Source organism: Saccharothrix carnea, from assembly GCF_003014735.1.
Classification (GTDB): Bacteria; Actinomycetota; Actinomycetes; order Mycobacteriales; family Pseudonocardiaceae; genus Actinosynnema; species Actinosynnema carneum.
Genome location: NZ_PYAX01000011.1, coordinates 1 through 115,343 on the forward strand (window position 1 = coordinate 1; position 115,343 = coordinate 115,343).

The 115,343-nt window shown below is 71.5% G+C and carries 92 protein-coding genes and 2 pseudogenes (1 of these 94 running past the window's edge); 39 read left to right on the forward strand and 55 right to left on the reverse strand.

Annotation, left to right across the window (positions count from 1 at the left end; all coding sequences use genetic code 11):
• Positions 1–279 precede the first annotated feature (279 nt).
• On the forward strand, positions 280–642 hold the full coding sequence (locus B0I31_RS28855) for an anti-sigma factor antagonist (protein WP_106618548.1): 363 nt from the start codon (positions 280–282) through the stop codon (positions 640–642).
• 7 nt (positions 643–649) lie between these two features.
• Here the strand turns inward: B0I31_RS28855 and B0I31_RS28860 are convergent, their stop codons facing one another.
• The 7 genes from B0I31_RS28860 to B0I31_RS28890 form a co-directional block, all read right to left on the reverse strand.
• The gene (locus B0I31_RS28860; RefSeq protein ID WP_181320505.1) at positions 650–1,084 is read right to left on the reverse strand and encodes an ATP-binding protein; all 435 of its coding nucleotides are present in this window, start codon (positions 1,082–1,084) and stop codon (positions 650–652) included.
• Positions 1,085–1,274: 190 nt separating this feature from the next.
• Positions 1,275–2,249 carry a diacylglycerol kinase family protein gene (locus tag B0I31_RS28865; protein ID WP_106618550.1) on the reverse strand — a complete coding sequence of 325 codons (975 nt, stop codon included), beginning with the start codon at positions 2,247–2,249 and terminating at the stop codon, positions 1,275–1,277.
• A 413-nt stretch (positions 2,250–2,662) separates the two neighbouring features.
• On the reverse strand, positions 2,663–3,487 hold the full coding sequence (locus tag B0I31_RS28870; RefSeq protein ID WP_281262324.1) for a GAF domain-containing protein: 825 nt from the start codon (positions 3,485–3,487) through the stop codon (positions 2,663–2,665).
• Positions 3,488–3,775: 288 nt separating this feature from the next.
• On the reverse strand, positions 3,776–7,366 hold the full coding sequence (locus B0I31_RS28875; RefSeq protein WP_146173978.1) for a S8 family serine peptidase: 3,591 nt from the start codon (positions 7,364–7,366) through the stop codon (positions 3,776–3,778).
• Positions 7,367–7,511: 145 nt separating this feature from the next.
• The gene (locus B0I31_RS28880; RefSeq protein ID WP_146173979.1) at positions 7,512–9,929 is read right to left on the reverse strand and encodes an OmpL47-type beta-barrel domain-containing protein; all 2,418 of its coding nucleotides are present in this window, start codon (positions 9,927–9,929) and stop codon (positions 7,512–7,514) included.
• 5 nt (positions 9,930–9,934) lie between these two features.
• Complete coding sequence (locus tag B0I31_RS28885) at positions 9,935–14,266, reverse strand: OmpL47-type beta-barrel domain-containing protein (RefSeq protein ID WP_106618553.1); 4,332 nt, start codon at positions 14,264–14,266, stop codon at positions 9,935–9,937.
• Positions 14,267–14,429: 163 nt separating this feature from the next.
• Positions 14,430–15,008: a TetR/AcrR family transcriptional regulator gene (locus B0I31_RS28890; protein WP_106618554.1), complete on the reverse strand. Its 579-nt coding sequence runs from the start codon at positions 15,006–15,008 to the stop codon at positions 14,430–14,432.
• A 103-nt stretch (positions 15,009–15,111) separates the two neighbouring features.
• Here B0I31_RS28890 and B0I31_RS28895 point away from each other — a divergent pair, with 103 nt between their 5' ends.
• The 4 genes from B0I31_RS28895 to B0I31_RS28910 all read left to right on the forward strand — a co-directional run bounded on the left by B0I31_RS28895 (position 15,112) and on the right by B0I31_RS28910 (position 20,504).
• Complete coding sequence (locus tag B0I31_RS28895; protein WP_106618555.1) at positions 15,112–16,536, forward strand: FAD-dependent monooxygenase; 1,425 nt, start codon at positions 15,112–15,114, stop codon at positions 16,534–16,536.
• 118 nt (positions 16,537–16,654) lie between these two features.
• Positions 16,655–17,983, forward strand: a complete 1,329-nt coding sequence (locus B0I31_RS28900) for a hypothetical protein (RefSeq protein ID WP_106618556.1) — start codon at positions 16,655–16,657, stop codon at positions 17,981–17,983.
• A 65-nt stretch (positions 17,984–18,048) separates the two neighbouring features.
• The gene (locus B0I31_RS28905) at positions 18,049–19,284 is read left to right on the forward strand and encodes an AAA family ATPase (protein WP_106618557.1); all 1,236 of its coding nucleotides are present in this window, start codon (positions 18,049–18,051) and stop codon (positions 19,282–19,284) included.
• Entirely contained in the window at positions 19,281–20,504 is a 1,224-nt protein-coding gene (locus tag B0I31_RS28910) for a vWA domain-containing protein (RefSeq protein WP_106618558.1), read from the forward strand. Before B0I31_RS28905 ends, B0I31_RS28910 begins: the two co-directional genes overlap by 4 nt.
• On the opposite strand, the gene B0I31_RS28915 is transcribed toward B0I31_RS28910, so the two are convergent.
• The 4 genes from B0I31_RS28915 to B0I31_RS42715 are packed head-to-tail and all read right to left on the reverse strand — an operon-like array spanning position 20,491 to position 23,367.
• A complete protein-coding gene (locus tag B0I31_RS28915) occupies positions 20,491–21,573 on the reverse strand; it encodes a Gfo/Idh/MocA family protein (protein WP_106618559.1) in 1,083 nt (360 codons plus the stop codon). The genes B0I31_RS28910 and B0I31_RS28915 overlap by 14 nt on opposite strands.
• Positions 21,570–22,334 (reverse strand): cupin domain-containing protein, encoded by a 765-nt coding sequence (locus tag B0I31_RS28920; protein WP_106618560.1) that lies wholly within the window; start codon positions 22,332–22,334, stop codon positions 21,570–21,572. Before B0I31_RS28920 ends, B0I31_RS28915 begins: the two co-directional genes overlap by 4 nt.
• Positions 22,331–23,248 (reverse strand): DUF6807 domain-containing protein, encoded by a 918-nt coding sequence (locus B0I31_RS28925; protein WP_106618561.1) that lies wholly within the window; start codon positions 23,246–23,248, stop codon positions 22,331–22,333. Before B0I31_RS28925 ends, B0I31_RS28920 begins: the two co-directional genes overlap by 4 nt.
• Positions 23,245–23,367 (reverse strand): hypothetical protein, encoded by a 123-nt coding sequence (locus B0I31_RS42715; protein ID WP_281262325.1) that lies wholly within the window; start codon positions 23,365–23,367, stop codon positions 23,245–23,247. The genes B0I31_RS28925 and B0I31_RS42715 overlap by 4 nt, the downstream gene beginning before the upstream one ends.
• Before the next feature lie 125 nt (positions 23,368–23,492).
• Between B0I31_RS42715 and B0I31_RS28930 the strand changes: the two genes are divergently transcribed.
• Positions 23,493–24,704 (forward strand): glycerate kinase, encoded by a 1,212-nt coding sequence (locus B0I31_RS28930; protein WP_106618562.1) that lies wholly within the window; start codon positions 23,493–23,495, stop codon positions 24,702–24,704.
• A gap of 575 nt (positions 24,705–25,279) precedes the next feature.
• On the opposite strand, the gene B0I31_RS28935 is transcribed toward B0I31_RS28930, so the two are convergent.
• The 3 genes from B0I31_RS28935 to B0I31_RS28945 are packed head-to-tail and all read right to left on the reverse strand — an operon-like array spanning position 25,280 to position 28,942.
• Positions 25,280–26,062: a sugar phosphate isomerase/epimerase family protein gene (locus B0I31_RS28935; protein WP_106618563.1), complete on the reverse strand. Its 783-nt coding sequence runs from the start codon at positions 26,060–26,062 to the stop codon at positions 25,280–25,282.
• On the reverse strand, positions 26,059–27,903 hold the full coding sequence (locus B0I31_RS28940) for a DUF2264 domain-containing protein (RefSeq protein WP_106618564.1): 1,845 nt from the start codon (positions 27,901–27,903) through the stop codon (positions 26,059–26,061). The genes B0I31_RS28935 and B0I31_RS28940 overlap by 4 nt, the downstream gene beginning before the upstream one ends.
• A 28-nt stretch (positions 27,904–27,931) precedes the next feature.
• Positions 27,932–28,942 (reverse strand): hydroxyacid dehydrogenase, encoded by a 1,011-nt coding sequence (locus tag B0I31_RS28945; RefSeq protein WP_106618565.1) that lies wholly within the window; start codon positions 28,940–28,942, stop codon positions 27,932–27,934.
• A 194-nt stretch (positions 28,943–29,136) separates the two neighbouring features.
• Between B0I31_RS28945 and B0I31_RS28950 the strand changes: the two genes are divergently transcribed.
• The 5 genes from B0I31_RS28950 (at position 29,137) to B0I31_RS28970 (ending at position 35,223) form a co-directional block, all read left to right on the forward strand.
• Complete coding sequence (locus tag B0I31_RS28950) at positions 29,137–30,159, forward strand: ABC transporter permease (RefSeq protein ID WP_245950522.1); 1,023 nt, start codon at positions 29,137–29,139, stop codon at positions 30,157–30,159.
• Complete coding sequence (locus tag B0I31_RS28955) at positions 30,156–31,046, forward strand: carbohydrate ABC transporter permease (protein ID WP_219910845.1); 891 nt, start codon at positions 30,156–30,158, stop codon at positions 31,044–31,046. The genes B0I31_RS28950 and B0I31_RS28955 overlap by 4 nt, the downstream gene beginning before the upstream one ends.
• Before the next feature lie 55 nt (positions 31,047–31,101).
• The gene (locus B0I31_RS28960; protein WP_106618567.1) at positions 31,102–32,745 is read left to right on the forward strand and encodes an extracellular solute-binding protein; all 1,644 of its coding nucleotides are present in this window, start codon (positions 31,102–31,104) and stop codon (positions 32,743–32,745) included.
• 105 nt (positions 32,746–32,850) lie between these two features.
• Positions 32,851–33,537, forward strand: a complete 687-nt coding sequence (locus B0I31_RS28965; RefSeq protein ID WP_106618705.1) for a response regulator transcription factor — start codon at positions 32,851–32,853, stop codon at positions 33,535–33,537.
• A 105-nt stretch (positions 33,538–33,642) separates the two neighbouring features.
• Positions 33,643–35,223 carry a lipase family protein gene (locus tag B0I31_RS28970; protein ID WP_106618568.1) on the forward strand — a complete coding sequence of 527 codons (1,581 nt, stop codon included), beginning with the start codon at positions 33,643–33,645 and terminating at the stop codon, positions 35,221–35,223.
• A gap of 13 nt (positions 35,224–35,236) precedes the next feature.
• Here B0I31_RS28970 and B0I31_RS28975 read toward each other — a convergent pair whose 3' ends face one another.
• Positions 35,237–35,695 carry a hypothetical protein gene (locus tag B0I31_RS28975; RefSeq protein ID WP_146173980.1) on the reverse strand — a complete coding sequence of 153 codons (459 nt, stop codon included), beginning with the start codon at positions 35,693–35,695 and terminating at the stop codon, positions 35,237–35,239.
• A gap of 113 nt (positions 35,696–35,808) precedes the next feature.
• Between B0I31_RS28975 and B0I31_RS28980 the strand changes: the two genes are divergently transcribed.
• From B0I31_RS28980 to B0I31_RS29005, 6 genes are all read left to right on the forward strand, one after another.
• Positions 35,809–36,222: a hypothetical protein gene (locus tag B0I31_RS28980; RefSeq protein WP_106618570.1), complete on the forward strand. Its 414-nt coding sequence runs from the start codon at positions 35,809–35,811 to the stop codon at positions 36,220–36,222.
• A 129-nt stretch (positions 36,223–36,351) separates the two neighbouring features.
• Positions 36,352–36,984 carry an RNA polymerase sigma factor gene (locus B0I31_RS28985; RefSeq protein ID WP_245950523.1) on the forward strand — a complete coding sequence of 211 codons (633 nt, stop codon included), beginning with the start codon at positions 36,352–36,354 and terminating at the stop codon, positions 36,982–36,984.
• 240 nt (positions 36,985–37,224) lie between these two features.
• A complete protein-coding gene (locus tag B0I31_RS28990) occupies positions 37,225–37,407 on the forward strand; it encodes a hypothetical protein (RefSeq protein WP_106618572.1) in 183 nt (60 codons plus the stop codon).
• A gap of 89 nt (positions 37,408–37,496) precedes the next feature.
• Positions 37,497–40,106: a CHAT domain-containing protein gene (locus B0I31_RS28995; RefSeq protein WP_106618573.1), complete on the forward strand. Its 2,610-nt coding sequence runs from the start codon at positions 37,497–37,499 to the stop codon at positions 40,104–40,106.
• A gap of 52 nt (positions 40,107–40,158) precedes the next feature.
• A complete protein-coding gene (locus B0I31_RS29000; protein ID WP_146173981.1) occupies positions 40,159–40,395 on the forward strand; it encodes a hypothetical protein in 237 nt (78 codons plus the stop codon).
• 45 nt (positions 40,396–40,440) lie between these two features.
• On the forward strand, positions 40,441–40,833 hold the full coding sequence (locus B0I31_RS29005) for an STAS domain-containing protein (RefSeq protein WP_106618575.1): 393 nt from the start codon (positions 40,441–40,443) through the stop codon (positions 40,831–40,833).
• 3 nt (positions 40,834–40,836) lie between these two features.
• Here B0I31_RS29005 and B0I31_RS29010 read toward each other — a convergent pair whose 3' ends face one another.
• On the reverse strand, positions 40,837–42,453 hold the full coding sequence (locus B0I31_RS29010) for a serine/threonine-protein kinase (RefSeq protein ID WP_245950525.1): 1,617 nt from the start codon (positions 42,451–42,453) through the stop codon (positions 40,837–40,839).
• A 113-nt stretch (positions 42,454–42,566) separates the two neighbouring features.
• On the opposite strand from B0I31_RS29010, the gene B0I31_RS29015 reads away from it, so the two are divergent.
• Positions 42,567–42,797, forward strand: coding sequence for a hypothetical protein (locus B0I31_RS29015; RefSeq protein ID WP_106618576.1), 231 nt, complete (start codon positions 42,567–42,569; stop codon positions 42,795–42,797).
• Positions 42,798–42,802: 5 nt separating this feature from the next.
• Here the strand turns inward: B0I31_RS29015 and B0I31_RS29020 are convergent, their stop codons facing one another.
• Both B0I31_RS29020 and lexA read right to left on the reverse strand, forming a co-directional pair.
• Positions 42,803–43,225: a DUF6292 family protein gene (locus B0I31_RS29020; protein WP_106618577.1), complete on the reverse strand. Its 423-nt coding sequence runs from the start codon at positions 43,223–43,225 to the stop codon at positions 42,803–42,805.
• 148 nt (positions 43,226–43,373) lie between these two features.
• A complete protein-coding gene (gene lexA, locus B0I31_RS29025; RefSeq protein WP_106618578.1) occupies positions 43,374–44,036 on the reverse strand; it encodes a transcriptional repressor LexA in 663 nt (220 codons plus the stop codon).
• 89 nt (positions 44,037–44,125) lie between these two features.
• Between lexA and B0I31_RS29030 the strand changes: the two genes are divergently transcribed.
• The gene (locus B0I31_RS29030) at positions 44,126–44,797 is read left to right on the forward strand and encodes an enoyl-CoA hydratase-related protein (RefSeq protein WP_106618579.1); all 672 of its coding nucleotides are present in this window, start codon (positions 44,126–44,128) and stop codon (positions 44,795–44,797) included.
• 7 nt (positions 44,798–44,804) lie between these two features.
• Here the strand turns inward: B0I31_RS29030 and B0I31_RS29035 are convergent, their stop codons facing one another.
• The 10 genes and pseudogenes from B0I31_RS29035 to B0I31_RS29075 form a co-directional block, all read right to left on the reverse strand.
• Positions 44,805–45,803: a putative PEP-binding protein gene (locus tag B0I31_RS29035; protein WP_245950544.1), complete on the reverse strand. Its 999-nt coding sequence runs from the start codon at positions 45,801–45,803 to the stop codon at positions 44,805–44,807.
• Positions 45,804–45,812: 9 nt separating this feature from the next.
• Positions 45,813–46,028: pseudogene (locus tag B0I31_RS42975) on the reverse strand (PEP-utilizing enzyme); the annotation flags it as partial.
• Positions 46,029–46,216: 188 nt separating this feature from the next.
• The gene (locus B0I31_RS29040; RefSeq protein ID WP_106618580.1) at positions 46,217–48,151 is read right to left on the reverse strand and encodes an FAD/NAD(P)-binding protein; all 1,935 of its coding nucleotides are present in this window, start codon (positions 48,149–48,151) and stop codon (positions 46,217–46,219) included.
• A 248-nt stretch (positions 48,152–48,399) separates the two neighbouring features.
• Positions 48,400–48,945, reverse strand: coding sequence for a TetR/AcrR family transcriptional regulator (locus B0I31_RS29045; protein WP_106618581.1), 546 nt, complete (start codon positions 48,943–48,945; stop codon positions 48,400–48,402).
• A gap of 135 nt (positions 48,946–49,080) precedes the next feature.
• A complete protein-coding gene (locus B0I31_RS29050) occupies positions 49,081–50,070 on the reverse strand; it encodes a carotenoid oxygenase family protein (protein ID WP_106618582.1) in 990 nt (329 codons plus the stop codon).
• Between the two features lie 374 nt (positions 50,071–50,444).
• The gene (locus tag B0I31_RS29055) at positions 50,445–52,052 is read right to left on the reverse strand and encodes an acyl-CoA carboxylase subunit beta (protein WP_106618583.1); all 1,608 of its coding nucleotides are present in this window, start codon (positions 52,050–52,052) and stop codon (positions 50,445–50,447) included.
• Positions 52,049–53,071, reverse strand: a complete 1,023-nt coding sequence (locus tag B0I31_RS29060; RefSeq protein ID WP_106618584.1) for an SDR family NAD(P)-dependent oxidoreductase — start codon at positions 53,069–53,071, stop codon at positions 52,049–52,051. Before B0I31_RS29060 ends, B0I31_RS29055 begins: the two co-directional genes overlap by 4 nt.
• A gap of 34 nt (positions 53,072–53,105) precedes the next feature.
• Complete coding sequence (locus B0I31_RS29065) at positions 53,106–53,612, reverse strand: flavin reductase family protein (RefSeq protein WP_106618585.1); 507 nt, start codon at positions 53,610–53,612, stop codon at positions 53,106–53,108.
• The gene (locus tag B0I31_RS29070; protein WP_106618586.1) at positions 53,609–54,067 is read right to left on the reverse strand and encodes an acyl-CoA thioesterase; all 459 of its coding nucleotides are present in this window, start codon (positions 54,065–54,067) and stop codon (positions 53,609–53,611) included. The genes B0I31_RS29065 and B0I31_RS29070 overlap by 4 nt, the downstream gene beginning before the upstream one ends.
• Position 54,068: 1 nt before the next feature.
• Positions 54,069–59,819: a type I polyketide synthase gene (locus B0I31_RS29075; RefSeq protein ID WP_106618587.1), complete on the reverse strand. Its 5,751-nt coding sequence runs from the start codon at positions 59,817–59,819 to the stop codon at positions 54,069–54,071.
• 436 nt (positions 59,820–60,255) lie between these two features.
• Between B0I31_RS29075 and B0I31_RS29080 the strand changes: the two genes are divergently transcribed.
• From B0I31_RS29080 to B0I31_RS29090, 3 genes are all read left to right on the forward strand, one after another.
• The gene (locus B0I31_RS29080; protein ID WP_245950526.1) at positions 60,256–61,239 is read left to right on the forward strand and encodes a hypothetical protein; all 984 of its coding nucleotides are present in this window, start codon (positions 60,256–60,258) and stop codon (positions 61,237–61,239) included.
• Between the two features lie 26 nt (positions 61,240–61,265).
• A complete protein-coding gene (locus B0I31_RS29085; protein ID WP_106618588.1) occupies positions 61,266–62,330 on the forward strand; it encodes a cobalamin-independent methionine synthase II family protein in 1,065 nt (354 codons plus the stop codon).
• Between the two features lie 196 nt (positions 62,331–62,526).
• Positions 62,527–63,609 carry a carboxymuconolactone decarboxylase family protein gene (locus B0I31_RS29090; protein WP_106618589.1) on the forward strand — a complete coding sequence of 361 codons (1,083 nt, stop codon included), beginning with the start codon at positions 62,527–62,529 and terminating at the stop codon, positions 63,607–63,609.
• Between the two features lie 86 nt (positions 63,610–63,695).
• Here the strand turns inward: B0I31_RS29090 and B0I31_RS29095 are convergent, their stop codons facing one another.
• Together B0I31_RS29095 and B0I31_RS41285 are read right to left on the reverse strand one after the other, a co-directional pair.
• A complete protein-coding gene (locus B0I31_RS29095) occupies positions 63,696–64,427 on the reverse strand; it encodes a helix-turn-helix transcriptional regulator (RefSeq protein ID WP_245950527.1) in 732 nt (243 codons plus the stop codon).
• 355 nt (positions 64,428–64,782) lie between these two features.
• Positions 64,783–65,565, reverse strand: a complete 783-nt coding sequence (locus B0I31_RS41285) for a helix-turn-helix domain-containing protein (protein ID WP_219910846.1) — start codon at positions 65,563–65,565, stop codon at positions 64,783–64,785.
• 1,507 nt (positions 65,566–67,072) lie between these two features.
• Here B0I31_RS41285 and B0I31_RS29105 point away from each other — a divergent pair.
• Entirely contained in the window at positions 67,073–67,765 is a 693-nt protein-coding gene (locus tag B0I31_RS29105; protein WP_106618709.1) for a TetR/AcrR family transcriptional regulator, read from the forward strand.
• Here B0I31_RS29105 and B0I31_RS29110 read toward each other — a convergent pair.
• Complete coding sequence (locus tag B0I31_RS29110; protein WP_106618591.1) at positions 67,752–68,444, reverse strand: maleylpyruvate isomerase family mycothiol-dependent enzyme; 693 nt, start codon at positions 68,442–68,444, stop codon at positions 67,752–67,754. The genes B0I31_RS29105 and B0I31_RS29110 overlap by 14 nt on opposite strands.
• A 341-nt stretch (positions 68,445–68,785) precedes the next feature.
• Positions 68,786–69,514, reverse strand: a complete 729-nt coding sequence (locus tag B0I31_RS29115) for a helix-turn-helix transcriptional regulator (RefSeq protein WP_219910847.1) — start codon at positions 69,512–69,514, stop codon at positions 68,786–68,788.
• Between the two features lie 1,300 nt (positions 69,515–70,814).
• Between B0I31_RS29115 and B0I31_RS29120 the strand changes: the two genes are divergently transcribed.
• Both B0I31_RS29120 and B0I31_RS29125 read left to right on the forward strand, forming a co-directional pair.
• Positions 70,815–71,378 (forward strand): hypothetical protein, encoded by a 564-nt coding sequence (locus tag B0I31_RS29120; protein ID WP_106618593.1) that lies wholly within the window; start codon positions 70,815–70,817, stop codon positions 71,376–71,378.
• 4 nt (positions 71,379–71,382) lie between these two features.
• Positions 71,383–72,603, forward strand: a complete 1,221-nt coding sequence (locus B0I31_RS29125) for a DUF6239 family natural product biosynthesis protein (RefSeq protein WP_106618594.1) — start codon at positions 71,383–71,385, stop codon at positions 72,601–72,603.
• 3 nt (positions 72,604–72,606) lie between these two features.
• Here B0I31_RS29125 and B0I31_RS29130 read toward each other — a convergent pair.
• Together B0I31_RS29130 and B0I31_RS29135 are read right to left on the reverse strand one after the other, a co-directional pair.
• Positions 72,607–72,885, reverse strand: a pseudogene (locus B0I31_RS29130) (DNA glycosylase AlkZ-like family protein); the annotation flags it as partial.
• A gap of 150 nt (positions 72,886–73,035) precedes the next feature.
• On the reverse strand, positions 73,036–73,455 hold the full coding sequence (locus tag B0I31_RS29135; RefSeq protein ID WP_106618595.1) for an Hsp20 family protein: 420 nt from the start codon (positions 73,453–73,455) through the stop codon (positions 73,036–73,038).
• A 292-nt stretch (positions 73,456–73,747) separates the two neighbouring features.
• On the opposite strand from B0I31_RS29135, the gene B0I31_RS29140 reads away from it, so the two are divergent.
• On the forward strand, positions 73,748–74,086 hold the full coding sequence (locus tag B0I31_RS29140) for a VOC family protein (protein WP_181320508.1): 339 nt from the start codon (positions 73,748–73,750) through the stop codon (positions 74,084–74,086).
• Positions 74,087–74,439: 353 nt separating this feature from the next.
• On the opposite strand, the gene B0I31_RS29145 is transcribed toward B0I31_RS29140, so the two are convergent.
• From B0I31_RS29145 to B0I31_RS29165, 5 genes are all read right to left on the reverse strand, one after another.
• Complete coding sequence (locus tag B0I31_RS29145) at positions 74,440–74,856, reverse strand: RbsD/FucU family protein (protein ID WP_106618597.1); 417 nt, start codon at positions 74,854–74,856, stop codon at positions 74,440–74,442.
• 5 nt (positions 74,857–74,861) lie between these two features.
• A complete protein-coding gene (locus B0I31_RS29150; protein WP_106618710.1) occupies positions 74,862–76,322 on the reverse strand; it encodes a family 43 glycosylhydrolase in 1,461 nt (486 codons plus the stop codon).
• A gap of 309 nt (positions 76,323–76,631) precedes the next feature.
• Positions 76,632–77,195, reverse strand: a complete 564-nt coding sequence (locus B0I31_RS29155) for a YdeI/OmpD-associated family protein (RefSeq protein ID WP_106618598.1) — start codon at positions 77,193–77,195, stop codon at positions 76,632–76,634.
• A gap of 59 nt (positions 77,196–77,254) precedes the next feature.
• Complete coding sequence (locus B0I31_RS29160) at positions 77,255–77,542, reverse strand: hypothetical protein (RefSeq protein WP_106618711.1); 288 nt, start codon at positions 77,540–77,542, stop codon at positions 77,255–77,257.
• Positions 77,543–77,585: 43 nt separating this feature from the next.
• Entirely contained in the window at positions 77,586–78,152 is a 567-nt protein-coding gene (locus tag B0I31_RS29165; protein ID WP_106618599.1) for a CGNR zinc finger domain-containing protein, read from the reverse strand.
• A 129-nt stretch (positions 78,153–78,281) separates the two neighbouring features.
• Between B0I31_RS29165 and B0I31_RS29170 the strand changes: the two genes are divergently transcribed.
• The 5 genes from B0I31_RS29170 to B0I31_RS29190 all read left to right on the forward strand — a co-directional run bounded on the left by B0I31_RS29170 (position 78,282) and on the right by B0I31_RS29190 (position 83,101).
• The gene (locus tag B0I31_RS29170; RefSeq protein ID WP_106618600.1) at positions 78,282–79,139 is read left to right on the forward strand and encodes an alpha/beta fold hydrolase; all 858 of its coding nucleotides are present in this window, start codon (positions 78,282–78,284) and stop codon (positions 79,137–79,139) included.
• A 306-nt stretch (positions 79,140–79,445) separates the two neighbouring features.
• Positions 79,446–80,714 (forward strand): ABC transporter substrate-binding protein, encoded by a 1,269-nt coding sequence (locus B0I31_RS29175; protein WP_106618601.1) that lies wholly within the window; start codon positions 79,446–79,448, stop codon positions 80,712–80,714.
• Positions 80,711–81,682, forward strand: a complete 972-nt coding sequence (locus tag B0I31_RS29180) for a carbohydrate ABC transporter permease (RefSeq protein WP_245950528.1) — start codon at positions 80,711–80,713, stop codon at positions 81,680–81,682. The genes B0I31_RS29175 and B0I31_RS29180 overlap by 4 nt, the downstream gene beginning before the upstream one ends.
• Entirely contained in the window at positions 81,679–82,515 is an 837-nt protein-coding gene (locus tag B0I31_RS29185; RefSeq protein WP_106618602.1) for a carbohydrate ABC transporter permease, read from the forward strand. The genes B0I31_RS29180 and B0I31_RS29185 overlap by 4 nt, the downstream gene beginning before the upstream one ends.
• A 4-nt stretch (positions 82,516–82,519) precedes the next feature.
• Positions 82,520–83,101 carry a hypothetical protein gene (locus B0I31_RS29190; RefSeq protein WP_106618603.1) on the forward strand — a complete coding sequence of 194 codons (582 nt, stop codon included), beginning with the start codon at positions 82,520–82,522 and terminating at the stop codon, positions 83,099–83,101.
• Between the two features lie 604 nt (positions 83,102–83,705).
• Here B0I31_RS29190 and B0I31_RS29195 read toward each other — a convergent pair.
• Positions 83,706–84,656: a LacI family DNA-binding transcriptional regulator gene (locus B0I31_RS29195; RefSeq protein WP_219910848.1), complete on the reverse strand. Its 951-nt coding sequence runs from the start codon at positions 84,654–84,656 to the stop codon at positions 83,706–83,708.
• A gap of 162 nt (positions 84,657–84,818) precedes the next feature.
• Between B0I31_RS29195 and B0I31_RS29200 the strand changes: the two genes are divergently transcribed.
• Positions 84,819–86,024 carry an MFS transporter gene (locus B0I31_RS29200; protein WP_106618604.1) on the forward strand — a complete coding sequence of 402 codons (1,206 nt, stop codon included), beginning with the start codon at positions 84,819–84,821 and terminating at the stop codon, positions 86,022–86,024.
• Here B0I31_RS29200 and B0I31_RS29205 read toward each other — a convergent pair.
• Entirely contained in the window at positions 85,975–88,332 is a 2,358-nt protein-coding gene (locus B0I31_RS29205) for an ABC transporter permease (protein WP_106618605.1), read from the reverse strand. The two genes, B0I31_RS29200 and B0I31_RS29205, sit on opposite strands and share 50 nt — an antisense overlap.
• Positions 88,329–89,021, reverse strand: coding sequence for an ABC transporter ATP-binding protein (locus B0I31_RS29210; protein ID WP_106618606.1), 693 nt, complete (start codon positions 89,019–89,021; stop codon positions 88,329–88,331). The genes B0I31_RS29205 and B0I31_RS29210 overlap by 4 nt, the downstream gene beginning before the upstream one ends.
• Positions 89,022–89,227: 206 nt before the next feature.
• Here B0I31_RS29210 and B0I31_RS42725 point away from each other — a divergent pair, with 206 nt between their 5' ends.
• Positions 89,228–90,532 carry a sensor histidine kinase gene (locus B0I31_RS42725; protein ID WP_281262326.1) on the forward strand — a complete coding sequence of 435 codons (1,305 nt, stop codon included), beginning with the start codon at positions 89,228–89,230 and terminating at the stop codon, positions 90,530–90,532.
• A 5-nt stretch (positions 90,533–90,537) separates the two neighbouring features.
• Complete coding sequence (locus tag B0I31_RS29220) at positions 90,538–91,197, forward strand: response regulator (protein WP_281262327.1); 660 nt, start codon at positions 90,538–90,540, stop codon at positions 91,195–91,197.
• Positions 91,198–91,303: 106 nt separating this feature from the next.
• On the opposite strand, the gene B0I31_RS29225 is transcribed toward B0I31_RS29220, so the two are convergent.
• The gene (locus B0I31_RS29225) at positions 91,304–94,342 is read right to left on the reverse strand and encodes an ATP-binding protein (protein WP_106618607.1); all 3,039 of its coding nucleotides are present in this window, start codon (positions 94,340–94,342) and stop codon (positions 91,304–91,306) included.
• Between the two features lie 137 nt (positions 94,343–94,479).
• Between B0I31_RS29225 and B0I31_RS29230 the strand changes: the two genes are divergently transcribed.
• The gene (locus B0I31_RS29230) at positions 94,480–95,346 is read left to right on the forward strand and encodes an alpha/beta fold hydrolase (protein WP_106618608.1); all 867 of its coding nucleotides are present in this window, start codon (positions 94,480–94,482) and stop codon (positions 95,344–95,346) included.
• A 155-nt stretch (positions 95,347–95,501) separates the two neighbouring features.
• On the opposite strand, the gene B0I31_RS29235 is transcribed toward B0I31_RS29230, so the two are convergent.
• Both B0I31_RS29235 and B0I31_RS40845 read right to left on the reverse strand, forming a co-directional pair.
• Positions 95,502–96,503, reverse strand: a complete 1,002-nt coding sequence (locus B0I31_RS29235) for a TerC/Alx family metal homeostasis membrane protein (protein WP_425444412.1) — start codon at positions 96,501–96,503, stop codon at positions 95,502–95,504.
• 5 nt (positions 96,504–96,508) lie between these two features.
• Positions 96,509–96,667 carry a hypothetical protein gene (locus tag B0I31_RS40845; protein ID WP_181320510.1) on the reverse strand — a complete coding sequence of 53 codons (159 nt, stop codon included), beginning with the start codon at positions 96,665–96,667 and terminating at the stop codon, positions 96,509–96,511.
• A gap of 113 nt (positions 96,668–96,780) precedes the next feature.
• On the opposite strand from B0I31_RS40845, the gene B0I31_RS29245 reads away from it, so the two are divergent.
• Together B0I31_RS29245 and B0I31_RS29250 are read left to right on the forward strand one after the other, a co-directional pair.
• Entirely contained in the window at positions 96,781–97,140 is a 360-nt protein-coding gene (locus tag B0I31_RS29245; RefSeq protein WP_106618611.1) for an STAS domain-containing protein, read from the forward strand.
• Between the two features lie 82 nt (positions 97,141–97,222).
• Entirely contained in the window at positions 97,223–97,720 is a 498-nt protein-coding gene (locus B0I31_RS29250; protein ID WP_245950529.1) for a GNAT family N-acetyltransferase, read from the forward strand.
• A gap of 7 nt (positions 97,721–97,727) precedes the next feature.
• On the opposite strand, the gene B0I31_RS29255 is transcribed toward B0I31_RS29250, so the two are convergent.
• The gene (locus tag B0I31_RS29255; protein ID WP_106618717.1) at positions 97,728–99,722 is read right to left on the reverse strand and encodes a GTP-binding protein; all 1,995 of its coding nucleotides are present in this window, start codon (positions 99,720–99,722) and stop codon (positions 97,728–97,730) included.
• 602 nt (positions 99,723–100,324) lie between these two features.
• Between B0I31_RS29255 and B0I31_RS29260 the strand changes: the two genes are divergently transcribed.
• Positions 100,325–100,870 (forward strand): hypothetical protein, encoded by a 546-nt coding sequence (locus B0I31_RS29260; RefSeq protein WP_106618612.1) that lies wholly within the window; start codon positions 100,325–100,327, stop codon positions 100,868–100,870.
• A gap of 53 nt (positions 100,871–100,923) precedes the next feature.
• Here B0I31_RS29260 and B0I31_RS29265 read toward each other — a convergent pair whose 3' ends face one another.
• The 7 genes from B0I31_RS29265 to B0I31_RS29295 form a co-directional block, all read right to left on the reverse strand.
• Entirely contained in the window at positions 100,924–104,208 is a 3,285-nt protein-coding gene (locus tag B0I31_RS29265) for a discoidin domain-containing protein (RefSeq protein WP_106618613.1), read from the reverse strand.
• On the reverse strand, positions 104,187–105,605 hold the full coding sequence (locus B0I31_RS29270) for a glycoside hydrolase family 43 protein (protein WP_106618614.1): 1,419 nt from the start codon (positions 105,603–105,605) through the stop codon (positions 104,187–104,189). The genes B0I31_RS29265 and B0I31_RS29270 overlap by 22 nt, the downstream gene beginning before the upstream one ends.
• Positions 105,606–105,706: 101 nt before the next feature.
• Complete coding sequence (locus B0I31_RS29275) at positions 105,707–106,549, reverse strand: hypothetical protein (RefSeq protein WP_106618615.1); 843 nt, start codon at positions 106,547–106,549, stop codon at positions 105,707–105,709.
• A gap of 64 nt (positions 106,550–106,613) precedes the next feature.
• Entirely contained in the window at positions 106,614–107,417 is an 804-nt protein-coding gene (locus B0I31_RS29280; protein WP_106618616.1) for a carbohydrate ABC transporter permease, read from the reverse strand.
• On the reverse strand, positions 107,414–108,361 hold the full coding sequence (locus B0I31_RS29285; protein ID WP_181320512.1) for a carbohydrate ABC transporter permease: 948 nt from the start codon (positions 108,359–108,361) through the stop codon (positions 107,414–107,416). The genes B0I31_RS29280 and B0I31_RS29285 overlap by 4 nt, the downstream gene beginning before the upstream one ends.
• 28 nt (positions 108,362–108,389) lie before the next feature.
• Positions 108,390–109,616: an ABC transporter substrate-binding protein gene (locus B0I31_RS29290; protein WP_106618618.1), complete on the reverse strand. Its 1,227-nt coding sequence runs from the start codon at positions 109,614–109,616 to the stop codon at positions 108,390–108,392.
• Positions 109,617–109,680: 64 nt separating this feature from the next.
• Positions 109,681–111,597 carry a glycoside hydrolase family 127 protein gene (locus B0I31_RS29295; RefSeq protein WP_106618619.1) on the reverse strand — a complete coding sequence of 639 codons (1,917 nt, stop codon included), beginning with the start codon at positions 111,595–111,597 and terminating at the stop codon, positions 109,681–109,683.
• Positions 111,598–111,766: 169 nt separating this feature from the next.
• Between B0I31_RS29295 and B0I31_RS29300 the strand changes: the two genes are divergently transcribed.
• Entirely contained in the window at positions 111,767–112,792 is a 1,026-nt protein-coding gene (locus B0I31_RS29300; RefSeq protein WP_106618620.1) for a LacI family DNA-binding transcriptional regulator, read from the forward strand.
• A gap of 95 nt (positions 112,793–112,887) precedes the next feature.
• Here B0I31_RS29300 and B0I31_RS29305 read toward each other — a convergent pair whose 3' ends face one another.
• Both B0I31_RS29305 and B0I31_RS29310 read right to left on the reverse strand, forming a co-directional pair.
• Positions 112,888–115,179 (reverse strand): heavy metal translocating P-type ATPase, encoded by a 2,292-nt coding sequence (locus B0I31_RS29305; protein WP_106618621.1) that lies wholly within the window; start codon positions 115,177–115,179, stop codon positions 112,888–112,890.
• Positions 115,172–115,343, reverse strand: partial view of a hypothetical protein gene (locus tag B0I31_RS29310; RefSeq protein WP_106618622.1) — the final stretch only. Its footprint extends 791 nt past the window's final position; the window shows 172 of its 963 coding nt (coding positions 792–963); its start codon lies off the right edge, out of view — the gene reads right to left on this strand; its stop codon occupies positions 115,172–115,174. The genes B0I31_RS29305 and B0I31_RS29310 overlap by 8 nt, the downstream gene beginning before the upstream one ends.

A 115,343-nucleotide genomic window follows, 5' to 3' on the forward strand; every position in this document is an offset into this window, starting at 1 on the left:
AGCACACCAACCGCAAACTGCGCGACATCGCCCACGACCTCGTGACCGCCCACGAGCGCGGCGAACTCGACGAAGCACTGACCCGGCACCGCATCTCCGGACCCGACGGCGTCCTGACGTGACCGGATCGGCGGAGGTGGCCGACGGTCGATTGTGCCCGCCCTCGTCAGGCACGTACTGTCGTTGTCGGCGCATCCTCACGGATCCGCTGCGGAGCGCCGATACGGGTTGAACAGCAGCTCGGTTGCCGGTTCTCGTAGGTTCTGACGAGAGGCACCCATGCTCGACACCACCGGGATCGCGACGGTCGACACCACCCGGCACCGCGACGTCCCCGTCGTGGTCGTGACCGGAGAGGTCGACTCGACCTCTGTCGCCCCCGTGCGGGTCCACCTGTTCGACCAGCTGGACCGCCGTCCGCCGGGCGTGGTACTGGACCTGTCCGGCGTGGTTTTCATGGGCTCCACGGCCCTGCAACTGCTGGTCGAGTCCGCCGCCCGCGCGGAGCACGTGGGCACAGCCCTCGTCGTCGTGGCGCAGCACCGCGCGGTGCTGCTGCCGATGCGGATCACCGAGCTGGACCGGGTGATGGCCGTGCACGCCACGGTCGACCAGGCGGTCACCGCGGTGCTGTCGCGCTGAACACCGGTCATCCGCCGACCGGCGGCGGCGCGGAGCAGGACACCTCCGCCCACACCGTCTTGCCCCGTTCGTGGAACTCGACGCTCCAGGCCGTGCTCAGGTACGCCACCAGCACCATTCCCCGTCCGCGGTGCTCGCCCAACCGCGACGTCCCCACCACCACCTCACCGCGGGCCGCGTCGTCGACCTCGAGCCGCACCGAGCACGGTTCCGACGACTGACGCAGCCGCACCCGGCGCGGGGCCTCGCCGTGGTCGTAGGCGTTGGCCACCAATTCGGTGACCACGAGCAGGCAATCCTCCACCTCGTCGTCGGTCAGACCGGACAACACCTCCCGCACCCAACCACGCACCCGCGTCAGGGGTGGCACCTCGTCGGCCAGGTCCATGGCCGGCGCGCTGGGACCGCTCGTGTCTTCCCCGAGCAGCGTCACAGTCCTCACACGCCTCTCCGCTGAAGACGTCGGACGGCGCGAAGTTACCCACCAACCCCGTCCGTCAACCATGCCGCAACTCGCTGCGAGCCATCGGCGAGGTCCCGACTCCTCAGGTGTCCGACTGTTCGTGATGCTCAAGCAGGTCGCCGCGTCGACACCGGTCAGGCAGTCGTCGGATTCCGGGTAGCCGAGTCCATCATGCCGACACCTTGACGACGAGCGCTCCGGGATCCACCTCGACCGTCAGCGACCTGGTCGCCCCGCAGACTTCTCCGTCGACTTCGAACGGCTTCGTGCGACTGCTGCGCAACTCCAAGCGTCGGAACCGGAACCGCTCCACAACCGGCCCGTCCACCCGGCGCGAACCGATCAGGCGCCCCGCCGTGACAAGCCAACCCCTGGTGCGCACGTCACGCAGCAACGCCAGGTCCAGGAGCCCGTCTGCGGGATCCGCCTCCGGCAGCAGGGAAACCCCGCCCTGCAAGGCGCCTATGTTGCCGACGACCGCCCCCAGGACGCGGCGGGTCAGCCAGTGGCCGTCGTCCAACCGGACGGCCACCCGACTGGGGCCCGATCTCAGCCCTTTGAGGACCGCCGGCACATATGCGGGCCACCCCAGAAGGCGCTTCATCCTGGGTGAGGTGTCGCGGACCATCTCCGCGTCCAGACCGACCCCACCCATACCGACGAAAGGGCGTCCGTTCAACAGACCCATGTCGACGCGGCGGTCCACACCACCGAACGCGCACGTGACGGCGTCCTCCACCCCACTGCCGATACCCAGGTTCCGGGCCACGAGATTCCCCGTGCCGATCGGCACGATCCCCATCGCCACCCCGGTGTGCGCCAACCCGGCGGCCACCGCGTTCACCGTGCCGTCCCCACCGCACGCCAGGACCAGCCGCGGGTGGTCGCGCAGGGCGAGGGCCGTCACCCCCGACCCGGCATCCTCACGGGTGGTCTCGAACCACTTCGGCTCGCACCAGCCGCGGTCCCGGGCGGTACGGGACACCAGCTCCCGCAATCCGGGGTGATCGACCGCGGCGACCGGATGAACGACCACCGCTACACGAAGTTCGTCACGCCCTGGATCCACCCGAACCGCCTTCACGAGGTCGACACCGGACCGGATGCCCTGCGACAGGCGAAGGTACACGTGGCCGCGGCGCACAACACGCTGCGGACCCGGCTCAGTCGGTCACTACTGGCATGTGTCCGGCCGCTCAACCAGGGAGGGCCATCCACAGCGCATCAAGGCGCGACTTCAAGGCCCAGGACTGGCGCGACCTCCGGCTCCACGCGTTGGAGGCGGTGGTGGACGGCCCCGGCGTTCTCGACCACGTCCCGATCCCGTGAGAAGCCCATGCACGACGGTGCAGACCACTACAACCGACACCGACCACACCGAATCCGAGAGCGACGATCAGGCACGCCGCCTGACGAGGACCACTTGACACGGTCGGATCGAGCAGGTCAGGAGCTGGTGCCACCTCGCCACCTGCGCCGCGGCGGCACCCGCATCCCGCCCGAGCGGCGTTACCGCACAGCCGGCGGTGGACTGCACGGCTGGGTACGGACTGCGTATCAGGGCGTGCGCGCCGTTTCGGCGGTGCGGCGCTTCGCGGGTCGCAGGTAGCGCTCCAGTCCGTTGAGCTTCTGGTCGGCGATGAACGTCGACCGCTCGTTGATGATGACGTCTTCGGCGTGCCGGATGCAGCCCCATGCTGAGTCGCCCCACGGATCGGCGACCTTGACCTCGACGGGGTTGTCGCAGGGGCTCGACAAGCCGAGCTGGCACGTCCGGGGGTGCTCGGCGTCGAGGTGGTCGGCCGCGAGGTGGCGCAGCTGGCCCGCCAGCTTCGCCGACGCGGTGGCACGTGCTCCGGAAGCCTCGTCCAGGCCGCGTTCGGCGCGCACCGCCTGGATGGCGGCCAAGCGCAGCTCCAACTGGTCGGCGACGATCCCGGCCAGCGCGGTGAGCGTCGCGACCTGGGTCTCGGTGACCTCGCGAGGTTCGCGGTCGATCACGTTGACCGTGCCCAGCCGGTGCCCGTCGCCGGTGATGATCGGCGCGGCGGCGTAGAAGCGCAGGCCCAGCTCGCCGCGCACCAGCGGGTGGTCCAGGGTGCGGGGGTCGACCGCACCGTCGTTCACCACGTACGCCTCGTCCTGCAACACGGCCGAGGCGCACAGGCCGGGCTCGGTGCCGATCTGGGTGACGCCCGACAGACCGTGGCAGGCCGCGAACCACACGCGGTCGACGTCCACGATCGTGACGGTCGCGATCGGTGTACCGAAGACCTGCGCGGCCACGCGGGCGACGCTGTCGAAACTACCGTCGGCGGGCGCGTCCAGAATGTGGTAGCGATGGACCGCCGACAGGCGCTCTGGATCGGTGTGGGTGGGCACAGCGGCAACGGTAACCGAGGATCACCGCAGTTCCGGACTGCGGGCAACCTTGTGACCGTGCCGCGCACCACGTTTGATTACAAGCATCAGTGGGTACACGCGTCGGATCGACACGTGTTGTCCCGGACCGGCGGGCTCCGCAAGTGGTGGACAGCCCCTGCCCCGATCCGCGCGACGTGACCCCGAGCGCAGGGGGTGAACACGTGCGTGACGGGGCGGCGGCGGCGGGTGATTGGTTGGTGTGATCGCCGCCACCGCGAGTTGGTCGGTTCGGGTTGGTTGGGACGGTCACCTGACCCGGACTGTCGTGGGAGGAGAGTCGCAGCCGATGAAGGTCGTGGACCCGGGGTGGACCCAGCGGTACTCGGTGGTGGAGGGCGGGCGGTGGGTCAGCGACACCTCGCCGTTGCCGTTGGTCGTCGCGGTGCCCGCCGGAGTCCAGGTCCCGGAGCCCGTGCGTCGGTGGTGCAACTCCACCGGCACCCCGGTGATGGGTGCGCCGGTGTCCGGTCGGGTCACTCGGCCGGACAGGGTCACGGATCCGCCGGGGTTCACGGACTTCGCGTTGGCGGTACCGGTGAACGATGAACCGGTCAGTGTCGCCGTGGTGGGGGTGCTCAGCTTGCCTGACTGGTCCCGCACCCACACCGCGAAGCTGTACGTGGTGCCGGCGGTCAGGTTCGGCGCCGTCACCTCGTGTCCGGTCCCCTCGTACACGCCGGTGCCCGAGGTGATCGACGACGGCGGGGTGGGACCGGTGGCCTGCCGCACGACGACCTGGGCCAGGTCGTGGATCGGTGGCAGGGTCCAGGACAGCTTCGCCTCTCGGACGCCTCCGGTCGCGGTGAGGCCGGTCACCGGGCCGGGAGTGCCGTCCGCCGTGCTGAACGTGCTGGTGAACCGCTGTGCCTGGAGTGAGCCGGTGGTGTCCCGGACGCCGTCGACCACCAGTCGGTACGGCGTGCTGTCGGCCTCCAGAGCGGCGGTCGGCGTCACCCGTGCCGTGCGGGTGGCGGCGTCGTAGGACACCGACGCGTCCACCGGTGCTCCGGTCCGGCCGTCCAGCAAGCGCACCGTCGACGCCGACACCGACCGCGGATCGACGTCGCGCTGGAAGGTCACCGCCGGCACGGCGGTCGAGGCCACGTTGGTGGCGAAGTCGGCCGGAGCGCTGTCCCGGACCCACACCGCGGGCCCGGCTCGGGTAGGGCCGTTGTTGTTGCGCAGCACCACCAGACCGCTGAGGTAGTCGGCGAAGATCGCGTCCGGGCGGGCGTTGCCGTCGATGTCGCCCAGGGCGAGAGCCTGAGGGGCGTGGTTGGACCCGGTCGGGACGTCGATCTCGGCGTACTCGGGGGCGCCCAGCCCGCCGTCGCTGTCCTGCGGCAGGACGCCGACCGTGTGCCAGCCGTGCAGGACGACCACGTCGAGGCGGGAGTCGCCGTTGACATCGGCCGCCTCGACCGCGTCCGGCAGGTCCAGGACCGGGTGGACGACGGCGGTGTCGAGGCCGCCGGTCGCGTTCTGCGTCAGGACGCTGACGTGGGAACTCGGTTTGTTGCCGCCGAACGTGGTGATGACGTCCGCGCGACCGTCGCCGCTCACGTCGGCGACCTCGATGCCCCGGACGGACTCGGGCGACGTCATGCCCGTCCGGTGGGTGGTCTTCGCCCACCCGCTCCCGGTCGGGTGGAAGACGGAGATCGGCGCGTTGCCGAAGTGGTACGGCGGCGCGACGACGATGTCCGGCCGGCCGTCACCGTCGACGTCACCGACTTCCGGCTCAGCGAACGGCTCGGTGGTGACCACGGTCTCGGTGAACGTGCCGCCTTCGCCCTGGGTCAGCAGGTTGATGCCCCGCTCACTCGCGGCGACCAGGTCGCCGTCACCGTCGCCGTCCATGTCCGCCGTCACCGGGATGCCGCCGCCACCGGGGATCAGACCCGCGTTCTCCAGCGTCCCGGCGGCGGTCTGCCTCAGGATCGCGATGCCGCCCACCGCGTTGACGGCGATGTCCAGGCGGTCGTCGCCGTTGGTGTCCAGGACCGCGAAGAAGCCCTTGGGCACGGCGTCGGTGGCGTAGCGCACCGGCGGCGCGAGCGTGCCATCCGGTTGCTGCGCGAAGACGAACAGCTTGTCGGCGTTCTCCGCGCCGTACGGGCCGGTCGTGGCGATGATCGCGTCGGCGCGGCCGTCCCCCGTCACGTCGGCGACCTGGGCCATCCGCGCCTCGGCGTCGACGTCGAACCCCACGCCCGGCTGGAACAGCGACGGTGGCGCGGCGGCGACCGAGACCGTGTGGGCCCGGGCGTCCACCGCACCGTGGTAGTTGCGGACCGTGAGGTAGTGGAAGCCCGTCCCGGCGACGAACTCCAGCACCTCCGCCTGCCCCGGACCGGTTTCGTCGACCTCGGCGATCAGGCGCAGGTCCTGGTCGTACGCCGCCACGACGAGGTCGGTGTTCCGGGCGCGGTTCGCGTCGAACGCCGGCGGGGTGACCGTCACCGCGAGGGACTGCCGACCGGCGGGGTCGAACCGGTACCAGTCGACGTCGCCCTCGGCCTCCAGCGTGCCCGTGACCGACGTGGCGAAGGTGGTCGCCCGTGCCGGCACGTCGTTGGGCTCGTTGGCGCCCAGGACCCGCGGCGGGAACGCGGCGGCACGCGGTCCGCCCACGGCCGCGAACGCGTCGAGCACCCCGTGCCCGTAGTAGGGGTCGATCCCGCGCGGGCCGGCGTCACGGGCAGCAGCACGAATCCGGTCCACCACCTGCCGCGGCGTCCACGACGGGTTCACCGCGCGCACCAACGCCGCCACGCCCGCGGCGATCGGCGCCGCGAACGACGTGCCGGAACCGATCCGGGTCCGGTCCGGCGCCGCGTCGTCCAGCGAGGTGATGTCGAGTCCGGGCGCCGCCACGTCGATGTGCTCGCCCCACGAGCTGAAGTCGGTGAGGTCGCCGTTCCAGTCGGTCGCGCCCACGGCCAGCACTTCCGGGTAGGCCGCCGGGTACAGCGGCACACCGCCGCCGGAGTTGCCCGCCGCCGCGACCACCACCACACCGCGGTCCACGGCGTACCGGACGGCGTCGTGCAGCACGGGACTGTCGACGGGACCGCCCAGCGACAGGTTCACGACCTCGGCGCCGTGGTCGGCGGCCCAGGCGAGCCCTTCGGCGATGTCCGAGTCGACGCCGCGGCCACCGGCGCCGAGCACCTTCACCGGCATCACGCGGGCGGTCCAGGCCGCACCGGCGACACCGATCCCGTTGTCGGTGTTCGCCGCGGCGATACCGGCCGCCATCGTGCCGTGACCGTTGTCGTCCGAGTCGGCGCCGGCCGCGATCTCCGTGCCGGTCAGGGCGTTGTAGCCGGTGACCGTCACGCCACGCAGGTCGTCGTGCAGCCCGTTGACGCCGGTGTCCAGCACCGCGATCACCTGGTCGGTCGAGCCCTTGCTGACGTCCCAGGCCTGTCCCAGCCGCACGGTGTCCGAATAGGACAGCTGGTGGGTCGCGAAGAACGGGTCTCCGGGCGTGGTCGTGACGCGCCGCTCGTGGTCGAACGAGACCTCGGCCACCGCCGGGTCCTGGCGCAGCTCGCGCAGGAGGTCCCGGGCGTTCCCCTTTGCCTTCACCTTGACATAACCCGTACCCCGCACGGCACCCGCGTGGCTCGCACCCCGGCTCGTCAACGCCCGTTCCCGCGCTTCGGCGGGGACGGCGTCGGCGAAGCGGACCAGCACCGCGTTCGGATCGGACACGTCGACCGCCGCCTTGTCGGGCCGTGGCGGTCCTGGGAAGCGTTCCGGCTCGGGGTCCGCTGCCGCCTGACCGGGCGGCAAGCCCAACAACGACAACGAGACCACGGCCACAAGCACGCGACGGAAGATCACATCCCGGCACTCTGCCAGATCCCGCTCCGCCTGAGGAGCCCGCGATCGCGGCGCCTACGGGGGCCCGGTGGTGACATCAAGGAGGAAGCGGTCGTCCCGTGGTGGTCGGGACGACCGCTTCCGTGAGCGCCTAGCGCTTGTTGACCTTCAGGACGACCGTCGTCGATGACGGGGCGTGGTTGGCGTCGCCGTCGTAGACCACGGTCAGCGGCCACCGGCCGGTGCCCAGTGCGGCGGTGTCGATGGAGACGGTGGCGCGGCCGTCCACCAGGGTCGCGCGGCCCACCTCCAGGTCACCGCCGGAGATGATGCGGACGGTGCCCGTGGGGGTGAACGGGCCGCCCTCGACCTCGACCCGGGCGAAGGCGTTGCCGCCCGGCTTGACCGCGTCCCGGTTCAGGGTGGCGGTCGTGGTGCTCCCGTCGAGGGTCTCGCGCGGCACGGGGATGGTGTTGACCTGCTCGACGTGGCCCGCGTGGTCGACGGCCCGGTAGCGCACCGTCGTGGCGACGTCGCCGAACACCAACGGCGAGGTGTAGGTCGTCCAGGCCGAATCGCCGAGCTGGTACTCGACCCGGGCGACGCCGGACGTGTCGTCCGCGGCGGCGATGGACACCGACCGGGCCGCGTTGTCCCACGTGGCACGGCTGACCGGTGCTCGGGTGTCGACGTTGATCGACCGGGTCACCTCGCCGGACACGTTCCCGGTGATGTCGGTGGCCCTGGCCCGCACGGTGTACCTGCCCTCGGTCAGCGTCACCACGTCGGTGGTCCGCCAGCCGCCGTCCACCGCGATCTCCACCGACTGCACGCCGGTCTCGTCCGCGGCGGTGGCCTTCACGTCGACCGGGACCGTGAACCAGTCGCCGGTCGGTGAAGCGGGCGTCGTGCTCAACGACACGGTCGGGTCCAGGCGGTCGGTCACGATCACCGTCACCGTCGCGCGGATCGCCTGGCCCGCGAGCGTGCCCGGGACCTGGAACGAACCCCAGGACGCGTACCGCGACGGTTCCACGTCGGCCCAGTCGACCGCGGTCGCCCGGGTCGAGCCGTCCGCGTATGTAACGTCCACAGTGGACGGTAGCGGAGGAGCGACACCCTCACGGGTCCGCACCGACACCGACGCGACCGACTTGGCCAGCAGGTTCGGCTGCATCGCCGCGCGCAACGCGTCCAGCTCGGCCTGGCTGATCGGGATGACCGTGCCGTGCCGCGGGCTGCGCGGCAGCGCCGACTCCGGCACCGTCGTCCAGACACCCGACGCGATGTCGTCCGTCCGGAACGCCAGGTACCCCTGGCCACCGTGGTAGCTCGGCTGGTCGATCAGCATGTGCCAGCGGCCGGGCACCGCGTTGTCGCGGAACACCGTGGGACCCTCGCCACCGGTGAACGTGCCGCCCCACGGGTTGGGCTGGCCGACGCCGATGCGCTCGCGGACCAGGGTCCACGGCGACGAGGTCGTGGTCGGCAGCGTCCCGGTGACCGGTGCCATCAGGTCGGTCGACTTCTCCTGCCGGACCGTCATGGACGCCTCGTCCTTGATGAACCGGTAGAACGTGTCACCGTCGCGCACCACGGTCGCGTCGATCATGCCCAGACCGGTGCCCCGCTTGACGTCCACCCAAGGCTTCGCCTCGCTGAACGTGCGGAAGTCGCGCGTGGTCGCGTACATCATCCGGTTGTAGGAGGTGCGGAAGTCGCGGGACGCCACGTCGGTCGTCGGGTAGAGGTTCGACGCCCAGTAGACGACGTAGTCGCCCGACGCCTCGTCGTAGAACGCCTCGGGCGCCCAGGTGTTGCCCGCGAAGTCCGACGACACCTTGATCATCCGCTGCTCCGACCAGTGCACCAGGTCGGTCGACTCCCACACCACCAGGTGCTTGCTGCCGGATTCCTGCGCCTCGCTGAAGTTGTTGCCGCCGAAGATCTTCAGGTCGGTCGCCAGCAGGTAGAACTTGTCGCCCTCGTGCGACCGGATCAGGAACGGGTCGCGCAGGCCCCGCTCCCCCATGGTCGAGGTGAGCACGGGACGGCCGTTGTTCAGCTCGTCCCAGGACAGGGGATCGTCGCCCTTCGACGCGGCGAAGTAGATCTTCTCACCGTCGTCGGTGCTCTCACCGACGAAGTAGGGGAAGAAGTACGCCTCGTGCGAGGCCGGGGCGGGCATCGGGAGCACGGTGACTCCGATCGTGCGGGTCGCGGTGCTGCCGGCCAGCGTGGCGGTGACGGTCAGGTCCACCGCCACCGGCTGGCCGCCGTGCGCGGGCCGGGTGACCTCGCCGGTGTCGGTCACGACGCTCTCGTTGCCCGACTGCCACGCCAGCGTCGCACCGTAGGCGCCGGTCAGGGGCAGGGTGAGGTTCCCCCGGACACCCTCGGCGTCGGTCAGCGTGACGGCGTCGACCGCGGCCTGCGCCGTCTCTTCCACCGCGTACGAGGCCGCCAGGACCGGTTCGGTCGCGTGGGCGGGCACGGCGGTGAGCCCGCCCGCCAGGAGTGCGGCACCCAGCAGCACGAGGGTGGTCCGCTTCCGCATGGCGATCTTCATCCCGATCACCCTCTCCGCTTGGTGACCCGCAGGACCACGCTGGTCTGCGAAGGGCTGTGCCCGCCGTCGCCGAGGTAGCGCACGACGAGGGTGTGGTCACCGACGCTCAGGCCGCTGGTGTCCAGCGACACCGCGGCGGTTCCGTTGGTCAAGGTCGCTGATGCCAGGGGCACGGACGACTCCAGGATCCTGATCTCGCCGGTCGGCGTGGTGCCGCCGGAGGTGCTGCCGACCTTCACGGTCAGCGGGACGGCGGTGCCCTGCTCGACCCTCGGCTTCGACGGCGTCACCGTCGTCGTGGTCGACTTGAGCTGCGCCTGCTTCGCGGGCACCACGACCGTTCCGGGCTGCTCCACGTTGCCCAGCCGGTCGACCGCGCGGAACTGCACCGCGGTCTCCGCGTCGCCGATCACGACCGGAGCCGTGTACCGCTGCCAGTCGGCCGTGCCGACCCGGGTCTCGATCCGGTCGACGCCGACCCCGGAGTCCGCGGCGCGGACCGCGACGGTGCGCGAGGTCTTGTCCACCGTGGCGTTGGAGACGGGAGCGGCGCTGTCGATGCCGAACGTGACGGGACGGACCACGCCGACGTTGCCCGCCGCGTCCACGGCGCGCACCTCCACGGTGTGCTGACCGTCTCCGCTGACCTGGACCTCCGTGCCGGGCAGCCACGCACCGCCGTCGACGCGGAACTCGATCCGGTCCAGCCGCCGGTCGTCGGTGGCGGTCGCCGACACGGTGACCGGGTCGCCGTACCAGCCGTTGACGGTCGTGCCGCGCAGCGTCACGTCGTCGACGACCGGAGCGACCGCGTCCGTGGTGCGCATCCGCAGGAACGTGATCGACTGCGCGGGGAAGTCGTAACCGAAGTCGTTCGACAGTCCGCTGATCGGCCGCGTCGTGGGCACCACGTTGGTCGGGTCGGCCTTGGTGTTGGTGTCGCCGGGCGCACCGGTCATCTGGGTGATCTCGCCGTCCGGCAGCACGCCCGCGTCGGAGACCGTGACCCGCGTGCGGACGGTCTCGGTCGAGGTGTTGACCACCTTGGCCACCACGTCGCCGCTGGCCTTGTCCCGCGTGACGACCTGGAACAGCTTCTCGTCGGCACCGGACTCGTAGGTCATCTGCAACTGGTCGTCGAGGTACAGCGAGATGGTGTTGCCCGCGACGACGACCTTCACCCGGTACGTCGCGCCGGTGTCCACGCTGTGGCCCTCGACGGACTTGACCTCGACCGCGCTGCCGCCGGAGGCCTTCTGCAGCACCGAGCGGGTGTTGTTCCAGCCGCCGAGGTTCCACCAGTAGAAGTCGTTGGTGGCCTTGGCGCCGAACCCGATCAGGAAGCCCTCGGCGCCGGAGAGCTTCTTGGCGTCGAGCTCGAGGGTGTAGTTCGTCCAGTCCTTCGCGTACGCGTCGTCGATGATGCTGCGCGCGTCGGTGGTCGTGGCGGACGACTGGACGTACTCGCCGTTGGAGACGGCCCAGCTGCCCGCGGTCGGGTTCCACCGGTCGCCGTTGGCGAAGTCGTCGGAGAACAGCGTCTCACCGTTGGCGTTGGACGTGACCTTGACGTTGTCGTAGGCCGCGGCGGTGTTCCAGGTGGACAGGAAGATGCCGCCGTTGACGACCGACTGGTTGACCGAGCCGGTGAAGGTGCTCGGCACGACCTCGTCACCGACGTTGTTGCCGAACATCTTCTGCACCTCCCAGTTGGGGGTGTTCCAGGACTCGTCGTTGTCGAACCAGATGGCGTCCGGGTTCCACTGCACGTACGACTCGTTGGACAGCAGCGGCGCGTAGGACGCCAGCTGGACCACGTCGGCGTTGCGCTGCAGGCCCGTCATGTACGAGGCCTCGACCAGGGCGTTGTAGAACGTGTTGCCGCGCGAGGCGTACTCGCCCAGGAACACCTTGGGGCCGTTGCGGTCGTAGCTGTCGTAGCGGTGGTTGTTCAGCAGGAACCAGTCGGGGTCGTTGTAGTAGTGCTCGTCCACCATGTCGACGTTCTGGCGGCGGTTGTAGTCCCACAGGGCCTCGAACCGCGCGCCCGCGTCGTCCGGGCCGGAGTTGGAGATGATGGTGATGTCCGGGTACCGAGCCTCGATGGCGTCCCGGAACGCCGGGAAGTTCGCCTCGAAGGTGGTGGTGTTCTCCTCGTTGCCCAGGCCGATCATCTCCAGCCCGAACGGCTCCGGGTGGCCGAGCGCGGCCCGCTTGGCGCCCCACTCGGTGGTGACGTCGCCGTTGGCGAACTCGATCAGGTCGAGGGTGTCGTCGACCCAGCGGGCGATCATCGCCGGGTCCTTCATCTCGGGGATGGTGCTGCCGCAGCCGTTGGCGCCCACCGACACCACGGGCAGCGGCTCGGCGCCCAGGTCCTCGGCGAACTTGAAGTACTCGAGGTAGCCGATGCCGTAGGTCTGGTTGTAGCCCCAGAAGTTCCAGTTGGTCGGGCGTTCCTCGACCGCGCCGATGGTCTCCTTCCACTGGTAGGTGCGGCGCCGGTCGGTGTAGCCGCTCTCCTCGTAGGTGCGGAACGTGCCGACGTTGGTGACGCAGCCGCCGGGGAAGCGCAGGAACGTCGGCTTCATCGCGGCGACCTTCTCGGCGAGGTCCTTGCGCAGCACCGACTTGCCGTTCACCGGGCCGACCCAGCGGTCCTGCGGCATGAGCGAGATCATGTCGAGGCCGACCGTGGAGGCGGCACCGGCGGTGACGACGAGGCGTGCGGCGTCGGTCGTGGCGGTGGCGGTGAGCGTCACCGGGTACTGCTTCCAGGTGTCCGAACCGTCGACGGCCGCGGTGCCCTCGGCGTAGGTGACCGCGCCGTCCGCGCTGACCAGGCGGATGGCCAGGTTCTGGGCGGTCGTGGTGCGCGCCCACACCGAGGCTTCGTACGCCGCGCCCGCCCTGACCGCGAAGCCGCGGTTGTAGCCGAGGTTGCGCAGGCCGTCGCCGGGACCGTCCGCGACCAGCCGGAAGTGGTTGCGGTTCATGGCGTTGAGCCGGGTGTCGTCGTCGACCACCAGCGCCTGCGGAGCCGCGCCGCCGCCGTTGACGACCTCCCAGCCGGTCATGCCGGTGAAGCTGCCGTTGTCGGAGGAGTTGAACTCGAACGACCGGTTGCGCACCAGCTCGGCGTACAGACCGCCGTCCGCGGCGTAGTTGATGTCCTCGTAGAAGATGCCGAACATCGTGTCGCTGATCTGCGCGGCGGACGCGTCGCCGTCGATGGCCAGCTCGGCGTCGGACGTGCTGACCTGGGCGAGCTTGAAGCGGACGGCGGCGGCCTTGGCGCCGAAGGCGAGCGGGTTGCCGCCCGCGTAGCCGGTGCCCCCGGCGTCACGCAGGAAGAGCTCGCCGCCCGCGGCGTCGGTCAGCCGCACGGGCGAGGCCGCGCCGCCGGTCTGGCCGAGCGCGAGACGGCCGTCCGCGACGACGACCGGGCGGTCGCCCTCGGCGGTGCGCAGGTGGACCGTGCCATCGGCCTGGGCCGCGGCGGTGAAGACCAGGGTGGACAGCGGCGGTTCGGGCGAGAGGGCCAGTCCGACCTCGGTCTCGACCAGGTGGCCGCCCTCGGCGCTCTTGATCGAGAACGTGCCGCCGGGCCGGATGTCGCGGCCCGCCGCCGCGGTGACCCGGAAGTCGTCGAACGCGGCGTCGAGCGTCGTGCCGTCGAGCGCGCCGAAGGCGTAGAGGCCGACCTGGGTGGTCTGGAACGCGGCGGTGGCCGCGGAGGCGTCCACCCACGCGCCGGCGGCGTTCTGGTACCGGGTGGTGATGGTGTCACCGACCCGCTGCAACTGCAGCGTCTCGCCGGTCGAGCCCGGCCGGTCGACGAACCGCTCGGCGCGGAAGGCGGCGGCGGTCTCGACGTCGTTCTCGATCGCGATGCCGGACGGTGCCAGGGTGCCCACGAAGGTCAGGCCCGAGCGGACGTAGTTGTCCATGTCCTGCCAGGCGATCAGCCCGGCGCCCTGGTAGGTCTTGGCGACCTGGGCGCGCACGGTCACCTCGGCGGTGAAGTCGCCCGCCGGGATGTCGACCAGGAACACGTTCCGGGCCGTGTTGACGGCCTGGTAGGTGTCACCGGTCTGGCCGGTGACCCGCAGTGATCCGTCGCGGAGGGCCCAGGCGCCCGGGTCGGGGTTGACGACCTCCCACTCCGGCCGGAGCGTCGTCGAGGCGAAGTCGTCCGTCCACGTCTCTCCTTCGACCGCCCCCGCGCTGGGTGCCGTGGAGAGGGCGACCCCGAGGGTGACCGGCAGTGCCGCGACCACCAGGGCACTGATCCACCGTCGACCCGGTCTGCCGACCGGCCGCTGCGCTGTCGTCATGAGGGGTGCTCCACTCTGAGTTCCACCGCCGTAGGAAATGCCAGCGTTTGCCAACGGGGAGTGTGAGCGTTAACAGACTTGACCGTCAAGGGATGTTTCGCAACGTTAGGGACAGCTCCAGGCCGCGAGGCGGGCTCTGTGAGCGCTCACAAGCGGCGAGCGGCTACCGCTCGCCGGCCAGGTAGCGCTGCATCGTCGGGCCGAGCCAGGCCACGGCCTCGGCGCGATCCAGCGCGACGACCGGCGGCAGGCGCAGCACGTACCGGGTCAGCGCGAACCCGAGCGCCTGGGTGGCGACCAGCCCCGCCCGCACCGGGACTTCGGCGGGGTCGGTGACCAGCGCCGCGACCGCGGGGCCGAGCTGGGCCGCGAAGAGCTCGCGCATGCGCTCGGCCGCGGCCTGGTTGGTGACCGCCGCGCGCAGCAGCGCCATGAGCGTGTCGTCGTCTTCCCAGCGGTCGACGAGGTGACCGGTCAACCGGGTACCGACCTCCCCGCGCGGCACCTCGGTCAGGTCCGGCAGCCGCAGGTCGAACTCCGCGGCGGCGGCGAACAGCTTCTCCTTGTTGCCGTAGTAGCGCATGACCATCGACGGGTCGATGTTCGCGTCGGCGGCGATCGCGCGGATCGTGGCGCGCTCGTAGCCGTCCGCCGCGAAGCGCTCCCGCGCGGCCGTGAGGATCGCCGCCCTGGTCGCGTCGGAGCGGCGCGCCTTGGCCTCCGTGCTGCCCGTCCCGGTCATGCCAACAACTGTAGGCCAACGCCTGTTGACATGTCGAGCCGGTCCGTTCTACCGTCTTGCCAACAGGCGTTGGCAAACAAGTGTTGACCTGAAGGAGGCGGACATGTCGCAGGTGGTCGTGGTCGGCGCGGGCCCCACCGGGCTGCTGTTGGCGGGAGACCTGGCCGAGGCCGGTGTCGCGGTGACCGTGCTGGAGAAGCGGAACGGCGAGGTGTCGAACCTGTCGCGGGCGTTCGCCGTGCACGCCCGCACCATGGAGCAGCTCGACGCCCGCGGGCTGGTCGAGGAGGTGGACCGGACCGGCGTGGGGCGGGTGACCGACATCCGGCTGTTCGAGAGGGTGCACGTGGACCTCGGCAAGCTGCCGAGCCGGTTCCCGTACATGCTGGTCAGCCCGCAGTACAACGTGGAGCGGGCGCTGCTGGCGCGGGCGGTCGGGGCCGGGGCGCGGATCGTGTACGACGCGGCGGTGACCGCCGTGCGCCAGGACGACACGGGTGCCGAGGTCGACACGACCGGGGGCACGTACCGCGCGGACTACGTGGTCGGCACGGACGGCTTCCACAGCGCGGTGCGCCACGCGCTCGGCCAGCCGTTCCCCGGCAAGTCGGTGCTCAAGTCGATCATGCTGGCGGACGTGCGGCTGCGCGAGACCCCGCCCGACACGTTGACCGTCAACGGTTCCGGCTCGGAGTTCACGTTCATCGCCCCGTTCGGCGACGGCTGGTGGCGGGTCTTCGCCTGGGACCGGCGCGGTGACGTCACCGACGACACCCCGCTGGAGCTGGACGAGGTCCGTGCGATCACCAAGCGCGCGCTGGGCACCGACTTCGGCATGTACGAGGCCCGCTGGCTGTCCCGCTTCCACAGCGACGAACGACAGGCGCCGCACTACCGCGTGGGTCGCGTGTTCCTGGCGGGCGACGCCGCCCACGTCCACTCCCCCGCCGGTGGCATGGGCATGAACACGGGCTTGCAGGACGCCGCGAACCTGAGCTGGAAGCTGGCCGCGGTGCTGCGCGGCGCCCCCGACGCGCTGCTCGACACCTACCACGCCGAACGCCACCCGGTCGGCGAGGAGGTCCTGCGGGTCAGCGGCACGATGATCCGGCTGGCGATGGCCCGGTCCCGCTTCGCCCGTGCGCTGCGCGGCCTGGTCGGCGGCACCGCGCTGCGCGTCCCCGCCATCCACCGCAGGCTCACCGGCCGCCTGACCGCACTGGGCTTCCGCTACCGGCACGCCGCCGGCGAGCACCGGCTGACCGGCACCCGGATGCCCGACGTGCCCCTCGCCGATGGCACCCGGCTGTACGAAGCCCTGCGCGGCGGCCGTTTCGTGCTGGTGGGAACCGGCGACGTCACCGGCTGGGACGACCGCGTCCGAGTCGCCGCCCCGGCCGAGCGGGGAGCCGACACGGTTCTCGTCCGGCCTGACGGCTACGTGGCCGAGGTCTTCACCGGCACCCCGGACCCGGCCGCCCTGCGCGACACCCTCACGGCACTGGCGGGCACCTCGGTCGCCGAGTAGGGCGACTTCGCTCGGTGCCACCATTTCCGCGCCGAAGCCAGGTCGATCCTGCTACGCTCGCGGCGATGGTTACCTACTCGAGCAGATCGGGGGTTCCGTTCGCACAAGGTGAGTGCTGATGCTCCCCTTGACCGCGAACGAGAACGTCCGCCTCCGTTTCTGGTCGCACGTGCGCGAGTTCGCCGTGCCGACGTCGATGATCGAAGCAGCGACAGCCCGCCGCGCGGTGGGTGACTGGGCCGGGGCCTGTGCCGCCGCCCGCGTGGACGTGGATCTGAACCTGCGGGCCTTGGGTCGCACCCGGGGCAGGCAGTTCGCGGCGCGGGTCCGGGCCGACCTGCGTCACCTGGCTCCCGACCTGCTTCGCTGGCACTTCCCGAGGATCGCCCCGGACGGCCTGCTGCGGCCGGGGCTCACCGTGTCCCTGGCCAGGTACCCGCCGATGGCGGACGGTCACGGGGTCGTGCACCTCGTGGCACGTACGCCGCCGGCCTGGGCGGAGGCGGGTCAGCGGATCAGCCTCGCGCTGTGGGAGCCGTCCGGGGACGGCGCGGGCCCGCACCCCCATCCCCGGCCTGACCGGCGGTTCCGCCTGGACCTGCACCGCCACCTGTGGGACGTCCGCCGGGTCGGTGAGCTGTGGGAGCGGGCCGGGCGGTGGTCTCCTGACGAGGCGGCGCGGCCGGACGGCTCGGCCCTGGGGCGATGGGCGGCGGAGGCCGCGTTGCTGCTGCGTGCGGACGGCTGCGCGGACGGCGTCGTCATCGTGCGGCTCGACACCCGGCGTCGGCTGGCGTTGAACCTGGAGGCGGCGTCCGCACCGAGGATCACGGCGGCTCCGCGACGAGGTCGGGGGTGGCCGGTCCTGCCCGACGCCGCGACCTGGGAGCTGCCCGACCTGGAGTTGCTCCGCGCGGGGCTGATCGACGGCGACCGGCTGCACCCGCTGGTCGCGTCGGCACTTCGGCCACACCACGGACCGGTTGGTACGGCGCGGAGTCCGGACCGCCCGGGGAACGTGCGCCTGGTCGAGTGCCGTGGCGCCACCCATCGGATCGGCGTGGTGGACGGGGTGCTCGTCCCGTTCGACCACGACCCCGACGAGCTCCGCCGCGAGGAGTTGCTGGTCGCGTTGGGCGGTACCGCGTTGCCGTGCCTGCGGGCGATCGACGACGCGCACCGGCACCCGGAGTCCCTTGCGGACGTTCGCGCCCGGCTGGACCACGGCGACACCGCCGGTGCCCTCGCCGCCGTCGAAGCCCTGCTCGGACCGGACGTGCTGCTTCGCAGCGGGGCGTTGCGCGACGAGCTGGAGACCGCGGTGCGCCGCCGGGTCGCGCACGGGCTGTACCGGGCCGGACTCGTCAACGGCGGACCGCCTCCGTCCACTCGGAACGCCCGCGGCCGTGACCACCGGGCACACCCGCGCCACGCGACCGACCGCTGACCCCCGTACCCCGCGTGCCCGCCTGGCCGACGCACGCCCCCGACTCGACCCGAAGGTGACCGAACATGCCTACTGCCACGGACATTCCCGTCGATGTACGTCCGCTGGACGCCGCCGCCGAACTGCTCGCGCTGCTCCAGGACACGACCACCGAACCGCGTGCCGACGCTCAACTGGAAGCCCTGACCCTGGCCGTGTCCGCCGATCTGCCGGTGCTGCTGTGGGGCGAGCCGGGGATCGGCAAGACCGCGGTCCTCAACCAGCTCGCCGACGCGCTCGAACTGCCGCTGACCACGGTGATCGCCAGCGTGCACGAGCCTTCCGACTTCTCCGGCCTGCCGGTGGTCGGCGACGACCCCGCCGAGCAGGGCGTGCCGATGGCACCGCCGGACTGGGCCGTGCGCCTGGTCCGGGCCGGTCACGGCCTGCTGTTCCTCGACGAGCTGTCCACCGCCCCGCCGGCCGTTCAAGCCGCGCTGCTGCGCGTCGTGCTCGAACGCCGGATCGGTGCGTTGCGACTTCCGCCCGGTGTCCGGATCGTGGCCGCCGCGAACCCGCGTTCCTCCGCGGCCGACGGCTGGGAGCTGAGCCCGCCGCTGGCCAACCGGTTCGTCCACCTCCAGTGGGCCCACGACCACGACGTCGTGGTGCGCGGGCTGGGCGGGACGTGGCCCAGAGCGGCGTTGCCGAGGCTGGACCCGGGGCGGCTGCACGACGCCGTGGCGTTCGCGCGTCGGGCGGTGTGCGGGCTCCTGGCCGCCCGACCCGGGCTCGTGCACCAACTGCCGAAGAACGAAGCGGGCCGCGGGGGTCCGTGGCCCTCACCGCGCAGTTGGGAGATGGCACTGCGGCTGGTCGCGTTCGCCACCGCGGCGGACGTCTCCCGGGAGGTGCTGTCGATGCTGGTCCGGGGCGCGGTGGGAGACGGGCCGGGCCTGGAGTTGCTGGCGAGTCTGGACCGGATGGACCTGCCCGACCCCGAGGTGCTGCTGGCGGATCCGGAAGCGGCCGTCCTGCCCGAGCGGGGCGACCTGCGCCAGACCGTGCTCGACGGCGTGGTGGAGGCGGTGCGCAAGCGGCCGGACCAGTCGCGCTGGGACGCCGCGTGGTCGCTGCTGGTCCTGGCGTTGGACACCGGCGCACCGGACCTGGTGGTCGTACCGGCGGCCACGCTCGCCGCGCTGCGCCGCGACGACTGGCAGGTGCCGGCGGCGATCGAACGACTGGCCGGGGCCGTGTCGGTGTCGCGGCGGGCAGACCGGGCAGACCGTTCGGCGGTCGGTGCGGGTGGCTGCCGATGACGCAGGCGGTCCTGGACGAGGAGAAGCTGTTCGCCGCCCGGTTGCACGCGGTCCGGTGCCGGCCGTACCTGGCGACGGCGCTGTTCGCCCTGCACACCGTGGCATCGCGGCAGACGCCGACGATGGCGGTGGACCGGCACTGGCGCTGCTACGTCTCGCCGGCGTTCGTGGACCGCACCCCGTTGGAGGAGTTGGCCGGCGTCTGGGTGCACGAGGTGTCCCACCTGCTGCGCGATCACCACGGGCGCGGCGACCGGTTCGCCGCGCGGCACGGGCTGACCGGGCCGGGAGAGCGGTTGCGGATGAACATCGCCGCCGACTTGGAGATCAACGACGACGTGTACGGCGACGGGCTGGCCGAGCCCGCGGGCGCGGTCCGGCCGGGCCTGCTCAACTTGCCGGACGGGGAGTTGATGGAGGACTACCTGCGCCAGTTCCGGCTCGGGCCGTACACCGACGGGTTCGCGTGGCTGGACTGCGGCAGCGGCGCCGATGGGCGGGACCGGGACTGGGAGCTGGGGCCGGACGGCGCCCACGGGCTCAGCGCGCAGGAACGCGACGCCGTCCGGTTCCGGGTCGCCCAGGGCATCACCGCCCGACCGGGAAGCGCGCCGCAGGGCTGGCAGCGGTGGGCGCAGGAGGCGTTCCACCCGCCGCAGCCGTGGCGTGACCTGCTGGGTGCGGCGGTGCGGTCGGCGGTGTCCGGTCCCGGTGTGGGTGAGGACTACACCTACGGTCGGCCTTCGCGCCGGTCGGCCGGTCTGCCCGGGGTGGTCCTGCCGAGCCTGCGCCGCCGGCCGCCCCGGGTCTGCGTCATCGTCGACACCTCCGGATCGGTGAGCGACACCGAACTGGGGAGCGCGATCGTCGAGATCGCCGCGATCGGCCGCGCCGTGGGAGGCCGACGTGACCTCGTCTCGGTGCTGTCGTGCGACGCCGCCGCCCACGTCACGCATCCGCTGTGCCGTGCCGAGGGGATCACGCTGGTGGGCGGTGGCGGCACGGACCTGCGCACCGGTTTCGCCGAGGCCCTGCGTGGCAGCCCTCGCCCCGACGTCATCGTCGCCCTGACCGATGGGCAGACGCCCTGGCCCGATGCCCGTCCACCCTGCCGCACGGTCGTGGGCCTGTTCCCCCGGCCGCGTCGGTCGGGCGAGGACGATCCCGACTACGTGCCGGACACGCCACCCGCCTGGGCGCGGGTGGTCACGATCGGCTGACCCCGTTCAGCCAGGGGGCGCCGGTGCCGGCCATGCCGGCGTAGAACGGGTGGCCCTCGGTGATCTCGCCCTGGCCCACCGTGCGGCCGGTGAACGCGGAGGCGTAGACGGCGGCCACGAACTCCATCGTCAACCTGGTGTCGGCGGTGGAGACCGGTGGGGTTTCACCGGCGTCCAGGGCGTCGAGCACGGCGGCGAGTTGAGCGGTGTGGCCGCTGGGCAGGTCGGTTTGGTCGCGGTCCCACGCGGAGGTGATGCTGGGGCCGGCGGTCAGCGACCAGTTGGCGTTGGTGTAGCCGTAGAGGTGTTCCAGGTCGACGGTGGCGTGCTCGAAGTCGAAGCGCAGTTGGCTGGTCTGGCGCCGTGAGACCAGGGAGTTGACCACGGTCGCCACGGCGCCGGAGTCGAAGCGCACGAGCGCGGCGGAGACGTCCTCGGTGTCGGTCGGCCGGGCCTGGCGCTCGGCGATCGCGGTGACGCTGGTCCACGGGCCGAGGACCGACAGCAGCAGGTCGAACTGGTGGATGCCGTGCCCCATGGTCGGTCCGCCGCCTTCCACCTCCCACTTGCCCCGCCACGGGACGGCGAAGTAGTCGTCGTCGCGGAACCACAACGTGTTCGCCGACGCCAGCAGCGGCCGACCGAGCACGCCCTCGGCCAGCAGGCGACGCAGCCGCACGGCCCCGGACCCGAACCGGTGCTGGAACACGGTGGCGACGGGCAACCCGGCCGCGTCCTCCGCGGCGCGCAGGCGGTCGAACTCGGCCAGCGAGAGCACGGGCGGCTTCTCGACCACGGGTGACGCGCCCGCCGCCAGGCACTCCAGCGCGAGGGACAGGTGGGAGCCCGGTGGCGTGCACAGGTGGACCAGGTCGGGCCGCTGCGCGTCGAGCAACGCGGCCAGGGTCGGGTAGGTGGGCACGTCCCACGTCTCGGCGAACGCCGCCGCCCGCGACGGCTCGAGGTCGACGGCACCGACGAGCCTGGCCCGGCCGGGCAGTTCGGTGATCGCGGTGGCGTGGGCGCCGGCGATCGCGCCCGTGCCGACGATCGCGCAGGTGTAGGTCACGAAGAGTGCTCCTTGTCCGCTGCTCTCGACGGTTGGTGCTCGACGGCGGGCGGCACGCCGACGTCGACCGGGCTCAGGCGCCCGCACATGCCGAACGCCCGTTCCGGTGTGGGCGCCTGGCGCACGGCCGCCCGTTCCAGGTGCGGTGCCACGCCCAGGGCCAGGTGGCCGGTCAGCGCGAGCGACGCCTCGGCCTGGTCGAGCGGACCGTCGCGCACGATCGACGCCCAGGCGCCGGCGCGACGCCGGACCAGGGCCGCGGCGGCAGCGTAGAACTCCCGCAGCGGCGCCTGGTCACCGGCACGGATCGCGTCGCGGAGGGGGAGGAAGCCCTCGACGGCCAGGTCACGGCGTCGGCGCGCGTCGGCGGCGCGTTCGGCCTCAGTCGACCGGGGTGGCAGGGTCGCCGCGGCGCGGTAGCGGTCCGGGTCGGCGACGACGTCCGGCGGGAACGTCATCACCGCGTCACCGGCCTCGGGCAGCCCGGCGTTGCCCATCAGGACGACGACCCGCAGGTCGCGGTGGTTGACCGCGCGGTGGATCGTGCCGGGGGTGAACCAGACCACGGCGCCGGGGCGGAGCGGGATCTCACGGCACCCGTCGAGGGTCACCGTGTGCAGTTCGCCCTCACCACCGACCACGGCGTAGCACTCGGTCGAGGCCAGGTGCAGGTGCGGGCTGCCGCCGACGACCCCGTCCGGCGCGGCGTCGTCGTAGACGTCCAGGAACGACAACGACGTGCCTCCGGGGAACGTGCTCACGACACCGCCCGGCGCAGCGCCTCGCGCACGGCGTCGGCCAGCGGTTCCGCGTCCTGCGCGCCGCCGTCCGCCACCCCCGTGCCGTAGCGGAACCTCACGGTGTCAGCGTCCGCCACGACCAGCTCCTCGCTGAAGAACGGCGCCGGGTTCAGGCACGCGAATTCCACGGATCGGGTGAACCACTGCGGCGGGTGGTGCGGGTTGGCGTCGTGGTCGACGACCAGGACCAGGGACTCCGCTTCGTCGCCGTCGTGCCGGCCCGCGAACGCCATCCACTCCGCTCGTCGGCCGCGCACCTCGTCGCCGCCGACGCCGTCCGGCGTGATGACGTTCCCGCCGGTGAACGAGCGCGGGCCACGCCAGAACAGGCCCCCGTACCCGGCGTTCTCCCGGCCGTGCGTGGTCGGTGAGCCGAACGCGATCTCGTGGCCGGAGGTGTTGGTCATCGCGGTGTCGAAGGTCAGCGCCCACGCCGCGTCGGACAGCAGGGTGGCGGTGATCGTTCGACGTTCGGTGATCACGGTGTGCCCGGACTGGGTGATCCAGTCCAACTCGTGGGTGAACCAGGCGGTGTCGTCTTCGACGCCCAGGTCGACCACGCGCCGGTGCCGCTGGGTGCCGTTGTTGTCCAGCTGCACGTAGGACCGACCGCGCACGTAGGTCGGTCCGCCCCAGAAGTTGTCGTCGCCGACGTGCGGCAATGACCACGCGATCCCCTTGTGCCACACGTGGTCGTGCGGCCGGAACAGGCTCACCACCCGTCCCGCCCGCGTGCGGATCGGGTGCAGGAAGGGCTTGGGTGACTCCAGCTGCGGGGTGTCGGGGAGGTAGGCGTAGCGCAGCAGGTCGACGTCGCCGGCGGACACGGTCAGCGCGGAACCGAGGTCGTGGCGCACGGTCAGGGTGGTGGTCACGGCGACAGCTCCGGGACGTCGGTCCAGCGTCGTTCGGCGGACGGGGTGGGGCCGAGGTCGATGCCCGGCTGGACTTGCACGCCGGTCACCCCGTTGAGCGCGACGACGATCCGGTCCACGCGGGCTCCTTTGCTGCGGAAAGCGCTTTCCTCGCAGTATTCAGCGCGCGTATCGGTGAGTCAAGGTCGGTGACACGGTCGGCGGGGCGCTTGACAGGGCCTTGGAAAGCGCTTTCCATGGCTTCGTGACCGCACCTCGACCACCCGCGCCACCTCCCTTCCCGCCTCCGACCGGCCACGTCGTCGTCGCGCTGGATTCGTTCAAGGGTTCGCTGTCCGCCCGCCAGGCCACGGCCGCTGTGGCACGCGGCCTGCGCCGTCGCGGGGTGGACGTGCGCGAGCACCCGGTGGCGGACGGCGGCGAGGGGACGGTCGACGCCCTGCTCAGCGCCGGTTTCACCGCCGTGCCCGTGACGTCGACCGATCCCCTGGGCCGTCCGGTCGTGGCGCGTTATGCGTCGCGTGACGGGGTGGCAGTGGTGGAGCTGGCCGAGGCATCCGGTCTCGGCTTGATCGCGGACGTGCCCGTGACACCGGACCGCGCCGCGGCGGCCTCGACCTTCGGCACCGGCCGGGTGATCGCCGCGGCGCTGGACGCGGGCCACCGCACGATCGTCGTCGGCCTCGGCGGCAGCGCCACCACTGACGGTGGCACGGGTTTGCTGGCCGGTCTCGGCGCCCGCCTGCTCGACGCCCACGGCACCGCGCTCGACGCCACCACCTCCCCACTGCCCTCCGTCCACGCGATCGACCGCACCGACCTGCACCCGCAACTCGGCGAGGTCGAGCTGATCGTGGCGTGCGACGTCGACAACCCACTGCTCGGCCCGCACGGGGCGGCGGCGGTGTACGGCCCGCAGAAGGGCGCGGACGCCGCTCTCGTCGCCGCGTTGGACACCGACCTGGCCCGCTGGGCGGACGTGCTCGCTCCCGCCGCCGCGTCGCTGCCCGGCGCGGGCGCCGCGGGCGGGTCGGGCTACGCGCTGCTCGCGCTCGGCGCCCGGATGCGCCGCGGCATCGACCTCGTGCTGGAACTGACCGGCCTGGCGGACCAACTGCCCGGCGCACGGCTGGTCGTCACCGGCGAGGGCCGCCTGGACCACCAGACGTTGCGCGGCAAGGCACCGGCCGGTGTCGCCGCGGCGGCACGTGCCGCGAGCACGACCGTCGTCGCCGCCACGGGCCACTGCACCCTCGACCGCGCCGAACTGGCCGCCGCCGGCTTCGCCGACGCGTTCGCGCTCACCGACCTGGAGCCCGACGTGTCCCACTGCCTGACCCACGCCGAGCCGCTGCTGGAACGCCTCGGCGAACGCATCGCCACCACGTTCACGGACGACGACACCCCGCACGATCACCCGTCGCACCCGATCACGCACTCCACCGACCACGCGTGAAGCCCGCCGCGATCATGCGCGCGACGGGCACGCACACGCGCGACGTTCGCGGCGATGACGCATGAGATCCGCAGCGATCGCGCGCACACCCGCAGGCGGCCCGGCGGCAAGTCCGCAGGCCGAGGGCGAGTCCGTGGGCGGGTGCCAGCAAGCCCGCGCGCCCAGGGCAGGTCCGCGGGAAGGCAGTGGCGAAGTCCGCGGGAAGGCAGTGGCGAAGTCGCGGGAAGGCAGCGAAGTCCGCGGGCCAGCGGCAAGCCCGCGCGGGCGGCGGGTGCCGGATCCGCAGGCGGGTGGCGAGTTCGCGGGCGGGTGGCAGGGTGCCGAGTCCGCGAGAGCGCGTGGTGGTCGCGCGTCGCGGGCACTGGCTTTACTCGATCCCGGTGGGCGGTGGGCTGGTGGGTGCGGGGGGGGGGTTGGGGTTGGGGTTGGCGGGGGCGGTTGGTTGGCGGCCTCGTTGTTTCAACCGACGTTTCAGGGCAACGATAACGGTGTTGTTTTTGGAAGAGGGTGGAGATTCACTCGATCGTGGAGAGGGGGATGGGGGCTGAGCTGCGGTGATGGGGTGAGGGGGTTGGTCATCGGTGGTTTGGTTGCCAGCGGTGGTACCAGGTGGTGGCGGCGGAGAGGGGGGTTTGGAGAGGGGCGATGTCGGGGTACCAGGCGCGTTCCCACTCCAGGGACACCCAGCCCGACCAGTCGGCCAGTGCGTGGGCGCAGTCGGTCAGTGGGACGTGGCCGGAGCCTGGCGGCAGCGGGGTCGGGTTGTCGGTGGCGACGTCCTTGACCTGGAAGTAGCCCAGGTACTCGGCCAGGACGGCACGGGTGCGGGGCGGTGGTTCGCCGGCGCGCCAGGGGTGTACGGCGTCCCACAGGACGGCGACGTGCTTCGGGTCGTGGAACGGTTCGACCAGGCGCAGTGCGGCTTCGCCGGTGGCGTGGGAGTCGTGGGTTTCGACCAGTAACCGAATGTTCGCCGCGCGCAGGTCGGGGAGCACGGCGGCGATGTGGTCCATGGCCCGTCCGTCGTCGCCTGTGCCCTGACCGCCCGGGAAGACGCGGATGGCGGGGGCGCCGAGCCGGACCGCCAGCTCGATCAGGGCGCGTAGTTCGGGGATCACCGGGCCTGGTGCGCAGACCTTCGGGTAGCCCGCGAGGCAGGCGATCTCCAGGCCGGCGTCGGCGACCTGTTCGCGGCACCGGTCCGCCTGCGCGGGAGACATTCCGATGTGCACCTCCTCGTCGGGGTGCACGCGGATCTCCAGGCCGTGGCAGCCGTGGTCGGCGGCCAGGCGCGCGGTGTCACGCAGCGGCACGCCCGGGGCGCCCAGGGTGCTCACCGCGAATCGCCAACCGGTCATCGGTGCACCACCTCCAGCGGCACGAAGGACACCACGGTCACCGAGTCGTCCGACCAGCGCACCTCCACGGCGTCCGGGCGGACGGTTACCGCGGACACCACGTCGGTCAGGTCCGGTGGGGAGACGGTAAGTGCAGCCAGCGCGATGTAGGTGGAAGTGCCGGTGGTGGTGCCGTGCAACCTCGGCACGCGTGCGGACGGTGTGAACGCGGTGCCGGCCGGAGCGGTGACGTCGGAAGCGGAGTCCCAGCCGTGCAAGGGGTGCAGCGCCGAGCACACGTCGGGGCCCGCGGCCCAGCCGGTCAGTTCGACCCCGGCGCCGGGCGGGGCACCTACCACGCGGTGCACCCGGAGTTCGTGACGTCCGCGGGCGACGACGACGCTCTCCACACGCAGCGCGGGCAACAGCGGCGAGCCGCCGGGGAAGATCGGGTGGTGCCACGACGCGGCCCAGCCCCAGCCGGGTCCGTGGCCCGCGCCGAGCGGGTGGATGCGGCGACGCGTGCTGCGCAGGCCGCGGTGCACGACGGCGAAGTGGTTGTCCGCCGGGTTGTCCGCGGTGGTGGGGCCGGTGCGGGTGGAGTAGGCGAACCGGCTGTAGTGGGGGTCGTCGCCCTCGGCGGTTTCCGCGTGGTGCGGGCGCAGGTGGTCGCTGCCGTGGTTGTGCAGCCGGGCGATGCCGTCCGCGGACGTGGTCTGGATCAGGAAGCCCGGTGCGGGCAGGCCGAGCACGTGGTCGCGTTCCTCGACCGGCGCGTCCTGCTCGACGTCGGTCCACAGTGGGTCGTCGGGTGGGGCGAGCAGGCACAGGAACGCCTTCGCGGCCCAGTACGGCGAGGCGGGACCGGAGTAGCGCTGGACGACGGGTGTGTGCGGGCCGTGCCAGCCGAGGGTGAGCAGGCCGCGCGAGTCCACCGCGCCCCGGTCGAGGAAATGACGCAGGCAGCCGCTGAGCAGTCGCCGTGACGCGCCCGGTGCCAGCGGTGTGTGCCCGGTGACGGCGCCCAGTGCGACGGCGGCGCCGGTGGCGAACCGGTAGGTCAGTGACCGGCCGTGGTGGATCGGTGCGCCGTCGCCGCCGAACAGCAGGGAGAACCCGGTGAGGTGCTCGCGCAGCCGGTCGCCGTGCGGGCCCGGGGTGCCGGCGAGGTGGGCGTCGAGGACCGGGTAGAGGTGCAGCGCCCAGCCGTTGTAGTGGTCGAACGCCCGGCCGTCGCCATCGGAGTACCAGCCCTGGCCCCGATACCAGGCCTCCAGCAGGTCCAGCGCACGTGCGCGGACGCGGGCGGTGTCGGCGTCACCGCGCCCGATCGACTCCAGGAACCCGGCCACGGTGTACGGGAACAGGTACCAGTTGTTCGGCGCGGGCAGGGCGTGCAGGGCGTCGCGCAGCCAGGCTTCGACGCGGTCCCGCACGGCGCCGTCCAGCCGGTCCCACAGCCACGGCCGGCTCACCCGCAGCGCGAGCGCGACCGACGCGGCCTCGACCATCGGCTGGCCCTGCACGTGGTGGTCGCGGATCACCGGCCACGACTCGGCGTCGTCGGCGCCGGGCGTGCGGGTGCCCGCGTCGAGGCCTTCGGCGTAGCGGTCCAGCCAACGGCGCTGGTCGTCACCGCCCGCGGCCCGGTAGGCGGCGATGAGCATGGTCCGGGCGAAGCCTTCCAGGCCGTCGCTGCGCACGCCGCTGCCGGAGGCCGGGCCGGGCAGGTCCAGCCGGGCACCGCCGGGACTGGCCCACCGCCACGCAGCGGCCAGCAACGCGTCCGCAACAGCCTCCCAGTGCGCGCGGGTGTAGCCGGTGTGCGGGCTGAGCCGCCGGTCTTCCGCCACGGGGTTCACGCGAGCCTTCCTCTCTCCCCCAACGAGGTCAGGCGATGTACGGGAGGCGTTCGGGTGCCACCCGCCCGAGCAGCGGTCTGCCCTGGACGAACCGGCCCACCTCGGCGACCGCGAACTCGCCGATGCGCCGCAGCTCGCGGCCCTGCGCCCCGGCCAGGTGGGGTGTGATGAGCACGTTGGGCAGGGCGAACAGCGGGTGCCCCGGCGGCAGCGGTTCGGGTTCGGTGACGTCGAGGATGGCCGAGATCCGGCCAGTGGCGCACGCCCTGGTCAGCGCCTCGGTGTCGATCAGCGAACCGCGGGCGGTGTTGATCACGAGCGCGCCATCGGGCAGGAGGTCGAGCCGGCGCGCGTCGAGCAGGTGACGGGTCTCGGGCAGGGCCGGTGCGTGCACCGTGACGACGTCGCTGCGGCGGCACAACTCGTCCATGCCCACGGACTCCGCGCCCAGGTGCGCGGCCTCGGCCCGGGTCACGTGCGGGTCGTGGAGGAGGACTTCGACGTCGAACGACTGGAGCCGGCGCAGCACCAGGCGGCCGATCCGGGAGGCGCCGACGACGCCGACTGCGCAGTCGTGCAGGCCGGTGCCGTCGCCGGTCAGCCAGTCCCGGGGGTCGCCCTCGGCGGCGGTCGCGTACCGCCTGGCCCGGCCGAACGCCCGCTTCGTGCCCAGGACCAGCATCGCCAAGGTGTAGTCGGCGACCGGGACGGCGTTGACCTCGGCGGCGGACGACACGATGACGCCCCGCTCGAACACGACCGGGTGGACGGTGGCCTTCACGGTGCCGGCGGCGTGCACGATCGCGCCCAGCCCCGGCGCGGCGGCCAGCACGTCGGCGTCGACGCGCGGAGAGCCCCACCCCGTGATCAGGACGTCCGCTCGTGCCAGGGCCGCGGCGGCGGGACCGTCGAACGAGGTGAACGGCGTCGCCGGGTCGAGGTCGACCAGTTGCCGCAGCCGGGCGACGAGGTCGGGCGGGAAGACGTCGGCGAACGCCCAGGGCGCGAGGGCGAAGACCGCGGCAGGTCGCCGTGACACGGAGTGGGCTCCTATCAGTGGGCCGGACAACGGGCAATCGATGTAAACGTTTGCATCCACCACTCACTCTACGCACATCACCGCCAGCCCACAACGCCATCGGAAGCAACCAGGACCGACGCTGTCACAAGCGAATACACCGCCGTCATCGCACGCGCAAGCAGTTGACGAAAGAGTGTAACCGTTTTATCTTCGTGACCATCTTGTTTCGGCTCGGCACCGCGAGAGAGGCGTTCGACGTGAGCATGACGCGGGTCCGCGGCGGCACCGGTACGACCGGTCCCCCACCTCCGGGTCGACGGCCCGAGCGCCGGGGGCACCTGCGTCGCATCCGGGCGGACCGGGTGCTGTTGCTCGTCGCGGCACCGGCGCTGGCGTACTTCCTGTTCTTCCACTACGGCGCGCTGTTCGGCAACGTGCTGGCGTTCCAGGACTACGTGCCGTTCCTGGGCGTCTCCGGCAGCCAGTGGGTGGGCCTGGCGCACTTCGAGCGCATGGTCACCGACCCGCTGTTCTGGAACGCGGTGAAGAACACGCTGCTCATCGCCGCCTTGCAGCTCGTGTTCTTCTTCCCGGCACCGCTGGCGCTGGCGCTGCTGCTCAACAGCATCGTGGGCGACACCGTGCGGCGGTTCGTGCAGAGCGTGGTCTACCTGCCGCACTTCCTGTCGTGGGTGATCGTGGTGGCGCTGTTCCAGCAGGTGCTGGGCGGCGCGGGCGTGGTCAACGGCTGGCTGTCCACGCTCGGCCTCGGCGGCATCTCGGTCATCGGCAACCCCGACGCCTACGGGCCGCTGGTGATCGCGCAACTCATCTGGAAGGAGTGCGGCTGGGCCACCATCATCTTCCTGGCCGCGCTGTCGCAAGTGGACGAGCAGCAGTACGAGGCCGCGGCACTGGACGGCGCGGGCTACTGGCGGCGGCTGTGGCACGTGACGCTGCCCGCGATCCGGCCCGTGATCGTGCTGCTGCTGGTGCTGCGCCTGGGCGAGTTCCTGTCCATCGGGTTCGAGCAGTTCTTCCTGCAACGCCCCTCGGTCGGCCCGGAGACCGGCGAGGTACTGGAGACGTTCGTCTACTACACCGGCTTCGCCAACGGCGACTTCGGCTACGCCGCGGCGGTCGGGCTGTTCAAGGGCGTGATCGGCGTGGTGCTCATCTACGCCGCCAACAAGGTGGCGCACCGGCTGGGCGAGCAAGGGGTGTACAAGGCATGAGCAGGACTGGTGCAGCACCGGCCTGGATGGGCCGCCCCACCCCCGCCGTCCGCGCGGCGAAAGCCGTGGCGTTGACCGTGGTGGTCGCACTGGTGGTCTTCCCGCTGTGGACGGTCCTGGCGACCAGCCTGGCCAGCCCGCAGAACGTCATCGCCAACGGCGGCTGGGTGATCTGGCCCGGCGAGTTCTCCTTCGCCGCCTACACAGAGATCCTGCAGGGCGGCATCATCAGCCGCGCCCTGCTGGTCAGCGCCGGCGTCACGATCGTCGGCACCGCGCTGAGCCTGGTGTGCACCATCGGCCTGGCCTACACACTGAGCAGACCCAAGGTCTACGGCGGCAAGCCCATGCTGCTGCTGGTGCTGTTCACGTTCCTGTTCCCACCCGGCATGGTCCCGCTGTTCCTGGTCGTGCAGGGCTCCGGACTGTTCGACTCCTACGCCGCGCTGATCCTGCCGTTCCTGGTCAACGTGTTCAACCTGGTCGTGATGCGCGGCTTCTTCCAATCCATCCCGCCGGAACTGATCGACGCCGCCCGCATCGACGGCGCCACCGAACTGGGCATCCTGCGCCAGATCGTGCTGCCGCTGTCCAAGGCCGTCATCGCCGTGGTCGGCCTGTTCTACGCCGTCGCCTACTGGAACCGCTTCTTCGAAGCCATCATCTACTTCAACGACCAGACCAAGTGGCCGATCGGCACCGTCCTGCGCCAGTACGTCACCGGCGGCGCCTCACTCGCCGAGACCTCCGGCGAACTCGCCACCACCTCACCGCAATCCGTGCAGATGGCCGTCGTCATGCTGGCGACGCTGCCCATCGTGTGCGTCTACCCGTTCCTGCAACGCTACTTCGTCAAGGGTGTCGTCACCGGAGCCCTGAAGGCCTGAACCCCCGCCACCGCAACCACTCCTTTCGGCGTCACGCCGGGAGAGGAACCTCGACATGGACCACCGCATCGACCGCCGTTCCCTGCTGCGGCTCGCGGGCGTCGGCGCCCTCGGCCTGGCCGCACCGTCCCTGTTCACGGCGTGCGGCGCGGGCTCTTCGGGTGGCGGCGTCTCCAACGCGGGCAAGGACCTGGCCCCGTGGCCGACCTACGTGCCGTTCACCGGTCCGACCCCGGACGCCCCCGGTGACGACTCCGGTGTGCAGCCGCTGTTCCTGAAGTACCCCGAGAAGGTCGTGCGGTCGGTGCACAACCCGGTCGGCGACGGCTCGGACGTCACGGTGATGGTCGTGTCCTACGGCGCACCGCCCAAGCCGGTCGCCGAGAACCGGTACTGGCAGGCGGTCAACCAGGCCCTCGGCGTCAACCTGAAGGTCATCGTCGTGCCCGATCCCGAGTACGGGCAGAAGATGGCCACCCTGATGGCCTCCGGCGACGACCTGCCGGACATGATCATGTTCTCGAACCTGGCGCTGCCGCACGCGGCCGAGTTCGTCCAGGCCCGGTGCGCCGACCTGTCGGAGTTCGTCGGCGGTGACGCGGTCAAGGAGTACCCGAACCTGGCCAACCTCCCCACCTACGCCTGGAAGGGCATGGGCCGCATCGGCGGCAAGCTCCACGGGATCCCGCTGGAACGCCCCACGCCCGCCAACAGCCTGTTCGTCAACCGCACAGCCATGGACACCGCCGGCATCCCGAAGGACTGGACGACCGAGCAGTACCTCGACGCGATGAAGCAGCTCACCGGCGACCGCAAGTGGGGCGTGGGCTGGTTCAAGACGCTGTTCGGCGGGCTGGGCGGCATCACCTACCACGCCGGGTCGCTCGGCGCGCCCAACACGTGGTCGGAGGGCGGCGGCGCGTTCACGTCCACCCTGACCACACCGCAGTTCGAGCAGGCGTTGGAGGTCATGCGCGAGTTGGTCGAGGCGGGCACGCACTACCCCGACAGCCTCACCACCAGCTCCACCGACATGCAGAGCTACTTCCACAACGGCACGGTCGCCTCGATGAACGACGGCTTCGGCTCGGTGAGCCTGGCGACGATGAAGAAGATCAACAGTCGGTTCGCCCTCGACCTCGGCCGCCCGTACGGGCCGCAGGCCACACCCTGGCAAGGCCCGGGCACCTTCGGCTACGTCACCTTCAAGAAAGCCGAACCCGCCCGGATCAAGCTGCTGCTGCGCATCTGCGACTACCTCAGCGCCCCGTTCGGCACCACCGAGTACGAGCTGGCCAACTACGGCGTCGAGGGCGAGCACTTCACCAAGGACGGCGACGGCATCAAGACCACCGACCTGTACAACCAGGAGAACAACTCCCTGCTGCCGACCAAGTACCTCGGCACCGCACCCGCCGTGCTCTACCTGCCCGGCTTCCCGGACACGGCCCAGGCCGTGCACGACTGGCAGAAGGCGACCCTGCCCCGCAGCGTGCGCAACCCCGCCACCGGCCTCCGCTCGGCGACCGAGGCGAGCAAGGGCGCGCAGCTCTCGCAGATCATCGGTGACGGCATCGCGGCGATCACCTTCGGCCGCAAGCCGCTGTCGGCCTGGAAGGACGTCGTCTCCCAGTGGCAGCAGGCCGGCGGCGACCAGGTCGCAGAGGAACTGGCCAAGGAGCACGCGGCCAACCAGTGAGGCCCTGACGAGCGCCGGTCCGGCCGGTGGGCCGGGTCACCCCGACCTTGCGTTCACCTTGCGATCCCGGCGTGTGCCCGTGCGGTGCGGCAGGATCGGGTGGTCATGGACTTCTCCGTTCTGCTGGTCGAGGACGACGAGCACATCAGGCAGGCCCTCGGCCTGGCACTGGGCGACGAGGGCTTCGCGGTCACCGACGCGGTGTCGGGCGAGGAGGCCCTGGACCTGCTCGCCGTCACCGAGCCGGACGTCGTGCTGCTGGACCTCATGCTGCCCGGCGTGGACGGGCTCGCGGTCTGCCGCACCCTGCGCGCCCGCGGCGACCTGCCGATCATCATCGTCACCGCCCGCGCCGACGCCGCCGACGTCATCGCCGGGCTGGAGGCGGGCGCCGACGACTACGTCACCAAGCCCCTGGTCGCCAGCGTCCTCGCGGCACGCATCCGGGCACTGCTGCGCCGTCGCGGTGGCGGGCGGCAGGACGAGGTGCTGCAGGTGGGACGGCTGGAGATCCGGCCGGACGTCGGCACCGTCCACCGCGACGGCGCCGAGGTCCACCTCACCAGGACCGAGTTCCGGCTGCTGGTCGAGCTGGCGGCCGCGGGCGGCCGGATCGTCACCCGCGAACAGCTGCTGCAACGCGTCTGGGGCTACGACTACTTCGGCGACACCCGGCTGCTCGACGTGCACATCCGCCGGCTGCGCCGCAAGGTCGAGGCCAACCCCGACGAACCCGCGCTCGTGCTGACCGTGCGCGGCACCGGGTACCGCCTCGACACGGGCCCGGCCTGATCCGGCCGTCTGGAAACGCCCACTGCGGAACACCGAGCGCTACCCCGGTTCGCCGACGCGGTTCACCCTATCGGGGACGTCGGGAGCGGCTAACGTCCTGATGTCGTGACCTCAACCGGAACCGAGCCCTTCAGACGCCCCGGCACGCTGATCCGCGCCCGCCCGCTCGCGTCCCGGTTCCGGCCGGACCACGCCGGTGCCGCGTACCGCGTCTTCTACCAAGGCGTCGGGCACGACGGCCGGGGCCGCCTCGTCACCGGGTCGGTGTTCGTCCCGGACGGCACGCCTCCCGCCGGCGGCTGGCCCGTGGTCAGCTACGCCCACGGCACCACGGGCCTGTCCGACCGCACCGCGCCGTCGCGCACCGGCCTGCTCCGGCTGGAACGCGCGCACATCGCGACGTGGCTCGCCTCCGGCTACGCGGTCACGGCCACCGACTACGAAGGCCTCGCCACCCCCGGCCCGCACCCGTACTTCAACGGCGAGGCGGTGTCCGACGACGTGATCGACATCGTCCGCGCCGCCCGGCAGCTCGACCACCCGCTCGCCGACCGCTGGCTCGTCGCGGGCTTCTCCCAAGGCGGCCACGCGGCCCTGTTCACCGCCCTGATCGCGACCGACTACGCGCCGGAACTGGACTTCCTGGGCACGGTCGCGCTCGCGCCACCGGTCCACCTGGTGCGCGTGATCGCGACCCGCACGAGCGACGCGGCGGCGCTCGTCTGCCCGTTCGTGCCGATCGTGCTGGCGGGCATGCGCACCCGGTACCCCGACTTCGGCCACGGCTTCCTCACCGAGCGCGGCACGACCCTGGTCGACCTGGCCGAACGGGTGTCGCTGGTGGAGATGTTCCGCGCCACCAAGGCGACCACCAACCACGAGACCGGCATGACCGACCTGACCCGCCACGACCACGTGGCACGGGTGCTGGACGAGTGCCGCGTCCCGATCGCCCGCCTGGACCGCCCGGTGTTCCTGGCCGCGGCCGGCAACGACGAGATCGTGCCGCCCGCCGTGATCCACGACTTCGCCGACGCCCTCGCCGCCGCGGGCAGCACCGTCCACCTGGAGACGTACCCGGAGGCCGACCACGGCACGATCCTCACCGCGGCCCACCCCGACGCGACGGAGTGGGCCGCCACGACCGCCGGCCACTCCCCTGCGCCCGTCACGCCGTCACCGCGCTTCGACCTCCTGGACGCGACCGGCGACGGCTACCTGCGGCGCGACGACTACGAGGTGTTCGCGCTGCGCCTGGTCCAGTCGTTCGGCCACCCGCCGCGCTCAGCCACCGCGATGGCCGTCCGCTCCGGCTACCGCGCCCTGTGGCGTGCCCTGGCCGCCGAGTCCGACACCGACCAGGACGGCCGGGTCGGCAAGGCCGAGTTCCTCGCCTGGGCGGCTCGCGCCACGCACACCGCGTTCGACCGGACGCTGCGCCCGCTGGCGACGGCCGTGCTGGCACTGGTCGACGTGAACGGCACCGGCGTGGTGGAACGCGACGAGTTCCTGACCCTGGCGACCCGGTGCGGCCTACCCGACGCCGACGCCCGCACCCTCTTCGACCGCCTCGACGCGAACCACCGCGGCACCGTCGAGACCGACGAGATCGTTCATGCCACCAAGGAGTTCTGCCTGGATCCGAGCCCGGACAAGCCCGGTCACTGGCTGTTCGGCCGGTTCTGACCCGCGCCGGGCGTCACGTCTGCGGCCACATCGAGTAGATGAGGTTGTCGTCGTCCGCGCAGACGACCTGGGGCAGGGCGGGTTCGGGCACCTGGTTGCACGTCATCGTGCCGATCACCAGCGGCGGCCGTCCCGCGGTCGGGTCGCGGCGCTCGGCGTAGTAGTCCACCAGGACCGCGGCGGCCTGGTCGCAGGTCAGCCGGCCGGACGGGGTCTCCACGACGACGGCCAGCATCGGCTTGCCCAGGGCTCCGGGGAACGCGTCATCGCAGTACTGGGCCGGCGCGCCCTCGTCGATCGTCGGCAGCGGCACGGGCTCGGGCGTCGGGTCCGCTTCCTCCGTGGTGCTGCTCGTGGTGGCGGTCGTGGTGGTCGTCGTGGTCGCGGCCTGGGTGCCCGAGCCCACGACGGCGGTGGAGCACGCCGTGACCAGGGCGAGGCACGTGACGAGCGCCGGCAGCAAGATTTTCACGGTCACTGTGACGTGCCGGAAGACGCGTCGGTTGCGGGCCGGACCTGTCACAGCGCGATAACGGTTGGGCGTGCTCGTCGCGGGCGTCCGGGCGGCCGGGTTTGCTGTGCGCCATGAACACGAAGGTCGCGTCCATGCTGTTGGCCGTGGGGTTGTGCGCGTCCCTGGTCGGGTGCTCCAGCAAGGAGGACGAGTTCGTCGCGGAGCTCAAGGCGGCGGGCTTCACCGCCATCGGCGAGCCGCGCAGCGAGTCCGAGAAGAAGAGCAAGAAGGTCGGCAAGCGGACGATCAAGTCGTCGCAGAAGGTCATCGAGGTGACGGTCCGGGTCAAGGGCTGTGACCTGGAGTTCGAGAAGGTGTCCGGGCAGGCCGGCTACTGGCTGGACGAGTTGCACGTCAACGGGCAGGAGCCCGACTGGCCCGGCTACCCCGAGAACCTCAAGCAGCAGGACGTCGTGACCGTGTTCGCGGGCGGCCAGCCCAAGCCGGACGGCTTCAAGGACTGCTACAAGCCCAACGAGGCCTGAGGTCGCCAACCTCTCCGGGAGCCCCGTCCTCGATCACCGAGGGCGGGGCTCCTCGGTGTGCCCGCCGCATTAGTGCGGGAGATTTGCCGCGCGGTCGTGGTGGTGTATCCGGGTGGCGGAAAGGGAGTGGTGGCACTGCCCGGTACACAGGAACCCGACTGGCGGCACTCGGCGGGTGCGGAGCGGCACGCCGCCTGCCTGGTCGCCGCGCGTGCCGGCGATCGCGACGCGCTGGCCGCATTGATCGCCGACCTGACACCGCTGGTGTGGCACGTCGCGCGCGGGCACGGGTTGGACCGCGACACGGCCGAGGGCGTGGTGCAGACGGTCTGGCTCGCGCTGCTTCGGCACCTCGGACGGCTGGAGGACCCGCGTGCGCTGGCCAGGTGGCTGGTCGCCGCGACACGCCGCGAGGCGCAGCGGACCTGGACACCGGCTCGACGTCGAGCGGCGGTGGACGACGAGCCCGCGGAGCTGGTGAGCGAGCACGGCCTGCCCGAGGACGCCACCCTGCTCGACGACGGTGACCTGCACCTCTGGCGCGCGTTCGGTCGGTTGTCGCAGAAGTGCCAGGAACTCCTGCGACTCACCGCGCTGGCCGCTCGGCCGGACTACCGGGCGGTGGCGGGGGCGCTGTCCACGCGCCGGGGCGCGGTCGGCCCGGCCAAGGGGCGGTGCCTCGACGTGCTGCGCGCGCACCTGGACGCCGACGTGGGGTGGGGGTTCGCCGGAGTGCCCGCGGAGGCGCCTCCGAACCCCTGACAGTGCGTTACCTGAATGGGTGATAGTTGGGGTCGTTTACGCACGGCAGAGGGGCGTCGCCTACCGGATGTGCGAAATTCCCTCTCGATCGTTACGCCGTTGTGCCACCATTGCCCTGTTCGAGCGGTACGAGGGGTCCGCCGAACATGACTCAGAGCTATCGCTCGAGTCGCTTGCACGGCCAAGACAGATCCTCAGGGGAGGGAGATCGTTTTGTCTACGCCCACCGAAACTGACTTCTTGGACGAGAACGCCGAGAACGTCCAGCAGGACACCACCACTGCGCCGGTCGCGCCGGAAACCGGGCTCGACCAGCCGGAACACCAGCACGACCACAAGCACGACCACGACCACACGCACGAGGACGGCGAACTGTCGCCCATGTGCGTGAGCGGTGGCTGCGTGACGAAGACCACCGCGTGACCTGTCAAACGTGATCGCGTCCGCCGGCCGGGTGACCTGGCCGGCGGACGGCTTTCAGTTGCGTTCTGTGATGTCATAGACAGGTGCCAGTGACCGCCGTCCGCGATGAAGCCCATGTCATCCGTCAAGCGCGAGAACTGCACCGCCGCGGAGTCGACGCGTCGTGTGCCGGGCGGCATCGCGATGCGGTACGTCTGCTGCGACGCGGGCAGAGCCTGGCGGACGCGGTCGATCCCGCCGATCCGGAGACCCGGTCGGACTGGTACGTGACGCGGATCCGGTTGTCGTCGACGTTGGCGGCGGTGGAGGCGGAGACGTCCGGCCCCGCCGCGGGATTGGACGGGCTGGCCGAGGTGCGGCGGCTGGTCGAAGACGTGGCTGATCCGCTCGTGAAGGACGAACTGCGCGGGGGCGTCGAGCACAACCGCGGTCTCCTGCTGTCGAACGCGGGCTTGATCGAGGACGCGATCCGCCTCTTCGACTCCGCGCTCGAGCACTACGAGCACAGGCTCTCCACCGGCGAGCCCTCGCTGCCCCTGTTCGAGCTGATCGTGAAGTCGCTGTGGAGCAGGGGTACGGCGCACACCCGGCTGGGGTCGATCGGCCAGGCGCGCCACGACCTGACCCGTGCGCTCACGCTGGCCACCGAGCACGGGTTGCCGGGCAGGGCGGCCGACGCCGACTTCGCGCTCGGGCTGCTGGAGATGCGGATCGGCGACATCCCGGCAGCCCTTCGGCGCTTCGAGGCCAGTGAGCGCGCCTACCGGGCACAGGGGCTCGACGTGCCGGTGCTGCTCGGCCTGCACCGGGGCCAGGCACTGATGGACGCCGGGCTCGCCGACGAGGCCGGCACCCAGCTCGACAACGTGCTCACCGTGCTGCGCGCCGAGGGCGGCGTGGCCCGGTACTTGGGCAACGTCGAGCTGTACCGGGCCGTCGCCGCGTACATGACCGGAGACCTCGACCTGGCCCGCACCATGGCCTCCTCCGCCCGGCAGCGGATGCGGCGTTGGGGGTGCCAGACCTGCGTCACGAACGCGACGCTCATCGGGCTGCGCGTGGACGCGGCGGTGGCGCTGCGGTCCGGGCGGGTGCCGCGGTCGGTGACCCGGCGCGCGTTGGACTTCGCCGACGAGCTGCCCGTGCCCCGGTTGGCCGAGCAGGCGGCGTTGGCGCGGATGCTGGCGGCGAGGCTGGAGATCCGGCGCGGTGACGTGGCGGCCGCCGCCGACATCCTCGACCGGGTGCCCCGGCCGGGGAAGCTCACGCCGATCGACTACCGGATGCTGCGCCGCCTGTGCCGGGCCGAGCTGGCCATCGCGCGCGGCCAGCGGGCCGTCGCGCTCGCCGAGATCAGGGCCGGGCTGACCGACCTCGACCACGTGCGCGACCGGATGGGCGGCCTGGAGCTGCTGTCCGGCACCGCGCTGCACGGCCGGGAGCTGGCCGGGCTGGCGGTGCAGCTGGTGCTGGAGCGCGGCAACGCCCGGCGGCTGTTCTCGTGGCTGGAGCGGACCCGGGCGCAGACCTACCGCTACGAGCCGTTGACCCACGTGGACAACCCCGAGCTGGCCGAGCGGATCGCCGAGGTCCGCAGCCTCACGCAGTCGATCCACCAGGCCGAGCACGACGGCCACTCGACCGCCGCGCTGCGCGCCCGCCGGGCCGAACGCCTGCGCGAGGCGAACCGGCTGGGCTGGCACACGGGCCGGTGGGGCAGCCCGCGCCCGGTCGCCGCGCTGCCCGAGGTGATGGCAAGGCTGGGCGACCGCGCCCTGGTCAGCTTCGCGTCGTCGGAGGACTCCCTGGTCGCGGTCGTCGTGGTGGGCTCCGAGGTGCGGCTGGCGCGGCTGGGTTCGGCCGAGCAGGCGGCGGAGAGCGCCCGGATGCTGAACGCGGACCTGAACGCGCTGGCACCGGACCACCTGCCGGAACCGCTGGTGCGGGTGATGTCGGTGTCGGCGCGCAAGCAGGCCGACCGGCTCGACGCGCAGCTGATCCAGCCGTTGGCGGAGCTGATCGGCGAACGCGAGCTGGTCGTCGTGCCGACCGGCGCGCTGTACGCGGTGCCGTGGGGCGTGCTGCCGACGCTGCACGGACGGCCCACCGTCGTGGCGCCCTCTGCCACCGCGTGGCTGGCCGCCGATCGGGCCGAGGCCGGCTCGACGGGCCGGACCGTGCTGGTCCGCGGCCCGGGGCTGCCCGCCGCGGTCGGTGAGATCGACAAGCTGGGCGCGCACTACGCCACGGCGGCGCTGATGTCGGGCGAGAACGCCTCGGTCGCCGCGGTGCTGGAGGCGTTGGACGGCGCGGAGATCGCGCACCTGGCCGCGCACGGCGTGCACGAGCCGGAGAACGCCCTGTTCTCCCGGCTGGAGCTGAGCGACGGACCGGTCTACGCGCACGAGATGGCCGGCCTCGCCCACCCGCCCCGGCAGGTCGTGCTGGCCGCGTGCGAGCTGGCCCTCAACCGCATCCGCCCCGGTGACGAGCCGTTGGGCTTCGCCAGTGCGCTGCTGGCCAGCGGCTCGCGGATGGTGGTCGCACCGCTGAGCCGGGTCGGCGACCAGGCGTGCGCCGCCGCGATGGACGACTACCACCGCAGCCTGGCCGCCGGCGCCCGACCGGCGGTGGCCCTGGCGGACGCCATCGCGGTCGACCCGCTGCGGCGGCCGTTCGTCTGCCTCGGCAGCGGCTGATCACGCCGGGCGGACCCGCACCGGCACCTCCAGCACGGCTACCGCGGCGGCGGTGCGCTGCCTGCCCCTGCCGTCCGGGCTGCGCCGTGCCGGGGTGGTCGCGGCGCTGTCCGGCCTGGCCGCCGTCGTGCTGCCGTGGACGACCGGGCTCGACGGGCCGACCGTGGCGTCGGAGCAGGTCGGCTACGCGCTCCACCTGCCGGTCCTGCTCTGGTACGGCGCGCTGGGGTGGCGGGAACTCCGGTCGGGTCGGCACAACGGCGGTGTCGGGCGGGCGTCGAACGGGTAATGGTGGTAGGCGGTGACGCAGCCGAAATCGGGGTGAGGGAGCGGCGTGCACGGGGATGTCGAACAGCCGTCGGTGACGGTGCAGGACGTCGGTGACGACGGTGTGGTGGTCGCCGTCGTGCACGGCGACTTCGACGTCGACACCTTCCGCGACGTGCGCCAGGCGCTGTTCACCTGCCTGAACGGCCGTGCGTCGGCGTTGGTGGTCGACCTGGGCGAAGTGGGGTTCTTCGGGTCGATGGGGATCGCGGTGCTGGTGGAGGCACGGCAGCGGGCCGACGTGGTGGGCGCCGGGTTCGCCGTGGTGGCGGGGCGGCGCACGGTGGCGCGGCCGATCCGGATGACCGAGATGGAGGACCTGCTGCGGCTGCACCGCACCCGGGACGAGGCGTTGGCCACGGTGCGCGGCGAGTCCGGGTTCTCGTGGTGGTCGTCGTGACGGTCACGCCTGGGCGAGGTCGACGATGAGCAGGCGGTCGTCCCGCAGCACCATGACCACGCGGTAGTCCTCGGTGAACGGGTCGTCGTCGTGGGGCGTGAACTCGAGGGTCACGTCGGCGGTGTAGGTGGCGCCGTTGGCGGTCACCTCCGGCTCGCCGCTCACCGTCACGTCGGAGTAGGCGCCCCAGAACTGGTCGTCCTCCCACTCGGACGGCCGGTTCTCCGGCGCCCAGTTCTCCCGGGCCGTCGCGGGGTCGTGCGGGAGGTTGGCGAAGTGGTCGCGCACGTGGTCGGCGACCGACGCGGCGTCCAGCGTGCCCGCTTCGGTGGTCTCGGGCGGTGCTTCGGTCGTGGTGTCGTCGGAGGTGGGCGCCTCGGCTGTCGGGTAGTCGGTGGTGGGCTCGGACCGGGTGGGGACCGGGGTCGTCGTGTCCGGTGACGCCGACCGCAGGTCGTCCTCCCGGAACGCGATGAACAGCACGGTGGCCGCGACGGCGACCACCACCCCGGCCGCGAGCACCGGCACGAGCCACCGGCGGGTGGTGGCGAGAGGTGCGCCGTGCGTGGGAGGCCCGGCTACCGCGGTGGGAGGTGGGGCTACGGCGGTGGGCGGGTGCGCCAGGGGTGCCGGCCGCAAGGCTTTGGTCGGGCGCGGCGTGCCCGGCGGTGGCGTGCTCGGCCAGGCGCTGGTCGGTCGCGGGATGCCCGGTGGTGGCGTGTTCGGCTGGGAGTTGGTCGGCGAGGCAGTGGTCGGCGGCGGAGCGGTCAGGCGCGGCGTGCCCGGCGGCGGGGTGTTCGGCGGGGCGGAGGCGGTGGGGGTGGAGAGGGTGGCCAGTTCGCGGCTCGCCTGCTCGGCGGTGGGGCGGGCGGCCGGGTCGTTGGCCAGCAACCTGGTCAGCAGCGCGGTGAGGGGGCCGGACCGCGTCGGGGGCACGATCCAGCCGCCGGCGATCCGGTGCAGCATCCCGAGGTCGTTGTCGCCGGCACCGAACGGCGGTCCGCCCTCCACCAGGGCGTAGAGGGTGGCGCCGAGGGAGAACACGTCGGCCGCCGGTGTCGGGTCCGCGCCGCGGGCCAGTTCCGGCGCCAGGTAGGCCAGCGTGCCCGCGAGCATCCCGGTCCTGGTCACGGTGACGTCGCCGACCGCGCGGGAGATCCCGAAGTCGGTGATCTTGACCGTGCCGTCCGCGCCGATCAGGACGTTGCCCGGCTTGATGTCGCGGTGCACCACGCCGGCCCGGTGCGCGGCGGCCAGCGCGGAGGCGACGTGCCCGCCGATCCGGGCCGCTTCGGCGGGCGGCAGCGTGCCGCGTTCGGCGAGCACGGCCGACAGGCTGCGCGACGGCACGAACTCCATCACCAGGCACGGCTTGCCGTCCTCGACGACCACGTCGAACACGCCGACCGCGTTCGGGTGCTGCAGGCGCGCGGCGATGCGGGCCTCGCGCATCGCCCGCCGGCAGGCCTCGTCCACCTCGTCGGCGGCCAGGCCGGGCAGCAGGAGCTGCTTGATCGCGACGTCCCGGTGCAGCAGCTCGTCGTGCGCACGCCAGACCACACCCATCGCGCCGCTGCCGAGCCGTTCCAGCGGGGTGTAGCGGTTACCGACCTTGTCCACGCCGGCAGAGGCTAACCGAGTCGGCGGGCGCGCAAGGCGACTTGCCGAAGTCGCCTGACCACGGCTTCGGGGAGCTACCGCGGCTAGGCTGGACCGGGTCGGGAGGAGAGGCCGTGACGGACGAGGAACTCGTGGTCGAGTTCGCCCTGACCCGGCTGGACCACCCCGGGCTCGACCTGGAGGAGATCGCCGCGCTCGTGGTCCGGCGGGTGGGGCACGACGGCATGCTCGGCTTCGCGTCCCGCAACCTCGCCACCCGCGGTGAGCTGCGGGGTGCGGTGTTCCAGGCCGCGGTCGAGCACGTGCTGCGAGTCGTGCTCACCCTGCGCGGCCCCGCCGACTGAACGGCTCAGAGCACCTTGGCGGGTGCCCGGTCGGCGTACTCGACCAGCAGGTCGGCCAAGTGGTCCTCGGCGGGCATCGCGGGCGGCACCGGGTGGTCCGGGCGGCGACCGGCGACCAGGTCGGACACGAACACCGTGACCGCTTCCGGCGACGGCAGCACCGGCGGGCCCAGGTAGGTCAGCGGCACCAGGTCCGCTCCCCGGCCCACCTCGATCCCGGCGCACCACCCGGTGTGCTCGTCCCAGACGAGCGCGAGGTCGTTGTCCGGGTGCCGCGGCACCCGCTGGTCGAGGGCGATGTAGGCGGTGGCGTCCGGGGCGCACTCGTACCAGCACGACTCCAGGTCGATCCCCAGCTTCCGGGCGATCAACCGCAGGTACTGCCGCAAACCGCGGTCCTCCGGGCCCTCCGCCTCGATCCCGACCATCGACGACCTCCGCCCACGACGGGCCGCACCTCGGCGGGCACCGTCTCAATCGGGTTCAGTCTGCATCCACTCGACTACCGAGGGCATTAGGCCATTCGGATGAGACGTCGTGACGCCGAGCATCCGCCGTTTGCCGCAGCGCGCGGTTTCAGACGCTGCGCAGCACCGAGACGACGGTGCCGAGCACGACGGCCTCGTCGCCGTCGATCACGTCGTAGGCCGGGTTGCGCGGTTCGAGGAAGACGTGCCCGTTGCGCCGGCGGTACACCTTGACGGTGGCCTCGCCGTCGATCATCGCGGCCACGATCTGGCCGGAGTGGGCTTCGTGCTGCTGCCGCACGACGACGATGTCGCCGTCGCAGATCGCCGCGTCCACCATCGAGTCACCGCGCACCCGCAGGCCGAAGACCGTGCCGCGCCCGGTCAGCCCGCGGGGCAGCGTGAGGACGTCGTCCACGTGCTCCTCGGCCGCGATGGGCGTGCCGGCGGCGATGTGGCCGACCACGGGCACCGGCACCGAGTCCTCGGCGGACTCCCGCGCGGACGGCTCGTGCAGGAACAGGCGCACGTCGATCGGCCGCGACATCGAGGTGCCGCGGCGCAGGAAACCCTTCTCCTCCAACGCCGCCAAGTGCTTGGACACCGAGGACGACGACCGCAGGCCGACCGCGTCGCCGATCTCCCGCGTGCTCGGCGAGTACCCGTGCCGAACCACCCAGTCGCGGATCACCGCCAGGATCCGCTGCTGGCGGTGCGGGAGGGCGGAGGTGTCCAGGTGCTCGAACGCGTCAAGATCGTCGTAGGCGGTCACCTGCGGGATGATAGAGAAGGGTGATGTCGGCCGTCCCCGGGCATTAAGTTACCGTCCAGTAGCCACCGCCCGGACCCCCGGAGGACCCCATGCCGACGCTCGACCGCCAGGACGACGTGTTCATCCTCGACCTCGGGGACACCGAGAACCGGTTCCACCCCGACTGGCTCGCCTCGGTCGACGCCGCGCTCGGCGAGGTGGAGCGAGCGGAGGGCGCCCGCGCCCTGGTCACCGCCGCCACCGGCAAGTTCTTCTCCAACGGCCTGGACCTGGAGTGGCTGATGGCCAACGGCGACCGGTACCGCGAGTACGTCGTGTCGGTGCAGGAGCTGTTCGCCCGGGTCCTGTCGCTGCCGGTGATCACGGTGGCCGCGATCCAGGGCCACGCCTTCGCCGCCGGCGCGATGCTGACCCTGGCGCACGACTTCCGCGTGATGCGCGCCGACCGCGGCTTCTGGTGCCTGCCCGAGGTCGGCATCGACATCCCCTTCACGCCCGGCATGTCGGCGTTGATCCAGGCCAGGCTGACCCCGCAGACCGCGCACGAGGCCATGACGACCGGGCGTCGCTACGGTGGCGGTGACGCGGTGGCCGCCGGCGTCGTCGACCTCGCGGTGGACGAGGACGCCGTCCGGTCCACCGCGGTCGACCTCGCCGGGGCGCACGCGGGCAAGGCCGGCCCCACGCTGGGCACCATCAAGTCCCGGATGTACAAGTCCACTTCGGACACCCTGCGGGACGGGGACGACCTGCTCGGCTGAGCCACCGTCACCGCGAGTCGTGGGCGTCCACGGCGAGCTGCCTCAGTTCGGCGGTGCACAGCATGAACCGGTCCGTCGGCAGGTGCTTGAAGTAGTAGCCCACGTCCGCCCCCAGCGCGAACACGTGGACCGGGACACCGGCCCGGCGGCCCGCCTCCACCGACTGGCGCAGTCCCGACATCACCGCCGGGTGCCGCGTCTGGTACGACGAGGCGACCCGGTGGTTGCCCCGGTCCGCGGCCAGGTAGAACTGCGTCAGGTCCTTGGTGCCGACGAAGATCTCGCTCGCGCCCGCCGCGCAGAACTCCGCCGCCGAGTGCACCGCGGCGGGCGTCTCCACGAACACCGACAGCGGCACGTCGTCGGGCAGGTCCAGCCGCAGCCGCAGGCGCAGGAACTCGTCCTGGTCGTTGATGAACGGCACCGCGAAGCTCACCCGGTCGGCTTCCGGGCCGAGCCGTTCGCGCACGTGCGCGCGCAACGCCTGGAACGCGTGCGGGTAGTGCGGCTCGTGCAGCAGCCACCGGGCGCCGTGCAGGCCGAGTTCCGGGTTGGTCTCGTGGTCGACGTCCACCTCGTTGGTGATCTGCGCGGCGTCGTCGGACCGGAGGTCGAGCAGCCTCATCACGAGGCGTTGCCCGGGGAGGAGCTCCTTGACGATCGCGCACAGCTCGGCGCCGATCGCCGCGCCGTAGCGCTCGGCCTCGGGCACGCCCGCGCGCAGCGCGTCGAGCGGGCTCAGGCCCGAGGAGAGGCAGACGAACTCCTCGCGGATGAAGAACGACGTCACCTGGTCCACCCGGGGCTGGATCGCGTTCGTGGACTGGATGTCGGTCGCGTCGGCGATGACGACGCACACCGAGCGGAGGTCCTCGGGGGTGACGGTGGGATATTCCGCGGATTGCGCCGCCGGTTCGACTTCGCCGAGGGTGACCGATTCCCGATCGGTCCGGACGGTCACCGGGCCGACCAGCCCGGCGAGTTCGTCGTGCGGAATCCGCAACACCGGAATTCCCCGCGAGCGGCACAGGGATTCCATGTGACCGGTGCGGCCACCGCCGGAACACACCACGGCCGCCGACTTGACGATGGTGTCGTAGAGCTCGGGGCCGAGTTGTCCCACCACCAACACGGAACCGGGCAAAGGTCTGCCGGTGTGATTGGCGACGCCGCGAACGCTCGTCGACGGCGAACCGACGAGCAATACCCCTGGGATCTCGCGCGGGCTCACGGCATCCTCCTACCGATTCCGGTCGGTTTGCGGACCTGGCGAGCGCGTCGGTCCGAAGGCCGACCTTCGGGGCCGACGCCGGTTCGCCCGACGTCGGCCCCGGGTTTGTGTCGAACAGGACGAGCCATGGCACGAGCCTCGCAGTCGCGCGCCGGGCCGCGCATCTTCTCGAGTGCGACGAGTTCGCTTCAGCCGACCGGTTCCGCCGGCTCCGCCTGTTCCATCTGCTCCACCTCGTCCACCTGCTCCACCTGCTCCACCTGCTCCACCTGCTCCACCGAACCTTCGAGCCCGAGCGCGAGACGCAGTTCGCGCGGTGTCACGGAGAGGTCGGTCAACTTGGTGGTGGCGGCCGAGTTCACCGCGAACCGCAAGGCGCGGTCGGACGGCGGGGGCGTGCCGTCGCGCGAGGTGAGGTCGCGGATCCGCCCGAGGTTCGCCTCGAGCCGGGCGGCCAGCGACTGGCGGTCGTCGCGGCGGCGCGTGGCCATCCGGCGCACGTCGAGGCTGACCGACCGCGAGACGGCCGCGCGCAGCTCGGGATCCGCCGGGTCGACCAGCGCACCGGCGAGTGCGACCGCCCGTTCGTCGTAACAGGACTCGATCCGGTGCAGCGTGGTGGCCGCGACCTCCACCGAGTGGTTCTTGATCGCGGCGAGGTTGAACGTGAACGCGCCGGTCCGCCCGTTCCGCACGATCTCGTCGCCCTCGCGTGGGCTGCCGACGACCGAGACGGGACCGGACGGCGTGCCATCGGGACCGAGGAGCCGTCCGCACGGGTCGACTTCGACACCGCGCCCGGTGCGCCGGTGGACGACCGCGATTCGTTTGCGCAGCAGGTTCGCCCAGAGCGTGGAATCGGCGCGCTCGTAGTTCGACTCGCGCCCGAAGTTGGACACGACGAGATCCGCTTCGACCGTCCGCGTCGAATCCGGTCCCTCGATCGACAGGACGAGGGTGCCCGATCCGGTGGCGCGCACCTGTTTCACGCGGCCGGCGGTGAGCACGACTTGCCCGCCTTCGCCCAAGGCCGCGTCGACGATGTCCGTGGTGTACGCCATGGCGCTCACCCGCAACACGGCCAAGAGGCTGCCGTAGCTGTCGAGCAACGCGCGGAGTTCGTCGGTGGGAATGCGCTCCAGGATCGCGGGCAGGTACGGTTCCCACGATTTGGCTACCCGTTCCGTCACCACGACCTGAGGTACTTCGGGGTACTTCTCGGTGAGGATCGCGCAGGCGCGGTCCCATTCCTCGCGGAACCTGCGGACGAATTCCTCGCGTCCTTCGTAGTGGTCGCCGAGCAGTTGCGGCGCCGGTAATTCGAGCACTTGGTGCCGGTGGTTCGGCGGATAGGTCCGAGGGGTCAGGCCGGAACCGGAAATCATGTGGACGGGGCCCTCGTGCCCCTGCCGTAACAGCAGCGTGGCCGAGTCGTACGCGCTGAGCAGCGTGCCGATGATGGCCACCACGCCGTCTTTCCGCACGCCCAGCACCCGTTCGATACCGCTCTTGGAATACGGGCTGCGCACGAACGCGGGGTGCTCCAGCACCTCGGTCGCGAAAGCCGGGTACTTCGTCTCCAACCCGGTGGCGAGCACGACGTGGTCGGCTTCGAGGATCGTCCGCCCGGTGCCGGCGCCGTCCGGCGAGCTCTCCACCACGACGTGCGCGTGGTCGCCGAAGACCTCGACGTCGACCGCTTCCCCGTCCGTCTCGACCAGCGTCACGCCCGGTGCGGCCTCCCGGACGGCCTCGGCGAGGCGGCTTTCCAGGTAGTCCTGGTAGATCCGGCGCGGGGCGGGGCCGGACTCGGTGAACTCGAAGTCCCGCCAGTCCGCGGGCCAGTCCGACCGGTCGGCCTCCTGGTTGGCCCAGGCGACGAAGTCGTCGACGTCTTCCCGGAACGCCGACATGCGGCCCGCCTGGATGTTGAACACGTGGTACCAGTGGTTGCTCTCGCGCTGGTACGCCACGCCGGAGTTCCGGTATTCCGGAACGCGTTCGAGCAGCACGACCTGTAATGGTTCCCGGGCGAACCGGAGAAGGCGGATTGCGGTCACGGTACCGGCCAAACCGGCTCCCACGACAACCACCCTGCGGAACCGGCCGAAGCTATTCACCATGCCACCTCTGTTCCCCTCCGGAACTACCAGCCGAAGGGGCAGAATACCGTTCGACCAGGCGAAGTGGGCATGCTGCGCTGCCCGCGTGACACAATCGTGCCGAGGTTTTCACGCGGGCTCGACCGGTGCTCGCCGAGGGTGGTCGGCGCGGAGCTGGTCGTGCGGGCTTTCGACACCTCTGCCGCAGCGGTTCCCGCACGGTCGCCGGACAATTCCCCGATATCGACCGGCGGGGTGGCGGAACGGTGTCAGGAGCCGGTCGGTCGCGGCGCGGCGGTGGACAGGAGCCCTTCGACCAGGCCGCGAGCCCGTTGCGCTGGGCCGTTCGGACCGAACGACTGCCCCGACGCGTGCAGTCCTTCGAGGACGAGCACCAGGTGGTCGGCCAACTCGGCCGGGTCCTCGACCCCGAGCGCGTCGGTCAGCTCGCGGATCCGTTGCCTGGTCCAGGACTTCGCGGTGAGGGCGTTGCGGTGGGCGGGCAGTTCGGGTTCCGGGAACTCGGCCAGCGCCAGGTGGAACTCGCAGCCGCGGAACGTGCCGGAGGAGACCTCGGCGAAGATCGAGTCGAACACGGCCACGATCCGGTCGCGCGGATCGGGACCGGCGCCCTCGGCCGCGGCGGTGAACCGTTCGCGGAAGTCGAGGTCGGCGCGCTCGACGTAGGAGCCGACGAGGTCGTCCTTCGACGCGAACAGGCGGTAGAGGGTGGTGGGCGCGACACCGGCCTCGGCCGCGACAAGATCGACGCCCGTGGCCCGGATACCTCTCAGGTAGAACAGGTCTCCCGCCACCCGCAGTACGTGGGACCGGGTCTCAGCAGCGGTACGTTGCACGGTTCCCCTCGCCGTCGCCCTGCCAGGGATGGTTCCCCGAAGGCTACTCCCGCAACGGTGATCACCGACCCCCTAGATCGACTGGCGCACTGATCAGCGGCGGGGAACCCACGCGGCCTGCCGTGAAGCCGCGACCGCGAACGGCAACCGCACCACCGCGACCGGCGGACCGGCGAGGTCGGCCGCGTCCAGCACCAGCACCTCGTCGCCCGCGACGGCGACGACCCAGCCGTCACCCTCGGCGTCACCGCGCGGCACGAACACCGGCTGGACGGGCGTGACGCCGACCTCGCGGCGCCAGGTGCAGCCCAGCGCCACGTCGTGGCGGACGATCGCGGTGCCCGCCGTGCCGAACACGAAGCGGTGGTGGCGGCCCGCGAAGCGCTCGTCCACCGTGCCGACGTCCATCGCGGGCAGGTCGACCCGGCGCACGCCGCCGGTGGCGAGGTCGAGCACGTGGCGGCGCAGCACGCCCGGCGCCCAGATGGCGTCGACGACCACTCGGCCCAGGTCTTCGTAGACGTTGACCAGGGACAGCACCTCGCCGTCGCCGAGCTCGAACCAGTCCGGCCGGCCGTAGGCGAGCAGGCCGACGCGCGCGGGGCCGGTGGCGGGCCCGGAATACGGGTCGCGCAGGCCGACCAGGTCCGCGGCGCGGCTGTAGTACGGGGCGGAGTCGAAGACGACCACGAAGCGGTCCGTCACCCCGACCGCGCGCATCCGGGGCGCGCCGTCCAGCGGGAACGGCTCGGCGCGCAGCACTTCACCGTCGTCGCCCAGCGTGACGTGCTCGGCGTAACCGAGGTCGGGGTGGGACATCGCCGTGTGCCACACCTCGCCGTCGAAGACCGGGCGGGCCATCGTGGCACCGGCGGGCCGGTCCGCAGGCGCGAGCGCCGCCGGCCGCGGCCCGCGGTACCACTCCGCGCCGTCCGGCCCGAGGCAGACGCCGGAGACACCGAACTTGCCGGACCAGACGAGGGCACCGTCCAGCTCGGCGGGCAGCGCACCGCGCACCACCAGCGCTTCCGCGACCTCCCGTACCGACGCGACCACGCCCACCACCCCGTCCACGCGTTCCATAACACTGTCTTAGTACCATTTATAGCGGCGTTATGGAACCACGTCAAGCCGATCCCGAGGCGCAGGCGCGTGAGCCGCCCGGCCTGTCCGGAAGCTGGAGCAGGGCGTCCGGCACACCGCGGGCATCAGTTCGTTGAGGCGGAGGACGCCCGGGTCGCGGGCTATGGCCTGGCCCACGAGGATCACGCCGACGTCACTTCGGTGGAAGGCGACTTCCGCTTGCAGTCGCAGAGCGCCGAGAACCCGCGGACGCTGTTCGAGGTGACCAGTGGTGACGCGCGGGTGAGGCGGGTGCACTCGGTGTGGTTGAGCCGACCACCCGAGCACAACGGCACCTCACCGCGAGGTGAGGTGCCGTTGTGGCAGCACGGTCGTTACAGCGGCACGTTGCCGTGCTTGCGGGCCGGGGTGGGGCGGCGTTTGTCGCGGAGCATGGCCAGGCCGCGGGCGACGGCGGAGCGGGTGTGGGACGGGTCGATGACGTCGTCCACCAGGCCCCGCTCGGCCGCGTAGTACGGGTGGACCAGTTGCTCGGAGTACTCGGCCAGCAGTTCGGCGCGCAGTGCGTCGGGGTCCGCGGCGGCGGCCAGTTCTTTGCGGAAGATGACGTTCACCGCGCCTTCCGCGCCCATCACCGCGATCTCGTTGGTCGGCCAGGCCAGGGACAGGTCCGTGCCGATCGACCTCGAATCCATCACGATGTACGCGCCGCCGTAGGCCTTCCGCACGATCACCTGGATCCGCGGCACGGTGGCCTCGCAGTAGGCGTAGAGCAGCTTCGCCCCGTGCCGGATCACGCCCGCGTGCTCCTGCGCCGTCCCCGGCAGGAAGCCCGGAACGTCCACAAGGGACACCAGAGGGATGCCGAACGCGTCGCAGAACCGCACGAACCGTGCGGCCTTCTGGGACGCCTCGATGTCCAGCACGCCCGCGAACACCATCGGCTGGTTGCCGACCATGCCCACGACCGCGCCGTCGATCCGCCCGAACGCCACCACGACGTTGCGCGCCCACCCCGCGTGGACTTCGAGGAACTCCCCGTCGTCCACCAACTCCTCGATCAGCACCCGCATGTCGTAGGGCTTGTTCGGCTCCACGGGCACGATCGAGGCGAACCCGGGCCGCACGTCGTCCACCGCGCCCACCGGCACGTACGCCGGCGGCGGTTCCAGGTTGTTGGACGGCAGCATGGACACCAGGTAGCGGACGTCCTCCAGGCACGACTCCTCGTCGTCGTGCACGAACGACGCCACGCCGGACAGCTCGCCGTGCACCGTCGCACCGCCCAGCTCGTCGTGCGTCACCTTCTCCCCCGACACCGCCTGCACGACGTCGGGACCGGTCAGGTACATCTGCGCCGTGCCGCGGACCATGAACGTGAAGTCCGCCAACGCGGGCGAGTAGGCGGCGCCGCCAGCGGACGGGCCGAGCACCACGGCGATCTGCGGTATGACGCCGGACGCCTCGACCTGGCGGCGGAAGATGCCGCCGTAGCCGTCCAGCGCCATCACGCCTTCCTGGATGCGCGCGCCACCGCTGTCGTTCAGCGCGATGATGGGCGAGCCGGTGTCGATGGCCATGTCCATCACCTTGTGGATCTTCGCCGCGTGCGCCTGGCCGAGCGAACCGCCGAAGATGGTGAAGTCCTGCGCGTAGACGAACACGCGCCGCCCGTCGATGGTGCCCGAACCGGCCACCACGCCGTCGGTGTGCGGCCGGTGCTCGGACACCTTCAACCCGTGCGCCTGGTGCCGCCGGTACAGGTCGATCTCGGTGAACGAACCGGGGTCCAGCAGCAGGTCGAGGCGTTCCCGGGCGGTGCGCTTGCCGAGCGAGCGCTGGCGGCGCACGGCCTCGGCGTTGGCCACCGCGCGGTCGCGCAGGTCGTCGTTGCGCTCGCGCAGGAGTTCCATGGTGCGCGGTGGCAGCTCGGGTCGGATGTCCGGGTGCCCGTTGACGCGGTCGATCCCTGACGTGGTCATCGGCGTCCTGCCTGGCGATCGGTCACCGCACCGGTGTCGGCGAGCCACCGCACGGTGTCGGTGACCGTGTCGGCGAACGGACGGGGTTTGTGGCCGAGCGTGCTCGCGGCCGGGTCGACCCGGACCGCCGCGCCGACCGTGGCGATCGCCCCGTACTCGGCGGGGATGTGCCACGGCCAGGCGGGCTGCACCAGGTCGACGAACCGCCCGACCGGCGTCATCATCGCCGGTGGCAGGAAGGCCGCCGGCAACGCTCGCCCGGTGGCCTCCCGCACCCCGTCGAGGTACTCCCGCATGGTCAGGTAGTGCCCTGGACCGAAGTGCCTGCCAACAGGATCGGATCCGGTCACGTCCTGGGACAGCAGCGCCACGTGCAGCGCCGCCGTGTCCCGCACGTCGCCGATCTGCAGCCCGCCGGCGGGCCACAGCGGCATGATCCCGCGCAACGTGTTGCGCAGCCGCTCGACCTGGTCGCCGAGCTTCGGGTCGTGCGGCCCGAGGAGGGCCGGTGGGTAGCTCACGACCACCGGCGCCCCCTCTTCCTGGTGCCGCCGCGCGATGGCCTCCGACGCGGCCTTGGTCGCCGCGTACGGCTCCCGGGTCGTGCCGACCGGCGAGTTCTCGCGGATGACCCGCACACCGGGCCCGAACAGCGCCGCGATGCTCGACACGTGGACCACGCGCCCCGCACCGGCACGGCGGGCGGCGCCGAGCACCACCTCCGTGCCGTGTGCGTTGGTGCGCAGCATCTCCTGCCGCTTGCGCCGGTCGAAGGAGTACACCGAGGCGGCGTGGACCACGGCGTCCGCGCCGCGCACCGCCTCGGCGACCGACCGCTCGTCGGTCACGTCCCCGACGACGACGTCCAGCGCGTCGGGTGGCACCTCCAACGGTCGCGTCGCGGCGTCCACCGCGCTCGCGTCCCGGACCAGCAGGCGGACCCGGTGGCCGGCGCGCACGAGCTCCGCCACCGTGTGCGAGCCGACGAAACCGGTACCTCCGGTGACGGTCACCAGCATGTGCACTCCCTCCCGAAGCGTGCGGACTTCGACGTCAGACCCGGTGGAACGCGCTGCCGTAGAACAACAGCGCCCCCGAACCACCGCCGCGGCTGCAGCTGAGGACCTGGCCGACGAAGATGGTGTGGTCGCCACCGTCGTAGAACTGCACCAGCTCGCACTCCAGCCAGGCCAGCGACCCGGTCAGCAGCGGCGCGCCGCTGTGCGGTCCCTCCATCCAGTCGACCGCGTCGAACTGCTCCGGCCCGAGCGGGCGGCGCTTGTCGGCGAAGTACTTGGCGGTGTCCCGCTGGTCGGCGCCCATGATCGACACGCCGAACCGCTTGGTGTTGCCGATCGCCTCGTGCATCACCGCCGAGCGGGAGATGCAGCACAGTACCAGCGGCGGGTCCAGCGAGACCGACGTGAACGCGTTCGCCGTCATGCCGTGCGCGTGCTCGCCACCGACCGTCAACACCGTGACCCCGGTCGCGAACAGGGACATGGCGTCCCGCAGCGAGGTCTCCTCCATCGTGGGTGCCGCCTCGTACATGTCCGTCATCCCCCCAGCCCGGCGCGGGCCAGCACCGGGGTCTCGGCGTAGGGCGCGAGCGCCTTGCGCAGGTCGTCGGGCACCCGCGAGGGCACCGTGTTGGTGTTCGGGCCGCGCATGCACGCGATCCGCTGCCTGCCCTTGGCGACCAGGAGTTCCTGGCCGTCGGTGACCTTGACGTAGTCGAACGAGAACTGGATCTGCGTCTGGGTCAGCTCCTCCAGCCGCATCCGCACCGACAGCTCGTCGAAGAGCGTGATCTCGGAGAAGAACTCGCACTCCACCTTGAGGGTGAACAGCTTGAGGTCGTCCTGGAGGTCCCGGAGCACGCTCGGCGCGTTCTCCTTGAGGAACATCTCCCGGCACCGGCCCTGCCACCGCAGGTAGTTCACGTAGTACACGTTGCCGACGAGGTTGGTCTCCTCGAAGCCGACCGTGTGGCGGATCTCGTAGTAGTTCGACACGTCAGTCCTCCTTGCCCACGAGCACCGCGAACACCACCGGCTCGGACCGGTCGACGATCGTGGTGACCCAGGTGGCGACCTTGGCGTCGCCGGTCGACAGCACGGCCCAGCCGTCCGGGTGGACCCGGTCGACCGTCAGCGCCTGCGTGGTGGAACCGGTCTTGCGCAGGCACTCCAGAGCACTCCAGACCCGCGTGCCCGAGATGGCGGCCGTCTCGCCGGCCTCGGTGGTGAGCAGGTCGCGCACGGCGATCAGGTCGTCGCCGAGCAGGGCGGTCCAGTCCTCTTCGGCCCGGGCCACGGCTTCCTCGACGTCCACGCCGATCGTGCCGCCGGCCGCGGCCACGGCGAACGTGACGCCCGCGCTGTGCGACGCGGACACCTCGGCGCCGTCGACCTCGGGCTTGCCATCGGGCCGGTAGCGCACCTCGACGGGCCGGTCCAGCGCCCGGCCGAGCGCGAGCGCGGTCTGCGCACGGCGTTCCGGGGTCGCGTCGGTCGGGTCGGGCTCCACGACGACCGCGCGGCTGCCGCCCAGGACCCGCTCCAGCGAGCGCTCCAGGTACGAGCCGAGCATGGTCGGCGTCCACGGTCCCGCGCCGTCGCGCTTGCGCACGGCCCGCAGCACCAGCCCTTCCCACCGCTCGACGAGCCTGCCATCGGGGTCGCGCACGTCGATGTCGTAGGTGTAGCTGTCGCCGTCCTGCGACCGCTCGCGGGCGTCCAGCACCACGTACTGGGCCAGCTGGTCGACCGGCGCGGCCAGGTAGAGCCGCTCCACGCTCTGCGGCAGCAGCGTGGCGTCGGGGACGCAGCACTGGATGGCGTGCATCATCACGTCCCGCGTGCCCGGATCGGCCAGCATCCGGTCCTGCGGCAGGAACGGGGCGAACCAGGAGGCGACGGACGTGGTGGCGACCTCGGCCACCGCGTGCCGCGCGCTCGCCCGCCGGTAGCCCTGCAGCCGCTGGAACCGCTTGCCCTGGAACAGGACGCTGCCGTACAGCTCGGTGACCGGGTCGACCGGCACGAGCGGCAGCACGGGCGCGCCGTCGACCACGTCACCGGGGATCTCCGGCCGCGGGAACCGCAGCCTGGCCCGGAAGTGGTCGGCGGAGAACCCGGTGTCCTCGGCCCGGATGGCGACGTCCACCGTCTCGGCGTCACGGGCGAGCGCGGCGATCCGCACCGTCAGCGAGCCGCCCGGCCGCACGACCACCGGCCGCAGGAACTCGACGCCCTCCAGCATCGGCGGCGCGTCGTGCCCGGTCAGGGCACTGGCCACCTGGGTCATCGCCTCCATGCCGATCACGGCCGGGAACAGCAGGTCGCCTTCGAGGAGGTGGTCGCCCAGGTACGGGTCGCTGCCGTCGGACAGGTCGGCCTCGGTGACCAGCTCCACCGCCGGGTAGTGGACCAGGACGCGGTCCACGAACCGGGCCAGCGGCAGCTCGGTGCTCGCCATCTCCAACGTCGGCAGGCCCGCGGCACGGCCGGAGACCACCAGCACGGGGCCCACGGTCGGGTCGGCCAGCACCTCGCGGAGCACCGCGATGCCCGCGTCGGTGGAGATCGGCGTGATGCCGTCGCGCATCAGCGCCTCGACCACGCCCAGCCGCTCGCCCATGCCCGCGCCGGACCAGACCGACCACTCCAGGGCGAGCACCCGTGCCTGCGGGTGCTTCACGCCGAAGTCGACGGTCAGCTCGGACATCCAGTCGTTGGCGGTGGAGTAGTGCGCCTCACCGCGCAGGCCCGCCCGGCCGATGATGCTGCCGAACGTGACCAGGAGCTTGATGCGCTCCGGGTCCACGGCGTCGAGCACCGCGTTCAGGCCGGTGATCTTCGGCGCCAGCGTGGCGTGGAAGTCCTGCTCGGACAGCCCGGTCAGCGCCTTGGGCTCGTTGCGGCCCGCGCCGTGCAGCACGGCGGTCACCTCGCCCAGCTCGGCGCGGAACTTCGCCACCGCGACGGCGATCTGCTCGGCGGAGGTCACGTCGGCCCGCTCGTAGCGGTGCTTGATGCCGGCCGCGGTCATCCGGGCGAGGTTGGCCGCCAGCTCGGGGTCGGCGGCGGGGTCGGCCCGGCCGATCAGCGCCAGGGACGCGCCCGAGTCGGTCGCCATCGCGATGGCGCACTCGGCCGTGATGCCCTTGCCGCCGCCGGTGACCAGCAGCACGTCACCGGAGTCCAGCGGAGTCCCTTCCGCCTGGCCGGACACCGCCCGCAGCACCGGCACGGTCCGCACGCCATCGGCGTCGTACCGCACCTGCGAGAAGCCGGTCGTGGCCGCGACCTCGGCCGCCACCCGGCGCACCGCGTCGGTGTCGTCCGCCAGGTCCACCAGCGTCACCGGGATGTGCGGCGCCTCCAGGTGCAGCGTGCGGGCCAGGCCCGACGCGCCCAGCTTGTGCTGCACGACCGCGAGCCTGCGACCGGACGCCAGCACGTCGCGCGCCGCCTCCAGGAACAGACCGACGTGCGCGTCACCGCCCTCCGGCGGCAGCAGCAGGAGCACGCCGTCACCGGGCAGGCCGGCCTTCAGCGGCTCGGCCAGCGGGTGGCCTTCGGGTGCGTGAACGGTCCACTCGCCCACCGGTCCCGGCTTGGCCGCCACCAGCTCGCGCTCGACGTGCTCGACCAGGAACGGCCGCACCCACGGCGCCACACCCGGCACCTCGCCGTTGTCGCGTTCGTCGGCGTGCGCGGTGTCGGCCAGGTTGTCGATCAGCTCGGCCAGCTCGCCCATCCGCACGGTGGCGAAGTTGGTCGTGCCCTCCAGGGCCGGGCGGCCCAGGCTGCGGGTGACCTCGTTGACCAGCTGGCCGACCGTGATCGAGCTCAGGTGCAGGTCGTCCAGCGGGTGGGTGTCCGCGGTGATGGCCTCCAGCGGCAGCTCGACCCGCTGAGCGGCCAGCCGGCGCAGCAGTTCCAGCGTCGACTCGCCATCGGAGCCCGCGGCGGGCTGCGACGCCGTCTTGGCGGGCGCCGTGGCGCTCTCGGCGGTGAGCAGGCCCGCGTCGAGGGCCGGAGCCGTCTCGCACGGGCTGGCCAGGAACGTCATCGAGCCGTCCAGCGGCAGGTCGCGCGCGACCCGGTCGCTGAACAGGGCTTCCGCGCGGACCGGCGCGCCCAGCACGTGCGCGGCGGCGACGACGGTCAGCAGCGACGTGAGCGACCCGCTGTCGGTGTCCACCGAGAGCGCCGCCTTGTCGGGCGCGATCTCCTCCAGCAGGCCGGTGAGCACGCGGCCGGGACCGACCTCGACGACCAGGTCGGCGATGGCGGCGGCCTTGGCCACGGCCTCGTGGAACCGGACCGGGAGGGTGATCTGGTCGCGCAACAGCGCGCGCAGGTCGGTGCCCGCGCCGAGCACGTCACCGGTGACGGTGGAGTGCACCGGGCGGATCAGCCTGCCGAAGTCGAAGTCGACCAGCCGCTCCTCCATCGCGTCGGCCGCCGGGGACACCAGCGGCGAGTGGAACGCGTGGGAGACGTTGATGCGGGTGGCCTGCACGCCCTCGGTCCGCGCCACCGCGACCACCCGGTCCACGGCCTCGGCCGGGCCGGACAGCACGGTCTGCTTCGGGCCGTTGTAGCCCGCGATCACGACGTCCTCGCCGGCCGCCAGCTCCAGCGCCCGCTCGGGCGTCGCGCCCAGGCCCGCCATCGCGCCGCCGCCCTGGCTCGCGCTCGCCATGACGCGCCCGCGCTCGGCGGCCAGCGACAGCACCCGGTTGGCGTTGAGCGCGCCGCCCCAGTGCACGGCGGTCAGCTCGCCGAGGCTGTGCCCGACCGCGGTGTGCGCCTCGATGCCCAGCTCCCGCAGCACCTTCAGCGCGGCCAGCGACCCGGCGACGATGCGCGGCTGCGCGACCTCCGTGGCGACCTGGTCACCGTCGACCGGCAGGTTCGCCTCGCCGAAGACCTCCTCCGCGACGGGGAAGCGGCGGCGGATGGCGCCGACCGCGCCCCGGCCGGAACCCTGGCCCGGGAACAGGAACGCCAGCCGCGGCGCGTCGGCCCGGTCGTCCAGGAACACGCCGTCCGCCGGGTCGAACAGGGTGCCGCCCTCGCTCACCGCGACCATCAGCTTCGCGACCTTGCGCCCGGCTTCCTCGGGTGTGCGGGCCACGACCGCGCCGCGCAGCGACTCGCCGGTGAGCCGTGCGGCCAGGGCCGAGGCCAGGTCGCCCAGCTCCGCGAACGCGAGCTTCGGCAGCAGCGCGGCCACCTCGGCCACGCGGTCCTTCAGCGCCGTGCGGTCCGGCGCGTCGAACAGCAGCACCTCGACGTCCTGGCGACCGGCGACCAGCGCCTTCGTGCGGGCGTCGAGGCGCTCGCGGCGGGTCGCGTCGGGCGCGGCCTCCAGCGCGATGTGGGTGTTGATGCCGCCGAAGCCCATGGCCGACACGCCGGCGCGCACCGGGTGGTCCTCCGGCCACAGCTCGGCCTCGGACGGCACGTACATGACGGCGTTGTCGGCGGCCAGCTTCGGGTGCGGGTCGAAGTGCCCGGTGCCCGGCGGGATGACCTGGTGGTGCACGGCGAGCGCCGCCTTGATCAGCCCGGCGACGCCCGCCGCGGCCTTGGTGTGCCCGAAGTTGCCCTTGACGGTGCTCAGCGCGGCGGGCCTGGCCTGCGGGTCGGCGGCGCGGCGGGCCGAGGACAGCGCCTCGATCTCGGTCTCGTCGCCCAGTGCCGTGCCGGTGCCGTGGCCCTCGAAGTAGGACACGGTCTCCAGGCCGTAGCCGGCGCGGCCGTAGGCGCGGTGCAGGGCCAGGCGGTGGCCGTCGGCCTCGGGGCGGGTGATGCCGCCCTTGCCGTCCGACGAGACGCCCCAGCCCGCGATCGTGGCGTAGATGCGCATGTCCTTGGCCAACGCGTCCTCTTCGCGCATCAGCACCAGGGAACCCGCGCCCTCGCCCGGCCAGAAACCGTTGGAGTTCTTGTCGTAGACCTTCATCACGTCCTTGGCCAGCGCGCCGGTCTTGGCGAAGCCGATGACCTCGAACGGGTCGATGGACAGGTCGACGCCGCCCGCGATGGCCACGTCCATGTCGCCCTCGACGAGCGACTTGGCGGCCGTGGCGACCGACAGCAGCGACGACGAGCACGCGCCGTCGACGGTGTAGCCGCCGCCGCGCAGGTCGAAGTAGTTGCAGATGCGGCCCGCGATGGTGTTGGCCAGACCGCCTGCCAGGGTGTCCTCGTCGATCTCCGGGAACGGGGCCTTGTAGTCCACCTCGAGCTCGCGCAGGAAGCCCGCGACCTCCTCCTCGGGCCAGCCCTTGGCCGTCAGCGCCGCGGCGACCGTGCGCCGCACGTAGGGCCAGCGCAGCCGCATCACGTTCGCGCGGGAGAACTCACCGGTGAGGCTGTTGCCCAGCACCACGCCGGTGCTCTGCTTGGGCAGGCCCTCGGCGTCCGGGAATCCCGCGTCGGCCAGCGCCTGGGAGGTCACGTCGAGTGCCAACCAGTGCGTCATGTCCGTGGAGCGGAACGTGCTGCCGGCCACGCGGTAGCGAACCCGGTCGAACTCGAAGTCGCGCAGCACCGCCGCCATCTTGGCGTAGAAGCGGTCCGGCGCTTCGGGGTTGGGGTCGTAGTAGTCCGCCTGGTTCATCCGCTCGTCGGGCAGCCTGCGGAAGGCCCGACGACCGGCCAGGACGTTCTCCCACAGTTCCCCGGTGGAACCGGCATCGGGGTAGCGCAGGCCGATGCCGACGATTGCGATCCGCTCACTGCTCATGCTTTCACCGTCTTTGAGGACATCGGGGGCTGGATGGTCCGAAAAAGCGGCCGCACCACAAAAATACAAAGGCGCGACACTGGGAAAAATGTGTGCAACGTAAATACTGCACGACCACCCGACGACGTTGCTTCTCCGATTTTGCCCTGCTGACCTGCGCTTTTTCCATAACAGCGTGATTCGAATTCCCGGGCCACGGCGGGGCACGTCGTGCCACCGCCCGGACCGCCGCGCTCCACCCTTCGCCGACCGCCGACCTGCGGACTCCGCCCGACCACACACCCGATCGCCGGCGACAAGGGCCGATCGGCCCAGCATGTGCGCACACCGGAAGAAGGAATCTATCCATAACACTGGGATGCTTTGCGGGCCACCACCACGGTCACCGGCAGCGGCTCCCCGTCGGCCGGCCCGCATCGCTCCGGAGAGGGATCACATGGCGCGCACCGGAACCAACCAGCTCCACCAGGTGGAGTCACCCACAGCGGTCGTGGGCACGTCGTCGTTCGTCAACGGCCACTTCCCGCGCAGGCGGGGGCTCATCGTCCTGCTCAGCTCGATCGCGGGCTTCCTGCTGACCGTGGTGTGGTCGGCGCACTTCGTCGACTCGGTCATCGGCGACAACGTGGCCAACACCCTGCTGGGCCACGACGCCAAGGAGACGCCGATCCAGGGCATCGCGGCGGGCATCGCGTTCGCGTTCGTCAGCGGCATCGCGGGCACGTTCACCGCGTGCAACATCGCCGCGTTCGGCGCCGTCGCGCCCATGCTGGGCGCCACCGGGTCGCGCTGGGCGAGGTTGGTCGCCGCGCTGAAGCCGATCGGGTGGTTGTCGGTCGGCATGATCCCGGTGTCCGCGCTCTACGGCGTGCTGGTCGGCATCATCGGCACGCGGATGCCGCAGTTCTCCACCGCGGCGAACACGCCGGGCACGCTGAGCAGCCGCAGCATCCAGTCGTTGATCGTGTTCGGCATCATCGGGCTGGTCATGGTCTACCTGGGGCTCGCCGCGCTCGGCCTGGTGCGCGACCCGTTCCGCAAGATCGCCCAGCGCTTCCCCAACGCGCCGATGGTGTTCATGGGCGTGTTGATCGGCGGGTTCCTGATCGGTCGCCCGTTCGGGTTATTCCGGCAGATGTTCCGTGACGCGGCGGAGAGCCGCAACCCCCTGTACGGCGCAGCCGCGTTCACCCTTCAGTCGGTCGGCAACATCGTCATCATGGCCCTACTGTTCCTCGCACTGGCGTACTTCACCGGCGGCAGGTTGCAGCGGTGGCTCTCCGCCAAACCGAGCAGGATCGCCACCGTCACGGCCGTCGCGCTGATCGTCGCCGGCGTTTTCACCTTCATGTACTGGGACATCAGGCTGCTGGCCCGGCGGGAGATCATCCCGTGGTACCCGACGGCTCCGTGGGCCTGATCGCGGCGAGAGGAACGACAACGACCATGGGTATCCAGACCGAGCCGATCGGCAGCGTCCCACGTCCCACCGAACTCCTGCGGGGCTTCGAGGACTTCGCGCAGGGCCGCATCGACGAGGCCGCGCTGCGCGTGCTGACCGAGAAGGCGTTGGCGGACACGGTCAGCCGGTTCGAGGCCACCGGTTCGCCGGTGATCACGGACGGCGAGCAGGACAAACCGAGCTTCCTGACCTACCCGGTGGCGGGCATCCCCGATCTCGCGCCGGGCGGGCCGGTGGTGCCGTTCGCGGACGGCCACACGCGTCAGCTGCCCGTGCTGACCAGCGGGCCGTTCCGCTACACCGCGCGTGCCGTGGACCAGCTGCGCGCCGCGCAGCGGCTCACGTCGCAGCCGGTGAAGCAGGCGGTGATCGCGCCCTCGGCGTTGAGCCTGCTCTACCCGGCGGACGGCATCGAGGGCTACCCGCGCGACCAGTTCCTCGCCGACCTCGCCGACGAGGCCGAGGCCGACATCCGCGCCTGCCTGGACGAGGGCGCGGCCGCGGTGCAGCTGGACTTCACCGAAGGCCGGCTGTCGCTCAAGCTCGACCCGTCCGGCGGGCTGCTGCGCGACTTCGTGGCGCTCAACAACGAGGTGCTGGGCCGGTTCTCCGCCGAGGAGCGGGCCAGGATCGGCGTGCACACGTGCCCCGGTGGCGACCAGGACTCCACGCACAGCGCCGACGTCGACTACGCCGACCTGCTGCCGGAGTTGTTCCGGCTCAAGGCCGGCCGGTTCTACGTGCAGTTGGCGAGCGAGTCCGACCCCGGCCGGGTGCTCGGGATCATCGCCGAGCACCTGCCCGCCGACGCACGGGTGTTCGTCGGCGTGACCGATCCGATCGACCCCCGGGTCGAGACGCCCGAGGAGGTGCGCGACCGGGTGCTGGAAGCGGCCCGGTTCATCCCCGTCGACCGGTTGGGCACCTGCGACGACTGCGGGTTCGCCCCGTTCGCCGACGACACCTCCACCTCTCGTGACACGGCGTTCGCCAAGATCGCCGCCCGCGTCGAGGGCACGAAGCTGGCCTCGGAGGCATTGGGCCTCTGAGCCGCGATTCCACGACGTCGGGACCACCGCGACCCGCGGGTGTCCCGGCGTCGTGCCGTGTGTCCACATCGGACTCCTCTCCCGGTGAACGCGAACAGCAACATGCGAGAAGAGGAAATCCGACATGTAACGCTGTAATGCATGACGAGGCCGGTTCACCCCGATCCACGACGCGCCGGCGGAGGAGCCGATTCCGATGCGAGCGAAACTGCTGCGGGCCGGTCTGCGCGGCCTGTCCACCTCACAGGTGCGACAGGTGCGCGCGGTGCGCTACGGCGCGGCCGACCCGGACGTGGCCCGGGTGTACCGGGAACTGGAACGCGACTTCGGCGTGCTCGCGCCGCCGATCGCGCTGCACGCGTCCTCACCCGACGTGCTGGCGGCGAGCTGGCTGGTGCTGCGCGAGACCCTGCTCGTGCCCGGCGCGGTGCCGCGTGAGCGGAAGGAAGCGGTCGCCACCGCCGTGTCGGAGTCCAACAACTGCCCGTTCTGCGTCTCGATGCACTCGTCGATGCTGATCGACCTGGTGGGTTACCGCGACGGCTCGATCCCGGAGCCCGCGGCACGTGCCGCCGCCGAGTGGGCGACCGCGAACGCGACCCCGGACGGAGCGGCCGGGCACCTCGTGCCGTTCGGAGTCGGTGAGGCGCCGGAGATGGTCGGCACGGCGGTGTTGCTCCAGTACCTGAACCGGATGGTGAACATCTTCCTGGGCGAGCTGCCGTTGCCGCCGGGTGCGCCGGCCGCCGCGATGCCCGTCGTGCGCCGGGTGCTGGTGTGGCTGATCAAGTCGGCCGAGCGGCAGGGGCCGCGTCCGGGTGCCTCGCTCGACCTGCTGCCCGACGCACCGCTGCCCGAGGACCTGAAGTGGGCGGAGGGCAACGACGCGATCGCCGGTGCGTACGCGCGTGGCGCGGCGGCCATCGAGGCGGCCGGTCGCCGTTCGGTCGCCGACGAGGTGCGCGCGCTGGTGCTGGAGCACTTGGCCCGGTGGGACGGCAGGCCGGTGGGCGTGAGCCGGGCGTGGGTGGAGGACGCGATCGCCGTGCTGCCCGCGGACCAGCGGCACGCCGGGCGGCTGGCACTGCTCACGGCACTGGCGTCGTACCAGATCGACCAGCCCGTCCTGGACCGCTTCCGCGCGGGGCAACCGGACGACCGGTCGCTGGTCGACCTGACGTCGTGGTCGAGCCTGGCCGCCGCCCGTCGCGTGGGCAGCTGGATGAGGTTCCGCGCGGAAGACGCCCTCCCGCCCGCAGCGCGGTCCACACAGGACTGAAGGGCACCGGCTTCGCCCGCGCACTTCCCCGGCAGCCCCGGTCGACATCGACCGGCGCTGCCCGCGCACGAGGAGCGGAGTACCGGCTAACGAGGTGACGGCACGGCCAGCCGGACGTCGGGCGCGGTCCGCGCGTCCAACTCGGGCAGCGCGAGCAGGATCGGCAGGTCCAGCGGCGACGCCGGCCTGGTCTCGATGTGCGCCTCCGCGGTGCGGCCCGCCCGCACGGAGGACGCCTCGGCGCCGACGAACAACGGCCGCCGCTTCGACGGGTTCGGGTCGAGGTCGTCGACCGCGACCACGGCGGCACGGAGGTAGAACCGACCCTCCGGCACCGTCTCCAGCCGATAGGGTCCTGCGCCCTCACGGATGGCGCACGCGACCGGAACCCCTTGGGCGATCGGGTCCTTGAACGCACCGACGTACACCCGCACGGACGTCCCGGTCTCCGGCACCTCGACCCACCCCGCCACCGAACCGGCCTGGGTGGCGCACGCGGCACCGGGGAACGACGACGGCGCCAGGATGCCGCCGTGGGACAGCGCGCGGTACCGGGCGGGAGGCATGCCGACGCTGCGGGTGAAGCGGCTGGTGAACGTGCCGAGGCTGTTGTAGCCCACCATGTACGAGATCTCGGTGACGCTCAACGACGTCTCCAGCAGCAGCTGCTTGGCCTTGGTGAGCCGGATCGCGGTGAGGAATCGACCTGGCGAGGTGCCGGTCAAGGTCCGGAAGACCCGGGAGAAGTAGAACTTGCTCAATATCGCGGTGTCCGCCATGTCGGCCAGTGAAAGCGGCTCGTGGTAACGGCTCCACATCGTGTCGATCGCACGCTCTACCGCGCTCTGCACAACAGTCCCTCCATTCCACTTGCCGAAGCGGTCACGGCGAGCACCCCCGGCTCCCGTGGCGGCGACCCCCGACGCGTGGTGGCCGGCGGTCGTACCCCGCCTCGACGCCCCCACCGCCGCACCGCCGCCGGGAAATCGGTGAAACCGGACCGGCAGTCCCCAGGACAACGGCTCGACGTCGGGTGGACGAAGTGCCACGGCCGCATCCGGCGTGCCCCTCGGTGAAACAACCGGCGAACGGTCTGGCGACCTCCCGACGCGATCTCCCGTCCACCAGCGGCCGTTCGTCCGAGAATGCGCCGCCGGTGTCGGCCGGTCTACTTCACGCTTGCGGTGCGGCCACCGGCCGGAACAGCGCCTGCCGGCGAACCGCGCCGACCACCACCGGTGCCTGCGCCCGATCGCGGATCCGGACGCCGACCCTCAGGTCCTGTCCCGCGCCGACCGCGATCGCGTGGCCCACTCCCCCGGCGAACCCCGGGTCGGAACACGCCTGCCCGCTCCGCCGCGCGACCACGACACACCGGGTGGCCGTGGCGTCGACGACCAGCTCGGGATCGCGCGGGTCGCCGACGAGCGCGCTCGACACCGGCGTGCCGCGCGGGATCAGGTCGTCGATCAGACCCACGGTGACCTCGCACGGGTCCTCTCGCGCCGGCACCTCCAACGCGCCGACCACCGCGCCGCTGCCGCCGAACCGGGGCATCGGCATAGCGTCGACCCCGAGCGAGCTGGTCTCCAGCGGGTTGTCGAAGTCGGGCAGCGCGACGGCCGCGAGCAGACCGCTGACCTCGGGGTTGCGGTATTGGGTCGGCGAGAGGCCGACCGCACGGGTGAACCTGGTGGTGAACGTTCCGACGCTGCTGTACCCGATGACGGACACGATGTCCGAGACATTCATCCAGGTGGTCAGCAGCAACCGTTTAGCCTCGAATAATCGGATTGCCGCCAGGTACCGGCCCGGCGGCACGCCAACGGCGGCGTGGAACACCCGAGAGAAATGGAAGGGACTGACCAGCGCGACGCCCGCGACATCGCGCAGCGTGAGTGGCTCGTAGTAATTCGTGCGCATCATCACGATGGCACGCTGAACAGCGTCATGCACGGTCGGCACCTTTCGGAGGGAAGTGCGATAGAATGAATCGCGAACACGGCCCCGCCACAGTCGGACAACAGAGGAACCGACTGGTCGAAGCCCAAGTGAAAGCCACAACAGCGTGGCACGAACCTGCACACACGCTTTTCGTGAATACGGCGGTTGTTACTCGCTGCCGATCTCCACCACCCCAGATGGCCTTTGTGCGGAGCCCCACAACTCCGCATCGCGAAGGACGCTAGCAGGACGGCGTGCCGCTGGTAATTACCCGGGAACCGTTACCGCAATTTGTGAGACGGCCATCGGCCGCTGCGGGCAACGCGTACCACCGCGCGGCGTAGCGCTACGGCATCCGATCGTCGAGTTGTCCAGCTACGATCACGCACAGTGACGGGTCCGACCGGCCGCCTGGGCGCCCCGAACGAGGCCGGGCAGCACGATCCGACCGTCCCGGGGGGTCGTTTCCCGGCCTGGTCGAGCACGATCACGGGCGCCGGACAGGGCGGTGTCGCCGACCTCCGACCAGGTAACCGGCGCCGTGTCGCTCACGCGACCCCGTCTGCGCCTCCACCTGTCGGGCCGTGCGAGCCGCACGTCCGTCGCGACCGGACCCGAGCCGACCACTCACCCATGATAGTGAATTGGAATTCAGCGGCCACGACCGGCCCGGCCGATCCCGCGGAATTCCAGCCGACCCGTTCCACCCCGACCACGTCGGGTTCCCGCAGTTCGCCGGGATCGACCACACCCCGCGCACCAGAGCGGCCGATCGGCGCCACGACGCCGACTACCAGGTGCGGCGTGCGACAGCTTCTCGACGAATTCCCCCATTCGCGGCAAGAGGTACCCCGCGAACGCGCCACTTGCCCGACTGATCCACCTGCCATAGCGTTGGCCACGACGCTAGGGATGGTTCCCTTACATCCAGGCGCGCGGTGCAGCCCGGCGACGAGCTCCAGGCACGAAGGGCCGGGAAGGCGGAAAGAGCGCACACACGCGCGCGAGCGGTCGTCGGCGCCTCCGAGCCCCCGGCGTCGATCTTCCGCCCGGCCGGCCGGGCGACCACGTTCCCCGAGCCCACCCCGGATCGGCACCCCAGGCCGACTCCGCGGTGGCGCCCGCGGTGGTGGAAGAGGCGGCGAGCCGAGTCGGTCCCTCCACCACGGGCGAGGCAGTGCAACTCCCCCAGACCACTGCCTCGCCCCATCACGTCCCGCTTCCGCACCGCGCCGCGACCTCCACTCGTGAGACCCGGACGGACATCCTTTTCGGCACCCCGAACGGTCGGACCGGGCCGGGCCCAACGGCGGCGCGTCACCTCTGCGGCGGGTCGACCGCGGAGCAGTCGGTCGCGGACAGGCCCCGCGACCCGGCCGTTCCCAGGGCAGGTTCGAATGTGACCACCGGCCCGACCGGGTAGCCGACACACCCGATCGGAGCGTTCGTGTCACACGATTGCCGACCCTTCGCATAACGTTGTTACGCTACGATAACGGCGTTGTGCAACACTGTCAAGGTGAGTCCACGCAAGCTGGATCCCGAAACGCGCGCCGCACTCGTCGACATCGCGGCGAAGCTCCTGGCCGAGCACGGCGCCGAGGCGCTGTCGACGAGGAAGATCGCCGCCGAGGCGGGCACGTCGACCATGGCGGTCTACACGCACTTCGGCAGCATGAGCGGCCTGGTCCGGGAGATGGTCCACGAAGGCTTCGCGAGGCTGGAGCGCCAGTTCGCCAAGGTGCGCCGGACCGACGACCCGGTGGCGGACATGGCCGTGCTCGGCTACGCCTACCGGCAGAACGCCAAGGCGAACTCGCACCTGTACGCGGTGATGTTCGGCGGCCAGTCGCTGGCCGGGTTCTCGCTCACCGAGGAGGACCGCCAGTACGGCCGGTACACGCTGCTCACCGTCATCGACTGCGCCACCCGCTGCATCGAGGCGGGCCGGTTCCGCCAGGGCGACCCGCGGCCGATCGCGCACGAGATGTGGATCGCGACGCACGGCGTGGTCAACCTCGAACTCGGCGGCTACCTGATCGACCCGGCCAACGCCGACCGCTGCTACGACGGGATGCTCAGCAGCCTGCTCGTCGGTGCCGGTGACGAGCAGCGGGCGGTGACGGCGTCGATGGCGGCGTCGAAGAGGCGCAGGCGGCGCGAGGTCGAGGTCGACCCGGAACCGGCGGAGGCGGTCGCTACCCGGCGCTGAGCACGTCACCCGGCTCGGCGGGCGGGGCGAACGGACCCCACGTGAACGCGGGCAGCCACCGGCCCGGGTCGCCGTTCCAGTCCAGCGCGGTGATCTGCTCGTGGCTGCGGCGCCCGGTGAGCGTGCGGTGGAGGTCGTGCCGGGAGGCGGTGAGGGTCACGGCGGGCTCACCCGGACCGCACACCCAGTCCGCGCCATCGGACACCACGCGGACGGACGGCAGGCCGTGTCGGCGCACCGACTCGCCGAACCCGCCGGTCAGCAGGCCGAGCGCACGCCGGTAGGCCACGTGCTCGGTGGGCACCGGTGCGCCGATCGCGTAACGCAGGTCGATCTCGTGCGTGAACGCGTCCATCACCAGCAGCGAGGGGCCGCGCTCACCGTCGTGGGCGCGCAGGTGCACGTCCACGCCTTCGCCCAGCCGGAGCCACGTGTCGAGCAACCGCTCGGCCGACGCGTCGGCGGCCGGCACCTCCGGCGGTTCTGCGGACGCCCAGCGGAACGCGCTCACCGTGTTGTCGACCAGGTGCGCCACCAGGTCCCGGACCGTCCACTCCGGACAGGCCGGGACCCGAGCGTCGACGGCGGCCCTCGGGTCGGCCAGCAGTGCCTTGACGTTCTCCCGGACGGTGCGGTACGCGATGTCGTCCGTCACCCGCGCCCAGCTCGTTCCCAGCATCGGACCCGTGCTCCTCGTCATCGTCGGAATGCCGCGGGGCCCGACCTCGCGTCCCGGGTTGCCGCCGCGCCCGTGCTCCGCACCAAACCACATGATGCCCGACCCGGCGCCGTGGTCGACCGCACGTGCCGCACTCCGCCATCCGGCCCCGTTCCGCGCGATCCGGGGTCCTCACCCGCGCGATCCGGGCGGTCGACGCGGTGGCAGGCGGGTACGGGGTGCCGAAGAGGTACTGGACCGTTCGCGCGCCCGGTGTGCCGTTCGCGCGCCCGGTGTGCCGTTCGCGCAGGCGGAGGGCCCGTCGTCCGGTCGGGACGGCGGGCCCTCCGAGGTGCCGGCGGTCAGCTCGCGGCGCCGGCGTCCAAGGCGACGGTGCGGATGTAAGGCAGTGCGAGCAGCACCGGCGGATCCAGCGTGCCGATCGGGCGCAGGCTCAGGTCTACCTCCGTGACCCGGGCACCCGCCCGTACCGACACCGGGCCGCACGACGCCACGTTGAGCGCCTGGTCCTGCCCGTACGGCGCCTCCCCGAGCGCCAACTCCCGCCCCAGTGCCACGCAGTGCGCGAGCAGGTGCCAGGTGCCGGCGGGGACGTTGGTGATGACGTACGGCCCCGGCCGGTGGAGCATGGTGCAGCGGACGGGTTTGCCCTGCGGGATCCGTTCCGGGAACAGGCCGAGGAAGATGATTCCCGGCGCACTCCCCGGCGGTGCGTGGATCTCCCCTTGCACGGTGGACGTGTGCGGTTCGGAACTGCGCCGGGTCAGGGGGATCGGCGGAGTCAACCCGCCCAGTCGGCGGTAGGTCGTCGGCGAGACACCGACGTTGCTGCGGAACCTCGAGCTGAACGTGCCCACGCTCGTGTAACCCACCCGATGGCTGATGTCGGTGACAGCCAGGGAGGTGCACACGAGCAGCCGTTTGGCCTCCTGCAGCCGGATCGCGGCCAGGAATCGGCCCGGCGAGACACCGGTGACCCGCTGGAAAGCGCGGGAGAAGTGGAACTTGCTGTACATCGCGGTCCGGGCCATGTCGTCTATCGTGAACTGCTCGCCCAGATTCTGGTGCATGAAGTCGATGACACGGCCCACGGCTCTTTCTATTACGCCCTCCACTACGACCCCCATTCGCAGACGCACTGAATGAACGCGGGAACTCGTCGCCCGGCACGCGGACGACCCGTCGAGCGGCGATGAACTGACCCGGCGCCGCGCCGAAACCCCCGGTGAAACCCCCTCGGTCACTTAGAGTTTCGCAAGCTACCAGGGACGCAACAGCCCGCGCAAGGATCGCAGACGCGGTTAACGAGCACGTCCCGTGAGCGCGCGGTCACCGCCCGAATGGTCCGGTGAACGTTCCTCGCCGCTATTCCTGGTAACGCGGAACAGGAATTCGGTCATTTACACCGGCTATTGATGCGCCTTTCGGGTGACATCGGCACCCGGCGGCCCTCAGGAGTTCGGGACGGCCCTGCCGACCGACCGCCCCTTGTGGACTCGGGCGGTACGGCTGCGAGCTCCCCGAGGGGCCGCGCGGATGGGCCGGTACCAGACCCATCCGCGCGGTAGGCGGTCGCTCAGTCCGGGAAGGACGTGCAGGCCGCCGACGCGTTCCACTCCTGCGGGCTGGGGGTCCCGCAGTAGAGCTGGAACGCGGAATCGACACGGAGCCGTGCCACCGCGGCTGCGCGCGGCGACACTGGCTGGCAGTTCGCGGTCACCGGCACCCCCCGGATCTCGGTCCGCAGACGACGTCGTGACCTCAACCTACCGAGGCTTGGTCCTAAAAAGCAACCACTGAGTTCTCTTTTCATACCTTTGCTGCCTGGACGGCCGATCGTGACGACCGGATGGGGGTACGACGGCGGCCACGGGCCCGCAGCGGTCCACCGGGGCCCTCGACACCACCCCGCCCCACGCCGCCCCTTCCCCGCGCCGGTGACCCGGCCGTGACCTCCCCACCGGCTCGCGCATCGCCGTGACCATTCCTCACGAATGCGAAAAGCCATCCCGCGTGGAATCGCGGCCATTCCTCGTCACCACGATTCAGACGGCTGCCGGCAATCGGTACCGCCCCGGCCTGCGTAGCACACCAGGGGTAACCCGTGCTTCTTCCAGGTTGCTCTGCTGTTTCCGCCCTCACCGAGCGTGACCGCAATCGTGAAGAGGAAAGGAGCATAGGAACGCTATACGTTCGACCGTGCGGGTTCCCGCACGCCCCTGGGGGGCGACCACCGTACCGACGCGCGGACCGGTGAACTTCTCCACTATTGCGCAGTCCGCACGGAGGCGTTCTTGGCGCGCCGCGAACCCGATAAGGTCGCTGGTCACGGGGGAAATTCGAGCCGATCAAGGCCAGCAGGAGGAAACTGTGGTCGACACCCATGCCCACACCCACGCGGTGGGCGGTCCGCTCAACACGAGACGGCACAAGCCCGCCCTTTACGCGTTCACGTTGATCGTCCTGGCACACTGGGCCGAGCACATCACCCAGGCCGTGCAGATCTACGCCCTGGGCTGGCCGGTGCCCCAGGCCAAGGGCGCGCTGGGCCTCTGGTTCCCGTGGCTGGTCTCGTCCGAGGTCATGCACTACGGCTACGCACTGATCATGCTCGTGTTCCTCTTCGCGCTGCGCAAGGGGTTCGTCGGCCGGTCGAAGACGTGGTGGACGGTCGCGCTCGGGCTGCAGTTCTGGCACCACATCGAGCACCTGCTGCTGATCATCCAGGCGTCCGCTTCGACGAACCTGCTCGGCAAGCCCGCGCCGACCAGCATCATCCAGCTGATCATCCCGCGGGTCGAGCTGCACCTGTTCTACAACACCGTGGTGTTCATCCCGATGGTCATCGCGATGGTGCTGCACATGCGGCCGACGCCCGAGGAGCGCTCGGAGATGCACTGCACCTGCGCGGTCCCGGCCGGCGCGTCCGCCTGATCCCGTGCACAACCACGGCGCCGTCGGCCTGCCGCTCGGCTTCACGCTCCTCCGGTTGATCCTGCTCGGCGCGGTGACCGTGGTCGCGGGTTGGGCACTGGTCCGGCCGTTCGTGCCCGCGGCGTCGGGTCTGCTGACCCGGCGGGTGGTCACGGGGTTCGCCGGCATCGGTGGCGTCGTGGTGCTGCTCATCGCGGAGGCGACGTGGATGCCGTCGCTCGCCGCGGTGGCGTTGATCGGCCTGCTGGCCGTGCCACCCGCGCTGCGCGGTGCCCGGCCGGTGCTCGGCAAGCTCGTGGTGGCGGCTGCCGTCCTGGTGACGGCGGCCGCCGGCGCGTGGTTCTCCGGGCCGCCGTCGTCGTTCGCCTACATCACGTTGATGGCGGCGTTCGTCGGCGTGTCCTGGCTCGCGCTGTGCCCGCCGACCGCGATGGTGCGCGTCGTCGGGGCGGCGCTGGGCGTGACCTTGTTGGCGGGCCTCGGCCAGGTGACGATCGCCGGGCAGCTCACCACCCCGGCCACCGGCGACCCGCTGCTGACCCGGGTGGCGCTCGGGCCGAGCCCGGTGGACGTGCTCGTGGTGCCGCACATGCCCGGCTGGAACATCGTGCACACCACCGACACCCCGCTGTCGGTGGGCAACGCGCCGAACGCCCTCGTGCCCGCCCTGCCGCGGGACGGCACCACCGGCCGGTGGGCGTTGGTGTGGCTGCCCGAAGGCCGCGGTGAGCTGTGGCTGGACCGGGCGGGCACGCGGACCACCGTCCCGGTGGACCCCGGCAAGGTGGCGTGGACCGGGCCGGACGTCCGCGGGCCCGAGGGTCCGGACTACGCGTCGGCGGTGTTGGCGGCGAAGCTGACCGGCAAGCGCGGCGACCTGCCGTGGCCCGCGCTGACCGACGCCGACGCCGAGGCGCTGCGCGGACAAGTGGCGGCGATCGGCGGGCCGTTCACCGTCCTGACCGACGACTCGCGGCGCGCGGCCGAGGCGGCGGAGGTCGTGCGGGAGGAAGCCGCCCGGCGCGGTTACGCCGTCACGCCCGGGACGTCGGAAGTCCTGGTCCTGGGCGGAACCCCGCCTTCCGGTGCGCGGCACCACCTGGCGCCGTGGCTGGTACCGCCGGACCTCACCACGCCCGAGGCACGCCGGTACGCGCGGACGCTGTCGGCCGCCTTCCCCGGCGCCGCACCGTCCCGCTCGGGTCTCGCGGCCTGGGCGGGTTGACGCTCACCCTCCCGGCAGCACCCGGACCTCGGCCGCGGGCAGGTCGGCCCACCAGCGGTCGTAACGGCGGTAGACCGTTGGCTCCCGGTCCGCCAGGAAACCCAGCAGCCTGGCACCGCGCAACGTCGGCCGCATCGCCGTGTGCAGGGCCGGGTAGTCGTCGGCGTGCACCACGTGCAGGGTGATCCGCAGCAACGTCGCCTTCACCAGCGAGCGGTCGGCGAACGCCGCGTCGAGGGCGACCGGGTCGAAGTCGGCGATCCTGTTCCACAGCGCCAGGTACGGCGAGGCGGGGTTGCTGTGCCTGGAGGGCTACCACCCGGCGTACCGCGTCGGTGACGTCGAGTGCCTCACGGCGCAGGAGCAGCTGCCGGTGGAGCGTGGCCCGGTTGAGGCCGCGGGCGGTGATGCGCGTGCCCGGGATTCTGCACGTCACCTCGTGGGCACCCGCACGACCACCATGCCGTCCGACAACCACGCGTCGATCCGCTCCACGTCCACCGCCGCCGGGACCGTCGCGCAGTAGTAGTACGTGCGGGGCGAATCGGCCGGGCGCACCGTGATGCCGACCCGGTCCCGCCTGATCGGCGTGCCGTCCGACCGCAGGTCGACGTCACAGACCTCCACCCGCACGTCACGCGGTCGCACGTCCTCGATGAGGGTGGCGAAGAAGTAGGCCTGCTCGGTCACCGCCACGTCGACCAGCAGCGGTCGGTCGTCGGCCGTCGCCAGGTCCCACTCGCGGCCCAGGTTGCGGCCGATCCTGTCCCACCACACGTCCATCTCGGGTACCGGATCCGCCCCGAGGTCCGCACCGGGTTCCCGGCGCCGGACTGTCAGCCGCTCGACCACGACGCCACCTCTCCGTTTGTCGGGCCGTCACGAGGGGAAATACCCGGGTCGGGTGACATTCATGCTCGGTCGATCGGGTGAACCCCTTGCGCCACTCACGGTGCGTACCGACAGCCGTGATTCGGCCGAACGCGCACGGGTACTCCAACCGCGTCCGGTCCCCGAGGGAGTTGTGCCGACCACCCCTCGGTCGCCGGCCGTCCTTTTCGGACGGAGGCGGACCTTGTTCATTGTTGCTCGATCCGGCGCAGGGCCGTTGACCTGCCAATGAGGCGTCGTTAGCGTCGATCTCGTGACTGCTGAACGCATCGCTCCCGTTGTCCCGACAGACGACCTCGCCGGCGCGGTCGAGCGGTGGTCGGCATTGCTCGGCGTCGCCCCGACCTTCGTCGACGGCGACCGCTGGGCCCAATTCGACCTGGCGGGCGGCCGCCTGGCCCTATCCGGCGCCGACCGGGCCCACGACGGCCCCGCCGTACTGGTCAAGGTGCCAAACCTGGACGAGGCCCGCACCCGAGCACAGGCCCTCGGCTTCCAGGTGGGCGACATCAGCACGGGCCCACACGAACGACGCTGCGTCGCCATCGGCCCAGACGGCTACGCCGCGATCCTCCACAGCCCACTCAGCTGACTCCACCACCCGAACCCGAACGTTGAATTCAGGGGTCCCGAACGTTGAATTCAGGGGTCCTGAACGTACGACTCACGCGTTCTGAACGTACGACTCACGCGTTCTGAACGTAGGACACGCGCGTGCGCGACAACGACGAACGCCCGGATCGCGCTGCTGCCGCTGCCCCGTTGGGTGAAGACCTGAACGGCGAGCTGAACACCTCAGCGACCGGGGCGGCGCCATCGTCACCGACCTCGTCGCGGGGTGGCTGTCCACACCGGACTCGGCCCGCTGGCCATGGTCCGCCGACCCGCCAGGGGCCGGTCTCCGACCCGCACGCACGCCGGCACGTGCGGGCCGGAGACCGGGGATCAGGCGACGAAACCGACCGTCAGCAGCAAGTTCGCGTAGAGCCGTCCATCACCGGTGGCCACGCACACCGCCAGTTCCGGCGCCCGGCAAGCCGCGTAGAAGTCCTGCCGCGCCAACGGCTGCAACGGCAGTTCCGGCCCGAGGATCCCTTCGTAGTCGGCCCACACCTCCGGCGTGCTGAGATCGTCCGGCCGCATGGTGTGCACGGCCTCCACCGGGATCGCCGACAACACCGGCGCCAGCACCTCGTCGACCGTGACGAGACCGGGGCGCAGGTTGAGGTGGATCACCTCGGCCCGGTGGTGGACGTTGGTCCGGTGCGCGTAGTTGGAGTCCGCGATCAGGACCTTCGACCCGTGCCCCGCCACAGCGAGGGCGTGCAGCAGCGGCGGGTGGATCAAGGGGTAACGCAGCACTGAAGTCACTCCAGGATGAACGTGGCGTCGGCTCGTGCGACGGAATCGGGCGTGGTGGTCAGGTTGATGTTCGTGCCGTTGTGGCGGATGTACTGGCCGGGGAAGTTCTGCGACTCGAACGACACCCCGGAACCCGAGGCCAGGCCCGCGCGGCGGAAGAACGACGCGTCGGCTCGGAAGACGGCGCTGCCGTCGTTGCGCTCGACCCACATCTCGTGGTTGCGGTGCCGCAGGTAGTAGCCGGGGAAGTTGGTCGACTCCAACGACACCGTGCCCGAGCCGGTCAGCCCCGTGACGATCCGGAACTGCGAGTCGGCCAGCGGGTTGACGTTCGCCTCGACGCGGCCCCGGTACTCCCAGTGCCGGACGAACCGGTCCGGGTAGTTGTACGACTTGAGCCGCACGGGCGTGACGCCGTCCGCCACCGGGATGCCGAAGTTCGGCGTGCCGTCCGCGTTCCAGTAGACCTTCTGCACGCGGGTGCGGCGGTTCGGGTCGCGCAGCGGGTCACCGGAGATGTCGCGGTAGTTGCGGTCGTGGTAGACCAGGATGTCGCTCTGGCCGTCCTCCGAAACCGTGAACGAGTTGTGCCCCGGGCCGTACTGGCCGGTCGCCGCGTTGCTCTCGAACACCGGGTTCTGGTTCTTCGTCCACGACGCCGGGTTGAGCAGGTCCGCCGAAGCCGACGCGGTCAGCAGGCCCAGGCAGTAGTTCGCGTCGGTGGCGCTGGCCGAGTAGGTCATGAACACCCGGCCGTTGCGCTGGATCACCGCGGGTCCTTCGGCGACCTTCACGCCGCCGCGGGTCTCCCAGGCCAGGGTCGGGACGGTCAGCCGGGCGGTCGGGCCGGTGATCGTCCACGGGTTGGCGCCCATCCGGGCCAGGTAGACGTTGGAGTTCGTGGCGATGCCCGGTTCGGCCTGCGCCCACGTCAGGTAGCGCACGCCGTTGACCACGAAGGTCGACATGTCCAGGGAGAAGGTGTCCCACGGGACGTTGACGCGGCCGCGTTCGGTCCAGGTGCCGGTCAGCGGGTTGGCGCTGCTGTTCTCCAGCACGTAGGGCCGGATGCGCCAGACGTCGTCGGTCCGCCCGGCGGCGAAGTAGACGTACCACCTGCCGTTGATGAAGTGGATCTCCGGCGCCCAGATGTGCGCGCCCATCTCACCCGACGAGTGCCTGCGCCAGATCACCGACTCCGGCGCGGTGGCCAGGCCCTGGATCGTGGTCGCGCGGCGCAGCACGATCCGGTCGTACTCCGGCGCGGTCGCGGTGAAGTAGTAGTAGCCGTCCGTGTGCTTGAAGATGTGCGGGTCCGCCCGCTGGTTCGCGATCGGGTTCGTGTACTGCACGGCGGGTGAGGCTTGCGCGGCAGGAGTCACCACCAGGCCCGCGAGCGCGGTCACGGCCACCACCGCGGCCACCGCCAGCCTGCGGGCTCTCCACCGGGGAACGGCACTGTCCATCGGTTCCACTCCATCGTGGCGTCGGGATGCGGCTGTTAACGCTAACAGCGCAGGTCCGCCAGCCTCAAGCCCCACTTACGAGACGATTGCGAACCGCTCCCCCCGAAACCCGCCCCGGCTTGACCTTCCTCCTTCACCGCGGCCGGCGACCACCACAATCTCCGGACACCCCTGGTGTTAGCGATAACATTGCGCTACCTTTCCCGGCACCGTACTTGCCGGGTGGACGGACGCGACTCTCCCCCCGTCCGCCCACCCGGCCTCCACCTCCCCACCGGCCTTCCCCACACGCCACCTCACCTCCAGCGCTCACCGCCGCAACTCCTCGACGATCCGCCGGAGCCGGTCGGCCCGCGCCTCCGGCGTCCGAGCCTTCATGAGCCGCAGGAGCAACGCGTACCGCCGCGTCCGGTCGAGCAGCTCGAACCGCTCCCGCGCACGTCCGTCCCCCGCCAGCGCCTCGACCAGGTCCGGCGGCACGGTCGCGTCACGCTGCCGCTGGTAGGCCGCGTCCCACCGGCCGTCCGCCTTGGCGGCGTCGATCGCGGCGAAACCGGCTTCCCGCACCCGCCCGGCCGCGATGAGCGCCTCGACCTTCTCGACGTTGACCCGCGACCACGCGCTGCCCGCGCGCCGCGGCGAGTACCGCTGCAGGTAGTGGTGCTCGTCGCAACCCTTGCGCCGGCTGTCGATCCACCCGTGACACAGGGCGACGTCGAGGGCTTCGGTGATGGTGACCGACGTCCGCCCCGACCCCTTCTTGGCGATCTCGAGCCAGACGCCGTCACTCGTGCCGTGGTGTTCGGCCAGCCACGACTCCCACTCGGCGGCGTCGGCCAAGGAGAGCGGCTCGGTATCGGTGCGTGCGTTCACACCCCCATGGTGCGGGGGCAAAGTGCTCACCCACTGAGCACTTCAACCGACCGGGCCGGTCACTCGCCGGACTCGCGCCGTTCCACCACCGTGTCGGGCGCCGACTCCGGGACCTCGGTCCGCACGTCGGAGTCGCGCAGCACCTCGCGTGCCTGCGCCTCCGGGTCGGCGCTGCCCGGACCGAGTTCCTCGGGCAGCAGGTTTGCCCTGGTCCGCGCCCGGCGGTCGACGTCGTTGCGCCGGTCGAACACCTCCGGCCGGTCGAGGTCGTGCTCCCGCCTGATGCGCTCCTCCTCGTCGGCCGACAGCTCGGTCGTGCCGAGGTCGAGCGGTTCCTGGTGCGTCATGGTCTTGCCATACCCCGTGGGCCGCCGGTTGACGCCCACGCGGTCACGGGGTGCCGCGGACCCGGCTGTGGTGCCGGCGGGCCTTCAGCCGGTTCCCGCAGGCGGTCATCGAGCACCACAGCCGCCTGCCGGTGCGCGAGACGTCCTGGAAGTGCAGGACGCACTCCGGGTTCGCGCACTTGCGGACGCGGTCCGGCGCCGCCTCGCGCACCGCGACGAAGTCCCGCAGGCACGCCCACGCCGCACGCCACCGCGGATCGGCCACGTCGTCGTGCTCGACCCGGCCGCGCCCGTCGACCGCCAGCCGCAGCCGTCCGTGCTCCAGCAGGGCGTTGAGGGCGGCGTGGTCGGCGGGATCCGCGATCACCGCGACCACCGCGTCCCGGGCCTCGCGCAACGGCTGCCGGGGCACGGGCCGGGCGGACTCCAGTTCCCGGTCCGCGAGCCACGCCCCGGTCAGGTCGTCGTGGTCGAGCAGGTCGTAGAGGACCCCGCCGATCAGGTACCGGGTGTTGAGCAGGTCGATGCCCAGGGATTGGTCCACCAGCGGACGCGCCGGCCAGCCCCGGGCCAGCAACGCGCCGGCCACGGCGTCATCGGCACCGAGCACGCCCGCCCACCTCCACGTCTAACCGTTGAGAGTCGCTTGACAGGTTAACACGAACCTGCTTGCCTGATCGCCGTCACCTAACCGTTCAAATCAATCAGAACGGTTAGATCACCGATCAGGAAGAAGCCGATGACCTCGTACCGGTACGCCGACATCGACGGGCAGCGCGTGTTCTACCGGGAGGCCGGGCACGCCGACGCCCCGGTCGTGGTGCTGCTGCACGGTTTCCCGACCAGCTCGCACATGTTCCGCGAGCTGATCCCGCGCCTGGCCGACCGCTACCGCGTGATCGCGCCGGACCACATCGGGTTCGGGCACAGCTCCGCGCCGTCCCCCGACGAGTTCGACTACACGTTCGACGCGCTCACCGACATCACCCTCGGCCTGCTGGACCACCTCGGGGTGCGGCGGCACGCGCTGTACATCCAGGACTACGGCGCGCCCATCGGCCTCAAGATCGCGTCACGCCACCCCGAACGCGTCACCGCGATCGTCACGCAGTCCGGCAACGCCTACACCGAGGGCTTCACCCCGTTCTGGGAGCCGCTGTTCGCCTACGCCACCAACCCCGGGCCCGACACCGAGCCCGCGGTGCGGGCGCTGCTCACCCTCGACGCCACGCGCCGGCAGTACACCCACGGCGTCAAGGACCCGAGCCGGATCAGCCCGGACACGTGGGTGCACGACCAGGCCCTGCTCGACCGGCCCGGGAACGCCGAGGTGCAGCTGGCGCTGTTCCGCGACTACCGCAACAACCTCGACGCGTACCCGGCGTTCCAGCAGTACTTCCGGGACACGCGGGTGCCGCTGCTCGCGGTGTGGGGGCGGCACGACGAGATCTTCGGCCCGGACGGCGCGCTGGCCTACCGGCGCGACCTACCCGACGCCGAGATCCACCTGCTCGACGCGGGCCACTTCGCGCTGGAGGACCAGCTCGACACCGTCACCGGGTACCTCCGCGGCTTCCTCGGCCGAGTCCTGGGCTGAGCACCCCGAGCGTGTGTTCGGCGGACTTCGCCGGCGACATCTCCGGTCACCGCCACTACGGTGACGACGGTGCGCTCCGACTCGGCATCACCAGGCTCGCGTTCGACTCCGCGGAGTCGTCGTAGGTCCGATGAGCACGCGTCCGCGCCCGCTCCCGGCCACCGCCGTTCGCGGCGGTCGGGAGCGGCCGCACCGCTTCCAAAGTGGGCATTGACGTTGGCGCAACGTGCTCGTAGCCTCCCGGAAAGCGCTTTCCACGCCGAACCGCGCATCGCGTCTGGAAGCGGTCGAGACCGGAGGATCCGAATGGGTGCACTGAAACGTTTCAGAGTCCTGGCGACGTCGATGGTGGCGCTGCTGGCTGTCGCCTGTGGCGGCGGCGGTGGCGGCGGTGACGAGACCCAGGCCGGACCCGCCACGCTGCGCTTCTCGTGGTGGGGGAACGCCGAGCGCGCCGAGCTGATGCAGAAGGCCATCGACCTCTTCCAGAGCAAGAACCCCGAGATCAAGGTGACGCCGAGCTTCCAGGAGTTCGAGGCGTACTGGCAGAAGATGGCCACCGAGACCGCGGGCGGCAACGCGCCCGACGTGTTGCAGATGGACTTCGCGTACATCCGCGAATACTCCGAGCGCAACGCGCTCTACGACCTGAAGAAGCAGGAGGGCAAGAACCTCGAGCTCGGGGACCTGCTCACCGGCCTGAAGGGCGCGGGCGAGATCGACGGCAAGCTGTACGGCGTGCCGACCGGCGGCAACACCTGGGGTTACATCTACGACCCGGCGCTGTTCGCCCAGGCCGGCGTCGAGGAGCCGAAGGAAGGCTGGACCTGGGACGACTACCGCGACGCCATGAAGACGATCGCGGAGAAGACCGGCGTCTCAGGTGGTGGCAACTACGTCGGCAGCTACTACAACCTGGAGCTGCAACTGCGGCAGGAGGGCGGGCTGCTCTACACCGAGGACGGCAAGCTCGGCTTCGACAAGGCGCGGCTGAAGGAGTTCATGGAGGAGGGCAAGGCGCTGGCGGACGGCAAGACCGTGCTGCCGATCGAGAAGGGCGTGCAGATCAAGCCCGCGTTCGCGCTGGAGCAGAAGCTGGTCGCCGGTGACCTCGGCTGGGACAACTTCATGTCCCGCTACGCCAAGTCCAACCCCGGCCTGAAGCTGGGTCCCGTGCCGACCGACAAGGCGGGCACGTCCGGCCAGTACCTCAAGCCGTCGATGCTGCTGAGCGTGTCGCAGAAGACCGAGCACCCGGCGGCGGCGGCCAAGCTGGTGTCGTTCATGGTCAACGACCCGGAGGTCGGCAAGATCTTCGGCGCCAACCGCGGCCTGCCGCCGACGAACGCGCAACGCGCCGCCGCGCAGCTCGAAGGTCCGCTGGCCGCCGTCGCGGCGTACGAGGACGCGCTGAAGGACAAGTTCGGCAAGACGCCCCCGGCGCCGCCGAAGGGCGCGGGCACGCTGGAGCAGGCGTTCATCCGGATCACCGAGGAACTGCAGTACGGCCGCATCACCCCCGACCAGGCCGTCGACCAGTTCTTCACCGAGGCCGAAGAGACCCTCGGGTCGTGAGCCGGGCGACGATCGCGCCGGACCGGCGCGCCGAGGTCGCCCCGGCCGGGCGGACGGGTCCGCGCGAGCGGGCCCGCCTGTCCGGTGACGGACTGGCGGGCTACCTGTTCCTGTCACCGTGGATCATCGGGATCGTCCTGCTGACCCTCGGGCCGATGGTGACCTCGCTCTACCTCTCGTTCACCGACTACGACCTGTTCAACGCGCCGACGTGGATCGGGCTGGAGAACTACCAGCGGATGTTCACCGACGCGCGGTGGTTGCGCTCGGTCCAGGTCACCGCGATCTACGTGGCGCTGGCCGTGCCGATCAAGCTGGCCGCCGCCCTGGCCGTGGCGATGCTGCTCAACAGCAAGCGCGCGGGCCAGGGGTTCTACCGGGCGGCGTTCTACGGGCCGTCGCTGATCGGCGGCAGCGTCGGCGTGGCGATCGTGTGGAAGATGATGTTCAGCGACGACTCGGTCGTCGACCAGGTGCTGCTCAAGTTCGGCATCGACACCGGCGGTTGGGCGGGCAACCCGGACTTCTCGCTGATGATGCTGGTGCTGCTGGCGACGTGGCAGCTCGGCGCGCCGATGGTGATCTTCCTGGCCGGGCTCAAGCAGGTGCCGCGGGAGCTGTACGAGGCGGCCGAGGTCGACGGCGCGGGCCGCGCGCGGCGGTTCTGGTCGATCACGCTGCCGATGATCTCGCCGGTGCTGTTCTTCAACCTGCTGCTGGAGACGATCAACGCGTTCCAGGTGTTCACGTCGGCGTACGTGGTGGGCGGGCCGAACGGGCAGCCGGCAGGCAGCACGCTGTTCTACACCATCTACCTGTTCGACCGGGGTTTCGGTGACTACCGCATGGGTTACGCGTCGGCGATGGCGTGGATGCTGCTGCTCGGCGTCGGCCTGGTCACCGTGTTCCTGTTCCGCACCGCACGGGGGTGGGTCTTCTACTCCGGGGACTCGGGGGACAAGCGATGACGCTGACGTTGAGGCGGGTGGCGTGGCACGTCGGCGTGCTGGCGCTGCTCGCGATCGTGCTGTACCCGATCGTGTGGGTGGCGGCGGCGACGTTCAAGCCGTCCGAGGCGATCGTCGGCAGCCTGCAGCTGTTGCCGACCGATCCGACGTTCGCGAACTACGAGCGGGTGTTCGAGGGTGTCGTCGGCGTCGGGGTCGGCCGGTTCTTCTGGAACTCGGCCGTGCTGGCGGTGTTGTCGGTGGTCGGCACGGTCGCGTCGTCGGCGTTGGCGGGGTACGCGTTCGCCCGGCTGCGGTTCCGGGGGCGGACGGCGCTGTTCGCGATCATGATCGCGACGCTGCTGCTGCCGTTCCACGTGCTGATCATCCCGCAGTACGTGGTGTTCCAGAACCTGGACCTGATCGACACCTACGTGCCGTTGCTGGCGGGCAAGTTCCTGGCGTCGGAGGCGTTCTTCGTGTTCCTGATCGTGCAGTTCATCCGGCAGCTGCCGCGTGAGCTGGACGAGTCCGCGAAGATCGACGGCGCGGGGCACTGGACGGTGTTCTGGCACATCATCGTGCCGCTGTGCAGGCCGGCGCTCATCACCACGGCGATCTTCACGTTCATCTGGAGCTGGAACGACTTCTTCGGGCCGTTGATCTACCTGAGCACACCGGACAAGTACCCGTTGCCGTTGGCGCTGCAGTTGTTCATCGACGAGTCGACGGGGTCGGACTTCGGTGCGCTGATGGCGATGTCGATGCTGGCGCTGGTGCCGGTGATCCTGTTCTTCCTGTTCTTCCAGCGGTTCCTGGTGGAGGGCGTGTCGACGTCGGGGTTGAAGGGGTGAGGTCGTGAAGCGGTTCGCAGCGGGGTTCGCGCTGTTCGGCGAGTGCCTGACGGCGGGGTTGCTGGTGCTGCTGGCGGCCCTGCCGGTGGTGACGTTGGTGCCTGCGCTGGCGGCGGGGTGCGCGCACATCAAGGCCCACGTGGACGGGGAGACCACTTCGGTGCGGGCGTTCTTCGAGCGGGTGCGGGTCGCGTTGCCCGGTGGGTGGGCGGTGTCGCTCGGGGTGGTCGTCGGGTTCGCGGTGCTGGTGGTGGACGTCGTGTTCTTGCGGACGCGGGTCGCCGGTGGCGGGTTCGTGGCGGTCGTGTGCGGGGTGGCGGCGGTGGGGGTGGCCGTGGTCGTGCTGCGGGTGGCGGCGCTGTGGGCGCCGGGCACGCGGTGGCCGTCCGTCCTGCGTGACGCTTCCCGCCGTTCGGCCGCGGACTTCACCGGCTCCCTGCTCCTGGTCATGTCCCTCGCCGTACTGCTGATCGTGACCTGGCAACTCCCACCGCTCGTCGTGCCGATGCTCGGCTGCGTCCTGATGGCCGCCGTAGCAGTCGACCGCCGCCACCTGACAGTCGCCCACCAACCCCAACCGCGCTAACCTGCCCTGACCAGCATTTATCCCTCCGAGCACCTCCACGAACGGGTGAACCTGAACCCAACTAGAACCGATAACATCGTTTCCAATCCCCTGAAACGTCGGTTGAAACAACGAGGCCGGCAACCAACCCCCGCCCCGGGCTCCCCGCCGCCCGCGCAATAAGTGGAAGCTGGACGCCGGACTCGACGAGCGCCAGGGCCGTGGGATGTGGACACCTGCGAGCCGCCGGCCAGGCGACCGCAGCGGGCTGGGAGTCGGCGGGCCGGATGTCGGCGCGGTGGATGTCAGTGCGGTGGATGTCGGCGCGGTGGATGTCGGCGCGGTGGATGTCGGCGGACCCGCTGGGCACTCGCCCGGAATCAGCAGCGGTGCGCTGTGCGATCGCGGCCAATGGAGGAAGCGCGGATCCGGTCGGTGGTGGAGCAGTGGTGGCGTCAGCGGATGCGGAGGACCCGCCGGTTCGGTCGGAGGCTGGCCGGCGGCGGGCGGGGGGCGGGCGGGGGGCGGGCGGCGAGCGCCGGTAGCGGTGGGGGTGGGCGAGCTGGGCGGTGGGGGGCTGGGGTGTTGCAGGAGTGGTGGTGGCGGGGGGTAGGGGGTGGAGTGGTCAGGTGGTGGCGCGCACGATCAGGGTGGAGGGGTGGAGGGTTAGTGGGGGTGCGGTTTGGCGGTCCAGCAGGGTGGTGGCGGCGGCGGTGGTGATTGATTCGATCGGGTTGGTGGTGGTGGTCAGGGGTGGGTGGCTCAGGGTGGCGTAGGGGAGGTCGTCGAAGCCGGCGATGGCGATGTCGCCCGGCACGTTGACGCCGGAGGTTCGGAGGGCGTCGAGGGCACCCAAGGCGGAGAGGTCACCCAGGGCGAAGATGGCGTCCGTGTCGGGCCAGCGGGTCAGGATTTCGGTGGCGGCGTGGTGGCCTCGGGTGGCGGTGAAGTCGCCCGGGATCAGGCGGGGTGGGGTGCCGGCGGCTTCGGTTGCGCGCTGGTAAGCGGTCAGTGCTCTTCTGGTGCACGGGAGCCAGGCGGGGCCGGTGATCATGGCGATTCGGCGGCGGCCCGTGACAAGCAGGTGTTCGAGGACGTTGGTGGTGCCGGTGGCGTTGTCCACGTCGAACGACGGCACGATGCGGGAGCCGATGCCGATCGCGGCGACCCGGCCGCGGGCGGAGCGGGGGACGGTGGCCAGGGCCGGTTCGGTCGGGTTGACCAGGATGATGCCGCCAACGTCACGGCTCTCGGTCAGCCTGCCCAGTTCGGCGGGGTCGTGCAGCGGCAGCCAGTGCAGGGACACGCCGACTTCGCGGGACGCCGCGACCGATGCGGTGGCGGCGGTGACGCGGGCGACGTAAGGGTCGTTGAGCACGTGCGCGGTGTGGCCGCCGACGACGACGGCGATGCGCGTACCGGTGCGGGTCGCGAGGGCCCGCGCGGCGGGGTTCGGGGTGTAGCCCAGCTCGCTGGCGGCCGCGGCGACGCGGAGGCGGGTGGAGTCGGAGGCCGAACCGCGGGGGCTCAAGGCGCGGGACGCGGTCGCCATCGACACGCCGGCTCGACGCGCCACGTCCGCCAAGGTCGCCGTCGATCCACGCACCCCACGCCGCTGCCTGACCACGGCGGTCAGTGTGCCAGTCCGGAAGGCCGCGCCCGAAAGAACGGGCCTTGCGGTGGAAGCGCTTCCATGGGTGGGGTCACCGATGACGTCGGAGAGTGGGGGTGACCGGGGATGTCGACCGCGGAGGCGAGGCCGGTTCGCGGCACGGCGGCAGGGGTCGCGGTGACCTTCGGGCTGAACGGGGTCGCGGTGGCGTCCTGGTTCGCCCGCGTCCCCGCCGCCCGGGACGCGTTGCAGCTCGGCGCGGGCGCCCTGGGCCTGCTGCTGCTGGCCATGTCGGCCGGTGCGACGTTGGCGATGCTCACCGCCGGTGAGGTGACCCACCGGCTCGGACCGCGGCGGACGGTGTGCGTGGCCACCACCGGGGTCGCGGGTGGGCTGGTGGTCGCGGGCGCGGCGATCGGCGTCTGGCCGTCGGCGACCGCGGCCGGGATCGGGTTGTTCCTCCTCGGGTACGGGTCGGGCACCTGCAACGTCGCCATGAACGTCGAGGCGGCGGCCGTCGAACGGGTCGTCGGTCGGACGGTCATGCCGCGCTTCCACGCGGTGTGGAGCTTGGGCACGGTGGTCGCCGCCGGGTTGGCGGCCGCGACGGCGTCGGCGGACGTGCCGGTGGCGGCGCACTTGGCGGTCGTCGCCGCGATCACCCTGGCCGGCACGGTCCTCGCCGCACGGACCTTCCGGTACGGCGGCGCGCACCAGGCCGGGGCGAAGAGCGGTGTGCTGGCGGCCTGGCGGGAACCCCGGACGTTGCTGATCGGGTTCCTGGTCCTGGTGCTGGCGTTCACCGAGGGCACCGCGAACGACTGGCTCGCGGTGGCGTTCGTGGACGGGTACGCGTTCGGGCCCGCGGCGGGCGCGGTGGTGTTCGGCGTGTTCGTGACCACGATGACGCTCGGCCGGCTCCTGGGCACGGTGGCGCTCGACCGCTGGGGACGGGTGCCGGTGCTGGTCGGCACGATGCTGTTGGCGATCGCCGGTGTGGTGTTGGCGGTGCTGGGCCGTGAGCCGGCGGTGGCGGTGGGCGGGGTGGCGCTGTGGGGCCTGGGCACGGCGCTCGGCTTCCCGGTCGGCCTGAGCGCGGCGGCGGACGAGGAGAGCCGTGCGGCGGCACGGGTCAGCGTGGTCGCGGTGATCGGGTACACCGCGTTCCTGGCCGGTCCGCCGGTGGTCGGCTTCCTCGGCGACCAGGTCGGCGTCCTGCGTGCCCTGCTGGTGGTGCCGCTGCTGCTCGTCCCCGCCCTCGCCCTGGTGCCGACCCTCCGTCCTATTCGGTCCGCAACGCCGTCGCCGTCGACGTCCTCGCCGCCCAGGTAGCCGGCAGCGACGCACCGACGATCGCGATCAGCAGGCCGCCGATGCCGAGCAGGACCAGCTCGGGCAGGGAGTGCACGGCGTGGGCCGACGCGGGCAGGCCGATCCCGGCGCTCTCCCCCATCGCCGGCAGGACCGCGCCGTGCAGCGCGACCCCGGCGGGCACGCCGACCGCGCCGCCGACCACGCCGATCACCACCACCGAGGCGATGACCATCGCGATGGTCTGCCGGGGCGTCATGCCGAGTGCTTTGTGGACGCCCAGGTCGCGGATGCGGTCACGGGTGTCGAGCACGACGGCGTTCAGCACGCCCATGGCGGCCACCGCGACGAGCATCAGGGTGAGCGTCGCGGTCAGGCTGTTGATCAGGATGATCGTGTCGCTGGCCTGACCGGAACGGCCGGGCCGCGCGGTGGCGCCGAGCGGTGCCAGGGCGGCGTTCAAGCTGTCGATGTAGGTGTTGACGTCGGTGCCCGGCTGCACCGCGATGTGGTGGGTGGCGCCCTTGGCGTCGTTGCCGGCTGTGAGCGTGGCCGCGTCGGTCAGCACCACCATGCCGTCGTTGCTCATCTCGAACACGTCGCCGACGATCCGCACGGTGACGGTCTTCCCGCCGTCGTCCAGCGTCACGGTGTCGCCGACCTCCGTGCCGGTGGCGGCGAGGAACGGTGTGGGTGCGACCGCTTCGCCCGGTTGCGTGAACCACCGCCCGGACACCAGCTGGTAGCCGTCCCAGGTGGCGTCTCCGGTGAACGACACGACGGCGGTCGTGCCGGCCACTCCGGTGACGGTGACCTGCGTGCGGCTGGTGCGGTAGTGGGCCCGCGTCCCGGCTTGGGCGGCGATGACGTCCGATACAGCGGCCGGGTCGGGAGCAGCGGCCGGACGCCCACCGGGCCGGGAACCCGGCTGCGGACCGGGGTCGGACACGCCGATGGTCACGTCCGCCGCGTCGTGATCGCGGGCGATCTGGATCTGGTTGAGCGAGGACGCCAAGCCGACCGCGAACGTGACCGCCGTGGCGCCGAAGAGCACCGCCGCGGTCATCGCCGCCGCACGGGCAGGCCGCGCGAACGGGCGGGCCAGGCCGAGGCCGACCGGTCGTGGCACGGGCAGGCGCGCGGTCAACCGGGCCGCCCACCGGCCGCGGCCGGGTCGTGGGGTGCGGCCGACCGCGATGGCGTCCACCGTGCGCAACCGTCCGGCTCGCAGCGCGCTCACCCACGCCGTCACCGACACCAGCGCGAGCGCCCCGACGACCACGACGACGTTCACCCACGGCGCCACGGTCAACTTCACCGCGCCGTAGACGTCCTCGGTCTCGGCCAGCACGGGGATGGCCAGCAGATTGCCCGCGACCGCACCGATCGCGGTGCCGACCGCCGCCGGGATCAGGGCCTGCGCCATGTACGCCCGCACGACCTGGGCCGGGGTGGAGCCCAGGGCCTTGAGGATGCCGATGCGCCGGGTTCCCGCGCCGACCGCGCCCGCGACCACGTTGCCGACCACGAGCAACGACATGACCAGCCCCAGCACGCCGAACGCGACGAGGAACGGCACGAACACCGCGACGCTGCGGTCGGCCGCCTTCTTGAGCACCAGCCACGACTGCGAGCCGGTCATCGCGTCCGCGGGTACCGCCGCGACCACGGCCTCGCGGCCCGCGTCGACGGACTCGGCTGCCGTGAAGCGGTACAGCACCTGGTAGGACTCGGGTGCGGTGACCCAGGACGGTGGCACCCAGCCGTCCGCGGTGCGGCTGACCGAGCGGGCCAGGCCGACCACGGTCAACGTCGAGCCGTCGGTGAGGGTGATGCGGCGGCCGACCGCGGAGCCGGTCGGTGAGTGCGCGTGCGGTCCGTCCGCGGACACCACGAGTTCACCCGGCTCGTCGGCCCACTCCCCCTCGGTCAGCGTCACGGCGTCCACCGGTCCGCCGCCGGGATCGGTGCGGCCCGCGACGGTCAGCGGGGCCTGACCACCCGGCGCTTGGCCACCGGCCCCGTTCCGGCCCGGCCCGTTGTCGCTCGGCGTGATCGTCGTGACCGGGAACGGCCCGGCCGACGCGGTGACGCCGTCGACGGGCACCGACAGCTGCTCCGGTGTGGCCTTGCCCGCGTCGAACACCGCCGACAGGTGCGCGCCGCGCTGTTCGGCGAACGCGTCGTCGAACGGCGCGGTGGACGCCACCAGCAACGACCCGCCGAGCACGGACGACGTCACGGCCATCGTGGTGGCCAGCCCGATCACGACGGTCTGCACCCGGCGACGTGCCACGCCCGAACGCACGACCCGGCTCAGCGCGCTCATCGGGTCGGCTCCACGGACACGTCGCCCGCGACCCGGCCGTCGACCAGCTGGATGGTGCGGCGGGTGCACGACCGGGCCAGCGCGAGGTCGTGCGTGACGACGACGAGCGTCTGGCCCTCGGCGTTCAGCTCGGTGAGCAGCGTGCTGACGTCCTCTCCGGACGCGGTGTCCAGCGCGCCGGTCGGTTCGTCGGCCAGCAGCAGCGCGGGCCGGTTCATCAACGCCCTGGCGACGGCGACGCGTTGCCGTTCGCCGCCGGACAGCCGTCCCGGGTAGGCGCGGGCGTGGCGAGCGACGCCGAGCTGGTCGAGCAGGTCCGCCGCACGCCTGGCGGCCTCGCCGCGCGCCATGCCCGCGAGCTGCGCGGGCAGGACGACGTTGTCGGCCACGGTCAGGTCGTCCAGCAGGTTGAAGAACTGGAAGACCATGCCGACGCGGGCCCGCCGGTGGCGCGCGGACGCGGCCTCGCCGAGTTCGTCCACCCGAACGCCGGCCACGGTGACCGTGCCGGTGTCCGGCCGGTCGAGGCCCGCGATCAGGTTGAGCAGCGTGGACTTGCCGCTGCCGGACGGGCCGAGCACGGCCACCGCCTCCCCCGCGTGCACGGTCAGCGTCACGTCGCTCAACGCCGGTGGCCCGTCGTCGTACCCGCGGCTCACGTCACGCAGTTCGATCACCGGCGTGGTCATGGTCGGCTCCCTGGTTCGTCCTCGCTGTGGCCCGGTGGACGGTAGGAGCGGCGGTGATCCGGGCGCGTCGGTCGGCCGGGGCATTTCCGGTAGCCCGCCGGGATGAGGTCTCTGCGGTGTCATCCCCGCGATGTAGTCGAGCGGTGCAGGCGGTGTGGTCGTCCGGGTGGATGTCCGGTGGGCGGGCGGTCGGTGAGAATGGCCGGGTGACGAACGCGCCGGTGGTGGACCGACTGCGGGCCTGGACCACCCTGGTGGTGCTGCCGACCGGTCCGCTGCCGCGGCCGACCGTGCGCAACTACGTGTTCGACGTGGTGTTGGCGCTGGTCATCGGTGTCGCTTCGGTGGGGTACGCGGTCGACTCGCAGGACGTGCCGGCGCGCGTGGTGGTCGGTGGGCTGATCGCGCCCGTGCCGCCGCTCATGCCGCCGGAGCCGGATCCGGGAGCGGTGTTCGGTGCGGTGCTCGTCGCGGTGGTGGCGGCGGTGGCGTTGGTGTTGCGGCGTCGCTATCCGTTGGCGGTGCTGTGGGTCGTGCTGTACGCGACGTCGGTGACGCCATCGGACACGCCCGGGCTCACGTTCTACTCGTGCGCGGTCGCGGCCTACTCGGCCGCCGCGTACAGCCCGCACCGGCCCCCCGCGTTGGCGAGCCTGGTGGTGGCGGTGCTGGCGGTGGGGGTGTTCCGGGACTCGGAGCTGCCGGTGGTGCCGAACCAGTACGTGCCGCTGCTGATCCTGGTGCCGCTGATCGTGGCGGCGAACGGCCTGCGCACGTGGAAGGTCCGGACGGACGAGGGTTTGGCGCAGGTGTCGGCGTTGGAGCGGGAGCAGGCGGAAGCGTTGCGGCGGGCGGTCGAGCACGAACGGGCCCGCATCGCGCGCGAGCTGCACGACGTGGTGACGCACCACGTGAGCGTGATGACGATCCAGGCTGGTGCGGCGCGGAAGGTGATGGCGGTGTCGCCGGATCAGGCGCAGGGGGCGTTGTTGGCGGTCGAGGCGGGTGGGCGGGCGGCGATGACGGAGTTGCGGCACGTCATGGGGTTGCTGACGATGGCCAGTCCCGAACCGGGCGGTCCCGGACCGGCCGACCTCGCGCCGCAGCCGGGGCTGGCGCAGGTGGAGGCGTTGGTGGCGCGGGTTCGGGACACCGGTGTGCGGGTTGAGTCGGTGGTGAGGGGGCAGCTGCGGCCGTTGCCGTCCGGGGTCGAGTTGGCCGCGTACCGGGTGGTGCAGGAGGGGTTGACGAACGCGGTGAAGCACGCGTCCGGCGGGTCGGTGGTGGTGACGGTGGAGTACGGAGTGGATTTCTTGCGGGTGGAGGTGGTGGACACCGGTGGTGAGGCCGGGCCTGGTGCGGCTGTCGGGAACGGGTACGGGTTGATCGGGTTGCGGGAGCGTCTGGCTGTTTACGGTGGGACGTTGGAGGCTCGGGCGCGGGTTGGTGGCGGGTATCGGGTTGCTGCGTCGATTCCGGTGGAGGCGTCGATCGCGGTGGAGGCACGGTGAGTCGGCTGCGGGTGGTGGTCGCCGATGATCAGGTGCTGGTGCGCACGGGTTTTCGGATGATCCTCACGGCTGATGGCATCGACGTGGTCGGTGAGGCCACCAATGGGCTGGAAGCGGTGGAGGCGGTGCGGCGGACCGTGCCGGATGTGGTGCTGATGGACATCCGGATGCCGGAGCTGGATGGGTTGGAGGCCACGCGGAGGATTTTGACCGGCGGTGAGTCCGAGCCGCGGGTGATCATCCTGACGACGTTCGACCTCGACCACTATGTGTACGCGGCGTTGTCGGCCGGTGCGAGCGGGTTCCTGCTCAAGGACGTGACGCCGGAGCACTTGGTCGCGGCGGTGCGGATGGTTCGCTCCGGTGACGCGTTGCTGGCGCCTGCCATCACACGTCGGTTGGTGGAGAGGTTCGCGGATCGCAGGCCGGATACGGTCGCACGGCATCGTGATCTGGCGGCGTTGACGCCGCGTGAGTTGGAAGTCCTCGGGCTGCTGGCGCGGGGGTTGAGCAATGCCGAGCTCGCCGGTGAGTTGCACTTGTCGGAGGCGACGGTGAAGACGCACGTGGCGAGGATCTTGGCCAAGCTCGGGTTGCGGGATCGGGTGCAGGCGGTGGTTGTGGCGTATGAGACCGGGTTGGTGACGCCAAGTGGGCAGGCTTGAGGTGGAGGGGCGTGGGGGGTGGCTCGGTGGTTGGGGCAGGCTCGATTCGACATGGGCCTTTGCGGTCGGGCGGCGGGTTCGATGGCGAAATTTGAGGCGGCGCAATTCAAGACGGCGGTTTTTGTGTTTGGTGGTGGTGGTTGGTGGCTTGTTTGTGGTGTCCCATGGCGGTGGCGAGGGTGGCGAGGTGGTGGGTGGTGGGGCCGAGGGTGATCAGGCCGCTGCCTGCGCCGGCCAGTTCTTGGGCGGCGGGGAGGAGTTGGTCGTAGAGGCGGGCCATGGTGGGGTGGTCGTTCGCTTCGATGGCGAGCTTGGCGTGCAGGCACGTTCTGGCTTCGAAGAGCAGGTCGTGTGGTGAGTCGGGGATGGTGGCTTGGAGGGCTGTGGTGCGGTCGCCTCGGGCCAGTAGGACGATTGGTCGGGCCCAGGGTTCGTAGGGGCCGAAGTCGGCGTCCGGGAGGTCGCCGAGGCTGAGCAGGGCCAGTGGGAGGATTCCGTTTTCCAGGCCGGGCATTCCGGCGCCGCTGAGGCGGGAGGCGGCGGTGTGGTAGGCGGTTCTGGCTTTGTCGCGTTGGCCTGTGACGGCCAGGCGCAGTGCGGTGTACCAGCTGGTGAAGATGCCGACCAGTGGGAGGTCGTGGCGTTCTGCCAGGGCGTCGGCGGCGGTGGCGTGGTGGTCGGCGGTCGGGAGGTCGGCGAGGGCGGTGGCGGCTTGGAGGTTGATCAGGTGGGCGAGGACTTCGAAGGTCACCAGGCCGTGGTGGGTGGCGAGGTCGAGTAGTTCCGTGCCGATCCGGGCTCGGTCGGGGGCGAGGCCCGCTCGGTGGTAGGTCTGGAGGAAGCGGCCGTTGAGTGCCATGGCCAGCAAGGACGGGTCGTCCAGGTCGCGGGCGATGGCTTCGGCTTCCACGGCCGCCTGCCTGCCGCGTGGGCCCGTGTCGGCGCGGCGTTCCATGGCGATGGTGATCAGCAGGCGGGCGCGTTCGGCCGGGTGGTCGGGTGGGAGGGCGGCGAGCGCCTGTTCGGCGGCGTCGGCGAGGCGGGCGGAGAGGGCTTCGTCGTCGTTGGTGGTCCAGATGGCGGGCACGTCGAAGGACCCGATCGTGCGGGCGGCCAGGACCGGGTCGCCGTGGACTTCGGTGACGGCCTCGGCCCGGTAGCGGCGGGCCTGGGCCAGGTCGCCGGTCACGGCCAGTGTTCGGACCAGGCCCGTCACGGCTCGGAGTCGGTCGTGGTCGGATCGGGCCAGCGTTTCCCGCCACAGGGTCGCGGCCTGGTGTGGTGCGAACCGGTGTTCGGCTCGTTCGGCGGCGGCACGGGTGTAGTGGGCGGTGCGTGCGTTGGTTGCTCGGTTGCCGGCGCGCAGCAGGTGGTGGGCGATGGTTTCGACGTCGTCGGGGTGCACGGTCTCGATGACGTCGGCGGCTGCGGCGTGCCAGCGGGTTCGGCGGGCGTGGGGGATGTCGTCGTAGAGCGTGTCGCGCACGAGTGCGTGGGTGAACCGCAGGCGTTCGGCGTCCTGCTCGACCAGGAAACCCGCGAGCAGCGCCGACTCGACCGAGTCCAGCACGGCGTCCTCGTCGCCGGCGAGTGGGACGAGGACGTCGAGGTCGACGTCCTGGCCGAGGACCGACGCTTGGCGCAGGTGCGTCCGCGTGGCGTCCGTGAGCTGGGCGAGGCGGTGGCGGATGACGTCGCGGACGCCGGCGGGGACGGTGCTCAGGGCCGGGTCGGTCTCCCACAGGCGGGCGAGTTCGCGGACGAAGAACGGGTTGCCGGCGCTGCGGGTGTGGATCGCGCGGACGTCGGCGTGCGTCGGCTCGCGGTCGGTGACGGCTTCGACCAGGTCCCGCACCTGCGGTTCGGTCAGGCCGCCCAGGTAGACGCGAGTCGGCTCGGTGCGGGCGGCCCGGCCGAGGGCTTCGGTCAGGGCGGCGGAGATCTCGGTGGAGCGGTAGGTGGCGACGATCGTCACGCGCCCGGCGTCGGGGTCGGCGGACAGTGACGTCACCAGCGCGAGGGTGTCCTCGTCGGCCCAGTGCACGTCGTCGAAGACCAGCAGGACCGGTGACGGCACCTTGGCCAGGGCGGCGGCGATGGCGCGGTGCCGTTCGAACCGGGTACCGGATTTTTGTTCCATGCCAAGGGTTTGCGCGATCCGGGTCCACGGCCAGGCGGCGGGGGCGTCCTCGGCGCACGTGCCCCACGCGGTCGTCCAGCCGGCGGCGGCGAGCCGTCCGGTCAGCTCCTCGGCCAGCGCCGTCTTGCCCGCGCCCGCCGTGCCGGAGACCAACGCCAGCCGCCGGCCCGTCCGGGCGGCGCGTTCCAGCTCGGCCAGCTCGTCCGTGCGGCCGATGAACGCGGTGGTCCGGGCGGGTGGTGGCGGGGTGAGGTCCGGTGAGTGGGTGAGGATGTCGGTTTCCAGGCGGCGCAGGGCGTGGCCGGGGTCGACACCGAGTTCCGCGCGCAGCACCTCGCGGGACCGGCGGAGGGTGTCCAGCGCCTCGCCCTGCCGTCCGGTGCGGTAGAGCGCGAGGGCGAGCAGCCGTCGTCCGTCCTCGCGCAACGGGTGGGCGTCGACGTGCGCCCGCAGGTCCGGCACCGACTCCGCCGCCTCGCCCAGCGCCAACGCCGCCTCGGCACGCCGTTCCACGGCCAGCAGCCGCAGCTCGTCCAGCCGCGCGGCCTCGCCGCGGGCCCACGGTTGGTCGGCGAACTCGGCGTAGGCGGGGCCGCGCCAGAGCGCGAGCGCCTCGTCCAGCAGCGTTCGCGCGTTGGCGGGATGGCCGTCTGCGAGCAGCCGTGCCGACTCGGCGATCGCTGCCTCGAAAGCACGGGCGTCGACGTCCTCGGCCCGCAACGCGTACCCCGGCGGCACGGTCACCAGCAGTCGGGAGGGGGTGCGGGGTGGGCGGTCGGGTTCGAGGGACTTGCGCAGCGCGCCCACGAACGTCTGCACCGCACCCAGGGCGCCGTCCGGCGCGTCGCCGTCCCAGAGGTCGTCGATCAGCCGGGTGACCGGCACCACCCGGCCGTTGGCGACCAGCAGCCGTGCCAGCACGGCACGGTGCCGCGGACCCTTGAGGTCGACCGGCCCGCGTTCGCCCACGGCCTCCAGCGGGCCCAGCACCCGGAAACGCACCATCACCGACCAACGTAGCCGACCAACCGCCGGCCGGCCGGGTCGGCGCTGGTCAGGGCGCTGATCGGCTGCTGATCGAACGCTGATCGGGGTGCCGGAGGGTGGTGTTCGCAACCCACGAACACCCTCGGAGTCGGAACATGATCCCCTCGTTCACCCAGCAACGCGTCACCGTCGCCGACGGCGTGGCGCTCAACGTCGCCGTGGGAGGCTCCGGCAGCCCCGTCGTGCTGCTCCACGGCTTCCCGCAGACGCACCTGATGTGGCGGCACGTCGCCGCCGACCTGGCCGCCGACCACACCGTCATCTGCCCTGACCTGCGCGGATACGGTGATAGCGACAAACCGGCCGACGACGGCCAGACCTACTCGAAGCGCACGATGGCCGCCGACGTCGTGGCTCTGGCCCGTGCGCTCGGGCACGACCGCTTCGCGTTGGCCGGTCACGACCGGGGTGCCCTGGTGGCCATCCGCGCCGGGCTCGACCACCCGGACGTGATCACCCACCTGGCGTCGTTGGACGTGCTGCCGACCCTCGACATGTGGGACGTCATGCACGGCACCACGGCCGCCATCGGGTTCCACCTGTACCTGATGGCCCAGCCGCCCGGCCTGCCCGAGGCCATGATCACGGCGTCGGCGGACGCGTTCTTCGGCCACTTCCTCGACCAGTGGGCCGCCGATCCGGCGTCGATCCCGGACGACGTGCGCGGGACGTACCTGAAGGCGTCACGGGAGGCCGTGCCGTCGATCGTCGCCGACTACCGGGCGTCCGCCACCGTGGACGTCGAGCACGACCTGGCCGATCGTTCAGCCGGTCGCGTGCTGCGGATGCCGGTGACCGTGCTGCAGCAGGACTGGGGCGCCGCCCTCGGTTTCGACGCCGCCGCCCGCTGGCGCGCGTGGGCGCCCGACCTGGTGCACCGCACCGTCACGTGCGGCCACTTCATGGCCGAAGAGGCACCCGGCGAGGTCGTCAAGGCCCTGCGCGACCTCCTCACCCGCTAACCCCCCACCGCGAGAGTCGTACGTTCAAAGCGCGAGAGTCGTACGTTCACGCACCCCGAATTCAACACTCAGGTTCGCGCCGGCTGCGCTGAGCGTTGAATTCAGGTGCGCTGAACGTTGGACTCTCGCGACGTGAACGTACGACTCACGCGGGGTCAGGGGTGGTCGGCTGGTTGGGGGCGGCGGGCGCGCAGGGAGCCGGGGCGGGCCTTCGCCGATGGGTCGCGGCGGGTCTTCAGCAGGCTGGCCACCGTCACCACGGTCAGCACCACCACGATCACACCCAAGCTCAGCAGCGTCGGCACCTCCGGCACGCGCGGGTCGACGTCCTTGTGCGCCCAGTGCAGGATCAGCTTCACCCCGATGAACGCCAGGATCAGCGACAGGCCCGTCGACAAGTACACGAGCCGGTCCAGCAGGCCCTTGACCAGGAAGAACAACGCCCGCAAGCCGAGCAGCGCGAACGCGTTGGCGACGAACACCACGTACGGCTCGGACGTGATGCCGAAGACCGCCGGGATCGAGTCCAACGCGAACAGCACGTCGATGCTGCCGATCGCCAGCAGCACCACGAACAGCGGCGTGGCCATCCGCCTGCCCTCGGCACGGGTGAACAGCCTGCCGCCGTCGTAGTCGTCGGTGATCGGCAGCACCCGGCGCGCGGTCTTCACCACGACGTTGTCCTCGACGTCCGGGTCCTCGTTGCGGTGCCGGAACAGCTGCACGGCGGTGTAGAGCAGCAGCAGCCCGAACACCAGGAACACGAACGAGAACAGCGCCAGCAGCGTCGCGCCCACCGCGATGAACACCCCGCGCAACGCCAGCGCCAGCACGATGCCGAACGTCAACACCTTGTGCTGGTGCGCCTCAGGCACGGCGAACGTCGACATGATGATCACGAACACGAACAGGTTGTCGACCGACAGGCTCTTCTCCACCAGGTAGCCGACGAAGTACTCGGTACCCGCCTGGCCGCCGTGCGCCAGCGTGAACCACACGCCGAACAGCAAGGCGAAGAGCACGTAGAACACCGACCAAGCGGCCGCCTCGCCGATCTTGACCTGGTGCGGGCGCACGACGGCCAGCACCAGGTCCACGGCGAGCAGCACGAGGACGAGCCCGATGGTGAGCGCCCAGGTCAGCGCCCCGATGTCCATCACGTTCAGCGGCCCGAGGTGGGCGGGACCGGCGGCGGGATCGGCTTCGGCGGCACCGGTTCGGGCCCGGGCGGCTGCGGCCGACGCGGCACGGGATCCGGCGCCAGCGGGTCCGGCGGGTCGGGCTCGTGGTCACCGAGCCGCACGTACGCGTCCCTCCTCATGGCGGAGGAGTACCCCGGCCTGCGGATGGCGTAACCGGCAGGCGGGCGTAACGCCCGGTCGGACCGCGACGACGCCACGGTCACACACCAGGCCCGCAGAGGGAGCGTCGTCGATGACCGAGTCGCAGTGGCAGGGCGAGGACTTCGCCGTGGACACGAGCGAGATCGGCGGCCTCGCGGTCACCCGGGTCACCGGCGAGGTCGACCTGGCGGGTGTCGAGGTGATGCGCACCGAGCTGGACGCCCAGCTGGCGCGGCGGCCACCGGTGCTGGTGGCGGACCTGACCGGGGTGACGATCCTCGGCTCGCTCGGCATCGCGGCCCTGCTCGACGCCCACCACCGGGCGGTCGCGGCCGGGATGGGGTTCACCGTCGTGGCGAGCCGCCGTTCGGTGGTCCACCCGCTCCGGCTCACCGAGGTGGACCGGGTGCTGACCGTGGTGCCGACCCTCGACCAGGTGGTCGTCGGCTGACCCGGAGGGCGAGTACCGATCGGGCACGCCGGGTAGGACAAACCCGGTGGACGGTGGGCCGGCGGCGGACCACCATGCCACCGTGACAGCGGAGGACGTGCGCTTCGTCGAGCTGGACGGCCGGGTCATGGCCGCCCTGCTCGACGGTGACCTGACCGCGGCCGAGGTCGCGCTCACCGACTACTTCCTGACCGACCGGGCGCGCTGGCTGTGGCGCTACCGGCTGGGCCAGCTCGCCGCCGACCCCGGCCACGCCCGGTGGCTGGCGCGGCTCGCCCTGGTCGACGGCGACGCGGTGGTCGGGCACGCCGGTTTCCACGGCCCGCCCGACGCCGCCGGCATGGTCGAGATCGGCTACTCCGTGGACCCCGCCTTCCGCCGCCGCGGCTACGCCAGGGCGGCCCTGGTCGAACTGCTGCGCCGGGCCGCCGCCGAGCCGGCCGTCCGGACCGTGCGGGCGACCATCAGCCCGGACAACGCGGCGTCCCTGGCCACCATCGCCGGCTTCGGGTTCGTGGAGGTCGGCGAGCAGTGGGACGAGGAGGACGGGCTGGAACTGGTCTTCGAACGACCGGTGTAGCCACGGGTCAGCGGCGGGCCAGGTCGCGGTTGGACAGGAAGCGCAGGTACTCGTCGAGGTCGAGCGGGTTGCCGTCCACCCTCGCCCTGGTCGGTGCCGGACCCCGGACCCGGCGGGCCGGACCTGGTTCGTGCCAGATGCTGCCCTCGCCGTGCGTCAGGCCGGGCAGGGCGACGGCCAGGTCGTGCAGCGACCGGGCCGGGATGGTGCCCGGCACCGACCACGCCGAGCCGGACTCCACCGCCGGGCCCAGCTCGGCGTCCAGGGAGAGCAGGAGTCCGGTCACGGCGCTCAGCGCGTCGCCCGGCACCTCCACCTCGACCGCGTAGCCCGGCTCGTGGACGGCACTGCCGGCCCGTTGCAACGCCCGCAGCAGCACCACGGGCGTGAGGTGGCGGAAGTCCGCGGCGACCGTCATCGGCGCCTCGTAGCCGACGTGCGTGATCGTCACCGCGCAGTCGGTCACCTCCCAGCCGTGCAGGCCCTGCTGGAGCGTCGTCGTCACCGCCTCCTCGATGGCCCGGTGGTAGGCCTTCGGCAGCAGACCCAGCTGGGCCTGCCTGGTGAACGTGGTGCCCGTGCCGGGCGGCAACGGCTCGACGCGCACGCCCACCGTCTGCCAGAAGTCGTTCGGACCGCGCGGTGCGAACTCGTGCACGGCCTCGCCACGCCCCACCGGCCGTTCGAAGTACACCGGCCGGACCTGCTCGAACACCGCCTCGACGCCGAACTCGCGCGCCAACCGCTCCGCGATCACCTCCCGCTGCACGGCACCGTAGAGCAGCACCGAGGTCGCGCCGCCGCCGATGGTCCTGGTCCGGATCAACGGGTCCTCGTCGGCCAGCCGGGTGAGCGCGGCGTGCAGCTCGGCTTCCCGGCCGGGCCGCTCGGGCCGGACCACCGACTCCAGGATCGGCGGCGAGAAGTGCGCGCCCGTCCCGTGGTCGGCCGAGCCGAGCCGGTCACCCACGCGGACTCGCGGCAGACCGCGCAGCTTGCCGATGTCGCCCGCGGTGAGCGGCCCGGAGCCGCCGCCGACGACCTCCAGCCCGGCCACGCGCCCCCGGTGCTCCTCGACCGCGCCCGAGGCGTCGCGCCGCCGGAACGTCACGCGCTGCCGGCCGTGCAGCCTCCCGGAGAACAGCCGCAGGTAGGCGACCTTCTCCCCCTTGCCGGTGCGTTCGACGGCGAACACCGTGCCGCGCAGGTCGTCGGACGGCACCGGGCGCGGCGCGAGGAACCGGCGCACCCCCTCGGTCAGCTCGGCCGTCCCCGCGCCCGACATCGCCGAGCCGAAGAACACCGGGTGCACCAGCCCGCGGCACGTCTGGTCGCGCAACAGCCCCTCGACGTCCTCCGGCACGTCACCGTCGAGCATCCGGCGCAGCAGCGCGAGGTCGTGGTCGGCCAGGAGTTCGGCCACCTCCGCCGGGAACGCCCCGTCGCCTGACGACCGGGCGACGACACCGGCGTCACGCGTGCCGAGCCGGTCCACCCGCACCATCGGCACGACGGAGGGCGTGAGCCTGCGGCGGATCTCGGCGAGCAGGTCGTCGTACCGCGCGCCCACCCGGTCGATCTTGTTCACGAAGATCAGCGTGGGCAGGCGCAGCCGCCGCAACGACCGCAGCAGCACCCTGGTCTGGGCCTGCACGCCCTCGACCGCCGAGAGCACCAGCACGGCGCCGTCGAGCACGGACAGCGCGCGCTCCACCTCGGCGATGAAATCGGGGTGACCCGGTGTGTCCACCAGGTTCACCTGGAGATCGCCCAGCCTGAACCACGCGACGGCGGACCGGATCGTGATGCCGCGGCGGCGTTCGACCTCGCCGCTGTCGGTCTGCGTGTCACCGCCGTCGACGCTGCCGAGCCGCGGGATCCTCCCGTGGTCGAACAGCAGCCGTTCGGTGAGGCTGGTCTTACCTGCGTCGACGTGCGCGAGCACGCCCAAGTTGAGCGTTCGGGCGGAAATGGCGGACCTCGGAGGTGTGGGAAGTGGCATCGGGACGGAGCACACCGTCGAGTCGCCGCATCTCATTCCTCCTCAACGTTCGATCAGCCGACGCCGGACACCGTAGAGCGGATGACGTGACCGCGCCGGCCGATTTCGGCGGTGGACGGCGCAGTGCCGGCAAAGGTGTCCGCCGACAGCACGACGCACCGGGCGCGGGCGTGGTGCCTGCCCGTGCTCCGGTGCGCCGATCGGTCCCCCGCTCCCCGACTGGCGCGAAACCGTTCCCCTGTCCCCCTGGTTCCCCCCGAACCCCTCGGATCCCCCGATCCGCTGGATCCCCCCGAACCCCCTGTTCCTGCTATCCCCCCGTTGGTGCCGGTGCCGGTTCGCCGTGTACTCCCTCCGACGTCCCTGACCTGCAACAATGATGATCCGCGCCGGGTCGTCGGGCAATGTCGCACCCCGGCCGCTCTCGACCGCGTTGGTTGCCGGAAACCGGCAAGGAAGCCGGTGAGGCCACAGGCCGGCGAACGGCGGCCATACCACGGCTGAACCAGTCAGAAAATCTCCCACTTGGCTGCTGTGTGGTAAGAGGCCGGCACCTAAGCTTGGCGGTCCGACGACCCCTGCCCGTCGAAAGGACCGTTCCCATGCGTACCGGTCGATTCCGCGCCGCCGTCGTGGCCGCCGCCGTGGCACTGCTCACCGTCACCGGCGCGACCACCGCCTCGGCCGCACCCACCAAAGCCGTCGAGGACGCCGTCTTCCACCCCGCCGCCGACACCCCGGTCACCGCGCTGGTCACCAAGCTCACCCACGCCGAGGCCACCGCCCGCTTCCGCGCCGCCGGCATCACGTGGTCGTCCAGCGGCGGGTGCAGTGACCGCAACAACCCGACCTGCACGTCGTTCTCGCAGATCAACCTGGCCACGGTGCAGGGCGCGGAGACCCTGAAGCGGGCCAGCGGCTGCGCGTTGAACGTCACCGGCGGCACCGAGACCGGCCACGCCAGCGGCACCTACAGCCACTGGAACGGCTACAAGCTCGACTACAGCCTCTACACGTGCGTCGGCAACTACATCCGCGGCACGTTCACCTACATCGGTGGCAACAAGTGGCGCTCGGGTTCCGGGAACGTCTACTTCCTGGAGAGCAACCACTGGGACGTCACCTACTACAACTGCGGCGGTTGCTGACACCGCCGCGAAGGGGGACCGGCCGGCGCGAGGCCGGTCCCCCGCCCCGGCGGTCAACCGAAGGCCTTCACCTCCAGCAGGCCGACCGAGTCGACCCCGCTGTGCAGCACCACCCGCAACCGGGTCGTGCTCACCGCGCCGAACGTCACCTCCTGGTACCGGTCGCCCGCCACCGGGTACCCGCTCGCACCCGGCACGTCGGCGTAGGCGGAGCCGGTCCAGTACTGCAACGTCCACGACGCGGGCAGGTCGACGCCCTGGCCGTCGTCGAAGAAGTACACGTGCGCCGACCTCACCGACCTCGCCGAGTCCCAGGTCAGCTCGGCCCACTGCGTGCCGGTCTCCGGCCAGGTGCCCCACCTCGGGTTCACGGTGTCGTCGGACGACGGCGGGTCCACCCCGTCGTTGATCGCGGCCACCGACTCCCACGGCGAGGTGTAGGACGCGGACGGCGTCGCGGCCAACGCGAGGTTCGCGGGCGGCGGGTCCGGGTTGGTCCCGCCCCGGTGGTACGCCTTCACCTCGGTCAACGCGGTCCTGAACCCGGACGCGTGGGTCACCTGCACCCGGATCCGCTGGGTGGACACCGCGGTGAACCCGACCCGGTTGTAGTTCGCCCTCGGTGTCGTCGGCGTCTTGGCCTGGGCCGCCGCGCCCACCCACGACGAGCCGTTCCAGTACTGGACGGCGTACGACGAAGGCGCGCGGTACCGGTTGCCCGCCCGGTCGTCGCGGAAGTGCAGCCGCACCTCGTCGACCGTGCGCTGCTGCCGGAAGTCGATCTCGTACCAGTCCGCGGTGTTGGGTGATCCCGAGGTGCCCCAGAGGGGTTCGTTGATCGGGAACCCGTCGACCGCGGCGCCGACCGACGTGCCGGACGCCGTGTACGACGCCGTGACGGCCGCGCCCCGCGCCAGGTTCGGCGTGGTGGAGGTCAGGTCGACGCCCGCCTTGGCGAACATGTCCACCATCCGCGGGCTGCCGTGCGCCACGTCCTGCGGCGCCCGCAGGCCGCTCACGGCCACGTTGTGGGTCACCGTGCCCGCGCCGGACGGGAACGTCACCTCGCCGGTCGCCGGGTTGTAGAGCACGCGGGTGAGCCGGTCGACGGTGAACGCGCGCGTGCCGTTCAGGTAGACCGAATACCCCTGCGGCACGCCGTTGTAGCGGGTGACGCCGTCTGCCGGGTCGTCCCACACCACGCTCAGGTCCATGTTGCGGTAGCGCAGGTTGTTGACCGCGAAGTGCGACCAGCCGATGTCGATCGGCGACAGCTCGACGCGGGTGTCGGTGCGCGGGCGCAACCCGGCCACGTCCTCGACCACGGTCCAGTTCGAGCTGCCGAGGATGTTGTGGTGGATCCAGGACCGGTAGTCGATGGTGCGGGTGCCGGCGTTCCAGTTCGCCCAGAACTCGTTGGCGTCGGGCCACTGCGTGTTGCCGCCGATGTACTGCGCCCAGGTGTTCCAGTAGAGCAGCTTCTTGTAGTCCTCGGCGGTCATCCACTGGTTCGGGTAGTGGCGCAGCACCGACGAGTACAGCCGGAACTGCACGGTGGAGTTGATGGTGGAGAAGTTGTTCGACCCGGGGTGGCCCGCCTGCGCGGCCTCGGCCTTGTCCCGCTGGTTGGCCGTGTAGAACGGGAACACCGGGTACTCGGCCGGGTCCGCGAACAGCCGCAGCGCCTGCTTGTACTGGTCGGTGCTCGGCATCAGGCCGACCGAGAACGGGTAGTAGTTGTTGATCTCCTTCCACGGCACGTGCGTGTTCGTGGCCACGTGCTTGTGCTCCAGCAGCTGCCGGGACGGGTTCCACAGGGTGTTCACCACGCCGGTGCGGATGCGGTCGGCAAGCGCTTGCATCTCGGCGGCCTTGGCCGTGTCGCCGATCAGCGCGTACGCCTGCTGCGCGGCCACGGCGCCGCTCCACACGTACGCCGTCTCGGCCCGGTCGAGGTTGCCGGCCCGCCAGTCGAACGACACCGCGTCGGCGTCGTTGCCGGTCATCGCGCCCCAGTCGTACTCGATGACGCCGTTGTTGTTGGTGTCGAAGGTCGCCAGCTGCCCCTTCACGTCACCTTCGGCGTACTTGGCGAGGTTCCCGGCCACGGCGGGTTGGCCGCCGTGGACCTGGTAGCTGCGCCAGGCCGCCTCGGAGATGTACTGGGTGTAGGAGTTGGACCAGTTCTCCGGGTCGCCGGGGTTGTCCATGAACCGGCCGCCCTTGGACGACTGGCCGACCGACAGCCACGGCCCGTACGAGTAGACCGGGTCGCGCAGGTACTTCAGGTCGTCGATGTGCATCGGCTGGGTCAGCGCGATCGCGTTGTTGTAGCCGGTGACGCCCTCGATCGGGACCGGGAACTGGAAGTCCTGGCCCGGGATGTCCACGTCGAGGTGGTTGAAGCGCATCAGCCACCAGCGGTAGTAGACGTTCTTCTTGATCGCCGGGTCGGGCACGTCGATGTAGGGGATGTGGTCGGCCCACCACCGGTTGTAGGCGCGCACGTGGGTGGCGAACGCGACCGGTGGCGAGTGACCGCGGTAGGCGTTGTACTCGGTCAGCGACTCCGGGATCTCGTCGGTGACGAAGCCCATCACGACCTTGGTGGTGGCCGACTGGCCCGCGCCGAGCGTGACCGACCGCGTGAGGGCTCCGCCGGCGGCGGTGAACCCGTCACCCGAGAGCCTGGGTCGGATGGTGGTGAGGTTGTTCTTCACCTGCCGTGCACCGGTCAGCTCCGCGCCGCTGACCGTCGTGGCGTACGGCGACGTGACGCGCAGCGGCACGGTCGCCGACGCCGAGCCGGTGTTGGTGACGGTCAGGTTCGTCACGGCGACGTTGTTGTGGGTGATGAACTTCGCCACCTCGACCCGCACGCCGGTGCCGGTGTAGACGCCCTTCCAGTGGCTGGGCGCCTGCCACCGGCTCGACACCTGCTCGGTCAGCGTCCCCGAGCCGACGGTGACGGCGTAGGCGTTCTGGCTGCTGATGTTGTCCCAGTACGCGGCGTGGCCGCCGAACCCGATCACGGCCGGGTTGTGGGTGTACATGAACAGGCCCCGGCCGCGGGTCATCAGCCACGGGCCCGCCGGGTCGTTGCCGGGACGGGCGAGCAGGCGGTCCACCCAGAAGTCCGTGCCGCCGCTCTCGGCGTCGTGGATGGCGCGCATGGTGCTGCCGGTGCTGTAACCGACCGGCGGCGCGGGGATCGAGGGACCGGTGAACGTCGGGTAGCCGATCGTCTGCGCGGCGGAGGCGCTCGGCACGGGCACGAGGAGCGCCCCGAGCACCACCACGGCCGCCAGCCGCCGGGTCACGCCTGGAAGGCTTGCCATTCCAGCACCCCCGTCGAGAAGTCGGGCTTCGAGGTGATCGACAACCGCAGCCGCGTGGTGGACACGGCGGTGAACGTGGTGGTGTTGAAGGTGTTACCGGCGACTCCGCACGCCGACTGGCCGGGCACGTCCACGTACGAGCTGCCGTTCCAGTACTGGACCTCGCACGACGCGGGCAGGTCGATGCCCTGCTCGTCGTCGAACCAGTACGTGGCGACCTTGTCGACCGACTTGGCGGTCGGCCACCGGTACTCGACCCACTGCGTGCCGCGCTCGGGCCAGTTGCCGTAGGCGAGGTTCGAGCGGTCCGCGGAACTCACGGGCGTGCCGCCGTTGTTGAGCGCGGCCAACGACTCCCACGCCGAGACGTGCGAGGTGGAAGCGGTGGCGGACGGGGCGAGGTTGGTGCCGCCGGAGGGGTTGGGTGGCGGGCCGGTCGTAGTCTGGGTGACCTTGCGCATCGTGCCGTCCGCGTTGAAGTGCAGCAGGTCGACCGCGACGGAACGGCGGAAGTTGCCGCCGCCGGGCGCGTTGGCGTTGTGGTAGACGATGTACCACTGGCCGTTGAACTGCACCACGCCCGCGTGGTTGGTGGTCGACGAGACCTGGTCGAGCACGACGCCGCGGTGCGTCCACGGTCCGAGCGGGCTGGTGGCGGTGGCGTAGCGCTGGCAGGCGTAGTTGGAGTTCGTGACGCAGCCGTTGGTGTCGTTGGCCGCGTACATCAGGTAGTACAGGCCGTTGCGCTTGAACATCCAGGGCGCTTCCCAGAAGTTCGCCAGGCCCTGCGGGGTGACCACCGGGCCGTCCAGCTCGATCATGTTCGGCTTCAGCTTCGCCGCCCGCGCGCCCCAGTAACCGCCCCAGTACAGGTAGGACTGGCCGTCTTCGTCGGTGAACACGGTCGGGTCGATGTTCAGCCCGGACGAGTTGGGCGTGCTGTCGCTGACCAGCGGGCCGCCCTTGGCGTCGCGGAACGGGCCGAGCGGGCTGTCCCCGACCGCGACGCCGATGTCCATCCAGCCCGCGCCGGTGCCGTTGACCGAGGTGTACCAGTAGTACTTGCCGTTGCGGGGTTCGACCTCGCTCGCCCACGCGTCCGCGCCCGCCCAGGGGAACGTGGCGATGGTCGCGCGTGCGCCGTGGTCGGTCCAGGTGGCGGCGTCTGTCGAGGACAGCACGCGCCACTCGCGCATGACGAAGTTGGTGGTGCCGGCGGGTGCTTCGTCGCGGCCCGCGTAGATGTACATGGTGTTGCCGACGACCAGTGGTGCCGGGTCGGCGGTGTAGTGGTCGGTGATGATCGGGTTGGCCGCGGACGCGGTCGGTACCACGGCGGCGGAGGCGACGAGCGCGAGTGCCGCGCCCAGCTTCACCGCCCGATGTCGGGTGCGCATAAATGGGTCCTAACGGTGGGGGATGTGGGCGGGGACAGGGCGCGTCACTTGCCGTGGCAGAGGGCCGGCGCCACCGGGTGCGCGGTGGCGCCGGCGTTCGCTCAGCGGCCGTAGCGGCTCTTCAGATGCCGCCACCAGTCGCGGAACATCCAGATGTCGAACTCGGTGATCGACGCCGAGCTGCCGGCCTTCATGATGAAGTTGCTCACGCCGGACGGCGTCCAGTCGTAGAAGTCGTCCAGCCCGAACGTGTGGCCTATCTCGTGCAGCAGGATCGTCATGCTCGACGAACCGAGGTTGTTGACGAAGTACTCGCTGCCCATCCGCTGGCCCCAGTCACCGCCGGCGCCGCCGCCCATGCCCGCGGTCAGCCACAGCGACTGGTCGTAGTGCCTGGCCACCCCGCCGGGGCAGTTGCGGTACTGGCCGTCGCGGACGAAGAACCGGCCGCACGCCTCGGCGCACTGCGGTGCGTTCTCCCGGATGTTGTTGACGTAGATGTCGACCGAGTTGTCGTTCCACTGCAACGTGTTCCGGTCGCGCACCGCCCAGCCGACCACCTTGATCGGCACGGACGCGTAGGGCCAGTTGTTGTGGCCCACCATGACGTCGGTCCACTTCTTGTACTGCTCGGCGAGCTTGGCGTGGATGCGGTCCCGCAGCGAGGCGCTCACCGGCGCCGACGAGTCCCACCGCACGCAGAAGTTCAGGTAGCCGCCGTTGACGAAGACCTGGTCCCAGCCGTAGTTGCGGAACCCGTACAGGTTGCCGTAGGTGCTCTCCTGGTGCGACCACACCTGGTTCAGCGGGGTGACCAGGTTCGACGGCGGGCTCCAGGTCGCCGGGTTGGCGGCGGCCGTGACGTCCCGCGCCTGCTCGGCCTGCGCGACACCCGTGCCGCTCAGCGCCAGCACGAGGACCACCACGCCGAGCAGTGTTCTCATCCATGATCGTGACACGACGATCTTCCTTCCGGTTGCCGGACGATGCGGCGGCGGACCGGCGGGTTCAGCCCTTGACGGCGCCTGAGGTGAACCCGCGGACGTAGCTGCGTTGCATGGCGGCGAAGAGCACGAGGCAGGGCACTGCCATGAACACCACCCCCGCTTCGAGCGCGGCGTAGTCGATCGAACCGTGGCTCGCGGTGCGCAGGTTGACCACGGCGAGGGTGGTGGTGAACTTGTCGGTCGAGTTGAGCAGGATCAGCGGCGCGAAGAACTCGCTCCACGAGGTCAGGAACGCGAACAGGCCCACGGTGACCAGGCCGGGCCGCACGGCGGGCAGCATGATCCGCAGCAGGGTGCCGACGCTGGTGCAGCCGTCGACCCGGGCCGACTCCTCCAGCTCCACCGGCACGGCCTCGAACGAGTTGCGCATCATGAACACCGAGAACGGCAGCTGGAACGTGATGAGCACCAGGCTCAGCCCGATCAGCGAGTCCTCCAGCCCCAGCCACCCCAGCAGCACGTACAGGGCGATCAGGATCGTCGCGTACGGCACCATCAGGATCGCCAGCGTGAGCAGGAACAGCACGTCCCGGCCGGGGAACCGGAACCGGCCGAACGCGTAGCCGCCCAGCGTGGCGGTGAACAGCGTGCCGCCCACCGTGAGCGCGCTGACGACCACGCTGTTGAGCACGTGCCGGAACTGCACGCCGTTGGCGGACGTGAACAGCCGGTCGTAGTTCTCCAGCCCGAAACCGGTGTCCGTGCGCACGGACGCGAAACCGGCCCACACCAACGGGAAGAGGAACAGGATCGCCAACGCCGTGCCGGTGACGTAGTAGCCCCAACGGGCGTTGCGGGGTTTCACGACGACCTCCGGCGCAGCACGCGGAACTGGAGCACGGTGAACACCACGAGCACCGCCAGCAGGACCACCGAGATGCCCGCGGCCGAGCCGAGGTCGAGCCGGATGAACGCCTCCCGGTAGATCACCATCACCAGCGAGGTGGTGCTGTTGTCCGGACCGCCGCGGGTGAGGATCCAGAACTGGTCGAACGCCAGCAGCGACCCCGTCGTCATCAGCGTGAGCACCAGCGCGATCGTCGGCCGCATCAGCGGCAGCGTGATGCGGCGGAACGTCTGCCACCGGTTCGCGCCGTCCACCCGGGCGGCCTCGTACACGTCGGGCGGTATCGCGTGCAGCCCGGTCAGCAGGATCAGCATGGTGAACCCGGCGAACCGCCACAGCACGAGCACCACCGCGGACGCCAGCGCCGAGTCCGGGCTGCCACTGGTCCACGACACGTACCCGTCGACCAGCCCCAGCCACGACAACAGGTCGGTCACCGGCCCGATCTCGTCGCTGAGCAGGCCCAGGAACAGCAGCGAGGCGCTGGCGAAGCCGACTGCCATGGGCAGGAAGAACGCGGTGCGGAAGAAGCCGACCCCGGGCCGCCGGTGCTGCACGAGCAGCGCCAGCCCGAACGCGACCACGAACAGCAGCACGGTGACGACCACCGTGTACTCGACCGTGAACCAGGCCGCCGAGCGCAGCAGCTCGTCCTCGGCGATGCCGCTGTAGTTGGCGGGCGCGTTGAACTTCGCCTTGCCCAGCAACGGCCAGCGGTGCAGCGACATCCACGCCACGAGCGCCAGCGGCACCAGGAAGAACAGGCACACCATCACGGCGGTGGGCGCGGCGTACGCGGCACCGACGAGCGCGCGCAGCCGACGCCCGCGCCTCGCGGGCCGTGACTCCGGGCGTGCCGGGGGTGTTCGCGTGCTCGGTGTTCCCGGGGTTGACGTCGTCATCGTGGACATCCGAGCCTCCGGTGGCTGCTCAGCCCTGCTGGAGCGACTTGGTGATGGCGGTGTTGCCGTCGGCCAACGCCCGGCCCGCGTCACCGAACAACGCGCCGCGCACGGTCTGCAACCACGGGCTCTGCGGGTCGTTGAACGAGACGTTGAAGTTGCGCGCGTACGGCGTGCGGCCCTTGGCCACCAGACCGTTGATCAGCACCGTGCGCGGGTCGGCCGCCGAGTACTTGTTGTCCGCCAGGTCGGTGCGCGTCGGCACGCCCTTGTTCTTGGCCACGACCTCGACCTGCGCCTCGTCCGACGTGGTCCAGGACAGGAAGTCCCACGCCTGCTCGACCTTCTCCGTGGTCGCGCCGATGCCCAGCGCGTCACCGCCGACGAAGGTGGACTCGCCGCCCGCCAGGCCGCTGATCGGGGCCACGCCCAGCTCCAAGCCCTGTTGCTCCAACGCGTCCAGCCAGACCGATGGCGCGGGCGCGATGCCCACGTTCCCGCTCTGCAACGCGCCCAGCCAGGTCGGGCCGGCCTCGTCCTTCGACGCGGGCGCGGCCACCCCTTCCTCGTACAGCGAGCGGTAGAGGGCGAACACGTCCGCCATCTCCGGTGAGTCGACCCGCGCCTCCTCACCCTCGGGGTCGAGCACGTCGCCGTTCGCGGCCCACACCGATGGCCACAACGTGAACTCGACGCAGCCGCCGCAGTTGCCGCCGAAGTACGTGCCGTTGACGTCACCGCCGAGCCGGTCGACCGCGCGGGCGTGGTCGGCGAACTCGCGCAGCGTGCGCGGCGGCTGTTCCGGGTCCAGGCCCGCCTTGGCGTACAGGTCCTTGTTGTACAGCAGCACGGACAGGTCGATCGTGTGCGGCAACGCGTAGTTGGCGCCCTCCCACGTGCCCGCCCCGAGGTGCGACGGCGCGAGCCGGTCCTTGACCGGCAGCGCGGCGAGCCGGTCGGTGACGTCGGCCCACAGGCCCTGGGAGGCGTACTGGGGCGCGAACACCACATCGGCCGCGAACAGGTCGGGCAGCGACTTCGCGCCCGCCGCCGACGCGAGCTTGGCCGGGTACTCCTCGTTCGGGTAGGCGGTCACCTCCACCTTGTTGCGGTGGGTGGCGTTGTAGGCGTCGGCGTAGGCCTTGGACACCGACTCGGTCGCGGCACGGGTCCACAGCGTCAGCACCGCGCCGTCGTCCGCGGCCTCCGGCTCCTGTCCGCCGCAGGCCGCCAGCACCAGCACACCCGCCGCCACGGCGGAGACTGCACGAAACCCTCTGGTTCTCACCGGTCTCTCCTTTGAGCACGGTCGGAGCGGGTCAGGTGCCGGGCAGCCAGACCCGCATGGTCGACGGGCCGCCGCGGGCCCAGCGGTGGTACGGCACGAGGTTCAGCGGTGTGGTGGCCCGGGTGGTGCCGTCGTCGGGCCGCGGTGGGCCGTAGGGCCAGCCGTCCGCGTCCGGCACGTCGAACCGGGCGCGGACCTCGACGCCCGCCGCCGCGTCGACCGGCGGCACGGCGGCGTCCACGCGCAGGGTGTCGAGGTCGTGCTCCCCGGTGGACTCGGCGCAGTACACCAGCGGCCCGCGTTCCACGGCCACGCAGCCGCGCGTCGCGTCGACCCTCGGGTCGGGTGCGGTGAAGCGGGGCCGGGTGGGCAGTTCCAGCCGGATCTCCTCGCCGACCGCGAACGTCCGGTACACGACGATGTCGCCGACCGGCACGTGCCGGCGGCCGTGGGTGGTGACCAGTTCCGCGCCCGCCGCCCACTGCGGCACCCGCAGCGTGATCGACCACGGCTGGTCGTCGGTCTTGGTCACGCGCACGGTCACCGTGCCGTCGTCGGGCAGGCCGGTGCGCACCCGCAACCCCACCTCACGCCCGTCCGCCAGCCGGGTGGCGACCTCGGCGTCGGCGTACTGGTGCAGGCGCAGGCCCGTGTCGTCGGCCGTGACGAGGTAGCACGACAGGGAGGCCAGCAGGCGTGCCGCGTTCGGCAGGCAGCACGACACCTCGAACCACGGCGCCCTCGGCCCGCCGCCGAACCCCAGCTGCTCCTCGTCGTGCGCCGACGCGGCGGTGGGCGTGCGCTGGTGCAGGGTGTGCGCGTAGAAGAACGACCGGCCGTCGTCGCCGATGGCGGTCGCGACCACGTTGTAGAGGATCCGCTCGATCACCTCGTCGTAGCGCCCGTCGCCGGTCGCCAGCAGCAGCCGCCAGGCCAGCATGATCGCGGCCACCCCGGCGCACGTCTCGGAGTAGGCCCGGTCGGCGGGCAGCACGAAATCGTCGCCGAACGCCTCGTCGGCGTGCCGCGAGCCCATGCCGCCGGTGAGGTACGTGCGGCGTGCCCACGTCCGGTCGAACTGGGCCGCGACCGTCCGCAGCAGCTCGTCGTCACCGGTCTCGACCGCGACGTCCACCGCACCGGCGGCGAGGTAGAGCGCGCGCACCGCGTGCCCGTGCAGCACGGCGGACTCCCGCACCGGCTCGTCGTCGCTGAAGTACGACCAGCCGAAGTGGTGGCGCGGCAACGTCCGGTGACCACGCCGTTCGACGAACAGCGCGGCCTGGTCCAGGTAGCGCCGCTCCCCCGTGACGCGGGCCAGCTCCACCAGGCCCAGCTCGATCTCCGGGTGGCCGCAGACACCGGGCGTGCCGTTGGGGCCGAACGCCTCGCAGACGTGGTCCGCGGCACGACGGGCCACCGCCAGCAGCGGGTCGTCGTCACCGCCGCACGTGCGGGCCCGGGCGACGGCGGCCTGGAGCAGGTGCCCGGTGCAGTACAGCTCGTGGCCCCACAGCAGGTCGCTGTACCGGTCGGGTTGACCGGGACGGCCGAACGCGGTGTGCAGGTAGCCGTCCGGCGCCTGGGCCGCCGCGATCACGCTCGTCAGCTCGACGATCTGAGCTTCCAGCTCCTCCGGCGCGGTGGCGCCGCGGCCGACCTCCCAGGACATCGCCTCCAGCAGCTTGTAGACCTCGGAGTCGGTGAACTCGCGGCCGCGGCGCCGCGCCGACGTGGCGTCGGGCCCGGCGAAGTTCGCGGTCCAGCCCAGCCGGTCCATCCACGACCGGGCGTGCGGCAGGGTGGCGGTGGCGTTGACGTCCTGGCGGGCCCGCCAGAAACCGCCGGTGATCCGGACCTCCCGCTGGCCCAGCGGGCGCAGCCCGCCCCGCGACGGCACGACGGGACGTCCCCCGACCGCCGTGGTGTCCGGCGACGTCACTGTCATCCCAACCTCCCGCGGTCCGTGTGCCTCGCTCAGCACTGTGGCAGTCGAAAACCTTTTCGGCAATCGTCCTTGTGGCACCCGACAACGGTCGTTCACCATGGCGGTTCACGCTCTTGAAGAGGGCCTACAATCGAATCGGCGTTCGACAAACTTTTCGAAAGGCTTTCGAATGGGCAGGCGGCGGTCCGACGCGGTGACCCTCAGCGACGTGGCGAAGCTGGCCGGTGTCTCGATCTCCACCGCGTCCAAGGCGATCAACGCCCGGGACGAGGTCGCGCCCGCCACCCGCGAACGCGTGCTGCGCGCCGCCGCCGAACTGTCGTTCCAGCCCAACGCCCTGGCCCGCGGCCTGATCTCCGGGCGGACCCGGACCATCGGCCTGCTCACCGACGAGCTCGGCGGCCGGTTCGCCATCCCGATCCTGCTCGGCGTGGAGAACGCCCTGGCCAACGAGCAGATGTCGGTGCTGCTGTGCGACGCGCGCGGTGACGCGATCCGGCGCAGGCACTACATCAGCACGTTGCTGGCCAGGCAGGTCGACGGGTTCATCATCCTGGGCGACGACAACGACATCCGGCCCTCGCTGACCCGCGACATCCCCGTGCCGGTCGTCTACGTCTACTGCGAGTCGAGCGACCCGCGGGACCTGTCCGTGATCGCCGACGACGAGGGCGGCGCCCGGCTCGCCGTCGAGCACCTGGTGTCGTTGCAGCGCAAGCGGATCGGCCACATCACCGGCCCGCGGACCTACCGCGCCGCCCGCGACCGGGTGACCGCGCTGCACCGGGTGCTGGCCGAGCACGGGCTGGACCTGGCGGGCGGCGCGCCGCTGTACGGCGAGTGGTCGCAGCGCTGGGGCAGGCACGCGGCCCGGGTCCTGCTGGCCACCGATCCCGACATCGACGCGGTGTTCTGCGGCAACGACCAGATCGCGACCGGCGTCGCGGACACCCTGTCCCGCCTGGGCAAGCGGATCCCGGAGGACGTGGCGATCGTCGGCTACGACAACTGGGAGGAGTTCGCCGCCGACTGCCGTCCGCCACTGACCACAGTGGACCTCGACCTGGAGCTGTTGGGCACGACGGCGGCACGCTACCTGTTCGACGCCCTGGACGGCCGTCGCCCCTCAGGCGTGATCCGCCAACCGTGCCGCCTTGTGGTGCGCGAGTCGACCTCGGCACTCGGGCCGACCTGATCCGGCTCCCTTTGATCTTCCGACCGTTGCTCGGACAGCGGACAGCGCGATGGCCCGGGGCGATCGCCACCCCGGGCCACATCACGCACGCGTCGTCAGGAAACGGCGGCCGGAACCTTGTCCTCGGTGGACTCCACCGCACCGGCCCGATCCCCGGCCACCGCAGCCGTGCTGCGGAACCCCCGCAACCGCAGGCTGTTCGACACCACGAACACCGACGAGAACGCCATCGCCGCACCGGCGATCATCGGGTTCAGCAACCCGGCCGCCGCGAGCGGCAGGGCGGCCACGTTGTAGGCGAACGCCCAGAACAGGTTGCCCTTGATGGTGCCCAACGTCCGCCTCGCCAACCGGATCGCGTCCGCCGCCGCGAGCAGGTCGCCCCGCACGAGCGTCAGGTCACTGGCCTCGATCGCCGCATCGGTGCCGGTGCCCATGGCCAGACCCAGGTCGGCCTTGGCCAGCGCCGCCGCGTCGTTCACGCCGTCACCGACCATCGCCACGACCTTGCCCTCGGCCTGGAGCCGGGCGACGACGTCGACCTTGTCCTCGGGCAGCACCTCGGCGACGACCTCGGTGATGCCGACCTCGGCCGCGACCGCACGAGCCGCCGCCTCGTTGTCACCGGTCAACAGCACCGGCGTCAACCCGAGCGAACGCAGCTGCCGAACCGCCTCCGCCGACGTCGGCTTCACCGTGTCAGCCACCACCAGGACCGCGCGCGCTTCGCCGTCCCACGCGACCAGGACCGCGGTGCGCCCCTTCTCCTCGGCCGCCCGCTTCGCCTCGGCCAACGCGCCGTCCAGGTGCACGCTCCACTCGGCCAGCAGCCGCTCCCGGCCGACGATGACCGCGTGCCCGTCGACCACGCCCTGCACGCCCAGGCCCTCCAGGTTCTGGAAGCCCTCGACCTCGGGCAGGTCGCCGACCCGCTCCGCCGCACCACTGGCGACGGCCTTGGCGATCGGGTGCTCGGAGGCGTGCTCCAGCGCCCCGGCAAGGCGCAGCACCTCGTCCTCCCCGATACCGGACGCGGTGTGCACGGAGACCAGGCTCATCCGGCCGGTGGTGACGGTGCCGGTCTTGTCCAGCACCACCGTGTCCACCCGGCGGGTCGACTCCAGCACCTCCGGCCCCTTGATCAGGATCCCGAGCTGCGCGCCACGACCGGTGCCGACCAGGAGCGCCGTGGGCGTGGCCAGGCCCAGCGCGCACGGGCAGGCGATGATCAGCACCGCGACCGCCGCCGTGAACGCCGCCGACGCACCACCGCCGGCACCCAGCCAGAACGCCAGCGTGCCCACCGCGAGGGCGATCACGACCGGCACGAAGACCGCCGAGATCCGGTCGGCCAGGCGCTGCGCCTCGGCCTTGCCGTTCTGCGCGTCCTCGACCAGCCTGGCCATCTGCGCCAGCTGGGTGTCGCCGCCGATCCGGGTCGCCCGGACCACCAGCCGGCCGCCCGCGTTGACGGTCGCGCCGACCACCGCGTCACCGGGACCGACCTCGACCGGCACGGACTCGCCGGTCAGCATGCTCGCGTCGACCGCCGAGCTGCCCTCGGCCACCACGCCGTCCGTGGCGATCTTCTCCCCCGGCCGCACCACGAACCGGTCACCCACGGCCAGGTCACCGACCGGGATGCGGACCTCACGGCCGTCACGCAGCACGGCGACGTCCTTCGCACCCAGCTCCAGCAACGCCCGCAGCGCCGCACCGGCCCGCCGCTTGGACCGCGCCTCGAAGTACCGCCCGGCCAGGATGAACACCGTGACGCCGGCCGCGACTTCCAGGTAGATGGCGCCCGCGCCGTCAGTGCGCGAGATCGTCAGCTCGAACGGGTGGGTCATCCCCGGCACGCCCGCCGTGCCGAACAGCAGCGCGTACAGCGACCAGGCGAACGCCGCGATCGTGCCCATCGAGATCAACGTGTCCATCGTCGCCGCGCCGTGCCGCAGGTTCGCCCACGCGGCCCGGTGGAACGGCCACGCGCCCCACACCAGCACCGGGGCCGCCAACGTCAGCGAGATCCACTGCCAGTACGTGAACTGCAACGCCGGAACCATCGCCAGCACGACCACGGGCACGGCCAGGACGGTGGACACGATCAGCCGCTGCCGCAGCGCCGCGGTCGGGTCCTGCTCTGCCGGCGCGTCGGCCTGCTCGCGCTCGACCACGGGCAGCGCGGCCTGGTAGCCGGCCGCCTCGACCTGCGCCACCAGCGTCTGCGGGTCGACGTCCTCGGGGAACGTGACGCGCGCCTTCTCGGTGGCGTAGTTCACCGTCGCGGTGACGCCGTCGAGCTTGTTCAGCTTGCGCTCGATCCGCGAGGCGCACGAGGCGCAGGTCATGCCGGTGATCGCCAGTTCGATCCGCGTGTCAGCCATGACCGTGCTCCTCTTCTTCCTCGTGGCCGTCCTCGGTCGACGTCCGTGCGGGAGCGCCTTCGGTGGTCACGGTGAACTCGGCCGTGCGCACGACCCCGGCGTGCTGGAAGTCCAGGAACAGCCGGTAGCCACCGGCTGACGGCACCTGCGCCACGAACGCGATC

Bases quoted from the DNA above. Each gene is read 5' to 3' on its own strand.
- B0I31_RS28855 (WP_106618548.1), top strand. From the start codon at position 280: ATGCTCGACACCACCGGGATCGCGACGGTCGACACCACCCGGCACCGC.
- B0I31_RS28880 (WP_146173979.1), bottom strand. From the start codon at position 9,929: ATGAAGATCGCCATGCGGAAGCGGACCACCCTCGTGCTGCTGGGTGCC.
- B0I31_RS28885 (WP_106618553.1), bottom strand. From the start codon at position 14,266: ATGACGACAGCGCAGCGGCCGGTCGGCAGACCGGGTCGACGGTGGATC.
- B0I31_RS28890 (WP_106618554.1), bottom strand. From the start codon at position 15,008: ATGACCGGGACGGGCAGCACGGAGGCCAAGGCGCGCCGCTCCGACGCG.
- B0I31_RS28895 (WP_106618555.1), top strand. From the start codon at position 15,112: ATGTCGCAGGTGGTCGTGGTCGGCGCGGGCCCCACCGGGCTGCTGTTG.
- B0I31_RS28900 (WP_106618556.1), top strand. From the start codon at position 16,655: ATGCTCCCCTTGACCGCGAACGAGAACGTCCGCCTCCGTTTCTGGTCG.
- B0I31_RS28905 (WP_106618557.1), top strand. From the start codon at position 18,049: ATGCCTACTGCCACGGACATTCCCGTCGATGTACGTCCGCTGGACGCC.
- B0I31_RS28910 (WP_106618558.1), top strand. From the start codon at position 19,281: ATGACGCAGGCGGTCCTGGACGAGGAGAAGCTGTTCGCCGCCCGGTTG.
- B0I31_RS28935 (WP_106618563.1), bottom strand. From the start codon at position 26,062: ATGACCGGTTGGCGATTCGCGGTGAGCACCCTGGGCGCCCCGGGCGTG.
- B0I31_RS28955 (WP_219910845.1), top strand. From the start codon at position 30,156: ATGAGCAGGACTGGTGCAGCACCGGCCTGGATGGGCCGCCCCACCCCC.
- B0I31_RS28960 (WP_106618567.1), top strand. From the start codon at position 31,102: ATGGACCACCGCATCGACCGCCGTTCCCTGCTGCGGCTCGCGGGCGTC.
- B0I31_RS28965 (WP_106618705.1), top strand. From the start codon at position 32,851: ATGGACTTCTCCGTTCTGCTGGTCGAGGACGACGAGCACATCAGGCAG.
- B0I31_RS28980 (WP_106618570.1), top strand. From the start codon at position 35,809: ATGAACACGAAGGTCGCGTCCATGCTGTTGGCCGTGGGGTTGTGCGCG.
- B0I31_RS29020 (WP_106618577.1), bottom strand. From the start codon at position 43,225: ATGGTCGGGATCGAGGCGGAGGGCCCGGAGGACCGCGGTTTGCGGCAG.
- B0I31_RS29030 (WP_106618579.1), top strand. From the start codon at position 44,126: ATGCCGACGCTCGACCGCCAGGACGACGTGTTCATCCTCGACCTCGGG.
- B0I31_RS29040 (WP_106618580.1), bottom strand. From the start codon at position 48,151: ATGGTGAATAGCTTCGGCCGGTTCCGCAGGGTGGTTGTCGTGGGAGCC.
- B0I31_RS29050 (WP_106618582.1), bottom strand. From the start codon at position 50,070: ATGGAACGCGTGGACGGGGTGGTGGGCGTGGTCGCGTCGGTACGGGAG.
- B0I31_RS29055 (WP_106618583.1), bottom strand. From the start codon at position 52,052: ATGACCACGTCAGGGATCGACCGCGTCAACGGGCACCCGGACATCCGA.
- B0I31_RS29060 (WP_106618584.1), bottom strand. From the start codon at position 53,071: ATGCTGGTGACCGTCACCGGAGGTACCGGTTTCGTCGGCTCGCACACG.
- B0I31_RS29065 (WP_106618585.1), bottom strand. From the start codon at position 53,612: ATGACGGACATGTACGAGGCGGCACCCACGATGGAGGAGACCTCGCTG.
- B0I31_RS29075 (WP_106618587.1), bottom strand. From the start codon at position 59,819: ATGAGCAGTGAGCGGATCGCAATCGTCGGCATCGGCCTGCGCTACCCC.
- B0I31_RS29080 (WP_245950526.1), top strand. From the start codon at position 60,256: ATGGCGCGCACCGGAACCAACCAGCTCCACCAGGTGGAGTCACCCACA.
- B0I31_RS29085 (WP_106618588.1), top strand. From the start codon at position 61,266: ATGGGTATCCAGACCGAGCCGATCGGCAGCGTCCCACGTCCCACCGAA.
- B0I31_RS29090 (WP_106618589.1), top strand. From the start codon at position 62,527: ATGCGAGCGAAACTGCTGCGGGCCGGTCTGCGCGGCCTGTCCACCTCA.
- B0I31_RS29095 (WP_245950527.1), bottom strand. From the start codon at position 64,427: ATGTGGAGCCGTTACCACGAGCCGCTTTCACTGGCCGACATGGCGGAC.
- B0I31_RS29110 (WP_106618591.1), bottom strand. From the start codon at position 68,444: ATGCTGGGAACGAGCTGGGCGCGGGTGACGGACGACATCGCGTACCGC.
- B0I31_RS29115 (WP_219910847.1), bottom strand. From the start codon at position 69,514: ATGCACCAGAATCTGGGCGAGCAGTTCACGATAGACGACATGGCCCGG.
- B0I31_RS29150 (WP_106618710.1), bottom strand. From the start codon at position 76,322: ATGGACAGTGCCGTTCCCCGGTGGAGAGCCCGCAGGCTGGCGGTGGCC.
- B0I31_RS29160 (WP_106618711.1), bottom strand. From the start codon at position 77,542: ATGACGCACCAGGAACCGCTCGACCTCGGCACGACCGAGCTGTCGGCC.
- B0I31_RS29170 (WP_106618600.1), top strand. From the start codon at position 78,282: ATGACCTCGTACCGGTACGCCGACATCGACGGGCAGCGCGTGTTCTAC.
- B0I31_RS29175 (WP_106618601.1), top strand. From the start codon at position 79,446: ATGGGTGCACTGAAACGTTTCAGAGTCCTGGCGACGTCGATGGTGGCG.
- B0I31_RS29185 (WP_106618602.1), top strand. From the start codon at position 81,679: ATGACGCTGACGTTGAGGCGGGTGGCGTGGCACGTCGGCGTGCTGGCG.
- B0I31_RS29200 (WP_106618604.1), top strand. From the start codon at position 84,819: ATGTCGACCGCGGAGGCGAGGCCGGTTCGCGGCACGGCGGCAGGGGTC.
- B0I31_RS29205 (WP_106618605.1), bottom strand. From the start codon at position 88,332: ATGAGCGCGCTGAGCCGGGTCGTGCGTTCGGGCGTGGCACGTCGCCGG.
- B0I31_RS29210 (WP_106618606.1), bottom strand. From the start codon at position 89,021: ATGACCACGCCGGTGATCGAACTGCGTGACGTGAGCCGCGGGTACGAC.
- B0I31_RS29225 (WP_106618607.1), bottom strand. From the start codon at position 94,342: ATGGTGCGTTTCCGGGTGCTGGGCCCGCTGGAGGCCGTGGGCGAACGC.
- B0I31_RS29230 (WP_106618608.1), top strand. From the start codon at position 94,480: ATGATCCCCTCGTTCACCCAGCAACGCGTCACCGTCGCCGACGGCGTG.
- B0I31_RS29235 (WP_425444412.1), bottom strand. From the start codon at position 96,503: ATGGACATCGGGGCGCTGACCTGGGCGCTCACCATCGGGCTCGTCCTC.
- B0I31_RS40845 (WP_181320510.1), bottom strand. From the start codon at position 96,667: ATGAGGAGGGACGCGTACGTGCGGCTCGGTGACCACGAGCCCGACCCG.
- B0I31_RS29245 (WP_106618611.1), top strand. From the start codon at position 96,781: ATGACCGAGTCGCAGTGGCAGGGCGAGGACTTCGCCGTGGACACGAGC.
- B0I31_RS29255 (WP_106618717.1), bottom strand. From the start codon at position 99,722: ATGCCACTTCCCACACCTCCGAGGTCCGCCATTTCCGCCCGAACGCTC.
- B0I31_RS29260 (WP_106618612.1), top strand. From the start codon at position 100,325: ATGCGTACCGGTCGATTCCGCGCCGCCGTCGTGGCCGCCGCCGTGGCA.
- B0I31_RS29265 (WP_106618613.1), bottom strand. From the start codon at position 104,208: ATGGCAAGCCTTCCAGGCGTGACCCGGCGGCTGGCGGCCGTGGTGGTG.
- B0I31_RS29270 (WP_106618614.1), bottom strand. From the start codon at position 105,605: ATGCGCACCCGACATCGGGCGGTGAAGCTGGGCGCGGCACTCGCGCTC.
- B0I31_RS29275 (WP_106618615.1), bottom strand. From the start codon at position 106,549: ATGAGAACACTGCTCGGCGTGGTGGTCCTCGTGCTGGCGCTGAGCGGC.
- B0I31_RS29285 (WP_181320512.1), bottom strand. From the start codon at position 108,361: ATGACGACGTCAACCCCGGGAACACCGAGCACGCGAACACCCCCGGCA.
- B0I31_RS29295 (WP_106618619.1), bottom strand. From the start codon at position 111,597: ATGACAGTGACGTCGCCGGACACCACGGCGGTCGGGGGACGTCCCGTC.
- B0I31_RS29300 (WP_106618620.1), top strand. From the start codon at position 111,767: ATGGGCAGGCGGCGGTCCGACGCGGTGACCCTCAGCGACGTGGCGAAG.
- B0I31_RS29305 (WP_106618621.1), bottom strand. From the start codon at position 115,179: ATGGCTGACACGCGGATCGAACTGGCGATCACCGGCATGACCTGCGCC.